Raw genomic sequence first — 111452 nt, 5'->3', positions numbered from 1 at the left:
CGCCGACCCGGACCGAGCCGCTGGTCGGCTCCTCCAGCCCGACGATCGTCTTGAACAGCGTGGTCTTGCCGACGCCGTTCGGGCCGATGATGCCGACGATGCCGTTGCGGGGCAGCGAGAACGACAGGTTGTCGATCAGCACCCGGTCGCCGAACGCCTTGGTCAGGTTCTGCGCCTCGATGACGGTGTTGCCCAGGCGCGGGCCCGGCGGGATCTGGATCTCCTCGAAGTCCAGCTTCCGGGTCTTCTCCGCCTCGGCGGCCATCTCGTCGTAGCGGTCCAGACGGGCCTTGGACTTGGTCTGCCGCGCCTTGGCGTTGGAGCGGACCCACTCCAGCTCCTCGGAGAGGCGCTTCTTCATCTTGGCGTCGCGACGCCCCTCGACGGAGAGCCGGGCGGCCTTCTTCTCCAGGTAGGTGGAGTAGTTGCCCTCGTACGGGTAGGCCCGGCCGCGGTCCAGCTCCAGGATCCAGTTGGCCACGTTGTCCAGGAAGTACCGGTCGTGGGTGATCGCCAGGACGGTGCCCGCGTACTTGGCCAGGTGCTGCTCCAGCCACTGCACGCTCTCCGCGTCCAGGTGGTTGGTGGGCTCGTCGAGCAGCAGCAGGTCCGGCGCCTCCAGCAGCAGCTTGCACAGCGCCACCCGGCGGCGCTCACCACCGGAGAGCGTGGTGACGTCGGCGTCCGGCGGCGGGCAGCGCAGCGCGTCCATCGCGAGTTCGAGCTTGGAGTCGATGTCCCACGCGTCGGCGGCGTCCAGGTCCTCCTGGAGCTTGCCCATCTCCTCCATCAGCTCGTCGGAGTAGTCGGTGGCCATCTGCTCGGCGATCTTGTTGAACCGCTCCAGCTTGGCCTTGGTCTCGGCGACCGCCTCCTCGACGTTGCCGAGGACCGTCTTGGCGTCGTTGAGCGGCGGCTCCTGCGCGAGCATGCCGACGGAGTAGCCGGGCATGAGCCGGGCCTCGCCGTTGCTGGGCCGGTCCAGCCCTGCCATGATCTTGAGGAGGCTGGACTTACCGGCGCCGTTCGGACCGACCACCCCGATCTTGACACCCGGCAGGAAGTTCAGCGTCACGTTGTCGAGCACGACCTTGTCGCCGTGCGCCTTGCGCGCCTTGTCCAGGACGTAGATGAACTGGGCCACGGTGCGGGCTACCTCCGTCGGTTGCGATCGCGGGCTTGTCGGGTGCGGGGCGCGGGCGTCGATCTCCGCCCGCCGCCGCCGGCCGGGAGCCGGCCGCACGCACGCCGCCGTCAATCCTGACAGGTACGGACCGCCACGCCCACATCACCCCACCCCAACGGTACGGCGGCGCGCCTCGTTGCCAGCGCGGGTATGACTGAATAGCCTTGTCGTATGACCAAGAAGATCGCCGTGAGCCTGCCGGACGACGTCGCGGAGCGGCTGGCCAAGGAGCCGAACGTGTCTGCCTTCGTGGCGCGCGCCGTACGTCGGCAGATGGCCGGCGAGCAGACGCGGGTGCTGCTCGCTCGCGCCGGTGTCACGATCACCGACGAGGACGTGGCCCGGGCCCACGCGGAGATGCAGCAGCTCACCGCGAGCATCACGCCCGAGCTTCGTGAGCAGGCCACCCGGCTCCAGTCGGAGGTCCTTGCGGCCAGGGCGAAGGCGCGCCGGTGACGCAGTTCGGCCTGGCGCTCGACACGGCCGCGCTGCTGGCCTATGCCTCGGGCGCCAAGGACGTCGGTGCGAGGATCGCCGAGGCCGCCGACTACGCGCGTGACGTGCTGGTGCCCGCCCTCTGCCTGGCGCATGCCCATCAGCAGGCCACGGCCCCGCAGTGGGAGTTTCTGGAACTGCTGGCCGCCCTGCCGCAGGTGCAGATCACCCCCGTGGAACCTGACATGTGCGCCTACCTCGGAGGCTGGTCGCGGCGGATGACCGGGCGGATGGATCTCGCGCAGCTGGCCATGGAGGCTGCTGCCAACCCCCTCGTGCCGATCGTGACCGACCGGCGGGAACTGCTCGGTGAAGTGCTGCCCAAGGAGTGGCCGATCATCGACCTCTGAGCCACCGGTGTCGACAAGATCACGCGGTGGGTTCGGCGGTTCTGGGACGGGTAGGTAACTCCGGCACGGGGCAACAGAGGCCGCAGCTACGCTCAGTACGCTCATCGCGGTGGACCCGTCAGTACCCGGAGGTGGCCGATCGTGACCGTCCGTAGCTCCTTTGTCGTAGTGGCCAACCGCCTGCCGGTCGACGAGGTGAGCACACCCGAGGGGCGGCAGTGGCGGCGCAGCCCCGGCGGGCTGGTCACCGCGCTGCACCCGGTGCTGGCCGAGCACCAGGGCACCTGGGTGGGGTGGGCCGGCGGCACCGGCGCCGCGCCCGAGCCGTTCGACCTGGAGGGCATCCGGCTGCACCCGGTGCCGCTGAGCGCCGAGGAACTGGAGCGCTACTACGAGGGCCAGTCGAACGCGACGATCTGGCCGCTCTACCACGACGCGGTGGAGACGCCCGCCTACAAGCGGCGCTGGCGTGAGGCGTACCGATTGGTCAACGCCCGGTTCGCGGAGGCCGCCGCCGACGTGGCGGCCGAGGGCGCCACGGTCTGGGTCCAGGACTACCAGCTCCAGCTGGTGCCGGCGATGCTCCGCGAGCTGCGGCCGGACCTGCGGATCGGCTTCTTCCTGCACATCCCGTTCCCGCCGATCGAGCTGTTCATGCAGATGCCGTTCCGCACCGAGATCCTGCGCGGCCTGCTCGGCGCGGACCTCGTCGGATTCCAGCAGCGGCTGGCGGCGCAGAACTTCGTCCGCCTGGCCCGGCACCTGCTCGGCCTGCGCTACGAGGGCCAGATGATCCAGGTCGACGGCCGGCAGGTGAAGGCCGGCGCGTTCCCCATCTCGATCGACACCAAGGAGATGGAGCGGCTGGCCGAGGACCCGGCGATCCAGGCCCGTGCCAAGCAGATCCGTGAGGAGCTGGGCAACCCGAAGACCATCATCCTGGGCGTCGACCGGCTCGACTACACCAAGGGCATCGAACTCCGCCTGAAGGCCTTCCGCGAACTCCTTGCTGACGGAAAGTTGACAGTTCCCGACGCGGTTATGGTGCAGGTCGCCACGCCCAGCCGCGAGCGTGTGGAGCACTACCAGGCACTTCGGGTGAAGGTGGAACGCGAGGTTGGCCGGATCAATGGTGAATTCGGCCGGGTCGGCGTGCCTGCAGTGCATTATCTGCATCAGTCGTACAGTCGCTCCGAACTGGCCGCGATGTACGTCGCGGCCGACGTCATGATGGTGACCCCGCTGCGAGACGGAATGAATCTGGTGGCCAAGGAGTACGTCGCATCGCGCGCCGACCAGGGCGGCGCGCTCGTGCTCAGTGAGTTCGCCGGCGCTGCCACCGAGCTGCGCCAGGCGTTCCTGTGTAATCCGCACGACCCGGACGCGGTGAAGGACGCGTTGCTGCGGGCCGTGCATGTCGAAAAGCCCGAAGCCCGCCGCCGGATGCGCGTCATGCAACGCCATCTGCGCAGCCACGACGTGGGCCACTGGGCCAAGTCGTTCCTCAGCGAGCTCGGCGTCGGAGATACGGAGGCTGCGTGACCTCGCCCGCCCTCGCCGCCGCCCACGGCGGCGTGCTGGATCCCGAACTGCGTGCCGCGATCGGCCGCATCGCCCGGGTTCCGCAGCTTCTGGTCGCCTGCGACTACGACGGCACGCTCGCGCCGATCGTCGAGGACCCGAGCAAGGCCGTGCCGCTGCCGGAGTCGGTGGCCGCGGTACGCGCCCTGGCCTCGCTGCCGCAGACCAGCGTCGCGGTCGTCTCCGGCCGCGCGCTGCGCGACCTGGCCACACTCTCCCGGCTCCCAAGCGAGGTGCACCTCGTCGGCAGCCACGGCTCGGAGTTCGACATCGGATTCGTCGAACGCCTCACCCCCGAGCTGATCGCGGTCCGGCACCGGCTCCGCGAGGCGCTGCGGGAGATCGCCGCCGAGCACCCGGGCATCCGCCTGGAGCGCAAGCCCGCGAGCGTCGCCGTGCACACCCGCGGCGTCGACCCGCACGTCGCCGCCCGGGCCGTCGAGGCGGTCCGCAGCGGACCGGCGACCTGGGACGGCGTGACAGTCACCCAGGGCAAGGAAGTCATCGAGCTGTCGGTGGTGGTCACCAACAAGGGCACCGCCGTCGACCAGCTCCGTACCCAGCTCGCCGCCAGCGCGGTGCTGTTCATCGGCGACGACGTCACCGACGAGAACGCCTTCGGCAACCTGACCGGGCCGGACGTCGGCATCAAGATCGGCCCCGGGGAGACCCGGGCCGACTACCGGGTGGCCGAGCCGATCGAGGCGGCCCGCGCGCTGGGTCTGCTGCTGGAGACGCGGCGGCACTGGCTGTTCGGCGAGCGGGCGGTGCCGATCGAGCGGCACTCGATGCTCGCCAACGGCCGTACCGTCGCGCTCGTCACGCCGGAAGCCAAGATCACCTGGCTGTGCCACCCGAAGCCCGACTCGGCGGCGATCTTCGCCGACCTGGTCGGCGGCAGCCCGGCCGGGCACTTCACGGTCGGCCCCGAGCGCGGCGGCATCCCGCTGGGCCAGCGCTACCGCAGCAACACGATGACCGTGGAGACCCGCTGGTCCGGCCTGACCGTGACCGACTGGCTCGACCTGCCGGTACGGCAGACCACGCCGGACGACCCGGCCGTGGTCAGCGGCGACTCGACACTGGTCCGGGTGCTCAGCGGCACCGGGCGGGCCCGCGTCGAGTTCGCGCCGCGCCCCGAGTTCGGTCAGGTGGCGGTGCAGCTCCAGCCGCTCGACGACGGGCTGCTGGTGCTCGGCTCCAACGAGCCGGTCGCGCTGCACTCCCCCGGCGTCGAGTGGGAGGTCACGAACGACGCCGGGTACGAGACCGCGAAGGCGGTGGTCGACCTGTCGGCGGCCGGTGGCCAGGTGGTGCTGGAGCTGCGCTTCGGCACGCAGAGCCTGGAACCGCACCGGCTGCCGCTGCACGAGCGGCAGGCCGCCGCCGAGCAGCCCTGGAAGGACTGGGTGGCCTCGCTGCGGCTGCCCGCCACCGCCCGGGACCTGGTCGCCCGCAGCGCGCTGACGCTGCGCGGGCTCTGCCACGAGCCGACCGGCTCGATCCTCGCCGCGGCCACCACCTCGCTGCCGGAGGAACTGGGCGGTGTCCGCAACTGGGACTACCGCTACTGCTGGCTGCGCGACGCCGCGATGACCGCCCGCGCGCTTGTCGACCTCGGCTCCACCGAGGAGGCCGAAGGGCTGCTGCGCTGGATCGACGGCGTCGTCGAGCGCACCGGCGGGCACCCGGAGCGGCTGCACCCGCTCTACACGGTGGACGGCTTCGAGCTGGGCGCCGAGGCGGTCATCGACACGCTGCCCGGGTACGCCGGCTCCCGGCCGGTACGCGTCGGCAACCTCGCCAACCACCAGCTCCAGCTCGACGTGTTCGGCCCAGTCGCGGACCTGATCGCGGCAGTGGCCGACGCCCGGGGCTCGATCCGCGACGACGAGTGGCGGGTCCTGGAGAACATGGTCGAGGCGGTACGCCGCCGCTGGCACGAGCCCGACCACGGCATCTGGGAGGCGCGCCTCCCACCGCGGCACCACGTCTTCTCCAAGGTCATGCTCTGGATGACAGTGGACCGGGCGCTGCACGTGGTGCGGCAGCACGGCGGCGAGGACCGGCCCGAGTGGGTCGAGCTGCGCGACCGGATCGCCTCGAACGTGCTGGAGCACGGCTGGCACCCGGAGGCCGAGGCGTACAGCGTGGCCTACGGCTACGAGGAGATGGACGCCTCGTCGCTGTGGATCGGCATCTCCGGGCTGCTCGCCGGCGACGACCCGCGCTTCCTCTCCACCGTGCTCAAGATCGAGGCGGAGCTGCGCAGCGGTCCGGTCGTCTACCGGTACCACTGGGACGACGGCCTGCCCGGCCGCGAGGGCGGCTTCCACATCTGCACGTCGTGGCTGATCGAGGCGTACCTGCGCACCGGCCGCCGCAGCGATGCCGAGGAGCTGTTCACCCAGATGCTCGACACGGCCGGGCCCACCGGGCTGCTCCCGGAGCAGTACGACCCGCTGGCCGAGCGCGGGCTGGGCAACCACCCGCAGGCGTACAGCCACCTGGGCCTGATCCGCTGCGCCCTGCTGCTGGACAACATGCTCAAGCAGTGACCTGACCGAAGCGCCTGGACGGCGGCGGGAGACCCACGGTCCCCCGCCGCCCTCCCCGTTCCACCCCACCCGGCCCGTCCCGGCCCGTCCCGTCCCGGCCCGGCGATCTTGCACTTGCTGCCCCGGCAAATGGGCTGTAACGGGCACCTGGCGGGCACCAAGTGCAAGATCGGCGGGGCCGGGCGGCGTCGGGGGGCGGGCGGGGGCGGGCGGGCGGGCGGGTCAGGCTGGGGTGTGGGGGGTCAGGGCGTGCACGACGTCGCCGACCACGACGATCGCGGGCGGGCGCAGCGCGGCGGCCTCGACGTCGGCGGCGACAGTGGCGAGCGTGGAGCGCAGCGTCCGCTGGCCCGCTGTGGTGCCCTCCTGGATCACCGCGGCCGGGGTGTCCGCCGGCTTGCCGTGCGCGATCAGGGTCGCGGCGATCGCGGCGAGGTTCTTCAGCCCCATCAGGATCACGAGCGTGCCGCGCAGCCCGGCCAGCGCCTCCCAGCGCACCAGCGACGCGGGCGAGTCCGGCGCGAGGTGCCCGGAGACCACTGTGAACTCGTGCGCCACGCCCCGGTGGGTCACCGGGACGCCCGCCACCTCGGGCACCGCGACCGCGCTCGTCACCCCGGGCACCACTGTCACCGGCACGCCCGCCTCGGCGCAGGCGAGCAGCTCCTCGCCGCCGCGGCCGAAGACGTACGGGTCGCCGCCCTTGAGCCGCACCACCACCTTGCCGGCCCGCGCCCGGTCCACCAGGATCCGGTTGATCTCCTCCTGGGCGCGCGACGGCCCGTACGGGATCTTGGACGCGTCGACCAGCTCGACGTCGGGGCGCAGCTCGTCCAGGAGCAGCCCGGGCACGAGCCGGTCGGCGACGACCACCTCGGCCTCGGTGAGCAGCCGCCATCCCTTCACGGTGATCAGCTCCGGGTCACCCGGCCCGGCGCCGACCAGCGCGACGCGCCCGCCGGTGTTAACAGGGGGCCCTTCCTCTACCTGAGGCGTTAACGGGGGGCCCTTCCTTACGAGCAACTCGCGGACGGCGTCGCGGACGGCCATCGCGCGCCGGGGGTCGCCGCCGCCGAGGACCGCCACCGTCACCGGGCCGTGCCGGGTCACGGCCGGGGTCCACGCGCTCGCCGCCGACCTGTCGTCGGCGCGGACGCAGAAGATCCGCCGCTCGGCCGCGGCGGCGCTGACCGCCGCGGCGGCGGCCCGGTCGTCCACAGCCACCTGGACCAGCCACGCGCCGTCCAGGTCGCCGGGGGCGAACCGGCGCGGCTCCCAGTGCAGCCGCCCGGCGTCGACGTGGGCGCGCAGCGCCGGGGTCAGCTCGGGCGACACCAGCAGGACGTCCGCGCCGGCGTCGAGCAGCGCCGGCACCCGCCGGGTGGCGACCGCTCCCCCGCCCACGACGACCACGCGCCGCCCGTCCAGCCGCAACCCCAGGGGGTACGGGCTGGGCGACGTCGGTCCGGTCACTTCTCCGCCACCCCGGCGGAGTCGAACGTGGCGACCTCGTGCAGGACCCGGACCGCGCCGGTGACGACCGGCAGGGCCAGCAGCGCCCCGGTGCCCTCGCCGAGCCGCAGCCCCAGGTCGATCAGCGGCTCCAGGCCGAGGTGCCGCAGCGCCTCCGTGGCGCCCGGCTCGGCGCTGCGGTGCCCGGCGACCATGGCGCCCACCGCGTCCGGCGCGAACGCGGCGGCGGCGAGCGCGGCGCTCACCGCGATCACGCCGTCGAGCAGCACCGGCACCCGGCGCGCGGCGGCGCCGAGGATCAGGCCGGTCAGCGCGGCGTGCTCCAGCCCGCCGACGGCAGCCAGCACGCCCAGCGGGTCGGCCGGGTCGGGCTGGTGCCGGGCCAGCGCGCCGCGCACCACCGCCACCTTGCGGGCGTACGTCTCGTCGTCGACTCCGGTGCCCCGGCCGGTGGCCGCCTCGGCGTCCACGCCGGAGAACGCGGCGATCAGCGTGGCGGACGGGGTGGTGTTGCCGATGCCCATGTCGCCGGTGAGCAGGATGCCCGCGCCGGCGTCGATCAGCTCGCCCGCGACCCGGATCCCGGTCTCGAGCGCCGCGCGGGCCTCGTCCCGGGTGAGCGCGGCGGTGACCGTCATGTCGCGGGTGCCGGGGCGGACGTTCGCGGACACCAGACGCGGTCCGGCCGGGTCGGCGGATTCGGCGCCCGGGATCGGGGTGGCCACGCCGACGTCCACCACCGTGACCGTCGCGCCGGCCTGGCGGGCGAACGCGTTGACGACCGCGCCGCCGGCCAGGAAGTTGGCGATCATCTGGGCGGTGACCTCCTGCGGCCACGGGGTCACGCCCTGGGCGTGCACGCCGTGGTCACCGGCGAAGATCGCCACCGCGGCCGGCTCGGGCAGCGGCGGCGGGCAGGCGCCGGCCAACCCGGCGAGGCGTACCGAGAGCGGCTCCAGGGCGCCGAGCGAGCCGGCGGGCTTGGTCAGCCGGCCCTGCAACTCGCGCGCCGCCGCCATGGCGGCCTCGTCCAGCGACCGGATCGCCGCGACTGTGGACTCCAGCATCATGCCTCCAGGATCCCTGCCAGCGTCCTGATGAACGCGTCCGTGGTGCCCGGGTCGCGTACCGCGATCCGGAGCCAGTCCGGGCCGAGCCCGGGGAACGTGTCGCCCCGGCGTACCGCCCAGCCGAGCGCGCGCAGCCGCTCCCGCACCTCAGCCGCGCCGGCGAGGTGGATCAGCACGAAGGCGCTGGCCGGGCGCCCCGCCACGCGTACCCCCGGCAGGCCGGACAGGCGGGCCACCAGGTGGTCGCGGTCGGCGGCGAGTTCGGCGGCGATGGCGCGTTCGGCGGCGACGGCGGCCGGCGTGGCGCAGGCGGTGGCGGCGGCGAGCGCCGGGGTGGAGACCGCCCAGAGCGGCTGCGCGGCGGCGAACCGGGCCATCAGCGCGGCGTCGCCGAGCAGGTAGCCGATCCGCAGCCCGGCCAGGCCCCAGGTCTTGGTGAGGCTGCGCACCACGACGAGGCCGGGCAGGTCGCGGCGGGCGGCGAAGGACTCGGGTTCGCCGTCGACACCGGGCGCGGCGGTGGTGTCGGCGAACGCCTCGTCGACCACGAGCACCCGGCCGGGACGGGCCAGCGCGGCGATCGTGCCCGCCGGGTGCAGGACCGAGGTCGGGTTCGTGGGGTTGCCGATCATGACCAGGTCGGCGTCGTCCGGGACGCGGGCCGGGTCCAGGCGGAAGCCGTCGGCCGGGTCGAGCAGGACGCGGTCCACCCGGTGCCCGGCGGCCCGCAGCGCTGCCTCCGGCTCGGTGAACTGCGGGTGCACCACCACCGGGCGGCGGGCGCCGGACAGGGCGCGGGCGATCAGCACGAAGCCTTCGGCGGCCCCGGCGGTGAGAAGTACCTCCTCCGGGGGTCGCCCGTGCCGGTGAGCGACGGCGGCGCGGGCCGGCGCCGGGTCCGGATAAGCGGCCAGGTCGCCCAGCGCGGCGGTGACCGGGTCGGCCAGCCAGTCCGGCATCGGGGCCCGGCGCACGTTCACCGCCAGGTCGACCAGGCCGGGTGTGGCCTCGGCGTCTCCGTGGTGGCCCAGGTCGGGCTCGTCGAGCGCGGCGGCGCTTCCGGTCGGTGCTGCGGGCATGTCCGCGATCCTGCCGGGAAGCCGCCGCCCGGGACAGCGCATCCCGGCGTGGGTCGCGTCACGGTCCGCCAGTTTATGAGTTCTTCTCATTTCCGAATCGGAAATGTCATAGCTTGACCCCGTGAGCAATCGTCCCCTTGCTTCCGCTGGCCGTCTCGTTCCTCTCCTCCGCGCCGGGCTGATCGCCGGCATCGTCGTCGCCGCCGCGCTGTACCCGCTGGTCGCCGTCACCGGCCTCGGGGCCAAGGCCACCGCGCACGCGATGGAACAGAAGACGAACATCCTCAAGACCGCGCTGCCGGCCGAGACCTCGTACGTCTACGCGCCGGACGGCAAGACGGTGCTGACCATGTTCTACGAGGAGTACCGGCAGTACACCAAGATCGAGAGCATGTCGCCCAACATCCAGCAGGCGATCGTCGCCGCCGAGGACAACCGCTTCTACCAGCACCACGGCGTCGACCCGAAGGGCGTGGCGCGGGCCTTCGTCTCCAACGCCCGATCCGGCGGCGTCTCCCAGGGCGCCTCGACGATCACGATGCAGTACGTGCGGATGGCGCTGCGGGACAGCGCGACCACGCCCAAGGAGGTCCAGGAGGCGACTCAGCAGACCAGCCTGCGCAAGGTCAAGGAGATGCGCATGGCGATGGACATCGAGAAGCACCTGAGCAAGGAACAGATCCTGGAGCGCTACCTCAACTCGGCGTACTTCGGCCACCGCGCCTACGGGATCTACGCCGCCTCGCAGATCTTCTTCTCCAAGACCCCGGCCACGCTCACCCCGGTCGAGGCGGCCACGCTGGCCGGGCTGGTGAAGTCGCCGTCGGAGTACGACCCGATCACCTCCGACCAGAAGGACGCCACCGCCCGGCGCAACTACGTGCTGGACAACATGGCCCGGCTCGGATACCTGTCACCCGACGCCGCCGCGGCGGCCAAGGGCCAGCCGATCAAGCTGAAGCTGACCGACCCGCCGAACGACTGCGCCGCGATCGACGGCGGGCACCGCAGCTGGGGCTTCTACTGCGACTACCTGAAGAACTGGTGGAGCTCCCAGCCCGCGTTCGGCGAGAACCGGCTGGAACGGATGGACAAGCTGCGCCGCGGCGGCTACCGGATCGTGCTCGCCGTCGACCCGAAGACCCAGGCGGCGGCCGAGAAGAACGTGGGCGCCAAGGACAACACCGGCAGCCCGTTCGCCAACGGCATCGTGGTCGCCGAGCCCGGCACCGGGCGGATCAAGGCGATGGCGGTGAACCGGAACTACTCGCTCGACCTGGCCGAGAACCCGAACAGCTCGAACCCGGAGGCCGGCCCGAAGGTCAAGGCCAACTACCCGAACACCGTGGCGCCGCTGCTCGGCGGCGGGACGCTCCCGGGCTACCAGGCCGGTTCGACGTTCAAGATGTTCCCGATGCTCGCCGCGCTCAACGCCGGGATGCCGCTGTCCACCGCGTACGACTCGCCGTACACGTACAAGTCGGCCGTCTACGACGGATGGGCGCCGTCGAACGCCAGCGGCGCGATGACCGGGCGGCAGACCATGTGGTCCGGCTTCGGCAAGTCGGTGAACACGTACTTCGTCCAGCTGGAGGAGAAGATCGGCGCGGACGCCGGGGTGCACCTGGCCGAGCAGCTGGGGCTGCGCTGGCGTACCGACGTGGACCGCGACCAGGCGTCACCCGCAAAGGTGAAGAAGTGGGGCGCGTTCACGCTCGGCGTCTCCGACGCCACCCCGCTGGAGATGGCGAACGCCTACGCCGCCATCGCCGCCGACGGGCGCTACTGCGAGGCGATCCCGGTCAACTCGATCATGAACCGGGACGGCACGCCCGCCACGTACACCACAGCGGGCGGGGTGCAGCGAGAGGTGGCCAAGCCCCGGTGCCGGCAGGTGGTGAACGCGGACGCGGCCCGGGCCGCCACTGACGCGGCGCGGTGCCCGACCGGCGACACCCCGGCCAAGGGAAGCTGCGGTGGCTGGTCGACAGCCGACAGCGTCCGCGGCACCGTGGGGCGGCCGGTCGCCGGCAAGACGGGTACGACGGACAGCACCCGGTCGGCCTGGTTCGTGGGCTACACGCCGGAGCTGGCGGCGGCGAGCTTCATCGCCGACCCGGACAATCCGTTCAACGCGGTGGGCGACGGGCAGTCGCAGATCCCGGTGAACGCGGTGGCCCAGACCCTGCGGGACTCGCTGAAGGGCCAGCCGACCCGCCAGTTCACCCCACCCTCGGACCAGATAGTCGGCTGACCCGCCCTGATCCGCCCGGGGGTGCGCCCGGGTAGTCGATCAAGGAGTTTGCGTCCGGATCGCCTGATCCGCCGACGCGAGCTCCTTGATCGACGTTGCGGCGGGGCGGGCCGTCACCTGACAGGTCAGGCCGGCGCGGGCACGGGGGCCAGCGCGGCGGCCACCAACCGGGCCGCGACGCCCGGATGCGCGGCCCAGTGCGGCACGAGCTGCGAGGCGTGCACGGCCTGCCGGACGAAACCCTCCGGGTTGCCGCCCTCCCAGCGCCAGGCCGGCCGCTCACCCGCACGCGGCGTCAGCACTGCGGCGTGCTGCTTGTGCCCGGTCACCGTCGTACCGGCCGGCGCCACCACGCTGTCCGTGACCGCCGTGGCGGTGCGGTAGCCGACCACCAGGCCGTCCCGGACCGTGCCGACCGCGTCCAGCACGCCGCACATCGGCAGGCCGTCCAGCTCCCGGGCCAGCCAGAGCAGGCCGGCCCCCTCGGCGATCACCGGGCGGCCCGAGCGGGCCAGCTCGGCCACCGCGATGCAGAGGCGGCGGTTGGCGGAGAGCTGCTCCGCGTACGTCTCGGGCAACCCGCCGCCGACGACGAGCGCCCGAGCCCCGGCGGGCAGCGCCTCGTCGCGCAGCGGGTCGAGCGTGACCACCTCGGCGCCGGCGGCGCGCAGCAGCTCGGCGACCTCCGGGTGGCTGTAGGCGCCGGCCGGGCCACCGGCCAGCGCGACCACCGGGCGCTCCGCCGACGCCGGCGGGACGTCGGCCGGCTCCGGAGACCACGCCTGGACGGTGAGCGCCGGGGCGGACCGGGCCAGCACCAGCAGCCGGTCGAGGTCGACGGTGGCGGCCACCGCCTCCCCGAGCCGGCGCACGCCACGTTCGGCGTCGGCGTCGCCGAGCACCACGGGACCGGTGCCGTGCCGCCGGGCGGGCAGGACGGGGGGCAGCTCGTGCCGGCGCAGCGCGCCGTAGACCGGCACGCCGACGTCGTCGAGCGCCTCGCGCAGCAGCGCCTCGTGCCGGGGCGAGGCCACCCGGTTGAGGATCACGCCGCCCAGCCAGAGTTCGTCGTCGTACGCCCGGAAGCCGTGCAACAGCGCGGCCACCGACTGGCCCATCGCGGCCACGTCCACCACGAGCACCACCGGGCTGCGCAGCGCGGTGGCCACCGCCGCCGTGGATTCGCTCTCCGGCCGCCCGGCGACCGAGTCGTAGAGGCCCATCGTCCCCTGCACCAGGGCGAACCCGGCTCCGGCCGCGCCGTGCGCGAAGAGCGGGACGATCCGCTCCGGGCCGACCAGTCTCGGGTCGAGCGTGCGCCCGGGGCGGCCGGCGGCGAGCCCGAGGTACGCGGCGTCCACCTGGTCCGGCCCGACCTTGAAACCGGCCACCGGGATATCCCGGTCGGCGAGGGCCGCCAGCAGGCCGAGAGAGACGGCGCCCGTGCCGTGCCCCGAGGAGGGCGCACTCAGCACGACGCGCGGCACGTCGGTCATCATCGACTCCTGATGTGGGTGGTTTCCGCCCGCGTGACCATACCCGCCCGGCCCGGCCCGCGGAGGTCCGCGCGTACCGCCGTTTCTGGCCGGCGACGGCGAGTGGCATCGCTCATACGGGTAGCCTTGGCCAACGTGTACCGGTTCCTGCTGACCCCGCGCTGGCTCGGCTACCTCGCGCTGACGCTCGCCGCCGCGACGGTGATGGTGTTCCTGGGTAACTGGCAGCTGGACCGCTACCGGGGCCGGACGGCGATCAACGACCGGATCGACGCCGGAGCCACCATGACGCCCGCGCCGCTGCGCGACGCGCTGCCCGCGCCCACCGGCGGCGCGGGTGCCGTCGGTCCCGCTCCGGCCGAGGAGCTGACCTGGAGCCGGGTCACGGCCACCGGTCGGTACGACAGCACGAACACCGTCCTGATCCGCGGCCGGACCGTCGACCGGACGGTCGGCTTCGAGGTGCTCACCCCGCTGGTGCTCGCCGACGGCAGCGCGGTGCTCGTCGACCGGGGCTGGATTCCGCCCGCGCCGGGGGCCGGCGCGATGGTGCAGCCGCAGGTGCCGGCGGCGCCGGACGGCGAGGTGACAGTGACCGGCCGGGTGGTCGCCAGCGAGAGCGGCGGGGGCGGGGTCGGCCGGCGCGACGGGAAGCTGGAGGCCCGGCGCATCGACATCCCCCGCCTGGCCGAGCAGCTCCCCTATCCGGTGACCGGCGGATACGTGCTGCTCGACGGGCAGACGCCGGCCGCCGACCCGGCCTTCCAGGCGGTGCAGATCGGGCACACGAACAACTGGCAGAACTTCGGCTACGTGTGGCAGTGGTGGATCTTCGCGGTGATGAGCCTGTTCGGCTACGGCTGGGTGGCGCGCCGCGAGGCCCGGCGACTCGCCGGGCTGGACAAGCCGGGCGAGCCGGTGGACCGGGCCGCCGAGCCGGCCGCCCCCACGTCCGCCTGAGCCGGACCGGTCAGCCGGTGATCCGGCCGGCGTGGATGGCGCGGACCGCGTCGATGGTGTCCGCCTCGGCGGCCGTCTTGTCGTGCCGGTAACGCAGCACGCGGGCGAAGCGCAGGGCCATGCCGCCCGGGTAGCGGCTGCTGGTCTGCACCCCGTCGAACGCGATCTCGACCACCTGCACCGGCCGGACCCGCACCTCCCAGTCGCCCTTCTCCACTGCGAGGGACAGGAACCGTTCGGTCTGCCAGCGCAGCAGCTCGTCGGTGAGCCCCTTGAACGTCTTGCCGAGCATGACGAACTCGCCGGTTCGCGGGTCGAGGGCGCCGAGGTGCAGGTTCGACAGCCACCCCTCGCGCCGGCCGCTGCCCCACTCGACAGCGAGCACCACCAGGTCGAGCGTGTGCCGCGGCTTGACCTTGACCCAGGCCGAGCCGCGCCGGCCGGCGTCGTAGGGTGCGGCCGGATCCTTCACGACCACGCCTTCCTGACCCGCGTCGACAGCCGCGGCGAACGCCGTGGCTGCCTGCTCCGCGTCGTCCACCTCGACCCTGTCGACGAGCAGCGACGCGTCGACCGCGCCGGCCAGGGCCGCCCACCGCTCCCGCCCGGGCGCGTCGATCAGGTCGGCGCCGTCGAGGTGCAGCAGGTCGAAGAAGTACGGCGTGAGCACCGGCTCGCCGGTGCGCTCGGCGGCGGCCAGCACTGCGGGCGCGACCTGCGTCGGCCCGGTGGTGCTGGGCGTGGCGCGCCGGGCCGCCCGGCTGGACGTCTCCTGGAACGGCAGCGGCCGGCCGGCCGCGTCCAGCCCGATCGCCTCACCGTCGAGCACCAGCTCGCGGGCGGGCAGCGCGCGCACGGCGGCCACCACCTGGGGCAGCCGGCCGGTGATCTCGTCCAGGCTGCGGGTGAACACGGCGATGTCCGGGCCGGAGCGGTGCACCTGGATGCGGATGCCGTCGAGCTTCACGTCGACCGTCGCCGGCACGCCGGTGGCGGTGAGCGCCTCGTCGACAGAGGGCGCGCTCTGCGCCAGCATCGGCGCGAGCGGCCGGCCCACCTGGAGCCCGAACCCGGCCAGCGCCGGAGCGCCGCCGGTGAGCGCCGCGACCGCCACGGCGCGCAGGTCACCGGCGAGGAGCAGGGCACGCCGGACGGCCGTGACCGGTACGTCGGCGGCGCGGGCGACCGCGTCGGTCAGCAGCCCGGCCTGCGCGCCCTGACGCAGCTCGCCCCGGAACAGGCCGGTCAGCAGACGCTGCTCGTCGGCGGTCGCGGCGGCAAACAGACGGCCGACGAGGTCCCGCCGCCGGGCCTGCGAACCGGAGCCGGCGACGCGGGAGATCTCCTCGATCGCCGCGTCGACGGCGGTGACGGTGAGCGTCGGCTCGGCGGCCGGCGGGGGCAGGTCACGCAGGCCGGCCCAGCCGACACCGGTCTGACGCTGGCGCAGCTCGCCGGCGAGATAGCCGGCGCCGGCCGGGATCTCGCCCGGCTCCAGCCCGCGCAGCGCAGCGGCCAGCAGCTCCACCTTGGCCCGTCTGCCACTGGTGGCGCCGACCGCGGCCGAGGTGGCCGCCAGCTCCGCGAAACGCACGCCCATATCCTGCCAGCCACCAGCGACACCGGGGCCGATCCGGCGACCCGGCACACCACACGGGTGGCCGGGCCACCGGCGGCCGGTCAGGCCGAGACCGGTTCCTCGATCCGCAGGCCGCGGCCGCGCACGCCCTCGGCGACCCGGGTGAGCAGCGCGTCGAGCGTGACCAGCGCGGCGGAGAGCTCGCCGATCTGTTCCTTGAGCGTGTCCTCGGACCACGCGGAGACGTCGACGTCCCCCAGAGCACGGACGGCGGCCTGAAGCCGCTCAATCTCGTCGTTCGTACGCATGTTCGAAAGGCTATAACACCCCGCCCGTCGACACACCACAAACTCCGACATCGGCCCCGAAGTTACGGTTTCGACACCTCAGGCGCGGTTTCCGGCCTCCGCCACCCGGGCCAGCAGCAGCGCCTCGGCCAGGCAGACGCGGGCGAACTCGCCCAGGTGCAGGCTCTCGTTCGGCCCGTGCGCCCGCGCGTGCGGGTCCTCCACGCCGGTGACCAGGATCGCGGCCTGCGGGAACATCTCCTGGAACGTGGCGATGAACGGGATCGACCCGCCCACCCCGATATCGACCGGGTCGGTGCCGTCCCAGGCCGCCTTGAACGCCGACCGGGCCGCGTCGAACATCGGGCCGGAGGCGTCGATGACGCAGGGCGCGCCGTCGTGCTCGAGCGTCACCGACACCTGCGCGCCCCACGGCGCGTGCCGCTCCAGGTGCGCGGTCAGCGCCGCGTACGCCTTCTTCGGGTCCTCGCCCGGCGCCAGCCGTACGCTCAGCTTCGCCTTCGCCGACGGCACCAGCGCGTTCGGCGCCTCGCCGGTGGCCGGCGCGTCCAGGCCGAGGATCGCCAGCGCCGGCTTGGTCCAGAGCCGGTCGGTGATCCGGCCGGTGCCGAACAGCTCCGCGCCGTCGACCAGGCCGGCCTCGGCGCGGAACCGGTCCTCCGGGTAGTCGACACTGGCGCCCTCGCGGCCGACCAGCCCGTCCACCGCGACGTCGCCGGCCTCGTCGTGCAGCGTGGCGAGCAGCTTCACCAACGCGGTGAGCGCGTCCGGCACGGCGCCGCCGAACATGCCGCTGTGCACCGCGTGGTCGAGCGTGCGCACCTCCACGAAGCAGTTGACGACGCCGCGCAGCGAGGTGGTCAGCGCCGGCACCCCGACGTCCCAGTTGGTGGAGTCGGCGATGACGATGACGTCCGAGGCCAGGTCGTCGCGGTGCTCGGCGAGCAGCCGCTCCAGCGAGTCCGAGCCGTACTCCTCCTCGCCCTCGATGAACAGCACCACGCCGACCGGGAGCCGGTCGCCGAACGCGCGCAGCGCGGCGACGTGCGCCATGATGCCGGCCTTGTCGTCGGCGGCGCCCCGGCCGTAGAGGCGGCCGTCGCGCTCCACCGGCTCGAACGGCTCCGACTCCCACAGCGACAGGTCGCCGACCGGCTGCACGTCGTGGTGCGCGTACATGAGCACGGTGGGCGCGCCGGGCGGGGCCGCCTTCGTGCCGATCACGGCCGGCTGGCCGCCGGACCGGACGATCCGCGTGTCGAGGCCGCAGCCGCGCAGCAGCTCCGCCACCGCCTCGGCGGAACGCTCCACGTGCGAGTGGTCGAAGCCCTCGAAGGCGATGCCCGGGATGCGGACGAGTCGCTCGAGGTCGGCGCGGACGCCGGGAAGTTCCCGCTCGACGGCGGCGCGCACCTCGGACTCGGAGAGGATCGGAGTGGTCATGAGCGGAATCGTATGCTGGCCTTACCCCGGCACGTCGCCCGAGCCCGATCGCCGCCCCACCCGCACGTAGTAGCGGTCCGCGTCGTGCGGCAGGGCGGGCGCCCCGTCGACCACCAGGTCCACCGCCGCCGCGGTGCCGTCGGCGGCGAAGTGCGCCCGCTCCCCCTCGTGCCAGCGGCGCAGCTCCGGCAGGATCTGCGCGCCGTCGCGGGCAAGCGCCCGGCGCAACCGCAGCTCGGCCGGCGCGGTGACGAGCACCGACAGGGTCAGCTCGGGGCGCACCGGGGCGCGGGCGGCGCTCACCCCCTCCACGATCAGCACCGGACCGGCCGGCACCGGCACCACCCGGTCCAGGAGGCTCCGGCGCACCCAGCTGTACCGGCGGTAGCCACCCGCCCGGCCCGCCCGCACCGGGCCGAGCACCTGCTCCTCCAGCCGGGCCCAGAACGTGAGCTGGTCGTCCCAGCCGTCGAGCAGGTCGTCGGTGTGCACAAGCGGCGGGCGCACGCCGCCCGCCCGCTCCGCGAGCGCGTCCGCGAGGCGCGTCGCGAACACGCTCTTGCCCGCGCCGCTGGGCCCGTCGACTGAGACCAGCCGGGTACGCCCCAACCGCGCCGGCCCGGTCAGCACCCGGCGGGCCAACCCGGCGTACGCCTCGATCACTGCGACGTTCACCCGACCGACGCTAACGTTCCCCCGTCCGCTGGAACCTGCGACCCGGGCGGACCGTTTCGGCGAGCGGCGGCGCGGGCCGCTGGGCATCATCGGGGGGTGCTCCATGACGTGATGTGTCCGGGCGTCGACGCCCTCCTGGAACAGGCCCGCGCCGGTCTCCGCCGGCTCACTCCGCACGAGACCGTCGAGGCGGTCCGAGGCGGCGCGCTGCTTATCGACACGCGCACCGAGGCGCAGCGCCGCGAGGAGGGTGAGCTGCCCGGCGCGATCGTCATCGACCGCACGGTGCTGGAGTGGCGGCTCGACCCGGCGAGCGCCTGGCGCATCCCCGAGGCCACCGGGTACGACCGCGAGATCGTCGTGGTGTGCCGGGAGGGGTACAGCTCAAGTCTGGCCGCCGCCAGCCTTCAGACGCTGGGGCTGCGGCAGGCCACCGACATGATCGGCGGGGTGCAGGGCTGGCGGGAGGCCGGGCTGCCGATGTCCGACCGCCCGGCCGACGTGCGCTACTGAGCCCCGCGCTCCACGGCCACCACGCGCTCCTCGGACGCCACGCGCTCCTCGGACGCCGGGCGGTCCTCGGACGCCGGGTGCCCCGGCTGGCTCGGGCGGCGCCTCAACGCGGTGGTGCGCCGGGTGGCACGAACGGCAGTCCGGGCGGCGGGCCGGACTCGATCAGCCGCCACAGCGCGTCCGTGTCGAGGTGTTCCTCCACCAGGTCGCCCAGCAGATCGAGCGTCCGCTCCCGGGCCGCCGCGAAGGACGTGTCGGGCGCGACCTTGAAGCCGGTGCGTCCGGCCGCCTCCGCGACCTCGGTCAGGAACCGGCGGCGGAACGCGTCCGAGGAGAAGGCGCCGTGCCAGTGCGTGCCGTACACGGCGCCGAGGCGCGCGCCCTCGCCGGTGCCGTCGGCGTAGCGCAGCAGCGGCGCGAGACCCGGGTCGGCGGCCGAGACCCGGCCGTGGTGGATCTCGTAGCCGTGCACCGGCACGTCTCCGGCGGCGGTGCCCTCGGCCCTGCGGACCGTCTTGCGCGGCTCGAAGGTGACCTCGACGGGCAGCAGTCCGAGGCCGGGCACGTCACCGACGCGGCTCTCCACCCGGTCGTGGATCGCCCGGCCGAGCATCTGGAACCCGCCGCAGATGCCGAGCAGCGGCCGTCCGGCGGCGGCGTGCGCCAGTACCGCGTCGGCCAGGCCGGTCTCCCGCAGCCAGGCCAGGTCGGCCACAGTCGACTTGGTGCCGGGGAGCACCACGAGGTCGGCGGCGGCCAGTTCGGCCGGCTCGACGGTGAGGCGTACCCGCACCCCCGGCTCGGTGGCGAGGGCCTCGACGTCGGTGGCGTTGCTGATCCGGGGTAGCCGCACCACTGCGACGTCGAGCCAGTCGGTGCCCCGGGGCGCGGGCGGCCGGCCGAGCACCCGCCCGTACGCGAGCGAGTCCTCCGCGTCCAGCCACAGGTCCAGCGCCCAGGGCACCACCCCGTACGAGGGACGGCCGGTGACCCGGCGCAGCATGTCCAGCCCTGGCTGGAGAAGCCCGCGGTCGCCCCGGAACTTGTTCACGACAAATCCGGCCACCAGTGCCTGGTCGGCCGCGTCGAGCAGGGCGACGGTGCCGAACATCGAGGCGAACACGCCGCCCCGGTCGATGTCGCCGACCACGATCGTCGGCAGCCCGGCATGACGCGCAAGCCCCATGTTGACGTAGTCCCCGTCGCGCAGGTTGATCTCGGCCGGGCTGCCCGCGCCCTCGCAGATCACCACGTCGTACTCCTCGCGCAGCTCGGTCAGCGCCGCGTACGCGGTGGTGGCGAGCCGGGACCGCACCTCCTGGTAGTTGCCGGCGGTGACCGTGTCCACCGCCTCGCCGAGCAGCACCACCTGGCTGGCGTGGTCGCTGCCCGGCTTGAGCAGCACCGGGTTGAACCGCAGGTCGGCGTCGAGCCCGCAGGCGGCGGCCTGCATCGCCTGGGCCCGGCCCAGCTCTCCGCCGCGACCGTCCGGCCCGACCACGACGGCCGAGTTGTTGGACATGTTCTGCGCCTTGAACGGCGCGACCCGGACGCCGCGGCGGCGCAGCCAGCGGCAGATGCCGGCGGTGAGCACGCTCTTGCCGGCGTCGGAGGTGGTGCCGGCGACCAGCAGCCCGCCGCTCACCGCACGCTCTCCCCGTGCCCGTGCGCCTGGCCCCCGCTCCACGCCTCGGCCGCCCGACCCGGGACGCGAGCCGCCCGACCCGGGACGCGAGCCGCCCGACCCGGGACGCGAGCCGCCCGACCCTGGATGCGAGCCGCCGGAGCGGAGTCCCGAGCCGCTCGACCGAGGACGCCCAGCGAGGCCCGTCCGGCCGCTCCGGCCAGGCGCCCGACGGTCACCGGGTAGAGCGCGGCCAGGCCGAGCGCGGCCACGCCGACCGCGCCGGAGATCCGCGCGGCCCGCTTCAGGTGCCGCGCCTCGGGGCGGGGACCGTCACCGAGGAACGGCCGGGTCTCGGCCCGGCCGAAGTAGACGTTGCGCCCGCCGAGCCGGACGCCGAGCGCGCCCGCCATGGCCGCCTCGCACTGACCGGCGTTCGGGCTCGGGTGGTCGGCCCGGTCCCGCCGCCACACCTGCCAGGCGGCGGCGCGGTCCCCGTGCGCGGCCGGCGCGACCGCCACCGTGAGCAACCCGGTCAGCCGGGACGGCACCAGGTTCAGCACGTCGTCCAGCCGGGCCGCCGGGGTGCCGAAGCGGACGTACCGGGGCGAGCGGTGGCCGACCATCGCGTCGAGCGTGTTGGCCGCCCGGTAGCCGAGCAGACCGGGCAGGCCCGCGACCGCGCCCCAGACCAGCGGGGCGACCACGGCGTCCGAGGTGTTCTCGGCGACCGACTCGACCGTGGCACGGGCGAGTTCGGACTCGTCCAGGGCGGACGGGTCCCGCCCGCAGAGGTTGCCGAGGCGGGCCCGGGCAGCGGGCAGGTCGGCCCGGCCCAGCGCCCGTGCCATCACCCGGGACTCGTGCCGCAGCGTGCGCCCACCCAGCACCGTCCAGGTGCCGGCGGCGACCAGCGCGGCCCGGGCCACCGGATGACGGCGGGTCGCCAGCGCGGCGGCGGCGCCGAGCAGGACCGGCGCGCCGACCGCCACCGCCGTGAACGCCGCGCCCGCCGACCGGTCGGGGCGGTAGAGCCGCTGTTCCAGCGCACCAGCCGCCCGGCCGAAGCCGGCCACCGGATGCCACCGGCGAGGGTCACCGAGCAACGCGTCGAGCGCGTAGCCCGCCACCAGTCCGGTCGCGTTCGCCATGGCGGTCGCCTGCCGCACCCGTCACCACCTCCGGCCGGCCAGCCTAGTCGTACCGCGGGGTGGTGACGCCGATGTCACCACCCCGCGCCCCCGTCGGACGAAGGGACTGTCAGGCGGGCACCGGGGTCCGTCGCCGGCTCCGGCGCCCCGACGCGGTCCCGCCCGGGCTCGCGCCGCCCGGCTCGCCCTCACCCGGCCCGGAACCACCCGGTCCGCCGACCTCCGGCGCTGCGACCTCGCCCAGTTCGTCGTCCTCGGCCGGGGCCGGCCCGTCGTCCGCCACGTCGCCCAACTCGTCCTCCTCCGCTGCCGGGCCACCCGAACCGGGGTCGAAGCCGGTGGCCTGCCGCGCACCGGGCCGGTCGTCGAACGGGTCGGGCTCGCCCACCCGCTCGACGGTGCCGACGAGCCCGACCCGGCCGCCGCCGTGCTCCGGGGGCGGGAAGTCGTCGTCGAAGGGCCGGTCGTCGAAGGTGGCCGGGGCCTGCCCGTCGGGCACCGGCTCGGTCGTCTCGCCGTGCACCCGCTGCTCGGCCTCCGCGTCCTCGACCGTGCTGGTGGCCGCACGAGGCTGGTTGCGCAGGAACCGGGCCCGGCCGCGGGACAGGTCGTGCCCGACGGCGACCGCCTCCAGCTCGTAGAGCGTGCGGTGGGTGCCGGACTCGTCGGTCCAGTCCCGGGTGTAGAGACGGCCGGCGACGATCACCGGGTCGCCCACCGCCACCGAGGACGCGACTCCCTCGGCCAGGCGGCGCCAGCAGTTCACCCGTACCCGCAGGCTGTTGCCGTCGACCCAGCGGCCGCTGTCGCGGTCGAGCCGGCGGGCGGTCGAGGCGACCTTGAAGTTGGCCACCAGCGTTCCGCTCTGGGTCGTCCGGCGCCACTCCGGCGCGGTCAGCACATTGCCGACGATCGTGACGTACGTATCGAACATCGCCCCTCCCAGGGATCGACTTGTCCCGGTGAGCGTCGTCCGGCCGCCTCGCCCGGACCACCCGCCCACCCCGTGCCTGTGGATGACGGACCGCCCTGTGGACAACGCCCTGATCAAGGTCCCGATCTGCTAGGTCAACCGGCCCTACGCGCCTGACCTGCGGCGACGCATGATCGAGTGGAGCCGGCAAGCAGGCGTTCCGGAATCGCGCCGGTTGGGTAAGTACTTGATCAACCGAGAGAAAGGGAGCTCCGATGCTTCTCCGAGACGTCCGCGAGGCAGCGCGATGAGCGCCGTGGCGAACCCCGCGACCGTGGCCGAGTGCCTGCGGGTCGGCGCCGGGTTCTCCCAGGGCGACCGCAACTGGATCGCCGAGCAGTTCGCGACCCTGGACACCCGGCTCGCCGGCTTCCACGCCGACGCCACCGAGCTGGAGGTGTCCGTCAAGGATCGCGAGGCCCGGGGCCAGAAGGTCACCCTGGAGTGCTGGATCGCCGGTCGGCAGAAGATCGTCACCACCTCGACCGAGGAGGATCTGCACGCCGCGCTCAACGACGTCCGGGACGACCTGCGCCGCAAGCTCAACGACGCGAAGACCCGGCAGGAGCCGCGCAACAACAAGCACCTGCGCGCCGTCGACCAGCCCGAGGTCGCCCCGTTGCAGGACGCCGAGCGCGAGGACGCCGAAACCGTCTGAATCCTGGCACGGCCCGCCCGCACGGTGCCGGCGGGCGGGCCGTCCCCGCGCTGAGGCGTTGTTAACAAGGGGCCCTTCCTCTACCGGATGCGTTAACAAGGGGCCCCTCCTTACAACCCAGCACCCCTACCGCCGGGTAGCGCGGCGGCGTACCGTCGCGGTCGTGGAACCGGACGTGCTGGGCGCCCCCTACGAGCGGCGGACGATCGACCTGGGCACCGACGACGAGGGGCCTGTGGTCGCGACCCTGGTGCGACGGCGGGCCGACCGCCCGACCGGTCGCGCCGTGCTCTACGTGCACGGCTTCGTCGACTACTTCTTCCAGACCCACGTGGCCGACTTCTTCGCCGAGCGCGGCTGGGACTTCTACGCGCTCGACCTGCGCAAGTACGGCCGCAGCCTGCTGGCGCACCAGACCCCGAACTTCTGCCGCGACCTGAGCGACTACTTTCCTGAGCTGGACGCCGCCGCCGAGATCATCCGTGCCGAGGAGGGCCACGACACCCTGCTCGCCATGGGCCACTCGACCGGCGGCCTGATCATCTCGCTGTGGGCGCACGACCGCCGCGACGCCGGCCTGGTCGACGGCATCGTGCTCAACAGCCCCTTCTTCGACATCAACGCGCCCTGGATGGTCCGCCGGCCCCTCGCGGCCGCCGTCTCCCGCCTGGGCCGCAGGGCGCCGCAGCGTGTCCTGCCGTTCGGCCTGGGCACGGTGTACGGCGAGAGCCTGCACGCCGACCACCGGGGTGAATGGCGGTACGACCTGGCCTGGAAGCCGCTGGCCGGGTTCCCGGTCCGGGCCGGCTGGATCAGCGCGATCCGCGCCGGTCAGCGCCGGCTGCGGGCCGGGCTGGACATCCCGGTGCCGGTGCTGCTGGCCTGCTCGACGCGCAGCTTCCGAGGCACCAAGTGGCACGACAGCGCCACCGGCGCCGACGCGGTGCTCGACGTCGAGCACATGGTGCGCTGGGCGCCCCGCCTCGGCCACCACGTCACGCTGGCCCGGTTCGACGGCGGGCTGCACGACCTCACGCTGTCCAGTCCCGGCGTACGCGAGAAGGTCTTCGCGGAGGTCGGACGGTGGGCGGAGGGGTTCCTCCGCGCCGGGCCGACCGAACCGGAGCCCACGACGCCGCCGTCCCCGCGACGGCCGGCCGACGCGACCGCCGAGGGCTGAGGCCGGACCGCCTCGCCGCTTCAGTCGGTGACGACCGCCGCGAGCGCGGCGCGGATCCGGTCGAACGTGGCGACCGGGTGCCCGCCCGCGCGCGACGGCAGCACCACGCCCAGGCAGCGCAGCGCCGGTCCGCCGTCCGGCCCGGCCTCGACCGCGAACACCGGCGCGCCCACGTACCCGGCGGGCAGCTCCGTGGTGACCCGCACCTCGTCGCCGTCCCGGGCGACCCGCTCGACCACCGCTTCCAGCGGACGCGACCCGTCCTCGCCCGCACCCAAAGCCAGCACGAACGCCGAGGCGGGCGCCACGCCGATCCGGGCAACCGAGTCGGCCGGCGCGGCCACCGCCTCGGTGACCTGCTGGGTACGCCAGCGCCAGCCCCGATCGTCGGCCCAGCCGTGCAGGCCGCCGGTCGGCATCGCGGCGAGCCCCAGCTCCGGCAGGTGCAGCCAGTGGTCGGCGAAACCGGGCAGCTCGATCGGCTCGTCCGCCCCCTCGGCCGGCTCGGTGACGCTCGGCCGCAACCCGATCTCCCCGTACGCCCGCTCGGTCAACGCGTCGGCGGTGAGCAGCCACTCGTGCGCGATCTCCCCGTCGTCGGTGGCGCCGACCAGCTCGCTGTAGAAGAAGGCGGTGCCGAGGACGCCGGCCGGCGCGCCCGGCCCGTCCGAGCCGGTGACGGGAAGGATCGCCCGTCCGAGGAGCTGACACAGCTCGAAGACGATCTCGTTCTCGGTTTCCTGGTCGAGCAGCATCCGACGAGGGTACGGATCGCGTCCCGCCCGGCCCGCGCCGGACCCGCCGGAACTGTGGTGCCGTTCCGGACCCCGGCGTGGGACGCTGAGGGGCGGAACGGACGCGCCGACCCGTACCCCCGGGCGGGCGGGGAGCGGCGGTACCCTCTTGGCGCGACGACCGTCGGCGCGCGCCCGTAGCTCAGCGGATAGAGCAGGGGACTTCTAATCCCAAGGCCGCAGGTTCGAATCCTGCCGGGCGCACCACCGTTACCACAGGTCGGCGGCTCCCCGCTCCCGGTCGAATCTCGTCAGCCCGATCTGGCTGTGACCGAGCACCTTCATCACCGTCCGGGGCGGGGCACCGGAGACGAGCAGGAACGTCGCGCAGGCGTGCCGCAGTTCGTGCAGCCTGAGCCAGTCAAGGCCAGCCGCAGCCCGAATCGTGTGCCACGTCCGACTGCCCGACGAGGAGATCCGCCTCCCTTGGCGGCGGGGTTATGCGCACCGCGCGTCAGTGAAGCCCGGCGCGGCGCTCAGGTCCGCTCGGAGGACTCGCCCAACATTGCCCCGCCAGCCGGACCCACACCCGCAGACGCACGAGGGCGAGGGATCGCGGTGGCGCTCAATGCCAGGACCGACAAGAGTGTAAGAGCCGGGTGGATCAGCAAGAGTTCGACCCGGATGTTGTAGCCCTTCCCTTGCATGGCCGCCTCGTACAGCGCGTAAAGGGCCCACAGGCAGGACATAACGAGGCAGGGCCACTCGCGCAGCTGACGTTCTCCAAGCAGCCGGGCAAGGAGAGCCAGCAGCCCGGGAACTGCTAACGCGGCTGCGATAAGCAGGATGCGCCCCGGTCGCTCAACCAGCGACGGGTGGAAGATCAGCCGGCCGATCACTCATACACCCCTCGCTCGGTGTGCGGTCTATCATGGACAGACGCATGCCGACTATAGGCGTTCCCGCACGGGACTTCCGTCGGCTGCACAAACAGCGGCCCACTGCTGTGCGATACCTGCCAATTCCGGCGAACAGGCCGACTCGTCCGCCGCCCCGGAGGTGACGACCATGAGGGCGACGCTGACCTCCAATCCTGCCGGGCGCACCCTCGCCACCGCAGGTCGGCGGCTTTCCGCTCCCGTCGGGACGATCACCCCCCGTACAGGCATTCGTACAGCCGAGTCCTGTTGACCTCAACCAGAGTTCAGATGCTTCACTTCCGCCATGAATCTTGACGGCCTGCGCGTCGCCATCACCGGTGCCGCACGTGACACCGGACGACTACTGGCCGAAGCCTTCGCCGAGCGCGGTGCACAGATATTCCTCTCGGCCCGCGACCTGGCTACGGCCGAGCATGTTGCGGATGGGATCAGCCAGCGGGGGCCAGGGCGGGCTGATGCATTTCACTGCGACCTCGCCGTACCGGAGTCGGTGCGCGCGTTCGCTGCTGCCATGGCCGAACAGACGAAGCACCTCGATGTGCTGATCAACAATGGTGCCCCGTACATCGAAGGCGACGACTTGGGAGACGTCTCGGACGACAGAATCGAAAGCGTGATGGCTGCGGGCGGGACCGGCACCATGTTGTTGACCAAGAATCTACTGCCGCTGTTACGGGCATCGTCGCGGCCCGACATCGTCAACATGATCTCCGCATGCGGCGAGGTGGGACACCGCCGCTCGGGTGCACATCCCGCCTTCTACGCGGCTAAGCATGCCCACGCCGGACTCGCTGAGATCCTGTCGCACCGGCTCCGGCCAGAAGGGATCCGGGTAATCTCACTGTTTCCGCCGGACTTCGTTCAGGACGGGCCCCGACAGGTAAACAGCGACCTCACCGCGCGATCGGTCATCGACTGCGTGCTTTTCGCGGTCGGCCAACCACGAGACTGTTTCATTCGCGAGTTCCACTTCGAGCAGGTTCGGCAGGCGTCCATACCCTGACCGCTCACTGCGCGAAGCAGCCCGAGCCCGGCCGAGGGCCCTCGGCAGAGATCCGCTCTTGAGACTGTCACCGTCTGAACCAAGGTCAGGTGCGCGGAGCTGCCGCAGAGCGTCCGCAGCCAGTTGAAGAAATATGACGCAAGGTGTCAGGTTTTGGGTGAAGCATGGGTTCATCGGCGGCGCCGGCGAGAGGCGCGGACCACGGCGCAGATAGATGCGGAGAGACCTGATGGATGGCTCGCCCGAGTCTTCATCACCGTCGAGGCGGGGAAACAAATGACGTCGCTCGACTGGCAGCTATCCGTACGGCCAAGCCCGCCCGCTGACACCGAGGCTGACCGACAACGAGGACGCGAGCAAGGTGGTCGGCGATCACGCGCGTCTCCCACCGCGTTCCGATGCGATGCCGGGTCGCCGGCTTAGCCCCCACCAGCGCCGAGGTCCAGCACGAACGGGGAGCCGGGGCGCTCCGGCTGCCATCCCCGCTCAAGCGCCTGCACGATGGCGCTTGCGACCAGCGAAGGGAGCACCGGAGAGGCCGCGGCGCTCATCCAGTTGTCCGGTCGTGGTGATGCGAGTCGGACGACGAGGGTGGCGCAGTCAGCCAGATCCGCCCGCTCGACGGCGAAGCTCAGCGGCGACCAGGTCAGACCCTGGCTGTACGTCGGCTTCCGGCGGACGAGCCAGCGGTAGCGGTCACCGCCGACGACGATGGACCGACTGCCCCGCTTGTTCAGCGCCACTGATCCTCCAGCCGGGCAACCAGCGCGGCGATCAGGTCGGGGTGCTCGTCGGTGACGAGATGGCCGGCGGCGGGAAGGATGTCGGCGTCGACATTGATCCGTTGTCGTGCTCCTGCGCGCAGTCGTTCCGGGGGCAGGAACACGTCATGGTGTCCGCTCGCGACCACGACCGGCATCGTGTGAGCGGCCGCCGGTACGAGGTCATCGGAACTCACCGGACGGGCGTTCCGGGCGACCAGCGTCATCCACTCCACCAGTTCGGCGCGGGGCTCTCGGCCGGGAGCAGACAGGATGCGTAGCAGTCGACGGCTCGAAGCATCTCGTGGCCGCACCAGCCATGCCAGGAACGCCAGCAGGACACGGGGTGTGATCCGGAGCCGGCACAATCCGCCTGGAGACACGGCGACCTTGCCCCGAATCCGGGAATGATCTGCGGCGAGCGCGACGGCGCCGCCGAACGAATGCCCGAACACCACGACCGGCCCGGCGGTGGTCTTCTCGATGACCTCTCCCAGCCATGAGCCGTACCAGGTGAGCCGGCCACCGGCGGTGCCCGCTTCATCAGAGCTCAGCCCTGGCTGGCCCGGAATGTCGGCGGCGACCACCCGGTAGCGCTGAGCCAGGGCAGTGAGCAGCGGCAGGTAGGCGGCCGCGCTGAAGCGGTCGCCAGCGATGAAGACGACTGTGACCGGGCCTGCGCCGACGGAGACGACGTGAGTGTCTTCGGCCTGGGCGCGAATCACGCGTCGGTCGTGCGGGACCGGCCACGCGCTCAGCTGTTCCTCGCACCACTGGCGGATGCCGTCCCGGCCCGCGGCGGTTCGATAGATCGAGGTCACCGCTGCATCCTGCATCAGGGTGATCGGAAGCGCCACGAGCTGCAAGGTGACGAAGGCGAGCGGTACGCCTCTGCCGGCGTCCATCCGCCCGGCCGTGACGCACTGCGCTCCGGGACCTACCGGCTCGGACGGATCCGGCCAAGTGCTCGCCGTACGGCCAGGACCACCCGCCCACGCCGGCCGCCGACCGGGCCGGCCGTTCCGGGCTCGTCCGGTCGGCGGGCGGCGTCCGCCCACTCCGCGTCGTTCCAGGTCGCGGGTACGGCCCCGACCGGCTGGAACCGGATCTGCGGGTCGTTGCTCTGCACGAGACACATCAGGCGCCGGCCGAACAGGCCGGCCCGGCGGGAGTGCCGTGCCATGGTGTCCAGCACGATCTGGGCGGACCTCGGGCAGTGCGTGGCGAACGTGTCGTAGCCGGTGAACACGAGGGCGAGGCCGGTTGCCTCGGGCGGCCAGCCGTACTCCTGGCGTACCACGTCACGCATGCAGTCGTTGAGGGCGTCGAGGTTATGCCCGTAGTAGCCGGGGAACGCGAGCACGGCCGCCACGTCCCGGTGCATGGCCTCCTCGGTCGTCCAGCCCGAGGCGTCCAGGTGGGTGACCTGGTAGCCGTGATCGCGCAACCACCCGGTGGTCCGGTCGAGGACCGGCATGTGCCAGAAGAGGGTCACCGGTGTGTTGCTCAGGAGGCGGAAGCCCACGTCTGCGCTGAGATCGGCCTCCGCGTCGAATGCGGCCACGACCGGGACGGTACAGCCAGGCCCGATCAGGCCGCCAGCGCCGCCAGGGCGCGGTCCATCGCGGCGTTGAACTCCTCGGGCTTCAGCGTCAGCCGGGACTTGACGTCGCGGCTCCACTGGTCGGCCAGCACCTCGGCGGCGCCCGCCTCGACACCGTCGAGCGCCGCGTCCGCCAGATCCGACGGCGCGATCTTGTCCACGGGCCAGCCCGCTGACATGTCGGTGTCGGCCAGGCCGAGGTGTACCGCCGTCACGAGCGTGCCCTGCTCGGCGAGTTCCAGGCGTACGCCGTTCGTCATGGCCCAGGCGGCGGCCTTGGTCAGGTGGTACGCGCCGGCGCCCCTGGTCCCGAACCACGACATGGCGGAGAGGACGTTCACGATCGCGCCCCCGCCGTTGCGGCCCAGCGCCGGTGCGAACTCCCGGATCATTGCCAGGTGGCCGAGCACGTTGGTCTCCACCTCGTGTCGGACCGCCTCCAGCGAACCGGTCACCAGGTCGGTTCCGGTCTGGATGCCCGCGTTGTTGACGAGCAGCGTGACGTCCGGGGCGGCCTCGGCGACGGCCCGTACGGATGTGGCAGTGGTGATGTCGAGCGGCAGCACCTCGACCCCGGGCAGGTCGACGGTTTCCGGCCGGCGGGCGGTCGCGTAGACCTTGCGGGCGCCGCGTTCGAGCAGGCGCTGGGCGAAGGCGCGGCCCAGGCCGCGGTTGGCTCCGGTGACCAGGGCTACCGAGTTGTTGATGTCCATGCCCGGTACGCTAAAACCTGACGTTGACGTCAGAGGCAAGTGCTGTTCCCCCGGACCGGAGTGAGAGGAGCCACATGCCCGAGCTGATCCGCATCGGCGAGGTGGCGCGCGGCGCCGGTGTCTCGGTGCGCGCCGTGCGCTACTACGAGGAGCAGGGGCTTCTCGTCCCCAGGCGCAGTCCGTCCGGCCAGCGCCTCTACCGGCCGGACACGGTCACGCTGGTCCGCTTCATCCAGCAGATGTACGCCGCCGGCCTGACCAGCAGCCGGATCGCGGAACTCCTGCCGTGCTGGGACTCCGGACACACCGACCCCGGGCAGCGGGCCATGCTGCGCGCCGAGCGCGAGCGCATCCAGGCCAAGGTCGACGAGCTCCGGGCCGCCCTGGACCGCCTCGACGAGGTCATCGCGATCACCGACAACCACCCGTAGGCGGCGGCCCCGGGCCTAACACGGCTGTCGGCCCTCGGTCTCGCGGTGGGCGCGCAGTGCGCCGACGACCGCCAGCCCCACGCCGCCGAGAGCGACAGCCGTCTCCACCGCCGGGGACACCCGCAGGGCGCCTCCCGCCGAAGCGCCCACGCTCACCATGATTCCCGGTTGCAGGAAGGCGTCCTCGGCGGGCTTGACCAGGGTCCACCAGCTCGCCCACGTGGCGGCGAGGTCCGAGCAGATCCGCACGGCCACAAGCGATAGCAGGACCATCCCCGCCGGGAGAAGCACGCGTCGGTCGCCCCGCCGTCCGGACCACGCGAGCACCCCGGCGGTCACGAGCGCGGCGAGCAACGCCGGCCACACGGCCGCGAACAGGTCGGGCAGCGGCGGCCCGCCGGGCGTCAGCGCCACGCGCGCCACGCACCAGACGAGCACGGCGACCGCCAGGGCCGTCGTCACCACACCCCGCCGCCCGCCGCGTGCCGGCAACGCCGACACGGCAGCCCACAGCAGGAGTACGCCGAGCGCCAGGCCCCCGGCTGTCAGCCGCTGCCGGTCCATGCCGTCCTGCCAGCTCTCCAGCAGATACGCCCGCCCCGCAGCCTGCCCTCGTGCCGGCTCGCCCGCGTCCGCCGCCTGCTCCCCGTACCAGCGCAGGTTCGCCACCGTCACCAGGGCGAACAGCCCGGCACCGGCGGCGACGCGCCACCTCACCCGGGGAGAGCCGGAGGCGGTGAGCGCGTGCCCGCACAGCGCCGCCAGCGTGACCACTGCCCACAGAAGCGACGCCTCCCGCATGGCGAGCAGTGCCGCCCCGACCGACAGCAGGCCCGCGACGACCGCGCCGACTCGCAGACCCGCCGACAGACGCATGGCGGAGAGAGTGGCACAGGAATCCTGGGCGCGTTGACCCGCCGGTTTCGTCGGTGGTGTCGGGCATGATCGCGTGCGCCGCCGCACGATGGCGGTCGACGAGCGGGATCACCGGGAGGCAGCGTGGGCGCATCGGGATGGACCTACTTCGTGGCGTACCAGCCGGATGCCCAGGCCGCGTTGGACGAGCTACGCCGACAGGTCTTCGAGGCCGGCGACTACTGGTGGGCGGTGCCGGGCGAGTTCGGCGCGTCCGCCGCCGACTTCCCGGACCGTCCCCGCAGCGAGGAGGATCTGTGGGCGGACGAGCGGGTGCAGGAGTCCGGCACGCACTCCATCCTGGACATGTCGCGGGTGCTGGCCGACGGCGAGGAGCCCGACTTCGGGACGTTCCAGCGGGTGACCGAGGCCGAGGCGCTCGCGCGCGCGGGCGCCGCAAGGCCGACCCGCGCTCACGTCGAGGCGCTCAAGCCGCTGGCCGAGCAGCGCTGGTTCGGCCGGTACGCCGTGCTGCACGACGAGGCGGGTACCCCGAACGAGATCTCCTTCTGGGGGTTCTCCGGGGACTAGCGTGCCCGGCCGGCGAGCAGCCACCGCCGGACGGGCACCTCCAGCAGCACCCGATCCCCGTCCGGTGTGACCGGCTGCCGGATGTCCCATCCCCCGTACTTCTCCGCGAACGCCGCGACGACGCCGGGCGGGAAGCCGGCGCGGTGTACGCGGGCCTCGCCCTCCGCGACGACCGGGTGGACGCCGTCCTCCAAGGCGAGCGAGACGCGGGAGTCGGCCGACACGTTGCGGGCCTTGACACTGCGCCCCTCGCAGCCGATCCACCAGACGCCGTCGGCGTAGACGAACCACACGGGCGTGACGTGCGGTGAGCCGTCACGGCGCAGCGTGCAGAGCCAGACGTTGCGCTCGCGGGCGAGCCGGTCCTCGACGGCCGGCGGGAGCGGTGTGGTGGGAGGTGAGGTCATGCGACAAGTGGATCAGGCGTGGCGCGGAGGCTCGCGAGCGGCTCACTCGCAGATCCGCCACTCCCCGTCCTCCTTGACCATCGGGAACGACTGGGTCACGTTGGTGCCGGTCGCCGGCGTGAAGCGGATGGTCGTCGAACCGCTCACCCGCCCGTTGTTGTTCGACACGTTCAGCCCGGTGATGTCGTAGCCGGTGAACTCCGGCTGGGAGGACTGCTGCTGGGCGAATTCGGCCTCGCTGACCCGGTCGCGCACAGAGGAGCAGAGCTGCCGGTACGCGGCGGGGTAGTCGCGGTCGACGATTGCCTCGGCATAGGTCTCCGCAGTGGACCGGGCCGGGCCGGTGGCTTCCTGTACGACCCGGAAGAGGAAGAAGCCGCCGAGCACACCGCCGGAGCAACAGACCGCCAGCACCACGCCGAGCACGATGAACAGGGTTCGCTTGGACTTCTTCGGCGGCACCATGGCCGGCTGGTATGCCATACCCGGCAGGGTAGGAAACGCGAGCAACGGTAAACCGGATGCCGCTACTCCGCTTCTCGGCGGCGCGCGACACTGGACCCCGGCTGCTTTACGGCGGAGCGAAACTCGTCAAGCACCAAGGGTGACCAGTGCCGACAAACCGTGTTATTCTCCGGCGTCAATCTATGCCGTGCGGACCCGGCCGGGTCGCTGCCGGAAGGACATCTCCCCGATGCCGGTCGCTGCCGCCATGCCCCTGCCCGGGTCTCCCCCGGCCCGTCCAGCGGGCGAGGCGTTCGCCCTCATCTTCACGACGTTCCCTGCGCTTCTGCGGCTCACCTGCGGCCTGGTCGGCGCGGTGGTCGCGCTGTCGGTGCGGACGCCGCCGGTGCGGGTGGCGCTGCTGATCCCCGCTGTCGTCGTGCTCACCGCCTGGTCGGTCTGGTACGCGTGGCGGGCGTTCCGGCACGGCATCGACGGCCCGCTGGTGGCCGGCGACGTCGCGCTGACCACCGCCGCCGCGTTCGCCGTCCCGTGGCTGGTCGCGCCGGAGGTGCTGCCGGGCGAGGCGAGCTGGATCGCGGTACTCGCCAGCTCCACGGTGATCAACGCGCAGGCCACCGCCCCGGCGCGCTGGTCGGTGCCGGCCGGGCTGCTGGTCACCGCCGCGTACGTCACCGGGGCCACCCTGGCCGGCAATCCGGTCGAGGCGCGGGCGCACGCCGGCACGCTGCTGGTGCAGACCGGAAGCGCGGCGGTGATGACAGCGGTGATGCGCCGCCGGATCGCCCGCGCCGACGCCGCGTTCGCCGACTACCAGCGGCTGTCCCACGAGGCGGTGGTGGCGCGCGCCGCCCGCGAGGACGAACGGCGGCAGAACCGCGACCTGCACGACACCGTGCTGGGCACGCTCACCATGGTCGGCCTCGGCGCCGTGCCCGACTCGGCGACGTTGCGCGAGCGGTGCGCGCACGATCTGCGTACCCTCACCGCCCTGGCGGGAGCGCGGTCCGCGGCCGCGGCCGGCGAGGCCGACCTGGACGGACGATTGCGCGAGATCCTCGCCGGGATGTCCGAGCCGGTGGTGGCCGCGACCCTGGAACCGTGCCGGCTGCCGGCGGAGGTCGCCACGGCGCTCGCGGACAGCGCCGCCGCCGCGCTCGCGAACGTGGCGCGGCACGCGCCCGGCGCGGCTGCCTCGCTGCGCCTGTCCCGCGAGGGCTCCGCCGTCGTGGTCGAGGTGGCCGACGACGGTCCGGGCTTCGATCCCGCCACGGTCCCGGCCCACCGGTACGGGCTGCGCGAGTCGATCCACGGGCGGATGGCCACTGTGGGCGGACGTGCGGTGGTGACCTCTGCCCCTGGCGCGGGCACCCGGATTCGGCTGGAGTGGTCCGATGGCGACTGAGTCGGGTACGGCGGTGACCGCCGACTCCGTGCTGCGCCCGCTGCCCCGGCAGCGGGTGGCGACGCGCCCAGCGCCGGCCACGGCCCCGCCGGAGGCGCACGCGGTGGCCGACGCGTCCGACGGGGGCGCCCGGCTCGCCGTGATCGTCATCGCGGCGGCCTGGCACCTGGCGGTCGCGCTGCCGGCGGTGTTGCGGGCCGGACAGGGCATGGCGGCGCCGACCGTGGTGGCGGTGGGCTGGCTGGTGACCGCGCTGGTCGGGGTCGGGGCCGGCGTACGGCTGCTGCGCGGCGGGCTGCCCCCGGCCCGGAGCCTGGCCGTGGCGCTGCTGGTGGTCGACGCGGCGGTCGTCGCGGGCGCCGGCGAGCGCTTCCTGTTCAGCACCGCCAACTGGGTGTGGGGCGGCCTGGCCTGGTTCTTCCTGCTGGCGCTCTGGCAGCGGCCGGTGCGCTGGCTGCTGGTCATGCTCGCCGCGCACGGCGCGATCGCGATGACGGCGGTGGTGCTGTACGGCGCGACCGCGCCGGCCGATCTGAGCCGGGCCACGATGTACGTTTACGGCACCTCCACCCTGCCGGTGGCGGTCTTCGTCGGCGCGGCGGCGATCACCGCGCAGGCCCGCGACCGGGCGGCCACCGCGGCGGCGGCGCTGGCCGTGGCGGCGGAGCGGGAGGCGGCCGAGCGGGCCCGCACCGAGCGCCAGGAGCGGCTGGCTCTGGTCAGTGGTACCGCCGAGGAGGTGCTCGCCGAACTGGCGGCGGGCGACGCCGACCCGGCCGATCCGGCGGTGCGGCGGCGGGCGGTGCTGGCCGCCGCCCGGCTGCGCCGGCTCATCGCCGAGTCGGACGACGTGCCCGACGCGCTGCTGCACGAGTTGCGCGCGGCGGCCGACCTGGCCGAGCGCAACGGGCTGCCGATCGACCTGGTCGCGGTCGGCACGCCGCCGGAGCTGCCGGTGGAGATCCGGCGAGGGCTGGCCGACCCGCTGACGGCGGCGCTCGCCGCGGCCGAGGGCTGGGCCCGGCTGACGGTGGTCGCGGGACCGGACGAGGTGGTGGTCAGCCTGGTGACACCGGACCACGACGGCCCGGACGAGACAACGACCGGTGGGGGTGGGCCGGTGGAACACCTGCACGAGCGGGACGGGGAGATCAGATGGACGCAGACCCGCTGGCGGCGGACGTGAACGCCGGGTGGCCGATCGGGGTGGCGATCGTGGACGACCATCCGGTGGTGATCGACGGGGTGCGTGCCTGGCTGGCCGGCGAGCCGCGGTTGCGGGTGCTGGCCACCGGCGACGACCCGGACGAGGTACTGCGGGCCGCGCCCGACGCCGAGGTGGTGCTCCTCGACCTGCGCCTGCACGGCCGGATGGTGCTGGACAAACTGGCCGAGCTGAGCGCGGCCGGGCGCCGGGTGGTGGTCTACTCCGAGCACAGCGACCCGCCGACCATGCTGGCCGCGCTGGACGCGGGCGCGGTGGCGTTCCTGGCCAAGCACGAGGGACGCGAGCACTGCGTGGCCACCGTGCTGGCGGCGGCGCACGACCGGCCGTACGTGCCGCCCGCGCTGGCCGGCGCGATGGTCGGCGACGCCCGTCCGGATCGTCCGGCCCTGTCCGACAAGGAGCGTGAGGCGCTGCTGTTGTGGTTCCAGTCGATGTCGAAGGCGTCGGTGGCGCGCCGGATGCAGATCAGCGAGCACACAGTGAAGCAGTACGTCGACCGAGCGCGGATCAAGTACACCCGAGCGGGGCGTCCGGCCGCCACGAAGGCGGCTCTGCTCGCCCGGGCGATCGAGGACGGACTCGTCCGACCGGAAGATATCGGCATCTACCGGTCGCAGGCGTCGGCCGACCGGCCGACCCCCTAACAGGTGTCATGACAATCACCCTACGAATCCGGCAGGCTCCCTGATACCGCCAACCGTCACCGGGAGGTCGTACCGTGCCGGAGGACGCCGCACCATTCTTCGTCGGGCCGCATCGGTTCGACGCCGACGCCGACCCCACCCGTCCCGTGCTCGACCGGCGTTACGCGCTGGTGCCCGAGCCGGGTGAGCGCATGCTCGGGCACCATCTGCTGCGGGTCGCCGGTCACCTGCTGGGCCCCACCGAGGACGTCCGCTGCTGGGCGCTGCCCACGCCGGCGACGATCACCGTGACCGACCGCCGCCTGGTGTACGTCTGCAGTGGCTCCGAGTTGTCAGTGGTCCCCGGGCGGGACAGCCGGACGGGTGCCCGGCACCGGCGTCCGGTCCGGCTGTCCCGCCTGGTCAGCGGTCAGATCCGCTGGCAGTGGCCGTCCCGGCTGGAACTGGCCGACCTCGGCGACGGCACGGCCGAGTTGCGCGTGGTCTGCGACGCGCTGCGCACCATCCGGCAGCCGGCGCTGGCACTGAGCGGCCCGGTCGGGCCGGTCACCGGGCTGGCCCGGCAGGTACGCCGCTCGGTGGCCGGATACCGCCTGGCCAACCCCGATCTGGTCGACCTCTCCCCGCCGGAGCGGGACGTGCTCACCACCCGGGTCGCCGCCTCCCCCGGCCCGATGCTCGGCACTGTGACGCTGCCGGGCTCGCTGCCGGTGGAGTTCCTGTCCCGCGACGACTACTACCGTCCGCCGGTGGCCGAGGCGTCGCCGTGGGCACGGTCGGACGCCCCGGCCCGCGATCAGCCCGGTTCCGCCTGCTGACCCTCCCTCGAGCGCGCATCCTCTGCGGCATGGAGGTGCATCCTTGCGCGGTGCGGCTGCCCTCAGTCAGCGGAACAGGTGAGCGTTCTCGGCGGCCCATTCCTCGTATGTGCGTGGTGGGCGGCCGAAGATCTCGGCAACGGAGGCACACCACTAGATGAGACGAACGTTCTACGTCATGAGATCTGTGTAGATCTTGGTACGAAAGGGCCGTCATGGGGGCCTTTTCGTACCAAGATCTACCGAGCCGAGCCGAGCCGAGCCGAGCTGCGGACCGCGGGGTCAGGAGGCGCTGCGGGTGCGGCGCTCGGAGCGGTCCAGCTCGACGGCCTCCTCCGGGGTGGGCGCGCTGCCGCCCAGGTGGGCCGGCTGCCACCAGGTGTCGTCCGGGCCGGACGGCTGGTCCGGGTACTCCCGCTGGGCCCGGTCGACGAGCGCCGACAGGCGGGTACGCAGGTCGGCGGTCATGACCGTGGCGTCCGGGTAGGCGGCCGGGTCCATCGGCTCGCCGACGATGATGGTGATCGGCGTGTGGCGGCGGGTGAGCGTGCGCGGGCGTCCCTTGGTCCACAGTCGCTGCGTGCCCCAGAGCGCCACCGGCAGCAGCGGCACGCCGGCCTCCTGCGACATCCGGGCCGCGCCGTTCTTGAGGTCCTTGACGGTGAAGGAGCGGCTGATCGTCGCCTCCGGGAAGACGCCGACCACCTCGCCGCGGCGCAGCGCGCCGACAGCGCTGGCGTACGAGCCGGCGCCGGCGGAGCGGTTGACCGGGATGTGCTTCATGCCGCGCATCAGCGGACCGGACACGCTGTGCCGGAAGACACTGTCCTTGGCCATGAACCGGACCAGCCGCTTGGCCGGGTGCGCGCCGTAGCCGCAGAAGATGAAGTCGAGGTAGCTCACGTGGTTGGACGCGAGCACCGCCCCTCCGCTGCGCGGCACGTGGTCGCTGCCGGACACGTCCAGGCGCAGGTCGAGCAGGCGGAACATCGTCTTCGCAGCGGTGATCACGGGTGGGTACACGAGTTCCGACATGGCGAAACTTTACCCCGAGTAGGTTACGCGACCGTAGGGCCGATCTGCCCTCGGCAGACCGGGCTCGCGCAACGGGCCGGGTGCGGCGACGATGGCGCCATGACCGAACGCGCCGTCCTGCTCTGGATCCACGGCGGAGGCTGGCGGGCCCGCGCCGAGGAGGACGGCGCGGCGCTCGCATCCCTCGGGCTGCGCGTGGTCGAGGCCACCTACCGGTTCTCCCACCAGGCACGCTGGCCGGCCCAGCTCGACGACGTACGCGAAGCCGCGCGCGCCGCGCGGACCGGAGCGGACGGCCCGCCGCTGCTGGTGGGCGGCGACTCGGCGGGCGGGATGCTGGCCCTCCAGCTCGCCCTGCGCGGGGTGGACCGGCCCGGCGATGTGGCGGGCGTGCTCGCGTACTGGGCGCCGGTCGACCCGCTCGACCCGGAGCAGCGGCGCCGGCGTGCCCCCGGCGACGACCCGTGGACCGACCTGCTGGGCCACCCGCCGGCCGCGGGCGACCCGGCCACCGCCGACGCGACAGTGGCCACCCACCTGGGCTCCGGCGTGCCGGTGCTGCTGGTCCAGGGCCGCGACGACGAGGCGGTGCCGGCCGCCCAGTCGGTCGAGCTGACCGCTCGGCTGCTCGCCGCCGGCCACCCGGTACACGTGTGGCTCACAGACGGCGGTCACGCGCTCGACCTGGACCGGCCCGACCTGCGCGCGGTGGCCGCCGCGTTCCTGGACAGCGTCCTGCCCGCCGTCGCGGACGACTAGGTTCGAGGCATGCCCGACCTCGCCGCGATCGTCATCCACTGCCGCGACCCCTACCTGCTCGCGCCGTTCTGGAGCGCGGTCACCGGGTTGCCGGTGGTCGAGGAGGACCGGGTCAAGCTCGCCGAGGGCACGCTCGCCCCGGCCGAGGCGGTGCTGCTGCGCGACCCGCACGGCCGCCGGCCGGACCTGTGGATCAGCCCCGCCGCCGAGCTGCCGGAGCCCGGCCGGATCCACCTCGACCTGGTCGGCGACGCCGAGGAGCGGGCCGCTGTGCTGGAGGCGGGCGCGACAGTGGTGCGCGAGCTGCCGCGCTGGACCGTGCTGGCCGACCCGGAGGGCAACGAGTTCTGCCTGCTGCCGCCGAACGAGGCGCACAGCGCGCCGCCGCCCGGGCACTGACTCAGTCGGCCGGTTCGTCGATGTTGAGCCGGCCCCGCGCGAACGCGTCCAGCCGGCCCCAGCGGCCCGGGATGTCCAGCAACTCGATGCGTCCCATGCCCACCGGCAGGCCCGGATCCACAGCCAGGTGCCCCTCGTGCGGCTCCAGGCCCAGCATGGTGCGGATCAGCAGCAGCGGGGCGCCGGTGGACCACGCCTGCGGACTGCACGCGGTCGGGTACTCCACCGGGAACTTCGTCAGCTCCCGCTGGTAGCCGCCGAACGCCTCCGGCAGGCGGCCGTCGAAGTAGGTGGCCGCGTCGAGGATGCCGTTGGCCACGGTGGCCGCCTCCTCGGTGAAGCCGTACCGGCGCAGGCCCCACGCGACGAACGAGTTGTCGAACGGCCAGATCGTGCCGTTGTGGTAGCCGATCGGGTTGTAGCGGACCTCGCCCTCGGCCAGCGTCCGCACCCCCCAGCCGGACCAGAGCCGGGGCCCCACCAGGTGCTCGGCGACGCTCGACGCCCGTTCCTCGTCCACGATCCCGCTCCACAGCAGGTGACCGATGTTGGAGCTGAGCACGTCGCACTGGCGCCCGTCCGGGTCCAGCGCCAGCGCGTAGAAGCCGCGGTCGGCGACCCACCAGTCCTGGTTGAAGCGCCGCTTCAGCTCCGCGGCCTCACGTTCGAGCTGATCGGCGTACGTGTGGTCGCCCCAGAACTCCCGGGCCAGGCGGGCCGCGCGCATCTTCGCGTCGTACGCGTACCCCTGCACCTCACAGGTGGCCCGGGGAAACGGCGGCAGCGTGCCGTCGGCGTACGAGATGGAGTCCCACGAGTCCTTCCAGCACTGGTTCTCCAGGCCGGTGTCGGTGTTGCGCCGCTCGTACCAGATGTAGCCGTTGCCGATCAGGTCGGCGTACTTGTCGATCCACTTCAGCGCGGCCCGGCACTCCACTTCCAGCTCCTTGACCAGCGCGCCGTCGCCGCTCCACCGCTCGTACTCGTCGAGCAGCACCACGAACAGCGGGGTCGCGTCCACCGAGCCGTAGTACGGCGAGTGCGGCTGCTCCTCGAACGCGGCGGTCTCGCCGTAGCGCATCTCGTGCAGGATGCGCCCGGGGTCCTCGTCCCGGAAGTCGTCGAACCGGGTGCCCTGGAGCGCGGCGAGGATCCGCAGCGTGGTCCTCGACAGATCCGGCGCGAACGGCAGCACCTGAAGACAGGTGAGGATGCTGTCCCGGCCGAACATGGTCATGAACCACGGCAGGCCGGCGGCCGGCAGCGTCTGCCCGCCGAGCGACAGCGGCGAGAAGCGCAGCGCCGCGAGGTCGACCAGGCTTCGCCGGTAGGTCGAGGCGAGCTCCTCGTGCTCGCTGTTCAGCTTCGGCGCCCGGCTGATCCACTCCTCCAGGTCCTGCTGGAGCGCGAGCCGCTCGACGCCGTGCGCGCGCAGCCCGATCCGCAGGTCCCGGCCGCCGGGACCGATGGCGAACGTCTGCACGTCGATGACGGCGTCCCACTGCTCGTTGGGTTCCAGCCGCAGGCTCCAGGCGAAGCCGCGTTTGTCGTAGCGGGCCGGCTGGTTGGCGGAGACGACGGTCTCGCGCCGGAAGTTGCCCCGCCGGTAGCCCAGGCGCAGCCGGTCCGACTCGGCCTCGGCGTACAGCTCGCCCTTCTTGTTCAGGATCTCGTCCTTGATCTGGAAGAGGTCGGCGAAGTCGGACCCGGCGTCCATCCGGATCTCCAGGTCCACTGCCTTCTCGTCGTGGTTGAGGATGGTCAGCGTCTCCCGGAAGCTGCCGCCGACCGCCCGCTCCCGGATCACCGACAGCTTCGCGTCGATGTAGTGCGTGGCCACGCCGGGCACCAGGAAGAACCGGGCCTCGTAGTACTGCAGGTCGTCGTAGGACAGCGTGTTGAGCCGCTCGCCGTTGACGGTGAGCACCCACTTCGACAGGTAACGCGTGTCGAGCGAGAAGAGACCCGTCGGCTCGTTCGGCGTGGCCTCGATGTCGCCGGTGTCCTCGCTGACCACGAAGGTGTTGCCGTCCAGGATGCGGACGGTGTTTGCCCCGGGCATCAGGCGTCCCTCCCACTGAACGTGTGACGTGGTCCCCGGGAATCCGGCGGACCGGGGAAGACCCGCTCGACCTGCAACACCAGCCGCAGGTCACCGACGACTGTCATGTCGCCGCGCAGCAGCGCCGCGATGGCGTTCTCCTCGCCGCCGACCATCTCGGCGAAGAGGCGGGGCTCGGTGCCGACCACGGTGTCCGCCTCGCCGTCCTCCTGCCGGACCCGCAGGTTGCCCCGGTCGATCTCCAGCAGCCAGTGCGTGGTGTGCGGGCCCTCGTGCAGGTCGAAGCGAAGCGTTCCGGATGTCTTGACCAACAGAGGCTCGAACCCCCGCCGGTCCAGGTCCTCGAAGAATCTTGTGGCCATGTCCACCATCCGGGCGACTCCTCCCGCGATCTGCGGTCTTCCGTCCGAGATGCGGTGTGCCCACCCGTTCCCCGGTCAACCTCGCCCGATCCGGGTGAGCGCGGCGCCGCGGGCGTGACGCGAGACGCCGGCCCCCGAACCGGGAGCCGGCGTCACCGCGTCTGACAGGTCAGTTGTTGGGGTCGTCGGCGCTGATGTCCGCGAGCACCGACTGGGGTTCCCGCTCGACCGCCAGGTCACCCATGGAGATCAGGCCGACCAGCCGGCCGTCGTCGACCACCGGGAGCCGGCGGACCGCGTACGTGCGCATCAGGTCGGCGGCGGCCACCGCGTCGTCGTACTGACTCACCGTCACCACGTCCTTGCTGGTGATCTGGTTGAGCCGGGTGGCGGTGGGGTCCATGTCCTCGGCCACGCCCCGCACCGTGATGTCCCGGTCCGTGACGATTCCGACCACGTTGCCGTCGTCGGTCACCACCACGTCACCGATGGCGCTGTCGCGCATCTCCTGCGCCGCGGCGGTGAGCGTGTCGTTGCCGTCCATCGTCACCAACCGGGTCGTCATGAACTCTCCGACCGTTGTCATGGTGCTCCCCTCTCGGTGTCGGCACGGCGGTCTACCCGCCGCCCGAGGCGGGGTAACGCGGGGGCGGCCACGACGACGACCGGCCTCAGCGCTCGGCGGCGACCAGCTCGGCGAGCTGCACGGCGTTCAGCGCCGCGCCCTTGCGCAGGTTGTCGTTCGCGCAGAACAGCGCGAGCCCGTGCTCGACGGTCTCGTCGGCGCGGATCCGCCCGACGTACGTCGGGTCCTGGCCGGCCGCCTCCAGCGGGGTGGGCACGTCGCGCAGCGCCACGCCGGGCGCGCCGTCGAGCAGCTCGCGGGCCCGGGCCGGGGTGATCGGGCGGGCGAACCGGGCGTTGATCTGCAACGAGTGGCCGGTGAAGACCGGGACCCGCACGCAGGTGCCGGAGACCTTCAGCCCGGGGATCTCCAGGATCTTGCGGCTCTCGTTGCGCAGCTTCTGTTCCTCGTCGGTCTCGTCGGAGCCGTCGTCGACGATCGAGCCGGCCAGCGGGAGCACGTTGAAGGCGATCGGGCGGGCGAACGAGCGCGGCGCCGGGAACTCGACGGACGAGCCGTCGAACGCGAGCCCGGTGGCGTCCTCGGCCACCTTGCGGACCTGCTCGTCCAGCTCCGCCACGCCGGCCAGGCCCGCGCCGGACACCGCCTGGTAGGTGGCGACCACCAGGCTGATCAGCTCGGCCTCGGCGTGCAGCGGGCGCAGCACCGGCATCGCGGCCATCGTGGTGCAGTTGGGGTTCGCCACGATGCCCTTCGGGCGGTCGGCGATCGCGTGCGGGTTGACCTCGGCGACCACCAGCGGCACCTGCGGGTCCATCCGGAACGCCGACGAGTTGTCGATCACCACGGCGCCGGTCTCGGCGACCCGGGGAGCCAGCTCCTTCGCGGTGCCCTTGCCCGCCGAGAAGAGCACGATGTCCAGGCCGCGGTAGTCCGCGGTGGCCGCGTCCTCGACTGTGACCTCGCCGTCGCGCCAGGGCAGCGTGCGCCCGGCCGACCGGGCCGAGGCGAACAGGCGCACCTGCTCCGCCGGGAACTCGCGCTCCGCCAGCACCTGCCGCATGACGCCACCGACCTGGCCGGTGGCTCCCACAATGCCGATCCTCATGCCCGCGAGGCTACCCAGCCGGGCGGCACGGGTGGGAAACGTTTCCCACCGCGCGGATGCGGGGCGACGGGAATCACAGGCCCGCCGCCCCGTCCGGTCAGGTGTGGTCGGCCACCTCGCCGAGACCGCTGGCGACCAGCTCGTCCCGGATGACCGCCGCGTCCCCCTCGATCACCATGGTCAGCGACTCCGGGTGCAGGTAGGTGGCGGCCGCGGCGGAGACGTCCTCGACGGTCGCCGCGAGCAGTTGCTCCCGCAGCCGCGCGTGGTAGTCGTCCGGCAGGTCGTGCACGACGAGCGTGGTCAGGGCCGCGGCGATCGCCCGCGGGCTCTGCAACTCGACCGAGAGCTGCCCGGCCCGCCAGGAACGCGCCACCTCCAGCTCCTCCTCGGTCACCCCGGTCAGCTGGGTACGCGAGATCTCGCCCACCGACTCGACGAGCGCCGGGGCTGTCACCGCGGTCTGCACGCCGGAGCTGACCGCGAACCGCCCGAAGCGCCGGGACGAGGCGAAGTCGCCCCGGATCCCGTACGTGTAGCCGCGCACCTCGCGGATCAGGTGGTTGAGCCGGGACGTGAACGCGCCGCCGAGCACGGTGCCGGCCAGCGTCATCGGCACGTGGTCCGGGTGGGCGCGGTGCGGGGACGGGTGACCGAGCCGCAGCGTGGACTGCACCGAGCCGGGCCGGTCGACCAGGATGATCCGGCGCTGCCCGGCCAGCGGCACGTCGATCGGTCCGCCGCGTTCCACCGGGCCCCCGCCGGCGCCGGCGAACGCGATGGCGGCGAGCGCGTCCAGGTCGATCCGATCCAGGTCACCGGCGACGACGAGTGTGCCGGGGCGGATGAACCACTCGGAGTGGAAGACCGTGACGTCGTCCACCTCCAGGGCGGCCACGCTGCCCGGGTCGCCGTAGAGCGGGCGGCCCCACCGGTGCTGCGCGCCGAACAGCTCGGCCCGCAGCACCGCGTCGGCACGCGGGCCCGGGTTGGCCCAGTCCATCCGCAGCGCCGTGGCCTCGTCGTCGCGTACGCGCAGCACGTCGGCCGGGTCGAGCCGGGGCGTCCGGACCGCCTCGGCGAGCAGTTCCACGGCGGCGGTCAGCCGGTCCACCGGCACCTGCACGCTCACCTGGAACGAGTCCCAGTCGAGCCCGGTCGCCAGCTCGGTGCCGAGCGCCTCGATGGCCAGCGCGTACGCGGTGGCGTCCCGCTGCGCGGTGCCCTCCTCCAGCGCCTTGGCCAGCACTGCGCCGAGCCCCTCCTTGCCGACCGGCTCCCGGCCCGCGCCGCCGTCGAGCAGCAGCAACGCGACGGCGAGGTTCTGCCCCGGCAGGTGCGCGGCGACCACCTGGCCGCCGGCCGCCGTCCGCCGGACCACCTGCGGGAACCGGTACGCGCGCGCGGCGCCGGGGCCGGGACGGGTGGCGATCAGCGACATCACTTCTCCTCGGGCAGGTAGGTCAGGATCACCCGGTCGGCGGCGCCGAGCAGCTCGGCGGCCTGCTCGGCGATCTGCTCCGCGGTCACCGCGAGCCAGGCCGGCAGCCGGTCGGCCGCGCGGGCCGGGTCGCCGAACTGGGTGGCGTAGCGGCCGAGCGTGTCCGCCCGCCCGTCCACCGTGGACATCTGCCGCCACCACATGGTGCTCAGCAGCGCCTTGGCCCGGTCCAGTTCGGCCGCGGTCACCGGCACTGTGGCCAGCTCGTCGACCACCTCGGCCAGCCCGTCGCGCAGCCGCTCAGCGCTCACCCCGGGGCGGGCCGTGGCGGTGGCGATCAGCGGGGCGGGCGCGTGCGCCAGGTCCACCCCGTACGCGCCGACCAGGTCCGGCTGGGCGATCCGCTCACCGTCGGCCAGGCGCTGGTAGAGGCGGCTGCCCCGGCCGCTGCCGAGGACGGTGCCCAGCACCGTCGTCACGTCGTACCCCTGGGTGCCGAACGGGTGGGTGCGGTGCGCGACGTAGACGCGGGGGGCGGGCACGTCGGCGGTGACCGTCTCCACCGCCGGGCGGCCGGTGGCCGGCACGGCACGGCCGTCCGGCGCGGCCGGGATGTCGGCGCGCGCGTCGAGGCCGCCGAAGTACTTGTCGGCGAGCGCGAACACCTCGGCGGCGGTGGTGTCGCCGACCACCGTGAGGACGGCGTTGTTCGGCGCGTAGTACGTGCTGTGGAACTCCTGGAAGGTGGCCAGGTCGGCGGCGTTCAGGTCGGCCATCGACCCGATCGTCGCGTGGTGGTACGGATGCCCCGGCGGGTAGAGCAGCGGCAGCAGCCGCAGCCAGGCGTCGCCGTACGGCACGTTCTCGTAGCGCTGCCGCCGCTCGTTCTTCACCACGTCGCGCTGGTTGTCGAGCGTCTCCTGGGTCAGCGCCGGCACCAGCCCGCCCATCCGGTCGGCCTCCAGCCAGAGCGCCAACTCCAGGTGCTCGGCCGGGACCGTCTCGAAGTAGTTGGTCCGGTCCGGGTTGGTGGTCGCGTTGAGCGAGCCGCCCGCGCCCTGGATCAGCTTCATGTGCTCGGTCTTCGCCACGTTCACCGAACCCTCGAACATGAGGTGCTCGAAGAGGTGGGCGAAGCCGGTCTGTCCCGCCGGCTCGTGGCGGGAGCCCACGTCGTACCAGAGGTTGACCGCCACGGCCGGGGCGGTGCGGTCCTCGCTCACCACCACGCGCAGGCCGTTGTCCAGTCGGGTCGTCTCGATCGGCCAGGGGAAACCGCTGTCGGGCATGGCACCGACGCTATCCGATCTCGGAGGCGGAAAGGTGACACGCGCGCCGGAGCATCGTCGGTGCGCGCCGGGGTACCCGTGCGGGCATGGCCGCCACCACACCGTCCGCCGTCGAGCGCGCCGCCGCCGCGCTGGCCCGGCTCCGGCACGCCCGGCTGCTGCACCCGGCCGGGCGCACGTTCGGCGGCGAGGCCCGGATCTGGGGTACGCCGGGACCGCCGGCCGGGGTTCCGCTGCTCGACTCACCGGGCCGGTGGCCGGCCACGATCCGTCTCTCCAAGGGTGTGCCGACGCCGGGCCGCTGGCCGGACGTGCTGGGCGTGGCGGTGCGGCTGCACCGAGACCCGGAGCCGCCGGTGGACCTGCTGTTCAGTTCCAGCGGCGCCGCGCCGGTGCTGCGGAACCTGCCGCTGCCCCGGCGGCGCTTCACCGGGACGTACACGTCGATCATGCCGTTCCGGGCCGGCGGGCGGCGGCTGTTCCTGGCCGTGCTGACCGACCCGGAGTCACCCGACCTGGGTCGCGGCCTGGCCGAGGCCGGCGCGGCGGTCGCGGCCGACGAGCCCCGGCTGGTGCTGGCGGCGGCCTCGGCGGTGGGCCGGTGGCGGCCGTTCGGCGAGGTACGCCTCGACGACGAGCGCGGCGCCGCCGAGGACGCCGCGCTCGCCTTCGATCCGATCGGCAACGTGCCGCCGGGGTTGCGCCTGGCCGGCCCGCTGGCCCGGTTGCGGGACGACAGTTACCGGGGTTCCCGCCGGGCCCGGGGCGCGACGCTCAGTCGGGCGGCTCGACGGGGGTGACGGTCTGCTCGGAGGTGCGGTGCTCCAGCACCGTGTCGGGGGCGGCGTTCTGGTCCGCCTCGCGGATGTCGGACTCGGTGAGGATCGCGTCGGCCTGCGCCTCGGCGTCGTCGCTGCCCGCCGCCGCCTCCTCCGGCAGCAGATGCGCTCGGGACTCGATCCGTTCCTGGTCACTGGGGTCATGGCTGGTGGTCATGCCGATCACATACCCCGCGTTCCGCACTTCGGAACGACAGCGGGCTTTCCGGCGCGCGTCGGGTACGCTGGCCGACGTGACGCGGTCGTATCGATGGTTTAGGCAGCCGGCTGGAGGAGCCGGTGACTCGACCATGAGCTGACGTCACTTACCTCTTCGAGCCGGCCGGGCAGGGATTCTTTTCCCTGCCCTTTCGTATGCGAGCAGCCGGCTCGATCCCCCGGACCCGGCACGGGGGCACGGTCGGCGGAAGGAATCCCCACCGTGACCACGTCCCAGGACGCCCATCGGGTCATCGACCAGCGCATCGACCGTGTGGTGCCGCTGACCACCCCGGCCCTGCTGCACCACCACCTGCCACTGGACACCCCGCTGGCCGAGGCCGTCGTGGCGGGCCGGCGTGCCGTCGGCCGGGTGCTGGACCGCGCCGACGACCGGTTGCTCGTCGTCGTCGGCCCGTGCTCCGTGCACGACCCGGCCGCCGCCCTGGAGTACGCGGGCCGGCTGCGCGAGGCCGCCGCGCGGGTCGCCGACGACCTGCTCGTGGTGATGCGCGTCTACTTCGAGAAGCCGCGCTCGACGGTGGGCTGGAAGGGCCTGATCAACGACCCGGCGCTGGACGGCTCCGGCGACGTGAACACCGGTCTGCGTACCGCGCGGGCGCTCCTGCTCGACGTGCTGCGCCTGGGTCTGCCGGTGGGCTGCGAGTTCCTCGACCCGATCACTCCGCAGTACATCGCCGACACGGTGGCCTGGGGCGCGATCGGCGCGCGGACGGTGGAGAGCCAGGTGCACCGGCAGCTCGCCTCCGGGCTGTCCATGCCGATCGGCATGAAGAACCGCCCCGACGGCAGCATCGCCACCGCCGTGGACGCGATCCGGGCGGCCGGTGTGCCGCACGTCTTCCCCGGCATCGACGTCTCCGGCACGCCGGCGATCATGCACACCCGGGGCAACGCGGACGGGCACCTGGTGCTGCGCGGCGGGGGCGGCCGGCCGAACTACGACGCGGAGTCGGTGGCCGGGGCGCTGGAGCTGTTGCGGGCCGCGGGCCTGCCGGAGCGGGTGGTGGTCGACGCCAGCCACGCCAACAGCGGCAAGGACCACCGCAACCAGCCGCTGGTCGCGGCGGACGTGGCGGCCCAGCTCGCCGCCGGTCAGCGCGGGATCGTCGGCATCATGCTGGAGAGCTTCCTGTCGCCCGGCCGGCAGGACCTGGACCCGACCCGGGAACTGGCGTACGGCCAGTCGGTCACCGACGCCTGCATCGGATGGGACACCACGGCCGAGGTGCTGGAGCACCTGGCGCAGGCCGTCCAGGCCCGCCGGGCCACGCTTGCGGCACGGGCCTGAGCGGGGTTGGGGCGAGTTTGACCGGTTCGGCGCCGGGTAGGTGGTCGGCGTGACCGATGACGCGCCCGTGACCGAGCAGCCGGACACCCGGCCGCTCGACGACCTGCTCGACGACATCTACCACGGCCAGGAGCGGATCACTCAGGCGGACATCTACCGCCGGGCGGTGGCCGCCGAACTCCCCGCGGAGCTGCTCACCCGGATCGCCGCGCTCCCCCAGGGCGAGTACGCGGCGGACGAGGCGGCCGATCTGCTGGGCGGCACGGTCGCCTGAGCCCCCGCCGACGAGAGGACGCGACATGACCGACCGCAACCCCGACCACGAGCACCTGGCGGCGCTCGGCCAGCCTCCGGAGGGCGTCGACACGCTCCCGGAGCCGGACTTCGCCAACGAGCACGACCGGACCGCTGTGGACCGGGAGGTCATCACCGGGGAGGACGAGGACGAGCGGGAACCGGAGGCGTCGCGCGGCTGGGCCGGCGAGGACCACGGCACCACCCCCACCTGACGGTGGGAGACACGGGAAAGGGGGCCGGCGAGCCGGCCCCCTTTCGTGTCCGTGGTTCACGCCTCGTGGCGATCCCCTTCGGCCGCCTGCTGGGCGACCGCGTACCCCATCTGGAGGAAGTCGGAGGCGGCCACCGCGGTCAGCGCGGTGGCGACCAGCCGGGTCAGCCGGGGCGCCAGCACCAGGCCGCCGGTGAGCCCGGTGGCCACCCAGACCGCCAGGCAGAACGGGCAGCTGACCAGCTCGCCGAGCGCGTGCCGGGTGGGGCTGCCCTCGTCGCGGACCTGCTCCATCACCTCGCCGCTGCCGATCGGGTGGTCGTAGCGGGTGAACGGCGCCCGCAGCGGGCTGGTGATCGCGTCCTTGGACAGCAGCCGGCTGAGCTTGTGCGTGGCGATCGAGAGCAGCACCACGTCCGCCGGCGTGGGCCGTTCGGGCACCGGCCGGCCGGTCGCCCGGACCAGGCCGACGAGCGCGGCTGTCACGCCCGCGTACGTGCCCATCGCTTTCAGGTAGCCCTCCAGCGGCCGGTGCTCGTGCGGCGCGTACGCCTGGCGCAGGCGCGCCACCTTCTGCTTCAGGCCACTCCCGGTCAACCCGGCCTCCTCGTGCTCGTCGTGCGGGCCGGGCTCATCCGGCGGTCAGGTTGTCGGCCACCTCGCGGTCGAGGTTGGCCAGGATCTCGTCGGCCAGGTCGTGGTCCGGGCCGGCCAGGTCGAGCCGCACCCGGGCGCCGCCCGCGCCGGCCGGCTCCACGTCGATCTCGGCGGACCAGTCCGCGGCGCTCCACCGGGCGCGCATGTCGTCGGCGTCGACGACCTCGACCCGGCACGTGCCGGAGTTGCGCAGCCGCTCGGGCAGCCAGGCCGAGGAGCGGTCCGGGTCGGTCGCGGTGTTGAACACCACCTCCGGGGGCGCGGACATGCCGCGCTCGGCGTGGCTGGCCATCAGGCGTCCCGCAACCGGCTCGGGTCGACCTCCCGGCCGGGGTGCCGGGCCAGGTACTCGGTCTCGAGTTCGGCGGTGCGCCGCAGGTGGTTGGCGAGCGCCGAGTCGGTGGCGTGGCGCAGCGTGTCCAGCCGGGTGCGGTGCAGGCTCTGCATCTCCCGGACCAGGTCCTCGTCGCCCAGCTCCACCGGGTCCACCCCGAGCTGCTCGCCGTCGACGGTGCGGGCGTGGTCGCCGTCCCACTCCGCGACCCGCTGTTCCGGGCTCGCGTCCCGGCGTACCGATTCGGTCATCGTCGCCCCCTCGTCTCGTTCGGGTTGGCACCTGTTCGGATGCCCAGCGGGCGTGTCACCAAACCACCGCCCGGGCTACGACGCCGTGTCGGAGACGCCCGGGGAGTCCCGGTACTCTCGTGGGCATGAATCGGCTCTGGACACCGGCGTGGATCGTCCGCCACGTGGCCATGGTCGTGCTGGTGGCGGGTTGCCTCGGGCTGGGCTGGTGGCAGGTCACCCGCGCCGTCGGGGGGAACGCGATCAGCTTCGGTTACGCGATCGAGTGGCCGGTCTTCGCGGGTTTCGTGATCTTCGTCTGGTGGCGTGAGGTCCGGCAGGCGCTGCGGGCCGAGCCGGCGGACGCGCAGCAGGCGGGCGACCCGGCGCCGTCGGCCGCCGCCGGCCCCGAGCCGGCCGACGCCGTCCCGGCGGTACGCCGTCCGGTGCGCGTCGTGCGGGTGCCGGCCGCCCCGGCGGACGGGGCGGACGACGCCGAGCTGGCCGCGTACAACCGCTATCTATCCTGGTTGAACGCCAATCCGGGCGCCCGGCCCGGCGACTATCCCGGCTGAGGCCGGTGCGGAAGGACGGACGACGGTGGGCGGAGCCCTTACCCGGTACCGCGTGATCGCCTGGATCGTGGGCGTGGCGCTCGTGGTGCTGGTCCTGATCGGCATGCCGCTGAAGTACGGCTTCGACAACCCGAGCGTGGTGGGCGTGGTCGGGGTGGCGCACGGCTGGCTGTACATGCTCTATCTGGCGCTCACGTTCGACCTGTCCCGCCGGGCCGAGTGGCCGCTGAAGCGGATGCTGCTGGTGATGCTCGCCGGCACCGTGCCGTTCGTCTCGTTCTACGCCGAGCGGCGGGTGAGCCAGTGGGTGGCGGCCGAGCAGCGGCCGCGTGCCCCGGAGCCGGTCGCGGGCTGAGCGCCGCTCACCGCGGCGGCCGCCACGGCTCGGCCGGCGGCGGGTCGGCCCAGCCGCCCATGCGCGCCGCCTCACGGGCGCGGCGCAGCGCCCGGCTGACCTGACCGAACTGCCGCTCGTCGTCGCTGCTGAACAGCAGCACCTCGGTGCCGCGGACGCGTCCCCACAGCTCGTGCGCCGGGGGCCGCCAGCGGTCGCCGATCAGCACGAGCAGCAGCGGCACCAGCCCGACCCCGCCGAGCAGGAGGTACGCCCCGGCGGTGAGCCGGTGCAGGCCGCCGGTGAAGCCGAGCAGCACCCCGACCGCGGCGATCATCGCGGCGGACACGACGACCGCGCGGATCGCGAGCCGGTCGTGCGGGCCGCGGTCGGTCCGCACCTGGGTGATCTCGGCCACCGGCCAGGTGTTGCGGCCGACGGTGAAGCGCTCGGCGGTGACGACGATCCCGGGCCGGGCGTAGAGCAGCTTGGGCGTGGCCGGTCGGGGCGGCTGGGTGGCGGAGCGGTCGGTCTGCACGGCGGCCTCCCGGGGACGCGGATCCCGTGCGGGAATCCCGGTTCCGGGCTTCATTGTGTTGCGGGTCCGCCACCTGACCTCGGGTTTTCGACGGTTGCCCGCCGGGCCTGCCCCGGGTGGCCCGCCGGAAAGAGAGAGCGATTTCCGCCTTTGTCCTGACTTTGCGTGGCGGTGGCTGACGACATCCGCCCAGAACGACCAATGGGGCGAGACACACCATGCGGCACCATCGCCACTTTCCGCCACTTTGCCAACTTTCGCCCCTGCTTGAACTCCCGGCCACTCCGATCACGGGTTAGGTTGTGCAGGTCGGCCCGGTCGACAGCCATCCACCCGGATGGCCCCGGGCCGGTGTCGCCGGGTCGCGAACGCGCCCGGCGACCGGTGGGAGAGGAGCTTTCCGCTCTTGTCGTCCTTACGGATGCTGCTCCGCTCGCTCGCGGTGGCCGGCCTCTCGGCCGCGCTGCTCGCCCCGGCGCAGGTGGCTCGGGCCGAGCCCACCCCCGCCGAGCTGACGAAGCAGATCGAGAAGTCCTCGACTGAGCTGGAGCGAATCGTCGAGTCCTACAACAAGCTCAACGAGGACATCAAGGCCAACAAGGCCACCGCGGCCACGTTGGAGGCCCGCATCGGGCCGTTGCAGGAACAGGCCGAGCGCAGCCGCGCCGAGGTGGGCGTGCTGGCGGCGACGGCGTACAAGACCGGCGGCATGCGTACCGCCGCTGCCCTGCTGGACCCGGGCGGCCAGGCCACGCTGCCGGAGCGGCTGGGCACCCTGGACCAGCTCACCCGCCAGCGCCAGCGCACTCTCTCCAGCTTCACCGCCGACCAGCAGCGGCTGATCGACCAGAAGACCCAGCTGGACGTCACGCTCGCCCGCGAGGCGGCGCAGGCCAAGCAGCTCAAGGCCGCGAAGACGCGGATCGAGGGAGACCTGGCCGGCCTCTACGAGATGCGGCGCAGGGCGTACGGGCGGGCCACCGAGGCGCCCGGCAACGCCGGCTCGGCGGGCAAGCCTCCGGCCGTCTCCGGGGACGCCGGCAAGGCCGTGCGGTACGCCTACGGCGCGGTCGGCAAGCCCTACGGCTACGGCCAGGACGGCCCCGGCAGTTACGACTGCTCGGGTCTCACGCTCGCGGCGTGGCGGGTGGCCGGGAAGTCGCTGCCGCACAGCGCGGCACGGCAGTGGAACGCCACCACGCGGATCAGCCGCAGCGAGTTGAAACCGGGTGACCTGGTGTTCTACTCCGGGCTCGGGCACGTGGCGCTCTACGTCGGCAACGGCCAGATCATCGACGCGCCGAGCGCCGGACGCAACGTCAGCAAACGCGGTATGAACATCATGTCGATCGCCGGCTACGGCCGGGTCTGATCGACGCGGACGGCGAACGGCCGGCGTCCCCCTGTCGGACGCCGGCCGTTCGTTGTCTCAATTACTACCAGGTCAGGCCGCCTGCAGCCCTTCCGCGCGAGCCAGCTCACGCAGCCGGCCGAGGGCCTGGATCTCCAGCTGGCGGATCCGCTCCCGGGAGAGCGAGAACCGCGACGCGACCTCGGTCAGCGAGTGCTCGCGCCCGTCCTCCAGGCCGTACCGGGCCCGCATGATGCCGGCGGACCGGTCGTCGAGGTGGTTGAGCAGACCCTCGATCCGCTGCCGCTCCAGGCCGGTGAGCACGATCTCCTCGGGCGAGGGCGCGTCACTGTCGGCGACCAGGTCACCGAGATTGGTGTCGCCGTCGTCACCGACCGGCGTGTCCAGCGAGACCGTGTCCTGCGACCAGCGGACCAGCTCGTTGACCCGCTCGACGGTCACGCCGAGGGCGGTCGCGATCTGCTCCGGCTCCGGGTCGGCGCCCAGCTCACGGGTGAGCTGCCGGGCCACGTTGCGCATCCGGTTGACGTCCTCGACCAGGTGCACGGGCAGCCGTACGGTCCGCTCCTGCTGGGCGATCGCCCGGCTGATGGCCTGGCGGATCCACCACGTCGCGTAGGTGGAGAACTTGAAGCCACGCTCGTAGTCGAACTTCTCGACCGCCCGGACCAGGCCGGTGTTGCCCTCCTGGATCAGGTCCAGCATGGGCATCCCGGAGCGCACGTAACGCCGGGCGATCGACACGACCAGCCGCAGGTTCGCGCGGATGAACAGGTCCTTCGCGCGCTCACCCTCGACGACCAGCCGCTCCAGGTCCTCCCGGTCGACGCCGTCGGGGATGCGCTCTGAGTCGAGCAGGTGCTCGGCGTAGAGGCCCGCCTCGATCGCCTTGGAGAGGTCTACCTCCCGGGCGGCGTCGAGCAGCGGCGTCCGGGAGATCTCGTGCAGGTAGACGCCGACCAGGTCCCGCTCCTCGGCGACCTCGTCGGTACGCATGCCGATGTTCTTGTCCACGATTGCCACGGTCCCCTCGCTCGCGCCGGTTGCCCGGTTCCTTGCCATCCCCACGTTCATCAGCCCTCCCCGTAACCTCCGCTGTGCCCGTAGGTGCTGACACCTACACAACAGGTGTGACGCGTCGGGGATTCCATGTCGTGAGTCGAAACTGTCACGAATGCCTGAGTACTAGCTGAGAGCCCGGTCCATGTTTCCTGTTACCGGCCCGGTTCGGACGGCTTCCGGACACGGCTTTTGACGCCTGCCGGAGCTGCTGAATCGCTATTCGCCCATGGAATGGCACCATTGCCTGTTCCATGAACACAGCGAGCCGCGTCACCGGGTCGTTGCGATCCTGGTCACTGCGAGATACGCGCTCGCGGACCGGTCGGTTCAGCCATGCTCAGGATTACCCTCCGCCTCGTTGAACAATCCGTACGGGCGGGAACGTCCCCCTCCCGCACGTGATACGCGTCGCACCCGCCTGGCGGATGCGCCGGGCGGGTGGATCGGGCGGGAAGAGCGGGCCGGAGCGCTCAGGAGGCGAGCAGAGCCAGCGCGCCGCGTACCTGGTGGGCGGAGCGGGCCAGCGCGGCCCGGGCGGCCGGCACCTCGGCACCGGAGACGAGCGCGACGAGTGCGGTCTTGAGGTCGCCGTCGGCCTCCCGCAGGGCGACCCGGCAGACCTCCTCGGCGCAGCCGGTGGCCTCCACGAGAATCGAGATCATGCGGCCGCGCAGTTTGGCGTTCGTGGCCACCATGTCGATCATCAGGTTCGAGTAGACACGGCCCAGACGCACCATGACGGCCGTGGAGAACGTGTTGAGCACCAGCTTCTGCGCGGTGCCGGCCTTCATCCGGGTCGACCCGGTGACCACCTCCGGCCCGGTGTCCACCCCGATGAAGACGTCCACCGACGCAGCGGCCTCGGCCTCCGGATTCGCGCAGAGCAGCACCGTACCGGCCCCCAGCTCCCGGGACGCGGCGAGCGCCCCGAGGACGTACGGGGTGCGTCCGCTGGCCGCCAGGCCCACCACCAGGTCGCCCGGGCGTACGCACTCGGCGGCCTCGGCGGCGCCGCCGCGCTCGTCGTCCTCGGCGTCCTCGACGGCCCGCCACATGGCGTCCGGGCCACCGGCGAGGTGCGAGCAGAACCAGTGCCGGGGCGAGTTGAACGTGGGGGCCAGCTCGGCCGCGTCCAGCACGCCGAGGCGGCCGGAGGTGCCGGCGCCGAAGTAGTGCACGCGGTGTCCGTCACGCAGCGCGGCCACCGCCAGGTCGACGGTCTCGGCGATCTCGTCCAGCACGGCGGCGACGGCGGCCGGCACCCGCCGGTCGGCCTCGTTGATCACGGTGAGCACGTCCCGGGTGGACATCAGGTCGAGGTCGAAGCTGTGCGGGTTGCGGCGCTCGGTCGGCGCGCCGACACGCACCACCGGCCGGATCGCCGCCACGCCGTCGCGTTCCACCCGGCCCGCCGTCATCCCCGCCTCCGACCGGGACCGACCCGGCGCGACTTGACCGCCTCGGCGGTGGCTTCGAGCGCCTTCTTGGTCCGGGCCCGGCTGCGCGCGGCCACCCCGACGAAGAGGCAGTCGACGACGGTGAGCTGGGCCAGCCGGCTGGCCGTCGCGCCGGAGCGGTAGGTCGTCTCCCGGGCGGCGGTGGTGAGCACGTGGTCGGCGACCTCGGTGATCGGCGAGCGCGGGAAGTTGGTGAGCGCCACGGTGGTGGCCCCCCGGGCCCGCGCCTGCTCCAGCACCTCGATGACGTCGGACGTGGTGCCGGTGTGCGAGATGCCGACCGCGACGTCGCCGCGCCCGAGCAGGGCGGCGGAGGTGAGCGCGGTGTGCACGTCCGGGAAGTAGAACGCGATGCGGCCGATGCGGTGCAGCTTCTGCTGGAAGTCGGAGGCGACGAAGCCACTGGCGCCCGCGCCGTAGACGTCGATCCGGCCGGCCGCGCCGATCGCCTCGACCACCAGCTCGCAGACCGCCGGGTCGAGCTGCTCGGCGGTCTCCTCGACGGCCCGGGCGTCGTTGAACGCGATGGTGGCGATGATCTGGGCCAGGTCGGCGCCGGGCGGGATGTCGCCGCCGACCACCCGCGCGTCCGGCGGCTCGATCCGGCGGGCGGCCTCGGCAGCGAGGCGGATCCGCAGCTGGGGATAGCCGTCCATGCCGACCGAGCGGCAGAAGCGGATCACTGTCGCCTCGGACGTCTCGGCGGCGGTGGCGAGGTCGGTGATCGTGCGCCGGGCGGCGTCCGCCGGATCGGAGACGACCAGCCGGGCCACCCGCTGTTCGGCCGGGGACAGCGAGGGCAGCAGGCCGCTGATGTGGACGATCAGTCCACCGGGCTCGTGACTCGCAGAAATCTTCGAACTCTTCGCCACGGATGAAACTTACTTTCAGAGGGCGTGAGCGTCAACCATGACACCGCGTATCGGGAAATTTACCGTCTTCCGTGCCCGCCACCCGAGCCAAGGATCCCATTCTCGCAGCCCGGCCGCTTCATCCGGTCCGCTCGAGTCCGTCCCGCCGGGCGACGTGCCGGTCCGCCGTCGCGCGACCCGATCTGGCTGGACGGCCTCGACCAGGCAGGCCGGACGGCCGCCGCCGGGTCGCCGGACGGCCGGTGGGGCCGTTGGTTAGCGTGTGTCCATGACGGAACGCACGGTGCTGGTGACCGGAGGTACGGGCGGGCTGGGCGGCGCGGTCACCGACGCCTTCCTGGACGCCGGCTGGCGGGTGGTCGTACCCCAGCGGGAGCCCGGGACGGACGGCGGCGGCCCGGTCCGCGTCGAGGCGGACCTGCTGACCCCCGAGGGGGCCGCGCGGGCGGTCGAGGTCGCCACCGCCGAACCCGCCGCGCCGCTGCGCGCGCTGGTCAACCTGGTCGGCGGGTACGCCGCCGGCGGCCTGGTGCACGAGACCCCGGTCGAGGAGTTCGAGCGGATGCTGCGGCTCAACCTGCGCCCGACCTACCTGGTGACCCACGCGGCGCTGCCGCACCTGGCCGCGACCGGCGACGGCGCCGTGGTGTGCGTCTCCGCGCGGGCGGCGGTGTCGCCGTTCCCGGGCGCCTCGGGCTACGTCACCGCCAAGGCCGCGGTGCGGGCGTTCGCCGACGCGGTCGCGGTCGAGTACCGGCAGCGCGGCGTGCGGTGCAACACGGTGCTGCCGAGCGTCATCGACACCCCCGCCAACCGGGCCGCCCAGCCCGACGCCGACCACCGGCGCTGGGTGCCCCCGGCGGAGATCGCCGGCGTGATCCGGTTCCTGGCCTCCACCGAGTCGGCGCCCACGAGCGGCGCCGGCATCCCGGTCTACGGCCGGGCCTGAACCGGCACCGGGCCGTCGCGGCCCGCCCCGCCGGCCGGACGCGGCGGGCCGCCCGGAGCCGGGCCGGGACCGGCGGACGGATCGTCGGGCAGCCACTCGCTCAGGTGCGCCCGGATCCGGCGGGCCACCTCCTCCGGCGGGCCGCTGCCGTCCACCACCACGAAGCCGCCGTACTCCGGCAGCCTCCGATACGCGGTGTCCGCGTCGGTCAGCCATTCCATGCTCTCGTGGTCGGTGCCGCGCCGCTCGATCCGGCGGTACGCCTCGGCCGGGTCCACGGTGAGCAGGAACGTCACAGCGGGCGCCGGGAAGACCCGGTACCCGGCCCGGGCCAGCCGCTCCCACCGCTGCCCGCCGTGCGCCCGGATGCTCGCGTACTGGCAGAACGACCAGCGGTCCATCACCGCGGTACGGCCCGTGACCAGGCAGCTGAGCAACGCGAGCGCGATGGCCAGCCACCGCAGCGCCGACTCGACCGCGAGCAGGCCGTCGCGCCCGACGAGCCGCTGCGCGTCCGCACGGCCGACCCGTTGGGCGATGCGGCCCAGCCAGCGGCGGCCACCGGCGTTGCGGTGATAGGTCGCGGGGTGGCCGGCGGCGGTCAGGGCCTGGGCGAGCCGGTGCGCCTGGGTGGTCTTGCCCGAGCCGTCGATGCCGATCAGGGCTACAGCGCGCAGTCGGGCCCTGCCGCGCCGCGCTCGCCGTGAGCTGGCCACCTTTTCGAGGTTATCCGACCGACGCTCACATCGCCTATTTGTCGCTTTCCTGCCCGAGCGGACGGAACCGCGCCGCTACAGGTGTGACCAAAGCGCCAGCCGGGTACGCATCGTGATCCCAACGCCCATGACGACGAGGGAGCCGCAGATGGCCGAGCGCGGGGACGAGACCCTGGTGCACACGCTGAAGAAGGTCGCCGCCGTGCTCAAACAGTCCGAGATCCCGTTCGCACTGGGTGGCAGCTTCGCGGTGTACGCGCACGGCGGCCACTCCAGCGACCACGACGTGGACTTCCTGCTCCGGGAGGTGGACGTCGACCGGGCGCTGGAGGCGCTGGTCGAGGCCGGCTTCACCGCCGAGCGCCCGCCGGAGGACTGGCTGGTCAAGGTCTACGACGAGGACCGGATGGTGGACCTGATCCACCGGCCGGTCGAGACGCCGGTGACCGAGGAGACGTTCGCCGACACGATCGTGCGCCCGGTCGACGCCATCCACATGCCGGTGCTCTCGGCCAGCCAGCTCATGGTGCACAAGCTGCTGAGCTTCTCGCAGCACTACTGCGACTTCGCCCGCGCCCTGCCGCTGGCCCGCTCGCTGCGGGAACAGATCGACTGGGAACGGGTACGGAAGGAGACGCAGCACTCGCCGTACGCGGAGGCGTTCCTGGTGCTGCTCGACCGGCTGGACGTGCTGCCCGGCGGCGTGCCCGGCGGAAGGGAGACCCTGTGACCGGACAGTCGCACGACGTGCCACCCGACGAGTACGTCGAGGCGGAGATCCAGAGCATGCTCGCCGAGGACCCCTCGGTGGCCGAGCAGGGCATCACAGTGGTGCGCCGGGAGAGCGGGCTGGTGCTCTACGGCGAGGTGGAGAGCCCGCACCGGCGGGAGGAGATCCTGCGGCGGGTCGCCGAGCGCTTCCCGGACACGCCGGTCACCAGTGACATCGGGGTGATCCGTACCGAGGCGCCCACCCAGGTCGAGGAACTGCCGTGAGGGAGGTTCGATGGTGATCCGGATCGCCGCCGTGGGCGACGTGCATCTGGACGAGGACGTGGTGGGCCGGTTCCGGCCGGCGCTGGAGGAGCTGCCCGGCAGCGCCGACGCGCTGCTGCTCGCCGGTGACCTGACCCGGCACGGCACCGAGGCCGAGGCGCGCTGCGTGGCCCAGGAGTTCGGCGATGTCGGCGTACCGGTGATCACCGTGCTCGGCAACCACGACCACCAGTGCGACCAGGTGCCGCAGGTGGTGAAGGTGCTGGAGGACGCCGGGATCACCGTGCTGGAGGGCACCGGCACCGTGGTGGACACCCCCGGCGGGCGGCTCGGGGTGGCCGGCGTGAAGGGGTTCGGCGGCGGGTTCGCCGGGCGGTGCGCCAGCGACTTCGGCGAGCCGGAGATGAAGGCGTTCGTGCGGACCACCCGGGAGAGCGCGGACGCGCTGGCCGGGGCTCTGCTCTCGCTCGACTGCGACGCGCTCGTCGCGCTCACCCACTACGCCCCCGTGCCCGACACGCTCGCCGGCGAGCCGCTGGAGATCTATCCGTTCCTCGGGTGCTACCAGCTCGGGCAGGCGATCGACGCCGCGCCCACCGCGCTGGCGCTGCACGGGCACGCCCACCACGGCACCGAGCGCGGCACCACGCCGGGCGGAGTGCGGGTCCGCAACGTGGCGCACCCGGTGATCAAGCAGGCGTACAGCATCTTCCACCTGGGAGATCATCTGGACTGAGCGGGAGGTTTCCGGGATCGGACGTACGGGTATCCAGCCGCCATGGAGCTGATTCTCTGGATTCTCGCAGTCGTGTTGGTGGTCGCCGGAATTCTCGCCCTGTTCCGCCGGCAGATCCTCTGGGGCATCGTCCTCATCGTCGTCGGCCTGCTGGTCGGCCCGGGCGGCGTCAGCATCTTCAACACCTAACCCGTACCGAAGCGCGACGCGCCGGAGTCCTCGGGCCAAGACGTTCCCTCCCCCTCGGATCGGAACGTCGGCGCCCGAGGACTCCGGCGTCTGCGTGTCCGGGGCCGGGTGCGCCTGTCCGCCGGCGTTTGCCCGCCCCGCTGAGCGGAAACATCTCGACCATGGAGATGTCGCAGAGTGTCACCCGGCGGACGGCCGGCGCCCGGAAGTGGTGGGCGCTGCTCGGCTTCGGCGCCGCCACCTTCGCCGCGGCCGCCATCGGCGGGCTGGGTGTCCAGGGCACCTCCGCCGAGTACCAGAGCCTGGAGCAGCCCGCCTGGGCGCCGCCGTCGTGGCTGTTCGGCCCGGTCTGGACCGTGCTCTACGCGCTGATCGCGATCGCCGGCTGGCTGGTCTGGCGCCGGGCCGGTTTCGGCCCCGCGCTCTGGGCCTGGGTGGTGCAGCTCGTGCTCAACGCGATCTGGACCCCGCTGTTCTTCGGCGCCGGGGCGTACGGGCTGGCGTTCGCCGAGATCGTGCTGATGTGGCTGGCGATCGGCGTGACGGTGGCCCTGTTCCGGCGGATCTCCCGGCCGGCCACGCTGCTGATGCTGCCGTACTGGGCGTGGGTGACGTTCGCCTCCGCGCTGAACTTCGCGGTGTGGCGGCTGAACTCCTGACCGGTCCGGGCGCGAGGGCCGGTCGCCCCCGCGCCCGCCGGGCTCAGCAGCGGGGTACGCCGGGGATGTAGCCGTCGTAGCCGGTGTAGACGTAGGCGTCGGAGATGAACCGGCCGGAGCCGATCCGGTCCCAGATCGAGCTGGTGCCGTAGGTGCCGCTGACGCTGGTGCCGCTGGTCTGGCACTGGATGGTCACCTTCGCCCCGTCGGCGACCGTGCCGACCGAGCTGTAGCCGGTGCCGGGGCCGGAGCGGACGGTCAGCGGGGAGCCGGCCGTGTTGACGGTGCCCTCGCCGGTGTTCGTCCCGCCGCAGCCGTTGTCGCTGGTGTAGGTCTTGGTGCCCCAGTAGAGCGCCTGGACGCCGTTGAACTTGATCTTCACGGAGCTGCCGTCGATGCGCTGCTCGTAGTGCAGGTGCGGGCCGGTGGAGCCGCCGGTCGTGCCGACGTACCCGATCACGCGGCCGTAGCCGACGGTCTGCCCGACGGAGACGTTGAAGCTGCTCAGGTGGGCGTAGTAGGTGGTGTGGCCGCCGCCGTGGTTGATCCGGACGTACTTGCCGTAGCTGGTGTCGCCGAGGTTGGTGACCACGTCGACGGTCCCGGGCGCGCTGGCGACCACCGGGTCACCGGCGTCGTCGGTGCGGTTGAAGTCGATCGCGTTCGCCGGGCTGTGGTTGGTCCGGGTCTGGCCGGACCAGGACTGGTTGCACGGGAACGGGACCTTGAACGTCGGCGCGGCCATCGCCGGCGCGGCCGGTACGAGAGTCGCCGCCAGGACCACCGTGCTCGCCCCGAGGGCGAGCCATCGCTTCCGCATCCACTGCCTCCCATGTTGAAAGTCTTCAATATGATGCAGACATCCTGACAGAAAGTTCCGTTCTCGGGAAGATTCGTGGGAGCGCACCCAGCCCCGTGACCAGGGTTTCGGGATTGTTACCGGGCCGTGTCCGGCCAGGGGTGGACCCGACATGATGCAAGCGCTTACATGTGAGGACGACCATCGGACCGGCGCGGGTTCGATCCCCCCACGCGCCGGCAAGGAAGGAGATCGGCATGGCGTTTGCCAGATCGCGCCAGACGCTCGCGGTCGCCGGCGTCCTGGGGCTGGCGCTCGGTGTCGCCGCCTGCGGCACCGGCGATGACAAGAAGAGCGACAAGGCCGGATCGGCCGAATGCGCCGCATACGAGAAGTACGAGGGTCACGACGGCAAGAAGGTGACCATCTACTCCTCGATCCGGGAGATCGAGGCCGACCGCCTCAACGAGTCCTGGAAGGAGTTCGAGGACTGCACCGGCATCGAGATCGACCACGAGGGCAACGCCGAGTTCGAGGCGCAGCTCCCGGTCCGGGTCGACGGCGGTAACGCCCCCGACCTCGCCTTCATCCCGCAGCCGGGCCTGCTGAAGCGCTTCGTCGACTCGGGCAAGCTCAAGCCGGTCGGCGCCGACACCAAGGCGATGGCCGAGCAGAACTACTCCCCCGACTGGCTGAAGTACAGCACCGTCAACGGCCAGCTCTACGGCGCCCCGCTCGGCTCGAACGTGAAGTCCTTCGTGTGGTACTCGCCGAAGACCTTCAAGGAGAAGGGCTGGACCGTCCCCACCACGTGGGACGACCTGATCAAGCTCTCCGACCAGATCGCGGGCAGCGGCACCAAGCCGTGGTGCGCCGGCATCGAGTCCGGTGACGCCACCGGCTGGCCGGCCACCGACTGGATCGAGGACGTGCTGCTGCGCACCGGCGGCCCGGAGGTCTACGACAAGTGGACCACCCACCAGATCCCGTTCAACGACCCGCAGGTGGCTGACGCGCTCAACCGGGCCGGCACCATCCTGAAGAACGAGAAGTACATGAACGGCGGCTTCGGCGGCGTCAAGAGCATCTCCACCACCGCCTTCCAGGAGGGCGGCACGCCGATCACCACCGGCAAGTGCGCGATGCACCGCCAGGCGTCCTTCTACGCCAACCAGTGGCCCGAGGGCACCAAGGTGGCCGAGGACGGCGACGTCTTCGCGTTCTACTTCCCGGCCATCGACCCTGCCAAGGGCAAGCCGGTGCTGGGTGGCGGCGAGTTCGTCGGCGCGTTCGCCGACCGTCCCGAGGTCCAGGCGGTGCAGACCTACCTGGCCTCCGGCGAGTACGCCAACAGCCGCGCCAAGATCGGTGACTGGGTGTCCGCGAACAAGAAGCTGGACATCAACAACGTGCCGAACCCGGTGGACAAGCTCTCCGTGGGCATCCTCCAGGACGAGAAGACGGTCTTCCGCTTCGACGGCTCGGACCTGATGCCGGCCGCGGTCGGTGCCGGCACCTTCTGGAAGGGCATGGTGGCCTGGATCAACGGCAAGGACACCAACTCCGTCCTGAACGACATCGAGGGAAGCTGGAAGTGATCTAGCAGGTGGCCCGGTCCGCGCACGCGGACCGGGCCACCTCTGGTAACCGAGCCCTTGAAGGAGGGTCGATGGAGTTCGACTTCGCGGCGGAGCAGCCGAAGTTCCTCATGCTCATGTACGGGCTGATCGCCTTCGTCGCGGTGGTGGGCGGGCTGCTCCTGCTCCTCGACGTGGTGCCGTCGTACTTCGCCCGGCGCCGGGAGGCGCAACTGGTCGCCGCCTCGGTGAGCGGCACGCCGCTGCCCCGCCGGCCCAAGCAGCGCGAGGGCGCGTTCGCGTTCTTCTTCCTGTTGCCGACGCTGCTGCTGCTCGCCGTCGGACTGGTGGTGCCGGCCATCCGCACCACGCTGCTCTCCTTCATGGACTCCAGCAGCAGCAACTGGGTGGGACTGGACAACTACCGCTGGATGTTCGCCGAGGACTCGATCGTCCGGGTCCTGATCAACACGCTGATCTGGGTGCTGCTGGTGCCGCTGGTGGCCACCGCGTTCGGCCTGATCTACGCGGTCCTGGTGGACAAGGCCCGGTTCGAGGCCGTGGCCAAGTCCCTGATCTTCCTGCCGATGGCGATCTCGTTCGTCGGTGCCTCCATCATCTGGCGCTTCGTGTACGCCTACCGGGGCGAGGGCGACCAGATCGGCCTGCTCAACCAGATCGTGGTGAGCCTCGGCGGAGAACCGAAGCAGTGGCTGCTGGACTCGCCGCTGAACACGTTCCTGCTCATCGTGATCATGGTGTGGATCCAGGCCGGTTTCGCGATGGTGGTGCTCTCCGCCGCGATCAAGGCCATCCCGGCCGACATCGTCGAGGCGGCCCGGCTGGACGGCACCACCGCGTGGCAGATGTTCTGGCGGATCACCATTCCGAGCATCCGCCCGGCGCTGATCGTCGTGGTGGTGACGATCTCCATCGCCACGCTCAAGGTCTTCGACATCGTCCGGACCGCCACCAACGGCAACTACGACACGAACGTGATCGCGACCGAGATGTACAACCAGGCGTTCCGCTACCAGGAGAACGGGCAGGGCTCGGCGCTGGCGGTGTTCCTGTTCGTCCTGGTGATCCCGATCGTGATCTACCAGATCCGCAACCTGCGCAAGCAGCGGGAGGGCTGAGATGACCACCACCACGCCCACCGTCGGAGTCGGCGCCCAGGCCACCGAGCCGACCACCCGGGGCGCCCGGGTGCGCAAGCGCCTGAACAGCCGTACCGCCACGCTCGTGTCGATCGTGATCGCGATGCTCTGGACGATCCCGACCTTCGGCCTGTTCATCTCCTCGCTCCGGCCGGAGAACGAGATCAAGACCACCGGGTGGTGGACGTTCTTCACCAACCCGCAGATCACGCTGGAGAACTACCAGGAGGTGCTGTTCAGCTCCGGCTCTTCCGGGCAGCTGGCCAGCTACTTCATCAACTCGCTGGCGATCACCATCCCCTCGGTGCTCTTCCCCCTGGCCTTCGCGTCGCTCGCCGCGTACGCGCTGGCGTGGATGAACTTCAAGGGGCGGGACTGGGTCTACATCGGCATCTTCGCGCTCCAGATCGTGCCGCTGCAGATGGCCCTGGTGCCGCTGCTGCGGTTCTTCTCCACCGGCGTCACGGTCGCCGGCGTGCAGATCATGCCCGCATGGGACCTGGTCGACGAGCAGAAGTTCGCCCAGGTGTGGTTCGCGCACACCTGTTTCGCGCTTCCGTTCGCCGTGTTCCTGCTGCACAACTTCATCTCGCAGCTCCCCGGCGACCTGATGGAGGCGGCCCGGGTCGACGGGGCCACCCACCCGAAGATCTTCCGCACCATCGTGCTGCCGCTGATCATGCCCGCGCTGGCCGCGTTCGGCATCTTCCAGTTCCTCTGGGTCTGGAACGACCTGCTGGTCGCGCTGATCTTCGCCGGTGGCGGCGACGAGACCGCTCCGCTCACGGTCCGGCTCGCGGAGCTGGCCGGCACCCGGGGCAACGAGTGGCAGCGGCTGACGGCCGGCGCGTTCGTGTCGATCGTCGTACCGCTGATCGTGTTCCTGTCCCTCCAGCGCTTCTTCGTGCGAGGTCTGCTCGCCGGCAGCGTCAAGGGTTGATCCGGCGTCCCGCCGCCGGCACGGCCGGCGGCGGGCCCGGGTCACAGCGGGGAGCCCACGATGACCAGAATTGACGACGTCGCCCGGCTGGCCGGAGTCTCCACGGCCACCGTCTCCCGGGCGCTGCGGGGCCTGCCGACGGTCTCGGCCGCGACCCGCCGCCGGGTGCTCGCCGCCGCCGAACAACTCCAGTACGCGGTGTCGCCCAGCGCCAGCCGGCTGGCCGGCGGCCGGACCGGCACGGTCGCGGTGGTCGTTCCCCGGATCACCAGATGGTTCTTCGGCACAGTTGTCGAGTCGGTCGAGGAGTTCCTCCAGGACAGCGGGTACGACCTGCTGCTCTACAACCTCGGCGGCCGGGAGCGGACCCGCCAGCGGGTGTTGCACACGGCGAGCCTGCACAAGCGCGTGGACGCGATCATCCTGGTCGCCACCCCGCTGCGGGCGGCCGACGTGCACGCGCTGACGAAACTGGAGCTGCCGGGCGTGACGATCAGCTCCGGCACCAAGGTCCCCGGCTGGCCCTGCGTCCGGATCGACGACGTGGCCGCCGCCCGGACCGCCACCCGCCACCTGCTCGACCTCGGCCACACCCGGATCGCGCACATCTCCGGGGACCCGGACGACGAACTGGCCTTCACCACGCACCTGGACCGGCGGCGCGGCTACCAGGAGGCGTTACGGGCCGCCGGCATCGCCCTCGATCCGAGCCTCGACGTCGAGTCCCGGTTCACCATCGACGGCGGCACCCGGGCCACGGCCGAGCTGCTGGCCCGGGGCGAGCCGCCGACCGCCATCTTCGCCGCGTGCGACGAGATGGCGATGGGCGCGATCACCGCGCTGCGCGACGCCGGGCTGCGCGTGCCGCAGGACGTGAGCGTGATCGGCATCGACGACCACGACCTCGCGGGTGTGCTCGGCCTGAGCACCATCGCCCAGCCCGCCGCCGAACAGGGGCTGCTGGCCGCCCGCATCCTGCTCGACCCGCTGGGCGTACGGGCCGCCGCGCCGTACCCCGGCCCGGTGCCCGCGCCGCGCGACGCCGACACCGACGACCGGACGCCGACCCCGGTGATCCTCCCCACTCGCCTGGTGGTGCGCGAATCGACAGCGCCGCCCCGGGCACACTGAACCAACTTGCTCGTCCCGCACCACCAAGACAGGAGTAAGGCGCTGAACACCCACGCGACGCAGCAGGCCCCGGGCACCGGATGGTGGACCGAGGCGGTCATCTACCAGGTCTACCCGCGCTCGTTCGCCGACTCCGACGGCGACGGGATCGGCGACCTGCCGGGCATCACCTCCCGGCTCGACCACCTCGCCGAGCTGGGCGTCGACGCGCTCTGGCTGTCTCCGTTCTACCCGTCCCCGCAGGCCGACGCCGGGTACGACGTGGCCGACTACCGCGACGTCGACCCGCTGTTCGGCACGCTCGCCGACGCCGACAAGCTGATCGCCGAGGCGAAGGCCCGCGGACTGCGGGTGATCGTCGACCTGGTGCCCAACCACACCTCGTCCGCGCACCGCTGGTTCGAAGCAGCGGCGGCGGCCGCGCCGGGCAGCCCGGAGCGGCAGCGCTACGTCTTCCGCGACGGCAAGGGCCCGGACGGCGCCGAGCCGCCGAACGACTGGGTGAGCGTCTTCGGGGGCCCGGCCTGGACCCGGCTGCCCGACGGGCAGTGGTACCTGCACCTGTTCGACTCCGGCCAGCCCGACCTCAACTGGGACAACCCGGAGGTGCGCGCGGAGTTCCTCGACGTGCTGCGCTTCTGGCTGGACCGCGGCGTGGACGGCTTCCGGGTGGACGTGGCGCACGGCCTGATCAAGCAGGCCGACCTGGCCGACTGGCAGGAGCCGCAGGAGATCCTCTCCGGCAGCGAGGTGGACAAGCCCCGTCCGCCGATGTGGGACCAGGACGGCGTGCACGAGATCTACCGGGAGTGGCGGCGGCTGCTCGACTCGTACCCCGGGGAGCGGATCCTCGTCGCCGAGGCGTGGGTGGAGCCGGCCGAGCGGCTGGCCCGGTACGTGCGTCCGGACGAGATGCACCAGGCGTTCAACTTCGAGTACCTGCTCGCCGCGTGGACCGCGCCGGCCCAGTACGCGGTGATCACCCGATCGCTGGAGGCCACCGACTCGGTCGGCGCGCCCACCACCTGGGTGCTGTCCAACCACGACGTGGTCCGGCACGCCTCCCGGCTCGGGCTCGGCACCGCCGGTGGGCGGGCCAACGGCGTCGGCGTGGACGACCCGCAGCCGGACGCCGCGCTGGGCCTGCGCCGGGCCCGGGCGGCCAGCCTGCTGATGCTCGCGCTGCCCGGCTCCGCCTACCTCTACCAGGGTGAGGAACTGGGGCTGCCGGAGCACACCACGCTGCCCGACGAGGCCCGGCAGGACCCGACGTGGGCGCGCAGCGGGCACACCGAGCGCGGCCGGGACGGCTGCCGGGTGCCGATCCCGTGGGAGGCCGACGCCCCGTCGTACGGCTTCGGGCCGACCGACGCGAGCTGGCTGCCCCAGCCGTCGACATGGGCCGAGTACGCGCTGGACCGGCAGCGCGGCGTGGCCGGCTCGACGTACGAGTTGTACCGGACCGCGCTGCGGCTGCGCCGCGAGCACGCGCTGGCCCGGGGACCGCTGCGGTTCCTGTCCTCCGGCGACGAGGTGCTCACGTTCACCAACGGCGACCTCACCGTGCTGACGAACTTCGGCGCCGACCCGGCGCCGTTGCCGGCCGGCGCGCAGGTGCTGGTGTCGAGCGCGCCGCTCGACGGCCCCGCGGTCCCGACGGATGTCACCGTCTGGTTCCGGGTGTAAGGAAGGGCCCCTTATTAACGCCTCCGGTAGAGGAAGGGCCCCTTCTTAACACTCACCTGTTAAGAAGGGGCCCTTCCTTCCAGGCGGTCGGCTCGGGCGTGCAGCAGGTCGTGCACCTGCGCGATGTCGCGGGGTGAGGTGCGGGCCGCGAGCCAGTACATGATCCCGGTCGGGATGAAGAAGAGCTGGAACGCGGCCAGCCCGACCGCGTAGTTCATCGGCGGCGGGAAGGCCGTACGCAGCGCCGCGAACGCCACCCCGACCAGCCCGTTGCCGGCCGCCCGCCCGACGCCGTTCACCAGGTTGCCCAGACTGTAGACGGTGCCCCGGTGCTCGGGCGGGTTCACGTCGGCGATCAGCGCGAACCAGTTCGGCGAGTTCGCCGACGTCAGCGCCAGCGCCACCACGGCGGTGAGCAGGCTCAGCCCCACCGTCGGCTCGGTCAGCACGCTGGACAGCACCGCCGTCACCACCGCGCCCGCCCCGGCCCCGTCGGGCACGTCGATGCGGATCGGCACGAAGAACAGGACCAGGTAGAACGGCAGCGCCGCGAGGATGCCGACGGCCGCGACCGTGGCCCGGCCACTCGGCGTACGCCGTTGCAGCGCGTCGCCGACCAGGCCGCCCACGATCGAGAACACACCGCCGAGCTGGAACAGCGTGGCGAAGACGCTGCCCACCACCACTGCCGTGGCCGGTGAGTAGCCCTGCGCCTCGGCCCGCTGGCTGAACAGCACCGGCAACCAGACCAGCGAGCCGAACGCGGCCTGGGCGGTCAGCCCCTGCAGGATCAGCCAGCGGTTGGTCCGGCGGGCCAGGATCCGGGGCAGGTCGGCGCGGCTGATCCGGTAGTCGTACTCGTTCCCGGCGTCGATCGCCCCGGCCAGCTCCGGTTCGCTCTGCCCGCGCCGGATGTCGTAGGTGAACAGGTACGCCAGCGTCGCGGCCAGACCCACGCCGGTCAGCAGCAGGAACGGCCGCCGCCAGTCGGTCGACCCGAGCACGCCGCCGAGCAGCGTCCCGGCCAGCGTGCCGACGCCCTGGGACAGCCCCCAGAAGCTCATCACCAGGCCGCGTCGGCGCGGTGAGATCAGGTCGGTGACCACCGAGAAGCCGACCGAGCCCACCGCGCCCAGCCCGACCGCGCCGACGAACTGCGCGGCCAGGAACGTCGCGTATCCCTCGGCGAGCGCGCTGCCCCCGGTGCCGGCGGCCCAGAGCAGCGTGCCGACCATGAGCAGCGGCTTGCGGTTGGTGCGGTCCCCGACGTACGCCCAGCCCACCGCCGCCACCGCGCTGACCAGGAAGCTGACGGCGGTGACCAGGCCGAGCATCCGGGTGGGTACGTCGAGCGCGGTGGAGATCGGTCCGTACAGCGGGGGCACCAGGCCGATCGCCACGTTGTCCAGCGAGGCGAGCACCACGAAGACCACGACGCTGTAGAGCCGGTGTGCCGCGTTCCCGCGCCGGGGGATCCTCGTGCCCGTCATGCAGGGCAGCCAATCAGGTGCGGGCCGGATCCGGGACACCGCCCCCGAACGCCGGGCGTGTTAAGAAGGGGCCCCTTCTCTACCGGAGGCGTTAAGAAGGGGCCCTTCCTTACCCCCGGGCGTGGGAGTAGCGCTCGCGGATGGCCGGCACGGCCTCTGCCGCGTACTCCTCGGTGTCGCCGACCGACCATGTGGGCGGGGTGTCGCCGCCCAGCGCGACCCAGGCGGCCTGCCGGGCCGCGCCGTCGGCCACGTACTCGCCGGGCGGCGGCACCGTGACCGGGCGGCCGAAGACCTGCGGCGCGATCCGCCGCACCGCGGCGGACCGGGCGCCGCCCCCGACCAGGATGATGCGGTCGGCGCGGGCGCCCTGGGCGAGCAGCGCGTCGAGGCCGTCGGCCAGCCCGCAGAGCATCCCCTCGACCGCGGCCCGGGCCAGGTGCGCCGGGGTCGAGGTGCGCAGTGTCAGGCCCTTCAGCTCGCCGGTGGCGTGCGGTCGGTCCGGCGTCCGCTCCCCCTCCAGGTACGGCACCAGGACCAGCCCGTCGGCGCCGGGCGGGGCGGACAGGGCCAGTTCGCCGAGCGTGTCGAGGTCGACGCCGAGCAGGGTCGCGGTGGCGTCGAGCACCCGGGCCGCGTTCAGCGTGCACACCAGCGGCAGGAACCGGCCGGTGGCGTCGGCGAACCCGGCCACCGCCCCGCTCGGGTCGGCGGCAGGGGTGTCCGCGACCGCGAAGACGGTGCCGGAGGTGCCGATCGAGACGACGACGTCGCCCGGACCGGCGCCGACACCGAGCGCCGCCGCCGCGTTGTCCCCGGTGCCCGGCCCGAGCAGGATCCGCCCCGCCGCGCCCGGATCACCGTCGAGCACCGCCGGGTCGAGATGTCCGGCCGCCTCGGCCGGGCCGAGCACGACCGGCACCTTCGGGCGCCGCCCGAGCGCCTGTTCCAGCAGGTCCAGCCGGTACTCGCCGGTGCGCGGCGACCAGTAGCCGGTGCCGCTGGCGTCGCCCCGGTCGGTGCGCAGCGCGTCCAGGCCGGGAGCGCCGGCCAGCCGCCAGGTCAGCCAGTCGTGCGGCAGGCACACGGCGGCCACGCGGTCGGCGTTGTCCGGCTCGTGCCGGGCCAGCCAGCGCAGCTTGGTGGCGGTGAAGCTGGCCACCGGCACCGCGCCGGTCGCGTCGGCCCAGAACCGGCGGCCGGTCTCCCCACCGCCGGCCTCCTCGACCAGTTCCCCGGCCGCGTCGGCGGACCGGGTGTCGTTCCAGAGCAGCGCCGGGCGGACCACCTTCCCTGACTCGTCCAGGCAGACCATGCCGTGCTGCTGGCCGCCGACCGAGACGGCTGCCACGTCGGACAGGCCGCCGGCCTCGGCGACCGCCGCCCGCAGGGCCTCCCACCAGGCGTGCGGGTCGACCTCGGTGCCGGGCGGGTGCGGCGCGCGGCCCTGCCGGACCAGCGCGCCGGTTTCCGCGTCCCGGACCACCACCTTGCAGGACTGGGTCGACGAGTCGACCCCCGCGACGAGCGGCATGGCGGCCCGCCTCAGCGCGCGCCGAGCACGTGCTCGACGGCGAGCTGGTTGAGCCGGACAAAGCCGAAGCCCTTGGCGCCGACCGACTCCGGGTCGAACTCCTCGAACGCGGTCCGGTCGGCCAGCAGCTCGCGGTAGCCCTCACCGGGGTTGAGCGTCGGGGTGGCCAGCTCGGCCACCCGGGCGGCGGCGAGCGCCTCGACCACCTCCGGGTCGGCCCGGAACGCCGCGGCCCGCTCCTTGAGCAGAAGGTACGTCCGCATGTTCGCCTCGGCGGAGGCCCACACGCCGGCGATGTCCTCGGTGCGGGACGGCTTGTAGTCGAAGTGACGCGGGCCGTCGTACGCCGGGCCGCCGTTCGGGCCGCCGTGCTCCAGCAGGTCGACCAGGGCGAACGCGTTGAGCAGGTCGCCGTGGCCGAAGACCAGGTCCTGGTCGTACTTGATCCCGCGCTGGCCGTTGAGGTCGATGTGGAACAGCTTGCCCTGCCAGAGCGCCTGGGCGATGCCGTGGGCGAAGTTCAGCCCGGCCATCTGCTCGTGCCCGACCTCCGGGTTGAGCCCGACCATCTCCGGGCGGGCCAGGGTGGAGATGAAGCCGAGCGCGTGGCCGACGGTGGGCAGCAGGATGTCGCCGCGCGGCTCGTTCGGCTTGGGCTCCAGGGCGAAGCGCAGGTCGTAGCCGTTGTCGACGACGTACTCGCAGAGCAGGTCCACCGCTTCGCGGTAGCGGTCCAGCGCGGCCTGGACGTCCTTGGCGACGTCGTACTCGGCGCCCTCCCGGCCGCCCCACATGACGAACGTCTTCGCGCCCATCTCGGCGGCCAGGTCGATGTTGCGCAGCACCTTGCGCAGCGCGTACCGGCGTACGTCGCGGTCGTTGCTGGTGAAGCCGCCGTCCTTGAACACCGGGTGGTTGAACAGGTTGGTGGTGACCATCGGCACGACCAGGCCGGTCTCGTCGAGCGCCTTGCAGAACCGGCTGAGCCGGGCGTCGCGGGTGGCCGCGTCCGCGCCGAACGGGACCAGGTCGTCGTCGTGGAAGGTGATGCCGTACGCGCCCAGCTCGGCGAGCCGGTGCACGGCCTCGACGGCGTCCAGCTCGGGACGGGTCGCGTCGCCGAACGGGTCACGGGCCGGCCAGCCCACCGTCCAGAGGCCGAAGGAGAACTTGTCCGCGGGGGTGGGACGGGGTGCCATGGCAGACCTCCAGGTGGTGGTGTCGTCCGCGATTTGTTCAGCGGTTGAATTAAATGGCGGCGATGTGGCAGTGTCAAGAGGTGACAAGCGCCAGCACCGCCGGGGCGGTCCGGCAGGGCAGCCTGCGCGAGTTGAACCTCGCTGTCGTGCTCCGGCGGATCGCCGCCGCCGACCGGCCGCCCTCCCGGGCCGGGATCGCCGCCGGCACCGGCCTGACCCGGGCCACCGTCTCCGCGGTCGTGGACGACCTGATCGCCGGCCGGCTGGTCGCCGAGGCGGAGCCGGAGCCGCGTACCGGGGCGGGCCGGCCGGCCCGGGGCCTGGTGCTCGCCTCCGACGGCCCGGCCGGGCTCGGCCTGGAGGTGAACGTCGACTACCTGGCCGCCTGCGTCGTCGACCTGACCGGCACGGTCCGGCACCACCTGGTCCGCCGTGCCGACCTGCGCCCGGTCTCCCCCGCCGACGCGCTCGCCCGGCTCGCCGCGCTGGCCGCCGAGGCGCGCGCCGCCGCCGTACGCGACGGTCTGACGCTGGCCGGGGCGTCGCTCGCCGTGCCCGGCCTGGTCGGCGACGGCGGCCTGGTCCGGCTCGCGCCGAACCTCGGCTGGCGGGACGTGGACGTGCCGGCGCTGCTGGCCGGGCATTCGCTGGCCGAGCCGGTCGACGGGGTGCCACCGCTCGTGGTCGACAACGAGGCGAACCTGGCGGCGCTCGGCGAGCTGTACGCGCGACCGGCCGGCCCCCGCAGCTTCCTGCACATCACCGGCGAGATCGGCATCGGCGCCGGGATCGTGCTGGACGGCTCGCTCTACCGGGGCGCGCGCGGCTGGAGCGGAGAGATCGGTCACTTCCCGGTCCAACCGCAGGGGCGGCCGTGCCGCTGCGGCGGCCAGGGCTGTCTGGAGCGGTACGCGGGCCAGGAGGCGATCCTGGCCGCGGCCGGGCTGCCCGGCGCGGAGCTGCCCGCCGACACCGCCGCCACCCGCCTCGCCGACCTGGCCGGCGCCGGCGACCCGGCCACGCTCGCCGCCCTGGCCGACGCCGGCGCCGCCCTCGGGATCGCCGTGGCGGGCGTGGTGAACCTGCTGGACCTGGACACGGTGGTGCTCGGCGGCGGATACGCCCCGCTCTCGCCCTGGCTGCGGCCCCCGGTGGTGGCGGAGGTCTCCCGGCGGGTGCTGACCGCCGCCTGGGCGCCGGTCGAGGTACGCCCGGCGGTGCTCGGGGCACAGTCCGCCGCGGTCGGCGGAGCCGGCTCGGTGGTCCGCCGGATCGTCGACGGGCCGGTGGGCTGGCTGGCCCGGAGCGCCTGATCCGGCCCGTCCTGGACGGGCATTCCGTGCCTGCGCTCGGTACTCTTGCCGCCAGGCAACCTGTTCGCCGAGCGAGGAGTGCACCGACAGCATGCGCAGGGGTCGACTGACCGAAGCGCCCGGCCACCTGAGGTGACCGCCGCGCGCCGGGGCGGTGTCGCGGGGCCGGTGAGCGGCGGTGGGCACGCCTGGAGGAAGCGACCCCGGCGGGTGGCCGGGGCCGCGCTCCCGGCTGACGACCGGCTCGCCCAGGAACTGCTGGACGGGCTCGCCGAAGCGGTCGTGACAGTCGATCCCGCCGGCGTGGTGGCCCTGGTCAACGCGATGGCCACCGACCTGCTCCCGGAGCTTGCCCCCGGGGTCGACCTGGCCGGGTGCCGGGTGCCGGCGCTGGCCGAGGCGGCGCGCGCCGGGTCGGACACGTTCGAGACGGAGCACCACGGCCGGCGGTTGCGCGGGCTGCGGCGCCCGCTGGCCGCCGAGCGCGGCGCCTGGTACGTCCGCGACGTCACGGAGGAGCACGCGCGCACCGACGCGCTGCTCGCCGAACGGTCCCGGACCGCGTTCCTCGCCCAGGCCGGCAGCCGGCTCGGGCTGTCCCTGCACCGGGACCAGACGCTGCGCGCCACGGTGACACTGCCGGTGCCCTACCTGGCCGACGTCGCAGTGGTGGTGCACCGCCCGGCCCCGCCCGCCGAGGACCAGCCGCACTGGATCCGGTACGCCACGGGCGAGTCCGGCCCGGTCACCGGCGTGACCGGCTGGCGCACAGTCGAGTCCGTCCCCGGGCTGGTCGAGGCGCTCGACGGCGACCGCACCGAGCCCAGTCCCTGGCTCGACGCCGAGCTGGCCGACCTGGCCGAGGTGCTGCCCGCCGGCTTCGGCCGACCGGGCACCGTGCTGATCAGCCCGATGCCCAGCGCCGGCGGCCCGGCCGGCGCGCTGGTGCTGGCCCGCCGCCCCGAACGGCCCGGCTTCGACCAGCGGGAGATCGCGCTGGCCCGGGAGTTCGCCGGGCGCGCCGGCGCCGCGCTGGCCGCCGCCGAGTTGTACGGCGAGCAGGCCCACCTGGCACGGGTGCTCCAGAACAGCCTGCTCCCGCCGGAACTGCCGCGCCTGCCCGGGATGACGCTGGCCGGCGGTTACCGCGCCGCCGGGGACAGCCTGCGCATCGGCGGGGACTTCTACGACGTGTTCCCCACCGGCGAGGGCGGTCTCCTCGCGCTCGGCGACGTCTGCGGCAAGGGCGTCGGCGCGGCCGTGCTGACCGGCCGGGTACGCCAGTCGCTGCAGACGCTGCGCCTCGTCGAACAGCGTCCCCGGGAACTGCTGGAGCTGCTCAACCGGGCGCTGCTGGACGCGCCGGACGCGGCCCGCCGGGCCCAGTTCACGACGCTCCTGCTCGGCGCGGTACGCCGCGAGCCGGACGGCGGGCTGCTGGTCCGGGTGGCCGGTGGCGGGCACCCCGCCCCGCTCGTCGTCCGCGCCGACGGCGGGATCGAGACGGTCCGGGTGGGCGGAATGCCGGTGGGCGCGCTCACCGCCGCGCGGTTCGCCGACGCCGAGGTACGGCTGGCACCGGGCGACCTGCTGCTGGCGTACACCGACGGGGTGACCGAGGCCCGGGGCGGCCCGACCGAGCTGGCCATGTTCGGCGAGGACCGGTTGCGCCAGGCGGTCGCCTCCGGCGCCGGGCTCCCGCCGGCCGCGCTCGTCGAGCGGGTGCTCCAACTCGTCGACGAATGGCTGGACGGGCAGCCGCACGACGACATCGCCATGCTGGCCCTGGCCGCCGGGTGAGCCCGGAGCGCCGGATCGGGCCGGAGACGCTCGCCGCCTATCTCGATCACCTGGACCGGGCCGACCGGGCCGGCGCGATCGCGCTGGCGCAGGAGCTGCTCGCCGACGGCGTACCGGTCGCGGACGTCCTGGTGGACCTCGTCGCGGTGGCGCAGCAGGAGATCGGCCGCCGCTGGCTCACCGGTTCCTGGAGCGTCGCCCAGGAGCACGCCGCCACCCATGTCAGCGAGCTCGTGGTCGGCGCGGTGGGCGCGACCGTCGGCCCACCGCGACGCGGGCACGTGGTGATGGCCTGCGTCGAGGGCGAGTGGCACGCGCTGGCCGCCCGGATCGTCACCGAGGTGGTCCGGGCGGCCGGCTGGCGGGTGACGTTCCTGGGCGCCAGCGTGCCGGCCCGGCACCTGGTCTCCTACCTGCACCAGACCGGCCCGGACGCGGTACTGCTGAGCTGTGTGCAGCCGAACCGGCTGGTCCGGGCGGCGCGGATGGTGGAGGCGAGCCGCGCGGCCGGGGTGCCGGTGCTGGCGGGCGGCCCCGGCTTCGGGCCGCAGGGCCGGTGGGCCACCACCATCGGCGCGGCGGCCTGGGGCGCCAGCGCCCGGGACGCCGTCGCGCTGCTGGACCGGCCGCTGCCCGCCGGCGCGCACACCGGCGCGCCGCCCCCGCCACCAGACGACTCGTACGTCGCGGTGCTGCACCGGCGGCGTGAGCTGGTCCGGCTCGCGCTGGCCGCGGTGGACCCGCCCGAGGAGACCGCCGAGGACGTCGCCACCGGCATCGCGCACCTGGTGGACGCGCTGGTCGCGGCCGTGCGGGTGGACGACGACCGGCTGCTGCGGGACTTCGTCGAGTGGCAGGCGGAGGCGCTGACGTCCCGGGGCGGCCGGGCGCTGCTGGACGACGTGCTCGGCACGCTGGAGCGGGCGCTGATCGAGCATCCCCGGGTGGTGGCGCGGCTGCGGGCCGTCCGCCGGGCCGGATGAGTCAGCGAACGGGTGAGTCAGGCGGTACGGGCCACCGGCGGCTCCCCGGACGGGCGGGCCGGGTCACCGATCCACTCCCCGGACGGTTGCAGCACCGGCCAGCCCTCGGCCGCTGTCGCCTCCCCGCGCCGGCCGACCTGGTCGAACTCGCGCATGCCGCCCAGCAGCGCCAGCCGCCCCTCCGGGCTCATGCCGGCCAGGATCCGCTCCAGCCGGCGCCGCCGGTCGGCGCGCAGTTCGGCGAGGAGCCGCAGAGCCGCCGGGGTGAGGTGCAGGGATATCTCCCGCCGGTCGTAGCGGCCCGGCTCACGCTCCAGCATTCCGGCGGCCACCAGGCGGTCACAGAGCCGGCTGGCGGAGGAGAGCAGCATGTCGGTGAGGGTGGCGAGCCGACGGAGGTTGATGCCGTCATACTGCTCGACGACCATGATCGCGCGTAGCTGGGCACTGGACAGCCGGCTGGTGGTGCGCTCCCGGGCCGCCTCCCAGACGGCGAGCAAGGTGCCTGCCGCCTCGTCCAGGGCGGCGGACATACTCGGTTCAGGTCCCTGGGAATCACGCTCTTCGGTCATGGTGGGCCCGAGACTACTCCCCGGACCTGCGCGGCGACCTGTGCAAAGGAGCAAAGATGAGCGGAGCTGAGGGCCGCGCGCGCCGGGTTCTGACGGACGCGCCGACGGATCTCATCGTGGACCGGCTCGCCGCCGAGCTGGCGCGCACGTACGGGATCAGTCGCACCGAGCTCTACCAGGTCGACTACCGGCTCGCCGAACTGCTGCCGCTGGGTGACGGCGCGACGGTCGCCCACCCCGGCCATCCGGCCTGGCGCGCCTTCGACCACCAGGAGCCGGTGATCGCCGACGAGGTGGGCTGGTTCCCGGTGGGCATGCGCGGCGAACGCCGGGGCGTGCTCCAGGTGTCGCCGGTGCCGGCCGACCCGGACGCGCGCCGCGAGCTGGCCACCATCGCCACGGTGCTCGGGCACGAGCTGAGCGCGGTCATGGCGACCACCGACATCTACGGCACCGCCCGGCGCAGCCGGCGCCTCACGCTCGCCGCCGAGATGCAGTGGGAGCTGCTGCCCGGCCGCAGCCGGATCCGCCCCTCGTTCAGCCTGGCCGGGCAGCTGGAACCGGCGTACGCGGTGCGCGGGGACAGCTTCGACTGGTCCGACGACGGCCACCGGCTCTGGCTGGCGGTCTCCAACGGTTTCGGCGAGGGGGTGGCCGCCGCGCTGCTCGCCTCGCTCGCCACGTACGCGCTGCGCAACGCGCGCCGGGCCGGGCTCTCCCTGGCCGACCAGGCCGCGCTGGCCGATCAGGCGATCTACGCGCAGCACCGGGGCCAGCAGCACGTCTCCGTGCTGCTGATCGAGCTGGAACTGGCCACCGGCGCGTTGACTGTGGTCGACGCCGGTTCGCCCCGCCTGCTGCGGCTGCGGGCCGGCGAGGTCAGCGAGCAGGCGCTGGACAAGCAGTTCCCGCTCGGCATGTTCGAGGGCACCGACTACCAGGAGCAGACGTTCCAGCTGGAGCGCGGTGACCGGCTCTTCGTGGTGAGCGACGGCGTCATCGACGCCACCACCGAGCAGACGCGCTACGGCGAGGCGGCGCTGGACCGGTTCCTGCGCCGGACCGGGCCGATGGAGCCGCTGGACGCGGTGCGGTCGCTGATCGGCGACCTGCGGGCCTTCGTCGCCGGTGACCTGGTGGACGACGCGGTGGTGGTCTGCCTGGACTGGTTGGGCCCGCAGCCCTGACCGGGCCCTCTCAGTACGCGCCGCGGCTGTTGATGACCGCGCCGAACGTTTTCCAGAGGATGGTCAGGTCGGCGGCCAGCGACCAGTTCTCCACGTAGTACAGGTCCAGCCGGATGCCGTCCTCCCAGCTCAGGTCGGACCGCCCGCTGACCTGCCAGAGGCCGGTCATGCCGGGCTTGACCAGGAGGCGTCGCGCCACGTCGCCGTCGTAACGGGCCACCTCGGACGGCAGCGGCGGGCGCGGGCCGACCAGGCTCATCTGGCCGAGCAGCACGTTCACGAGCTGGGGCAGCTCGTCCAGCGACCACTTGCGCAGCAGCCGGCCCACCCGGGTCACCCGCGGGTCGTCGCGCATCTTGAACATCAGGCCGTCGGTCTCGTTGCGCGCGGCCAGCTCGGCGAGCAGCGCGTCGGCGTTGACCACCATGGTGCGGAACTTGAAGACGCCGAACTCCTCGCCGCCCTGACCGACCCGGGTCTGCCGGAACAGCACCGGGCCACGGCTGTCGATCTTGATGGCGAGCGCGATCACGATCAGCAGCGGCGCCAGCACGAGCAGCGCGATCGACGAGATCGACCGGTCCACGAAGCCCTTGACCAGCTTGCGGGCGCCCCGGAACTCGGGCGCCTCGACGTGGATCAGCGGCAGGCCGGCGACCGGACGGGTGTGGATACGGGGGCCGGCCACGTCGGTCAGCGCGGGCGCCACCACCAGGTCGACCCCGGTGCCCTCCAGCTGCCAGCCCAGGCGGCGCAGCCGGGTCGCGGTCAGCTCACCGGAGGCGGTGACCGCCACCGTGTCGGCGCCGATCGCGGTGGCCGCCTCCGGGATGCCCCGGAAGGAGCCGACCACCGGCACGTCGCCCAGCCGTTGCGGCACCGGGGCGAGCAGCGCGTCCGGGATGCACGCGCCGACCACCTGGTAGCCCGCGTACGGCTCCCGGCGCAGCGTGTGCACCAGCTCCAGCACGTGTGCCGTGTCGCCCACCACGAGCACCTTGCGCGACCAGCCGGCGCCCCGGTCGCGGGCCCGGTGCAGCCGCTTGCGGGCCGCGAACCGCGCCACCTCCAGGCCGACGGTGCCGACGGCGAAGGAGATGGCCAGGAAACCCCGGGAGACGCCGACGTCGGCGATGTACCCGGCGATGGCGATACCGCCGGCCAACCGCATGCTCGCCGCGCTGACCCGGCGGTACTCGTCCGCGCCGTAGCCGAGCACCTGGTCGTCGTAGCACCGCATCGCCTTGAGCGAGACGAGCCAGACCAGCAGCAGCGCCGGGGCGACCACGACGTACGGGATCTCGGATCCGGTCGGCTCCTCGTCGCCGAACCGCGCCAGGTAACCGACCAGAATGGCCACCGCGAGCACCGCGGTGTCCAGCACCACCAGGACCCGGATGTAGGCCCGTTCCGCCGCTCGCGTCGTCTTGCCCGGGCGATCACCACCGGGTCGCGACGTCGTGGCAGGGGTCAACAGCGTCGCCGAGGTCACCGGCCCTCCCCACTTCGCTCAGGACCGCCCCGTCCCCGCCCGGCTCCGGTATGGAGCCCGCGGTCGAGGCACCCGGTCATCATGCCTGGACAATTATGGTTACCGATTGATTCGGACGCATTACCGTCAGTTCTCATCCCACGCTTTGAGCCGGGAAGCCTTCCGCCGTACCGGATTTCCCGGTACGGCGGAAGGGTAGCGCTGAGCGCCAGGTCAGCGGGGGGCGGGCGGCCGGAGCGCGATCGCCCGGAGGAAGATCTCGCCGATCTTGCTGGGGTCGGTGGTGACGAACGCGCCGCCGCCGGTGACCTTGGTGATCGACTCCAACTCGGCCCGGTTCACCTCGGTGCCGATGCCGATGATGACGACCTGGACCGGCTGCTCGTCGTCCTTCAGCTTCTTCAGCTGGTCGAGCAGCTCCTTCTGCGAGATGCCGTTGTCGTCCTCGTTCTTGCCGTCGGTGAACAGCACGATCGAGTTGACCTTGCCCGGCTCCCAGTCCTGCTGCACCTTCTTGTACGCCGCGAGCATGGTGTCGTACAGGCCGGTGTCGCCGCTGGAGGGCTTGATCGAGGCGAGGCCGCGCTGCAGCGCCCCCCGGTTGCTCGACAACGGCTTTATTCCGACCAGCTCGCTCCAGTCCTGCGAGCCCTGGAGGTTCGTGGAGAAGGTCCACAGGCCGATCGACCAGGAGTCGTCGAAGAGCCCGAGGCCCTGGCTCGCGGCCGCCACGGTGACCTGCTCCCGGCTGGCGCCGTTCGCCGTCGCGACCGGCTTCTTCATCGAGCCGGAGACGTCGATGACGCAGAGCATCCGGCCCGACTGCGTGGCCACCGACCAGGTGGTGGTCGCCGTCGAGATGGCGCCCGGGTCGAGGTCGGCCGCGCCGCCCTGACCGGACGGCGGCACCTGGCTCGCGCCGCCGTTCGCCGGGCTCGGTGCGCCCGTCGGGGCCTGGAAGCCGCGCCCCCAGTTGCCGTCCGGCGCGCGCAGCGCCTGCGAGGCCAGCCGGTCCTTGAAGTCCGGCGTACGCAGCACCTCGAAGAGCACCCGGGCGGCGGACGCCTTGGCCGGCTCGATGCCGGGCAGCACCGCGAACGGGTAGTCCAGCGGGATCGGCACCGGCTCCAGGTAGAGCGCGGCCAGCCGGATCGGCGGCTTCGTGCTGTTGTAGGCGATCACGTCCTCTTCGGACAGCGCCGCCGCGCCCAGTCCGTTGGCGATCGCCGTCGGGTCCGACGAGCGCGGGAACCGCGCGAGGAGGTCCTGCCGCAGCGAGGAGCGGTTCGTCGCCAGCGCCCGCAGCGCCCCGACCATCGCCTCCTGCGCCTTCGGCGAGCCGGACTCACCGGTGGAGCTGGCCGCGGCGGTGAGCGACAGCAGCCCGGACAGGCCGGCCGCGTCCTGGGTCGGCTCGACGATCCCGGCCCGCAGCGGCTTGCTCGCGGTGACCTGGGTCAGCAGGTCGGACCACCGCAGCTTCTTGTCCGGCCAGCCGATGCGCGAGGCCACCGGCTCGGGCAGCGCCACGACCACCGGGCTGCGCGCGATCGAGGCGCCGTTCGTCGGCGCGAACGCGCTGGCGCCGCCGCTCTTGAGCCGGACCAGCCAGGTGGAGGAGTCGGGCACCCAGACGTCGGGGGTGACGGCGGTGCCGCTGGCCTGCCCGACACCGGCGAGCGTGGCGCCGTGCTTGCTGGCCACCGCGGCGGCCACCTCGACCGACTCGGAGGAGGAGACGTTGACGGCGATGCAGGTGCCGCCCACCGCGGCGCCGTCGGAGACCCACTGGTCGGCGGCGCCACGCACCGCGGGGGCGATCTCCGGGGCGGTCGCCACCGACAGCTCGATCCGGCCCGAACAGTTCGGGCCGGCCAGCTGCTGGTAGCCGAACCAGGAGCCGCCCACGACGGCGACCAGGGCTACCGCCACAGCGGCGGCGCCTGCTCCACGGAGGTTGGAACGCATGCGATGGCGGCCAGACACGGTGACCATCTTGCGTACCTCGTGGGGTTACCACCACAACCGTTCGGACGAAAGTTACGCAGCAGAAACAGTTGATCACCTAACCCATACGCTAAGTTACTGGTCAGTTATCTTTGGGTGATACCAGTCCACTCCGGACTGTTGTTTCGGTGACCGGTCGATCACGGCAGAAAGCAGGTCGGGCTCGGCACCGGAACCGGTTCCCCCACCGCCTCGGGCACTCCACTGACCGGATCGACCCGAAAGATCCTGATCATGTCGGCCCGCTCGTCGGCGACGTACAGGTGGTCCCCGGCGAACGCGAAGTGCCGCGGCCACTCGCCGCCGGTGTCGACCTCGGCCACCAGCTCCGGCGCGGCGCCGTCGAGCGCGAAGACCGCCACCGTTCCGACGCCCCGGTTGCCCACGTAGAGGAAGCGCCCACCGGGTCCCACGCTCACCTCGGACGGCTGGACGTGCCCGGCCCGCCCACTGGCGTCGACGCGCGGCCGCTCCCGCGGCCCGTCCGGCGTCAGGTCGTACGCGGTGACGGTGGCGTCCAGCTCGCCGACCAGCCAGCCGCGCCGCCCGTCCGGGTGCCGGGCCAGATGGCGGGGACCGGTGCCGGGCGGGGTGCTCAACCGGGGTTCCCGGGGCGTCAGCCGGCCGGACCCGGCGTCGACGTCGTACCGGTAGACCGAGTCGGTGCCCAGGTCGACGGCGAGCAACGGGCCGCCGGCCGGATCCGGCGAGACCATGTGACAGTGCGCGTGCTCCTGCCGGTCGGGGTCGGGACCGTGGCCCTCGTGCCGGACCAGGTCGGTGCGCTCCCCCGGCACGCCCTCGGCGTCCAGGCCGAACACCGCCACGCTGCCGCCGCCGTAGTTCGCCACGAACAGGTGCCGCCCGTCCGGGGCCACCGCCAGGTGACAGGGCTCGGCCCCGCCGGCGGGACGCTCGCCCAGCGGCGTGAGGCCCCCGTCCGGCGCCACCCGGAACGCGCTGACCCGGCCGTCCGGCAACTCGTTGCACGCGTACAGCACCGGCAGCGCCGGATGCCGGGCCAGGAACGACGGCGACGGGGTGACCGCCACGACACCCAGCGGCGTCAGCCCGCCGCTCGCCCGGTCCCGCCGGGCCGCGACGACGCCCTCGCCCCGCCCGCCCGTCTCCGCCGTGTAGCCGCCGATGTGGACGATCTCGTCCTGCCCGGTCACCGCTCCCACCTTCCGTCGGTCCTGTCTCCGCAGATCCAACCAGAGGCTTCCCGGTACGGTGCCCGATCAGTCCCGCGACGGCCGACGGGATTCCCGGCGGGCGGGCTCAGCCCACCGGCACCGGCTCGCCGCGCTGCCGCGCCACGTGCTCCACCAACGAGATCAGCACCAGCTTGCCGGACTGCCGGTCCCGCGCGTCGCAGAGCACGAGCGGGACGTCCGGGTCCAGGTCGAGGGCGTCGCGTACCGCCTCCAGGCCGAACCGGCGGGAGCCCTCGAAGCAGTTGACGCCCACCACGAACGGGATGCCCCGCTGCTCGAAGTAGTCGATGGAGGGAAAGCAGTCGGCCAGCCGCCGGGTGTCGGCGAGCACCACCGCGCCGAGCGCGCCGAACGCCAGCTCGTCCCAGAGGAACCAGAACCGGTCCTGACCCGGCGTGCCGAACAGGTAGACCTGGAGGTCGTCGTTGATGGTGATCCGGCCGAAGTCCATCGCCACGGTGGTGGTCGACTTCTGCTCCACCCCGGAGACATCGTCGGTGTCGAGCCCGGCGCCGGTCAGCACCTCCTCGGTCTGCAGCGGCCGCACCTCGCTCAACGCGCTGACCAGCGTCGTCTTGCCGGCGCCGAACCCACCGGCGATGAGGATCTTCAGTGCCAGCGGCATCTGGGGCGCCCCCGGCTCCCGGTCATAACGCACGGAGTCCACTGACCACCGCCTTGAGGATGTTGTCGTCGGGCAGGTACGCGGTGGCCGGTGGCCGGTGCACCGCGACGAAGCCATGGGCGAGGAGGTCGCCGAGCAGCACCCGGACCACGCCCACGGCGAGGTCCAGGTCGGCGGCGAGATCGGCCACGGCCTTGGGCCGGCGGGCCAGTTCGATCAGCCGGCGGTGCTCCGGCTGGAGGCCGGGCGTGCCGGCCGGATCGGCGTCAGGGGTGGCGAGCACGAAGGCCAGCAGGTCGAAGCCGTCCACCGGCGGGCGCACCCGGCCCCCGGTGAGCGTGTACGGGCGCACCACCGGACCGGCGTCGGCGTCCAGCCACTCGTGCTGCGGCCCCGGGGAGTCAGCGCGCATCGGCCGGCCCCCCGCCGCTGCGGGCCGGCGCGGCCAGGTTCTCCCCGACCCGGATCACCAGCATCGCCATCTCGTACGCCACCAGGCCGATGTCGGCGTCGGCGTCGCTCGCCACCGCCAGGCAGGCGCCCTGCCCGGCGGCGGTCACGAACAGGTAGGCGGACTCCATCTCCACCACGGTCTGGCGGACCGCGCCGCCGCCGAGGTGCCGGGTGGCGCCCTTGGCCAGCCCGGAGAAGCCGGACGCCAGCGCGCACAGGTGCTCCGCTTCGCTGCGGTCCTGGTCGCCGGAGGCGCCGAGCAGGAGCCCGTCCGCCGAGAGCACCACCGCCCGCCGCGCGGCGGGCACCCGGTCCACCAGGTCGTCGAGCAGCCAGTCGAGATCGGCGTTCTGCCGCGTCGTGTACACCACTAGGCGTCCCTCTCAGTCGCGGTTCGGTCCTCCGCCACCGGCAGGGCGGGCTCCACGGCCGGCCCCGGCGTGGCGGACGGCGTACCGGTGTCAGGCTTTTCGGTGGTGGCCGGATCGGCGTCACCCGCCGGGTCGGTGGCGCGGGAGCCGTCCCGGCGTCCCCGCGCGGTGCCCGCCTGCAACGCCGACATGGCCCGGCGCGCCTCCTCCGGCGTGCGGTACGCCGGGGCGTCCACGACCGCCGCGCGCGGACGCGCCGACGCGCCGCGCCGCCGGATCCGGCGCGGCAGGCCGTCGCCGTCGGTGGGTGGCTCCACGGTCGAGGCGCGCGCGGACTGCAACGGGACCACTGTGCTCTCCGACCGGTCCCGTCCCGGCCGGTTCGGACGCCCGGGACGCGGCACCGTGCTCAACCGGGTCACCTTGGCCAGGCGCCGCCGCTCCGGCCCGGCGGGGCCGTCCGCGCCCACCGGCGGCTCGTCGGTGATCAGGTCCGACGGTACGAACACCGCGGCGACGATCCCGGCCGGACGGGCCGGGCGCAGCTCCACCCGTACGCCGTGCCGTGCGGCCAGGCGCGCCACCACGAACAGCCCCAGCCGGGCGCTGTCGGCCGGGTCGAACTCGGGCGGCTCGGCCAGCTTGCGGTTGGCCGCGGCCAGGGCCGGCGCGGACATGCCCAGCCCCCGGTCGGTGATCTCGATGGTGTAGCCGCCGGGGACGGTCCGGCCGGTGACGTCCACCCGGGTGCCCGGCGGTGAGTACGCGGTGGCGTTCTCGATCAGCTCGGCGAGCAGGTGGATCACGTCGCCGACGGCCCGGCCCAGCACCCCGGCCGGCGCCACCTCACCCACGTCGACCCGGTCGTACGCCTCGACCTCGGAGATCGCGCCGCGCATCACGTCGACAGCGGCGACCGGCCGGCGCCAGCCCCGCCCGGGCGCGGCCCCGGCGAGGATGACCAGGTCCTCGGCGTGCCGCCGGAGCCGGGTCGCCAGGTGGTCGACCTGGAACAGCCCGGCCAGCTCGTCCGGGTCCTCGGTACGCCGTTCCAGCCGGTCCAGCAGCGCCAGCTGCCGGTGCACCAGGCCCTGGCTGCGCCGGGCGAGGTTGAGGATCACCTCGTTGAACCCCCGGCGCAGGCTGACCTCGTCGATCGCGGCGCGCACCGCGGTGCGGCGCACCTCGTTGAACGCGCGCGCCACCTGGCCGATCTCGTCGCCGCCGTGGTCCAGTTCGGGCGCCTCCCGGGCGACGTCGACCTCCTCGCCCCGGCGCAGCCGGGCGACCACGTCGGGCAGCCGGTGCTCGGCGACCTCGGTCGCGGCAGCGCGTACGCCGGTCAGCCGCCGGGCCAGCGACCGGCCGACCCGCAGCGCCACGAGCACGCAGACCACTATCGCGACGAGCCCGAGCACACCGGCGGCGGCGAGCTGGACGAGGATCCGCGTCGCCATCGGCACCGACCGCTCGGCGAGGGCGTCCGCGCCGCGCAGCTCGAAGTCGCGCAGGCTCTGCCACACCTCGGCGTGACTGGCCTCCCAGCCGGTCATGTCGAACCGGGCCGGCAGCCCGGGCGAGCGGATCAGGGTGTCCTGGAAGGCGCGCATCTTCACGAACCCGGCGGCCTCGGTCAACCGCTGGTACGAGCTCCGCTCCCCGGCCGGCAGGTCGGCCACCGCCGTCTCCGCCAGGAAACGGTGGTTCTCCAGGGTCCGGACCAGCTGCTCGTGCTCGCCCTCGGCGTACCGGCCGGCGGTGACGGCGCCGGCCAGCAGCGCGTCGGCCTGGCCGAGCAGCTCGCGGGAGCGGCCCAGCGCGGTGAGCGCTGTCGCCTCCCGGTTGAGCTGGGCGTCGGGCAGCGCGGCCATCGCGCCGAACGCCTGGAACGCCGAACCGATCATTCCGCTGTAGAGGCCGACGGCGCCGGACCGGTCCACCTTCCGGTCGTCGATGAAGGCGCGCCCGGCGGGCAGCGCGTCCAGCGCCGAGACCAGCTGGTCGAGCCGGGCGTCGAGCTGCTCGTCGGCGACGTCGCGCAGGTCCTTGCCGTCGACCTTGCGGCGCAGCTCGACTATCGCGTCGTCGGTGCGTACCCGCTGCTCGGCCAGCGCCGGCAGGGTGCCGCCGCCGGCGAGCTGGACCACCGACAGCCGCCGCTCCCGCTGCAGCTCCGCCACCACGCTCTCGCCGGGACGGCCGAGGTCGTAGAGGAGGGTACGGGCGGAGAGCAGGTCGAGGGCGGGCCCGAAGGTGAGCGTGGTGGCGAAGATCCACAACGCCAGCAGCCCGGTCACCGGGCCGATGACCAGCGCGGTCAGCTTGGCGCGGATCGGCCAGTCACGGGTGTTCAATCAGACCTCGCCCGGGAAGGTGTCGCTCGGTGGCGCCGGCAGCGGCCGCCGTTTCGCCGGCCACGACGCCGGGCCCCGGCCCGGACGCCTTGGGCAGGATACGTAATCCGGGGCGGATGCACTACCGGCCGTCTCGGCTCTCGCTACGGTCCGAGACGGGCACGACGGGCTCAGTCGGACACCGGACCGGCACCGGACGGCGACCGCGACAACGCGCCTTTTTCGCGACCGGGGCGGAAAGTGCCGCGCAACGGGATTGGCGATCACCCGCACGAGGGAATACCAGCGTGCGAAGGAGGAGCCATGTCGTCCACCCAGGTAGTCGTCATAGTCATCGTCGTCCTCGTCATCGCCGCGCTCGCCGCGGTCGCCGTGGTCGCCAGCCGGCGGCGCGCGCTGCGGGAGCGCTTCGGCCCGGAGTACGACCGGGTCGTCGCCGAGCAGGACAGCCGCAGCGCAGCCGAACGTGAGCTGCGTGAGCGCGAGCGCCGGCACGCCGAACTGGAGCTGACCCCGCTGAGCCCGGAGTCGCGGGCCCGCTACGCCGCCGCCTGGGAGGAACTCCAGGTGCGCTTCGTCGACTCGCCCGCCGAGACCGTCGGCGAGGCGGACGAGCTGGTCAGCCGCCTGATCGCCGAGCGCGGATACCCCACCGGGGACTTCTCGGACCAGATCGCCCACCTCTCCGTCGAGCACGCCCGCACCCTCACCCACTACCGCGACGCCCACGAGATCCGGCAGCGCAACGAGCGCGGTGAGGCCGGCACCGAGGACCTCCGGCAGGCGCTCGTGCACTACCGGGCCCTCTTCGCCGACCTGCTCGGTGAGGACCCGGTGCCCGCGTCCACGCAGCAGCCGGAGCAGCCGGAGCAGCGCCACCCCGACCACGACCACGACGTCACGAGCCGCTGAGGAGGCCGCCGCCATGCGCCAGGAAGAGCAGCAGGTCACGCAGGACCACCCCGAGGCCGTCCGGTCCGCGCCGGTACCGGTGCCGCAGCCGGGCGACCACGCCGACGGTCGGCACGACGCCGACCGGGCCGACGTGCCCGAGGACGTGCTCGACGACCGGGGCACCTTCGACGACCCGGCCGTCGCCGACGATCGCCGCGAGCCGGGAGCCGAGGATCGGCGCGACGACGACGGGCGTCCCCCGTTCCACGAGCCGGCGCCGCTGCCGACGGCGTTCGGCGCGGCCACGGTGGGCGACGCGGTCGCCGCGTCGGCGCTGGCCAGCGCCCGTCCGCAGGACGAGCGCGACGCCCGCGACGAGGACACGGCCGTGCCAGGTGACGGCGCGCCGGGCCGGACCGACGCGCTGGACGACGAGCGGGCCGACCCGACGGCCGGGGACCGCCTGCACGACCGGGACCGTTGGGACGCCGAGCACTCCGACGCCGACGACGCGGTGACCGACGACGTCGTCCGGGACGACGCGAAGGCCGACGGTGTCGTCCGGGACGACGCGGCGGCCGACGGCGCGGTCGGGTACGGCAGCGCCGAGCCGGGTCTGGTCGACCCCGACGCCGAGCCGGTCGCCGCGACCGACGAGGACGCCGGCCGGCACCACGACCGCGTCGACCCGGACACCGCCACCGCGGCGGCGGCCGGCGCGGCAGCGGCCGGCACGACCCTGGGCGGGGCGGACCGGCCCACGCCGGGCACGGTACCGGCCGACGCCGCGACGCTGTTCGCGCCGGAGGCGGCGCAGGGCTTCCGGGACCGCTGGCGCGACGTGCAGCTGCGCTTCGTGGACGACCCGCGCGCCGCTGTCGGCGAGGCCGAGTCGCTGGTCGAGGAGGCGATCGAGGCGCTCTCCACCGCCCTGCGCGAGCAGCGCACCCGGCTCGGCGCCTGGCAGGAGTCCGGCTCCACCGACACCGAGCAGCTCCGCGTCGCCGTGCGCGGCTACCGCGACTTCCTGGACCGCGTCCTGGGGCGCTGAGGCCCGCCGCTGAACCCCACTGAGCCCCGGCCGGCGACCCGGCCGGGGCTCAGTCGCGCCCGGACCGAACAGCAGGCATGAAACTTCGCAATCGGGGTACGTCCGGGCAGCAGTGCACACGAGGGGAGCACGGGCATGGGTGGCGGCGGTCTGCGTCTGGACATGAACGCGGTGGACTACCTGATCCTCGGGCTCTACTTCGTCACGGTGCTCGGCGTGGGTTTCGCCGCCCGGCGCGCGATCCGTACCAGCGTGGACTTCTTCCTCTCCGGCCGCTCGCTTCCCGCCTGGGTCACCGGCCTGGCATTCGTCTCGGCGAACCTGGGCGCGCTGGAGATCATCGGCATGGCCGCCAACGGCGCCCAGTACGGCATCATGACGGTGCACTACTACTGGATCGGCGCCGTGCCGGCGATGGTCTTCCTCGGCATCGTGATGATGCCGTTCTACTACGGCTCCAAGGTCCGCAGCGTCCCCGAATACCTGCGGCTGCGCTTCAACCGCCCCACCCACCTGCTCAACGCGATCAGCTTCGCGGTCGCGCAGGTGCTCATCGCGGGCGTGAACCTCTACGCGCTGGCCCTGATCATGCAGGCGCTGCTCGGCTGGCCGCTCTGGTTCGCGATCGTCGTCGGCGCGGTGATCGTGCTGGCGTACATCACCGTCGGCGGCCTCTCCGGCGCGATCTACAACGAGGTGCTCCAGTTCTTCGTGATCATCGCCGGTCTGGTGCCGATCACGGTGATCGGCCTGGTCAAGGTCGGCGGCGTGAGCGGCCTGATGGACGCCGTCCGGGACTCCAAGCTCGGCGAGGCCGGCCTGCACGCCTGGGAAGGCACCGGCAGCACCGACAACCCGCTCGGCGCGCACTGGCTGGGCATCGTGTTCGGCCTCGGCTTCGTGCTCTCCTTCGGCTACTGGACCACCAACTTCGCCGAGGTGCAGCGCGCCCTGTCCGCCCGCAACATGAGCGCCGCGCGGCGTACGCCGATCATCGCCGCGTACCCGAAGCTGCTCATCCCCGCGGTCACCGTGATCCCCGGCCTGATCGCCCTGGTCACCGTCAAGGGGCTGGGCGCCGACGAGGGCGACCTGGTCTACAACAACGCGATCCCGCTGCTCATGCGCGACCTGCTGCCCAACGGCGTGCTCGGCATCGCGGTCACCGGCCTGGTGGCCTCGTTCATGGCGGGCATGGCGGCGAACGTCAGCGGGTTCAACACCGTCTTCACGTACGACATCTGGCAGGCGTACTTCCGGCGGAACGAGTCGGACGAGCACTACGTGAAGGTGGGCCGGATCGCCACCGTGGGCGCGGTGGTGATCGGTATCGGCACCGCGTTCATCGCCGCCGGGTTCAGCAACATCATGAACTACATCCAGGCGCTCTTCTCGGTCTTCAACGCCCCGCTCTTCGGCACCTTCATCATCGGCATGTTCTGGCGGCGGATGACCCCGCTGGCCGGCTTCTGGTCGCTGCTGTCCGGCACGGTCGTGGCGACCGCCACCTACCTGCTCTACAAGGGCGGCGTGATCAGCTTCAACTCGGACCTGGAGGAGAGCTTCTGGGGCGCGGGCCTGGCCTTCGCCACCGTCGCCGTGGTGGCCGCGATCGTCACGCCGCTGACCCGGCCGAAGACCGACGACCAGCTGACCGGGCTGGTGTACGGCCTCAGCGACACCACGCTCGCCGACGACTCGCTGGCCGGCGACGCCGCCTGGTACCGCTCCCCGGTGCTGCTCGGCGTCGTCGCCGTGATCCTCGCCGCCCTGTTCTACATCCCGGTCTTCTAGAGGAGGGGACGCACGCCATGACAGACGACGCGGACCGCAATTACCAGGGCGGCGAGGCGCACGACCCGCTGGTCGACGAGACCGAGGACGCACGCGAGGAGCGCTCGGCGGCGGCCCGGCTGTTCGACATCCGCCGGGTGATCGGCGGCCTGTTCGTCACGTACGGGCTGATCGTCGGCCTGATGGGGCTCTTCGACACGTCCGCCGAGATCGAGAAGGCGCAGGGCCTACGGATCAACCTGTGGGCCGGTGCGGCGATGCTGGTGTTCGGTCTGCTGATGCTGCTCTGGCAGCGGCTGCGCCCGACCGAGACGCCGGAGCCGCGACGCGACGATGCCTGACCGTCCGCATGGCGCGGCCCGCACCGGGTACGCCCAGGGGATCAGGCGAAAGGGACAGGAGGGCAGCAGCATGACCGATCGTGACCGCGGTGGCGAGCGGCCGCTCGAGGAGACCCCCGAGGTGGCCGCTGCGGTGGACGACGACAGCACGGTGCCCCAGTTGCGCGCCGGCGGCACCGACCCGGACAACCCCACCTTCACCGAGCCCGACGGCGCGGTGCCCGACACCGGTTCGCCGAACATCATCGGTGACCCGTACGCGGCCGGGACCGGCGCGACCGGCACCGGAACGGGCGCGGCCCCGGACGGCATCCGTACCGGTGCCGAGCAGCCCTGGGAGCCGGAGGACCTGGTGATGGCCCGGGGCCAGGACATGACGCCGGAGAACCTGGAACGGGCCCGCCGCGACCTGCACGAGCTGGGCCGGGCCGCGATCGAGCGCACGGTTCCCTGACCCGGACGCCCGGGGGCCCCTGGCCGACGTGGGCGTCGACCAGGGGCCCGGGGAACCCGCGCGGGCGGTGCCTCACTCCCGCCGCCGCGGGTGGTACGGCAGCGCCTCAGGAGAGCGGCGGGTACGCGTTCTGCATCAGCTGCTGGAACTGAGCCGCGAACCACGCGCCGGAGATCGGCGCGTCCGGCAGGGCGCCGGACATGTTGTTGCCGTTGCGGGCGTTACCGGTGTACGTCGGGTCGCACATCCGGTCGAAGCCCTTGCCCTCGTTGTTCGGGATCTCCTTGCTGGAGCCGTCCGACTCACCCGGGGGCTTCACCCAGACGTAGGCGTCGATCCCGGTCTCCGGGTTGGCCCGCGGCCGCTCGCCGAGACCCGCGCCGGCCTGGTTGCACCAGTTGCCGGTGTGGAAGCGCCGGTCGACCCGGCCGCCGTCGACGTACGCGTCCACGCTGGTCGACGGGCCGGGGCCGGTCGGCCGGGCGGAGCCGCCCCAACCGTTGCGGGAGGTGTCGATCAGCATGCCGATGTTGCTGTCGAAGCCGACCGAGACCAGCTTCTGGCGGAACGCCTGGGCGAACGACAGCTCGTCGACGTACTGGTTCCAGTCGATCCACTTGGACTGCCGGACCGTCTGGCCGTTCACCGAGTCGGTGACCTTGACGTACGGCTCCTTCAACGCGGAGTAGTTCGCCGTGTTGACGATGAAGCCCTGCACGTTGGCGACGGTGCTGCCGGACGCCACGGCGGCGGCCTTGAGCTGGTCGGCGACCGGGCCGAAGTTGCTGTCCCAGCCGATCCAGCCGTGGTGGGCGGCGTCGATGTAGTTGTAGACGTTGCCGATCGCGCCCAGCTTCGCCAGGGCGTAGCCGACACCGTTCACGTACGCGCCGTTGGCCTTCACCGTGTCACACATGACGGTGCCGCCCGCGTTGCCCGAGGTGTTGGTCACCAGGTTGGGCAGCGAGTCGATCTCGATGATGTTGACGATGCGCAGGTTCCGGTACTTCGTGTCGCCCTGGATCGCGGCGATCGGGTCGATGTACTCGGACTTGTAGCGGGGCAGCTCGTCCGGGCCCAGCTCACCGTTGGAGGCGAGCGCCGAGCAGTCGCGGCCGGGCAGGTTGTAGATGACGAACTGGATGTAGCCGGCGCCCTGGGCGAGCGCGGCGTCCAGGTGTTCACGGACGCCCATCGCGCCGTTGGAGCTGCTGTCCGGCGTGCCGTTGATGGCGGCGATCCGGTCGAGCCAGACCGCGGTCGGGTTGTTCGACACCCGGTTGCCGCCGGACACCGACTCGGCCTTGGCCTTCCACTCGGGGTTCACGTACCCCTTCACCCCGGCGTACGGGTTGTCGACCCGCTGCCCGGGCGGCGGCTGCGACGTCGGCGGGGTCGACGTCGGCGGCGTGCTCGTGGGCGGCGTGCTGGTCGGCGGCGTGCTGGTGGGCGGCGTGCTCGTCGGCGGGGTGCTGGTGGTCGGCGTGCCGCCGTTGCAGACCGTGCCGTTGAGCGTGAACTGGGTCGGCTTGGGGTTGCTGCCGCTCCAGGAGCCGTTGAAGCCGATGGTGGTGCTGGCGCCGCTGGCGAGCGCCCCGTTGTACGACTCGTTCTGCGCGGTGACGTTCTGGCCGCTCTGGGACCACCGCGCGGACCAGCCGTTCACCACCCGCTGCGAGCTGTTCGGAAAGGTGAAGCCGAGGTTCCACGAGGTGAGCGCGTCACCGATGTTCCTGATGGTCACGGTGCCGGTGAATCCACCGGGCCAGTCGCTGGTCGTATAGGTCACGCTGCACTGGGTGGCGGCCTGCGCCGCGGTGACCGGGAGGGTCACCAGTCCACCGGCTACCAGGACGCCGGCGCTGGTCAGCGCGAGCGCCCGGTTCCGGCCGGACAGCCTTCTCCACAGATTCATGCCACTGATCTCCTTGGGCGAGACCGGATCCGCGTACGGCCCGGCGCAAATGGCGGCTGCGGTCGCCCTGCGGGAACGACCGTGCGCGCCACGGGTTACTTCGGGGGACGCCCGACCCGGACGGGCGTTGGGGGTGGTGGTGCCGACCGGTCCGCAGGACCGGCCGATGGAGCCGGACGTCGGCCGGTGAACCGGCTGCCCTCGACGCCTGAGCTCGCGGTGTGGCTCCCCGAACCGCGTGCAGCGATTCTTGCATGGGAGCGCTTCCATGGCAATGCCTCGATGCGCCTCGGGGCCCACCCTACCGCTCGCCCCGAACCCGCCCCATCAACCGCCGCCGCCCACCACCCGCCCGGACCCCGCCCACCAGCCGGCGCGCCCCACCAGCACGCCCGCCGCACAGCCGGCCCGCCGCGCTCGCCCCACCACCGTGCACCTCACCATCTGGCCCGCCGCACTCACCCCACGCACCGCGCGCCTCACCAGCCGGCCCGCCGCACAGCCGGCCCGCCGCACTCAACCCACCCACCCGTGCACCATCGACCCGCCGCGTTCGCCCCATCCACCGGTGCGCCGCCGGCCCGCCGCGCTCGCCCTCATCCACCTACAACCCCCCGTCCGCGGGGCGACGCCGGACCGCGGCCGGCGCCAGCGCGGCGGCGCCCGGCCCAGCCGGGCTCGCCGGCGACCGCCCCCGCGGGCACACCCCACCTCGCCGCGCCCACCCTCACGCCGGGCGGCGGCCCGCCCGGCGTGGGTGGAACGCCATGGGTGCCAAAACGGCCCGATGACACCCATGACGTTCCACCCACCGACGTAGGCGCGCCCTGCCTCCGACAGTCCGGGACGGGACGGGACGGGACGGGCGGAGCGGCGCCAGCGCCAGCGACGGCGACGGCGACGGCGACGGCGACGGCGAAAGGGGATGACGGGAACCGCACGAGCGGGATCCGCGTCACGGGGTCGCCGAAGTCGGGCCGATCGGCACGCGGCGTCGGGGACAGCGCGGACAGCGCCTGACCTCGACAAACTCCTAAAAGCGAATCTTTCCCCGGATAAGTCGCGAAAAGGTCTAACGTCGGCCTTAGCTCGACTGACGTCGGGCTCAGGACGAAACAGGGATGGAGACGCTGGTCATGGCTAAGAAGATGCTCGGGAAGGTGGTCGCGGGCGCTGCCCTCGGCGGCGCCGGCCTTCTCGTGTTCACCCCGGGATTGGCCTTCGCGGGCGGGCACGACGAGGGCAAGGTCATCGCCAAGCCGCACGTGGTGAAGGCCGGGGACACCGTCGAACTGCTCGCGATCTGCTCAGAGCCGCAGAAGCACGCCACGGTCTGGTCGAAGGTGACCGGCAAGGTCGACCTGCACCCGGCCCGTGACGGCGGGCACGGCGAGTGGGCCGACCGCGGCGGCGACTGGGGCGGCGACGAGGACTGGGGCTGGGACGACAAGGGCCCGGACGGCAAGGACGAGCACGGCAAGGGCCCGGACGGCAAGGACGAGCACGGCAAGGGCCCGGACGGCAAGGACGAGCACGGCAAGGGCCCGGACGGCAAGGACGAGCACGGCAAGGGCCCGGACGGCAAGGACGAGCAGGGCAAGGGTCCGGACGGCAAGGACGAGCAGGGCAAGGGTCCGGACGGCCGCGGTGAGCCGGGCGGGGACGGACACGGCCCGGGCGGGAACGCCCCCGGTGGCAACGGGCCCGGCGGGAACGGGCCCGGCGGGGACGGGCCCGGCGGGGACGGCATGCCGCAGCCTCCGGCGGACCAGCCTCAGCCGCCGGCCGGCCAGCCGGGCGGGCAGCCGCAGCCGGGTGGCGCGGGCGCCGGCACGGCCGTCGACCCGGGCGACTGGCAGGGGCACGACGAGTACGGCCAGGACGCCGAGCCGGGCTGGGAGAAGGAGAAGCCGGGCTGGGAGAAGGAGAAGCCGGGCGCGCCGGACTGGACCAGGGACGCGCACGGCCCCGACGGCAAGGACCGGTACGGCAAGGACGCCAAGGACGAGCACGGCAAGGACGACCGTGGCGGCCGGCCGGACGACAAGGGCAAGGACGGCAAGGACGAGCACAGCTCCTGGCAGGACGGCAAGGACGGCTGGCAGGACGGCAAGGACGACTGGCAGGCGAGCGGAGGCGCCTGGCAGGACGACAAGAGCGACTACGGCAAGGGCGACTACGGCAAGGACGCCGAGCGCGACTACGGCAAGGACGACAAGGGCGACTACGGCAAGGACGGCTGGGAGCACGGGAAGGACTTCGTCTACTACGGCGAGGCCACCGTCTCGCACGACGCCCGGCCGGGCCGGTACGAGCTGAAGGGCTCCTGCGGCGAGGGTGAGCTGGTGGTCCTGCCGCGCGGCGGGGTCGACGGCGGTGACGGTGGCATGGCGAGCACCGGTGTGGACCGCAACCTCGCCACCGGTGGGGCGGGCATGATCGGCGCCGCGGCGCTGGGCGGCCTGGTGCTGCTGCGTCGGCGGCGGGCCGGTGAGCTGGTCTGACCGGACGACGACCCGGGCCGGCGGCCGTCACGGGAGACCGTGGCGTGCCGTCGGCGCGGCCGTCGTCGTCCTGCTCGCCATGGTGGGAGCGGGTTTGGTCGGCGCGTCCGTCCGGACCGTCCCGTCGTCGCCCACCCCGCCGCAGCCGCTCGGGCAGGCGGGTCCGGTAGCCACCGGCCCGCTGACCGATCCGGACGGCGCCTACGCCGACCCGGACGCCGGAGGGGAGCCCACGTCCGACGTGACAGGGCAGGCCGTCCCGGGCGCCGAAGGGCAACAGACATCGGCCGCCGGAGGCGGATCAGCGCCGGCCACCGCCGCACAACCCGCACCGGGCTCCGCCGGGCAACCGGTGCCGGGCGGCAACGGGCCGACGCCCTCCGGCCCGGGCACCCCGGCCGCGGCCGGCCCCGCCCCGCTGCCCCGGTCCGCGCCGACGACCATCTCGATCCCCCGCATCGGGGTACAGGCCGAGATCATGTCGCTCGGCACGAATCCGGACGGCACGGTCCAGGTGCCCCCGCTGGACCAGGCCATGAAGGCCGGCTGGTACTCCCCCGGCGCCAGCCCGGGCGAGGCCGGCAACGCGGTGATCGTGGGCCACGTCGACTCTGCCCAGCTCGGCCCGGCGGTGTTCTTCAACCTCGGCGCGCTGGTGCCCGGCGACACGATAGTGGTCACCCGGCAGGACGGCAGGGCCGCCACGTTCACGGTGCGCGAGGTCGGGTCGTACCCGAAGACCGCCTTTCCCGCCGCGCAGGTCTACGGTCCGTCGGCCGTGCCCGCCCTGCGCGTGGTGACCTGCGGCGGGGTGTTCGACCGGACGGCCGGAAGCTACCTGAACAACATCGTCGTCTACGCCCCGAGGACCGGGTGAGGGCGGAGACGGCCGTGGCCCGGTGGTCGGTTCCCCGACCACCGGGCCACGCTCGGTTGAACGGTCAGGCCGCCGCCGAGGTCCGGACCAGGGTACGGATCTGGCGCAGCAGCACCGACAGCGCGGACAGGTCGGCGCGGGACTCGTCGAACTCACCCATCGCCCGGTGCGCCCGGTGGATCGAGGTGGCGTTCGCCTGCTCCCATTCCTGCACCCGCTCCACCGGTGGCACGTCGTCCGGGGTGGAGCCGAGCACCTCGGCGGTGAGCGCGGCCAGCGCGGCGTACAGGTCGTAGCGCAGCGCCATCCGGGCCAGCGTCTGCCACCGGTCCTCGCGCGGCAGCAGGGAGATCTTCGACAGCAGCGCGTCCACCCGGAACCGGTCGGAGAGCACGAAGTAGACCGAGGCCACCTCGCCCACGTCCCGCCCGGTCGCCTGCGCCGTCTCGACGATGTCGAGCAGGCCGAAGCTGTACATCAGGCGGGTCGCCTGCTCGGCCAGGTCACGCGGCAGCCCTCGGTCGACGAGCGACTCGATGTGCGCCGCGATGGCCTCCCGCTCGGTGCCCCAGAACCGGTGTTCCAGGTCCGGCAGGAGCCGGGCCACACCGTCGCGCAGCCGGGCGATCTCCGCCGGCACGTCGATCGGCGACCGGCGGTTGGTGACCAGCCAGCGCACCGCGCGGTCGAGCAGCCGCCGGGTGTCCAGGTAGACGGCGGTCTGCAACTCGGGCGAGACCTTGTTGTCCAGCGCCTCGACCGCGTCCCAGAGGTCACGCAGGCCGAACACCTCGCGGACCACCACGTACGCCCGGAGCACGTCCGCCGCCGAGGCGGCCGTCTCCTCGACCACCCGGAACACGAACGAGATGCCGCCCCGGTTGATGGCCTCGTTGACCAGGACCGTGGTGACGATGTCCCGGCGCAGCCGGTGCCGGCCCATCCGGTCGGCGAAACGCTGCCGCAGCGGCGTCGGGAAGTAGTTGACCAGGATGTCGGTCGTCCACTCCTCGTCCGCCAGGCCCTCGCCGACGATCTCGCGCTCCAGCACGATCTTGACGTACGCCAGCACCACCGCGAACTCCGGCGGGGTCAGCCCGGTCTCGGTGCGGACCGCCAGTTCCTCGTCCGACGGCAGCGCCTCCAGCGCCCGGTTCAGCGCGCCGGACCGCTCCAGGTCGTTGATCATCCGCCGGTGCACGGGGAGCAGCGAGGCTGCCTGGGCCTGGGCGTTGTTGAGCGCCCGCGCCTGGTCGTAGTTGTCCCGCAGCACCAGTTCGGCGACCTCGTCGGTCATCCGGGCCAGCAGATCGTCGCGCTCCGGCCGGTCCAGCTCCCCGTCGGCCACCGCCGTGTTGAGCAGGATCTTGATGTTGACCTCGTGGTCGGAGCAGTCCACCCCGGCCGCGTTGTCGATGAAGTCGGTGTAGATGCGGCCGCCGGTCGCTGCGTACTCGATCCGGCCCTGCTGGGTGAAGCCCAGGTTGCCGCCCTCGCCGACCACCCGGCAGCGCAGGCTCTTGCCGTCCACCCGGATGGCGTCGTTGGACTTGTCGCCGACCTCGGCGTTGGTCTGGCTGGACGCCTTGACGTAGGTGCCGATGCCGCCGTTCCAGAACAGGTCGACCGGCGCGGTGAGGATCGCCTTCATCAGCTCCTGCGGGCTGAGCTGCGTGACGTCCTCGTCGAGGCCGAGCACCGCGCGGACCTGCGGTGTGATCGGCACCGACTTGGCGGTACGCGGGTGGACGCCGCCGCCTTCGGAGATCAGCTCGCTGTCGTAGTCCTCCCACGACGAGCGCGGCATGTCGAACAGCCGCTTGCGCTCCTCCCACGACCGGGCCGAGTCCGGCTCCGGGTCGAGGAAGATGTGCCGGTGGTCGAACGCGGCCACCAGCCGGATGTGCTTCGACAGCAGCATCCCGTTGCCGAACACGTCGCCGGACATGTCGCCGACGCCGACCACAGTGAAGTCCTGCGTCTGGGTGTCGTGCCCCAGCTCCCGGAAGTGCCGCTTGACCGACTCCCAGGCGCCCCGGGCGGTGATGCCCATCTTCTTGTGGTCGTAGCCGGCCGAGCCGCCGGAGGCGAACGCGTCGCCCAGCCAGAAGCTGTGCGCCTCGGAGATCTCGTTGGCGATGTCGGAGAACGTCGCGGTGCCCTTGTCGGCGGCCACCACCATGTACGGGTCGTCGCCGTCGTGCCGGACCACGTCCTCGGGCGGCACGATCTCGCCGCTGACGATGTTGTCGGTGACGTCCAGCAGCGCGGAGATGAACTCCTTGTAGCAGGCCACCGCCTCGTCCCGGTCGCCCGGCTTCTGCTTGAGCACGAAGCCGCCCTTGGCGCCGACCGGCACGATCACCGCGTTCTTCACCATCTGCGCCTTGACCAGGCCGAGCACCTCGGTCCGGAAGTCCTCGCGCCGGTCGGACCAGCGCAGGCCGCCGCGGGCCACCGGCCCGTAGCGCAGGTGCACGCCCTCGAACCGGGGCGAGTAGACGAAGATCTCGAACTTGGGCCGCGGCGCGGGCAGGTCCGGGATGGCCTGCGGGTCCAGCTTGAACGCCACGTACGGCTTGGGCCGCCCGCCCACCGGCTTCTGGTAGAAGCTGGTGCGCAGCGTGGCCTGGATCAGCGTCAGGTACGCCCGCAGGATGCGGTCCTGGTCGAGGCTGGCCACCTCGTCCAGCGCCTCGCCGATCGCGTCGACCAGCTCGGCGCTGCGCTGCCGGCGCTCGTCCAGCGTGGTGGCGCCCGGGGCGAACCGGGTCTCGAACAGCTTCACCAGCAGTTCCGCGATCTGCGGGTACGCGATGAACGTCTGCTCCATGTACTCCTGGGAGAACACGGTGCCGGCCTGCCGCAGGTACTTCGCGTACGCGCGCAGCACGACGACCTGCCGCCACGTGAGCCCGGCGCGCAGCACCAGCTCGTTGAAGCCGTCCACCTCGGCCTCACCCCGCCAGGCGGCGGCGAAGGCGTTCTCCACGTGCGGGCGCACCTCGGCCAGGTCCTGGTGCCGCTCGGGCAGCTCCAGGCCGAAGTCGTAGAGCCAGATCCGGCCGTCGACGCGCTCCACCTCGTACGGGTGCTCGTCGACCACCTTCACGCCGAGCGAGTGCAGCACCGGCAGCACGGCGGAGAGCATCATCGGCTCGCCGTACCGGTAGACCTTGAACCGCACGTCCATCGCCTCGTCGGCGTCGGCGGCGCGGCCCGCGTACGGACGCGGCGGCGCCTGCTTGCGGAACAGGTGCATCTCCAGCTGGCCGGGCTCCTCCAGCAGCTCCAGCTTCGCCAGGTCCTTCATCGCCTCGTACGGCGTGTGCCCGTCCTTGTAGCCCTCCGGGAACGCGTCGGCGTACCGGCTGAACAGGTGCTTGGCCTGCTCGTCGCCGAGCTTGCGCTCCAGCACCAGCCGGTAGTCGTCGTCCCAGAGGCGGGTCGCGTCGGCCAGCTCCTCGGCGAGCAGGTCGGCGTCGATGTCACCGGGCGGGTTGTTCGGGTCGGTACGCACGATGAAGTGCACCCGGGCCAGCATCGACTCGGTCACCCGCGTGGTGTAGTCGACGCCGACGCCGTTCAGCTCGCGCAGCAGGATGTCCTGCATACGCAGCCGGTTCTGCGTGGTGAACCGGTCCCGCGGCAGGTAGATCAGGCACGAGATGAACCGCCCGTACGCGTCGCGGCGCAGGAACACCCGCAGTTGCCGGCGGCCCGCCATCCGCAGCACGCCGATCACCGCGTGGTACAGGTCGTCGGTCTTGATCTGGAACAGCTCGTCGCGCGGATACGTCTCCAGGATCTGCAACAGGTCCTTGCCGGAGTGGCTGCGCAGGCTCAGGCCCGAGCGGTCCAGCACCTCGGCGACCTTGCGCCGGACCACCGGCAGCTCCTGCACGCTGGTCCGGTACGCGGCGGTGGAGAACAGGCCGAGGAAACGCCGCTCCCCGACCACCTCACCGGCCTCGTTGAAGATCTTGAAGCCGATGTAGTCAAGGTAGGCCGACCGGTGCACAGTGGCACGCGAGTTGGCCTTGGTGATGATGAGCAGGCGCTTCTCCAGCACCTTCTCGTGCGCCTCGGGCGTCATCGAGTTCAGCGACCGGGCCTCCGGCGAGTCGGAGCGCAGAATGCCCAGCCCGGTGCCGAGCACCGCCTCCAGGGCCTGCCCGCCGCCGCGCGCGCCGTCGGTGTCGACCAGCCGGTACTCCCGGTAGCCGAGGAACGTGAAGTGGTCGTGCGCGAGCCAGCGCAGCAGCTCCACCGAGTCGGTGATGTCCTTCTCCGGCACCGGCGGGCGATTGTCCGACGTCCGGGCGGCGGCCAGCTCGTCGGCGAGGGCGAGCGCCCGCTGCCGCATCTTGGGCCAGTCCTCGACCGCCTCGCGCACGTCGGTGAGCACCCGCTGCAACTCGCGGCGCAGCGCCTCCCGCTCGGCCGGGTCACGGATCGGGTCGATCTCGATCCGCATCCAGCTCTCGACCAGGTCACCGGCGATGGCGTCGTCCGGCTCCACGTCCGCGGAGACCTCGGTGAGCCGGCCGAGCGGCTCGCGCCGCACCACGACCAGCGGGTGCACCAGCAGGTGCACGTCGAGGTGACGGGAGTTCAGCAGGGCGGTCACCGAGTCGACCAGGAACGGCATGTCGTCCGTGACGATCTCGACGACCGTGTGGTGCTGCTCGGCGTCCGGCTCGTGGATGCGCAGCTTCAGCTCGCCCGGTACCCGCTGCTGGGCTAGGTCCCGGTGCGCCCGCGCCGCCTCCAGCATCTCCTCGGCGGTGAAGCCGATCAGCTCCTCGTCCGGCGCGAACCGCCAGAAGCGGTCGACGAGTGTCGCCGCGTCGTGGTCGTCGCCGGCGAGCGCGACCGCCTGGGCGACCAGCCGCTCCGCGTTGGGAACGGGCTCGTCCAGCTCGGCGTCCTCCGACTCGTCACCCAGCGCCTGCGTCGGCAGGCCCAGGTCGTAGAGGGTGTCGATGCTGGAACCGGTCATCCCGGTCACTCCTGTGTCGAGACGGCTGAAACCGTCCCCGTCGGTCGCCGAATCGAAGCTGTCGTCGTCGTCCCGGCCGGTGTCAGCCTGCCGGAGGTCGGGTCCCGGTTTGATCGCCGGACGCCGGTCCATCGGTGCCACTCCCCTCGACCCACCGCACTGTGGGTCACTCTGCCGCCCAGCCTAGGCCCTACCGCGCGGTACCTCCCGCGGCGGACCACTGGCCGGACGTCCGGATCGGGACTCTGTCCTTTCACCCGTTGCGGGTCCGTGGTCGGCCGCCCGCGGAGTACCCCGACTGGCGATGTTCATCACACTGCCACAGAGGGCTTTCCGCGCTGCCGGAGGCCGTGGCGGGGCGGTGGCGAGCGCCGGGCCGTACTAGCGTGCAGGGCAGTTGAGCACCGGAGGGACTGCTTCATGCCCGTGTCGTACCCCGTCCGCCCCCGTCGCCACACCCGCCGTCGCCTCCTCGCAGGGCTGGCCGCCGTCCTGGTCACAGCGGGCGCGCTGACCGGATGCTCCGGGGACGACGGCCCGGAAACGGCCGTCGAGGCGTTCCTCGGCGGCTGGCGCTCCGGCGACCTGCAGGCCGTCGGCTTCATCCAGCCGACCGGCGGGCGGGTGCCGGCCGGCGAGGTGGCCAAGCAGCTCCAGGCGCTCGCCGGTGAGCTGGCCGCCAACCCGCCGGAGCTGACCCGCACCGGCGAGATCACCACCAAGGGCGACGTCGCCACCGCCCGGGTCAAGGTGAGCTGGGCGCTGCCCGGCGGCGCCCGCTGGGCCTACGAGAATCCGGTACGCCTCAAGCGCGGCGGCGACGACCAGTGGCAGGTGATCTGGGAACCGGCTGTGGTGCACGAGAAGCTGGAGGACGGCGACCGGATCGCGCTGCGGCGGGAGCCCGCGCAGCGCGCCGGTGTGCTGGACGCCGCCGGCCAGCCGATCGTCGCGCCGCGCCCGGTGGTCCGGGTCCAGGTCGTCCCCGGCGAGATCGACGACGTCCCGGGCCTGATCCGGAAGCTGGACACCGCGTTCAAGGCGATCCGCCCCACGCTCAGCCCGCCGGTCGACCTCGGCGACCTGCCCAAGCGGCTCAAGGAGGCCAAACCGGACGCGCGCGTCGATGTGGTGACGCTGCGCGACGAGGCGTACCGCCAGATCAAGCCGCGCATCTACGAGCTGCCCGGCACCCGGTTCACCTCGGAGCAGCTCCTGCTGGCGCCGACCCGCGAGTTCGCCCGGGCGCTGCTCGGCTCGGTCGACCAGGCCACCGCCGACGACCTCCAGGCCCACCCCGAGCGGTACGCGCGCGGCGACCTGGTCGGCCACGGCGGCCTCCAGGGGCGGTACGACGAGCGGCTGCGCGGCGTCACCGGCGTCACCGTGATCACCGAGCGGACCACGCCGGAGGGCAAGGTGGAGCCGACCGGCACGGAGCTGTTCCGCAACGACCCGAAGCCCGGTCAGCCGGTGAAGACCACCATCGACGTGGCCACCCAGAACGCGGCCGACGCCGCGCTGCGTGGGCAGACCCGCCGCTCCGCGCTGGTGGCGCTGCGGATCAGCGACGGCGCCGTGCTGGCCGCCGCGAACGGTCCCGGGGCGGCCGGCGAGAACCTCGCCTTCACCGCCCAGGTTCCGCCCGGCTCGACATTCAAGATGGTCAGCGCGCTCGGCCTGCTCGACCGGGGCGCGGTCACCCCGCAGACCACTGTGAACTGCCCGAAGACGGCGACGGTCGAGGGCCGCAGCTTCAAGAACTCGGACAATTTCGAGCTGGGCGCGGTGCCGTTCGCCACCGACTTCGCCAAGTCCTGCAACACCGCGTTCGTGGCGCTGGCGCCGAAGCTCGGCCCGGACGGGCTGGCGCAGGCCGGCCGCACGCTCGGCCTGGAGGCCGCGTGGGATCTCGGCGCGGACGCGTTCACCGGCAAGGTCTCCGCCAACGGCTCGGCCACCGAGCAGGCCGCCGCCGCGATCGGCCAGGGCACCACGCTGGTGAGCCCGCTGGCCATGGCGAGCGCCACCGCAGCCGTGGCCCGGGGCAAGTTCGAGCAGCCCAAGCTGCTGCTCGACCCGGCGCCGGCCAAGGCCGCGCCGGCCGGCGAGGCGCTCAAGCCGGAGTCGGTGGCGGCGCTGAAGTCGATGATGCGCGGGGTGGTCACCTCGGGCAGCGGCAGCGCGCTGGCGGACGTGCCGGGCGAGCCGGTGCACGGCAAGACCGGCACCGCGGAGTACGACAACAACCCGGCGAACACGCACGCCTGGTTCGTCGGGTGGCAGGGTGACGTGGCCTTCGCCGTCTTCGTCGAGCAGGGCGGGGCGGGCTCCAAGGTGGCGGCGCCGATCGCCGAGAAGTTCCTGCGCGGCCTGGCCGCGAGCTGAGGCGTACCGGTCAGGCGATGTCGATGCCGGAGCGGGCCGGGTCCGGCTCGTCTCCGGCGGGCGCCCGGCGCAGCAGGCCGGGCCCCAGCGGGTCGGTGCCGAGGTCGTCGACGGCGCCGTCGGAGGTCGGGTCGGGGCCGATCGGCTCCACCGCCACCGCCGGGGCCGGCACCGCTGCCGGGGCGGGCAGCGGCTCGGGCGCCGGCCGGCTTTCGGCGGCCCTGGGCGCGGGCGCGACCGGCCCGGCCGGCAGCAGCCGGGGCGGCACCGCTCCCGGCGCGACGACCGGGGCGAGCCCGGCCACCACCGTGTTGACGATCTCGGCCGCGTACGCCCCGTCCTGGTCGTAGTCGGGGTCGAAGACGGTCAGCTCGACGCCGAGGCAGTGCGGGGTGTCGACCAGCCCGGCCAGCAGGATCTCCAGCTCGGCGAAGGCGATGCCACCGGGGTCGGGCGCGTCCACGGCGGGCATCACCGCCGGGTCGAGCACGTCGACATCGATGTGCACCCAGTAGCCGGCGCAGTCGACGAGCTGCTCGTGCGCCCACTGAGCGGTACGGGCGGCGCCCTCGGCGCGCAGCGCCGGCACCGGCCGGGTGGTGATGCCGGCGGCCTGCAGGTCGAGGCGGTACTCGTCCTGCGCGCGGATGCCGAGCACCACCACGTCGATGTCCCGGAAGTAGGGCCGCCGCCCCTCGATGGCGGCCAGATCGGGCTGCCCCCGCCCGGTGACCAGCGCCAGATCCTCCCCGGCGGCCGCGCCGACGTAGGAGGCGTTGCCGGGGTGCCGGAAGTCGGAGTGGCCGTCGACGAAGACCAGGCCGATCCGCCCGCCGACCGCCTCGCCGAGACGGTGCATGGCCAGCCCGGAGCCGAGCAGCACCGAGCAGTCCCCGCCGAGCACCAGCGGGAACTCGCCCCGGTCGATGATCGCGCCGATCCGGTCGGCGAGCGCCAGCGAGTACGCGGAGATCTCCGGCGCGTGGCAGACGCCGTCGCCGGGCCGCCAGTCCCCCGGGTCGTACCGGGGCGGGGTCAGGCAGCCGGCGTCGCGGGCGCGCAGCCGGGCGAGCAGGCCGTGGTCGCGCAGCGCGCCCGGCGCCTTGCCGCATCCGGGCACGGAGCTGGCGGTGGGCGGGCGCAATCCGAGGTTCGTCGGCGCGTCGAGGACGGCGATCCGGCGCATCATGGGCTCCCGTCCTCGGAGGTCGGGCGGGCCGGCGGTGCGCCGGCCCGCGCGGGTTGACTCAGAACAGCGCGCTGGCCAGGGCGCGACGGGCGGACGCCACGGCGGGGTCGTCCGGGCCGGCGATGGTGAACAGGCCGAGCAGGTGCTGGCGTACCCGGTCCCGGTCGTCCCCGGCGGTGCGCCGCACCAGGCCGACGAGCCGCTTGTACGCCTGGTCGGCGAGGCCGCTGAGCACCTCGATGTCGGCGGCCAGCAGCTGGGCGTCCACGTCGTCCGGGGCGGCCGCCGCGGCGTCCAGCGCCGCCTGCGGGTCCGCGCCGGAGACCCGGCGGGCCAGCCCGACCTGCGCCAGGCCCGCCTCCGCCGCCGCGTCGGCCGGGGACTCGGCCAGGATCTTCCGGTACGCCGCCTCGGCGGCGTCGAGGTCGCCGCTCATCAGCGCGTCGTCGGCGGCGTCGAGACGCGGGTCCTCCGGCTCGGCCACCGTGACGCCACCGGCCTTGAGCACGGCCTGGAGCCACTGTCGCAACTGCGACTCCGGCACCGGGCCGGGGAAGGCGTCGATCGGGCGGCCGCCGACGATGGCGTACGTGGTGGGCAGCGCCTGGAGCTGGAACATCTGTGCGAGCCGCGGCTGCTGCTGCACGTCGACCCGGGCCAGCAGCCACGCTCCGCCGCCCTCGGCGGCCAGCTTCTCCAGCACCGGGGCGAACTGGTCGCTCTCCGGGTAGCCGGCGGCGCCGAAGAAGACCACAACCGGTGTGGTGAGCGAGCGTTCGAGCACCTCGGACTGGATGTTCGCCTCGGTCACGTCGATCACGGCGGCGGAGCCGGCGGGGCTGCCCGGCAGCCCGGCGGGTGTGCCGCCCGGAGACGGTGTGGCGGTGGAGGTGTCGGCAGGTGCGGGGGTGCGCAGCGCGCTGAGGTCGACCGCGCCGCGGGTGAAGATCGACGAGGTGATCCGTGGGTCGCTCATGGTTGTCTAGTCTCGCACGTACCCCACGGATCTCCGACCAGCCGCGACGGCGACAGTCACCACTCTCCCCCAGCTCAGCCCGCCCGTAAGGAAGGGCCCCTTGTTAACGCCTGCGGTAGAGGAAGGGCCCCTTGTTAACAGCTGCTGTTAACAAGGGGCCCTTCCTTACAAAGCGGGGGTCAGAAGCGGGCGGGCTCTCGGTAGACGCCCCACTCGGTGCGGAGGGCGTCGCAGATCTCGCCCAGGGTGGCCTCGGCGCGGGCCGCGTCGAGCATGGCGGGGATCATGTTCTCGCCGCTGCGGGCGGCCTCGACCATCCGCGCCACGGCGGCGGTGACGGCGGCGTCGTCGCGGGCGGACTTGCGCTCGGCGAGCACCCGGCGCTGCTCCAGTTCAACCTCGTGCGAGATGCGCAGGATCTCCAGGTCCTTGGACACGGTGCCGGTGTGGCAGTTGACGCCGACGATCTTCTTGTCGCCCTTCTCCAGCGCCTGCTGGTAGACGAACGCGGACTCGGCGATGTGCCCGGTGAACCAGCCGTCCTCGATGCCGCGCAGGATGCCGGAGGTCATCGGGCCGATGGTGTGCGGGCCCTCGCCGCCGAGCTGCTTGATCCGGGCGAAGATCTCCTCCGCCTCGGCCTCGATCCGGTCGGTGAGCGCCTCGACGTACCAGGCGCCGCCGAGCGGGTCGGCCACGTTCGTCACGCCGGTCTCCTCCATCAGCACCTGCTGGGTACGCAGGGCGATCTCGGCCGACTCGTCGGTGGGCAGGGCGAGCGTCTCGTCGAGGGCGTTCGTGTGCAGCGAGTTGGTGCCGCCGAGCACCGCGGCCAGGGCCTCCACGGCGGTACGCACCACGTTGTTGACCGGCTGCTGCGCGGTGAGCGACACCCCGGCGGTCTGCGTGTGGAACCGCAGCCACTGGGCCTTCTCGCTGGTGGCGCCGTAGACGTCGCGCAGCCAGCGGGCCCAGATGCGGCGGGCGGCGCGGAACTTGGCGATCTCCTCGAAGAAGTCCACATGGGAGTCGAAGAAGAAGCTCAGGCCCGGGGCGAACGTGTTCACGTCCAGCCCGCGCGACAGGCCCAGCTCGACGTACCCGAATCCGTCGGCCAGCGTGTACGCCAGCTCCTGCGCGGCGGTCGAGCCGGCCTCGCGGATGTGGTAGCCGGAGACCGACAGCGGCTTGTACCGCGGGATCTCCCGGGCGCAGTACTCCATCAGGTCGCCGATGAGGCGCAGGTGCGGCTCGGGGTCGAACAGCCACTCCTTCTGCGCGATGTACTCCTTGAAGATGTCCGTCTGGAGCGTTCCGTCCAGCGTGGACAGATCGGCGCCCTGCCGTTCGGCGGCGACCAGGTACATGCAGAAGACCGGTACGGCCGGCCCGGAGATGGTCATCGAGGTGGTCACGCCGGCCAGGTCGATGCCGTCGAACAGCACCTCCATGTCGGCGGCCGAGTCGACGGCGACGCCGCAGTGCCCGACCTCGCCGAGCGACTGCGGGTCGTCCGAGTCGCGGCCCATCAGCGTCGGCATGTCGAAGGCGACGGAGAGCCCGCCGCCACCGGCGCCGAGGATCATCTTGTACCGCTCGTTGGTCTGCCGGGCGTTGCCGAAGCCGGCGAACTGCCGGATGGTCCAGGTCCGCCCGCGGTAGCCGGTCGGGTGCAGGCCCCGGGTGTACGGGAACTCGCCCGGCCAGCCGATCCGGTCGAAGCCCGGGTACGCCGTGCCCTCCGGCGGGCCGTAGACCGGGTCGACGCTCATGCCGGACAGCGTGGTGAAGTCCGCGTCGCGCTTGCGGGCGGCGTCGTAGCGGGCCTGCCAGCGGGCCCGACCGGCGGCGATCTCGTCAGCGTCCATGCGCGGAGCTCCTTCTCAAGTCGTCGTCCCAAGCCCGAGTGTAGAGCGAGATCCTGAACGATCCTTAAGTGCATGCGTACCGGCCGGTAACCCGGCGCCGCCCGGCGCGAGCCCCACCACGATCGTCGATCCGCAGGTCAGGGCCCTGTCTCACGTGCCGGACGGCTTGCCGCCGGAGCCTCCCGGGCGGCGCAGGGACATGCCACACTCCCGCCGTGGGCATGCACATCGCGATCGGGCCGATTACCTAGGCGGCGTACGCCTTCCGCGTGCGTCGCCGGCCAAGCCACCCCTGTCGGCTCGACACTGTGAGGCCCCCATGACCACGTTCCCCATCACCCCCGACACCGTCGATCGCCAGCCGCCCGGCCCGGCCGCCCGGCCGCACGACGAGTCCCCCGCCGCCACGTGCACGATGGTGGTGCACCTCGGCCCCGGGCACTCCACCAGCGGCCTGCTCAAGGTGCTGTCCGTGCTGCACTCACGCCGGGTCGCGGTCTCACACGTCCAGTACGTGCAGTGCCCGAACCTGTCGGCGGTGATGATCGTGGAGTGCTCGCCCTCCGTGGCGTCGCTGGAGACGGTGCGCAAGAGCGTCGCGAACGCGGTGCCGGTGGTCAGCGTCAGCATGCACACCGCACCCACCCGCGACGCCGTCCGGCGCCCACGGGCGCGTCGCGGCAGGTGACCGTCAGCCCGCGGAACCGGAGACGCCGCCGCCGCGCATGACGTCCCGGGCGGTAAGCGCCACGTGCAGCGACAGGCGCCGCTCGCTCGAATCCAGGTCGACGCCGAGCACCCGTTCGATCAACTGCAACCGCTGGTACAGCGCGGACCGGGACAGCGACATCTCCTCCGCCGCGCGCCGCTTGTTGCGCCCCTCGACCAGGTACGCCTCCAGCAGGGCCACGTGGTTCGTGCCGTGCCGCTCGTCGTAGGAGAGCAGCGGGCCCAGCTCGCGCTCGACGAACGTCTGCAGGCGCACGTCGTCGCGCAGCAGGTACAGCAGGCCCCGGAGGCGGACGTCGAGGAGCCGGTAGAAGGGCCGGGGCTCGGCGGTGTGCGCCGTGGCGTCGGCCACCTGCGCCGCCTCGACCAGCGAACGCCGTGCCAGGTCCAGCGAGCTGACCACCGAACCGGCGGCGACCACGACGTCCGACCCGGCCCGCAGGCCCGCCCGGGTGAGCGCGGTGGACAGGCCGAGCAACGCGGCCTCGTCGGACTCGACGTCGGTGAGGGCGACGAGCACTGTGACCTCCGCGCCACCGAGCCCGTCGACGTCACCGGCCAGCGCCGCCAGCCCGCAGTCGCGCACCGCCGCCTCCACCGCGTCCAGCAGTTCCCGGCGGCGCGCGTTCATCTCGACGCCGGGGCCCAGGCCCGGCCGGCGCCTGCGTACCACCACCCCGAGCAGCCGCCGCTGCTCCAGCGCCACACCGAGCCCGCGCGCCCGCAGCGCCACGTCCCGGGTGGGCGCCGAGTGGTTGACGATGCTCCACAGCAGGCTGCTGCGCGCCTGCCGTTCGACAGAAGAGTCGTCCCGCGCGACGAGCTGGTTCAGCGCGATGGTGGACGCGGCGCGCTCCAGCAGGACGCTCGTCCGGGCCGGCGGCTCCTGGTCGCACAGCAGCACCAGCCGCCCCCACCTGTTGCCCCGGGCCTCCACGCCGGTCACCAGCCAGCCCGAACGCGGCTCGTAGCCGGTGCCGGACGGGACCTCGACCGCGCGCGAACGGGTCTCCCAGCGGTCGAGCAGCTCCTCGGCCGACAGCGGGCCGGTCTCGTACGCCAGCACCTGGTGGGAGAGGTTCTCCAGCACCGCGGGACGCCGGGACAGGCGGGTGACCTCACGGAGCACCTGCCGGGGCTCCGCGCCCTCCACCGACAGCTCGGTGAAGATGCGGTGGATCTCGTCCTTCGCGAGCAGGTCGGCCGTCTGCTCCTCGACGATCACCGAGTGGACCACCTCGGTCACCGCCACGAACCGCATCTCCCGCTGGAGCGCGACGAGCGGCAGGTTCCGGCTGCGGGCCTGCTCGACGAGCGCGGCCGGCAGCGTCCCGCCGAACCGGCGGCCCAGCTCGACCACGACCCCGGCCGCGCCGACCGCTGCCAGGCCGTCGATCCACCGGCGCAGCCCGTCGTCGTCCGGCGGCAGGCCGATACCCGTGGTCAGCACCAGCTCCCCACCCCGGAGCAGGTCGGCGATCTCCGGGATCTCGGCGACGTGCACCCAACGCACCGGAGCGTCCAGACGGTCCCGCCCGGCCATGACACGCGGCCCGGCCTGCTGCAACGCCGGCAGTTCGAGCACGTCACGAACCGTCATCGGCATCAGACCGTCTCCCTCCTCGCTCCGGCGCACAGTATGTGTGCTTCTCCAGGGCGGGAACGACACAGTGCCCATTGCCCGGGCCTGGGGAAGCGCAGATGATCCCGGCATGACCCAGACAGCACCCGGCACCGCGCCCACTCCCGTTCCGCTGGAGCGGGTGACCCACTGGATCGACGGCAAGCCGTTCGCCGGCGTCACCGAGCGTACGGCCCCAGTCTACGATCCGGCACTGGGTACGGTCCGGACGGAGGTGCCGCTGGCCTCCGTCGACGAGGTGGACCAGGCCGTCGCCTCCGCCGCCGCCGCGTTCGCCTCCTGGCGTAACTCGTCGCTGACCAAGCGCACCCAGGTGCTGTTCGCGTTCCGGGAGCTGGTGAACCAGCACAAGCAGGAACTGGCCGAGCTGATCACGGCCGAGCACGGCAAGGTCGTCTCGGACGCCCTGGGCGAGGTCACCCGCGGTCTGGAGGTCGTGGAGTTCGCCTGCGGCATCCCGCACCTGCTCAAGGGCGGCCACTCCGAGGGCGTGTCCACGAACGTCGACGTCTACTCCATCCGGCAGCCGGTCGGCGTGTGCGCCGTCATCTCCCCGTTCAACTTCCCGGTGATGGTCCCGATGTGGTTCGTGCCCATCGCCATCGCGGCCGGCAACACCGTCGTGCTCAAGCCCAGCGAGAAGGACCCGTCCGCGTCGCTGCTCGTCGCCCGGCTCTGGGAGCAGGCCGGCCTGCCCGCCGGCGTGTTCAACGTGGTGCACGGCGACAAGGTGGCTGTCGACCGGCTGCTGGAGCACCCCGAGGTCAAGGCGGTGTCGTTCGTCGGCTCCACCCCGATCGCCCGGTACGTGTACGAGACCGGCACCCGCAACGGCAAGCGCGTACAGGCCCTCGGCGGCGCGAAGAACCACATGGTGGTGCTGCCGGACGCCGACCTCGACCTGGCCGCCGACGCGGCGGTCAACGCCGGGTTCGGCTCGGCCGGCGAGCGGTGCATGGCGATCTCCGCCCTGGTGGTCGTCGAGCCCGTCGCCGACGACCTGGTGTCGCGCATCCGCGAGCGCATTGCCGGCCTGAAGATCGGTGACGGCCGCCGCTCCTGCGACATGGGGCCGCTCGTCACCAGGGAGCACCGCGACCGGGTCGCGTCGTACCTCGACGCGGGCGTCGAGGCGGGCGCCGAGCTGGTGGTGGACGGC

General features: G+C 73.0%; 101 protein-coding genes, 1 tRNA gene and 5 pseudogenes (2 of these 107 cut by a window edge). 51 read left to right on the top strand and 56 right to left on the bottom strand.

From position 1 onward, the window contains the following. A protein-coding gene (ettA, locus tag AMK25_RS24010) for an energy-dependent translational throttle protein EttA (protein WP_073830652.1) crosses the window boundary here: on the bottom strand, nt 1-1144 show its 5' portion. The gene continues 533 nt to the left of window position 1, outside the view; the window shows 1144 of its 1677 coding nt (coding positions 1-1144); the start codon lies at nt 1142-1144; the stop codon falls past the left edge of the window. Nucleotides 1145-1357: 213 nt separating this feature from the next. Between ettA and AMK25_RS24005 the strand changes: the two genes are divergently transcribed. The 4 genes from AMK25_RS24005 (at nt 1358) to otsB (ending at nt 6170) form a co-directional block, all read left to right on the top strand. After that, entirely contained in the window at nt 1358-1642 is a 285-nt protein-coding gene (locus tag AMK25_RS24005) for a hypothetical protein (protein ID WP_073830651.1), read from the top strand. Continuing rightward, entirely contained in the window at nt 1639-2031 is a 393-nt protein-coding gene (locus AMK25_RS24000; RefSeq protein ID WP_073830650.1) for a hypothetical protein, read from the top strand. The genes AMK25_RS24005 and AMK25_RS24000 overlap by 4 nt, the downstream gene beginning before the upstream one ends. Before the next feature lie 141 nt (nt 2032-2172). Continuing rightward, complete coding sequence (locus tag AMK25_RS23995; RefSeq protein WP_043328887.1) at nt 2173-3573, top strand: alpha,alpha-trehalose-phosphate synthase (UDP-forming); 1401 nt, start codon at nt 2173-2175, stop codon at nt 3571-3573. Further along, nucleotides 3570-6170 (top strand): trehalose-phosphatase, encoded by a 2601-nt coding sequence (gene otsB / locus AMK25_RS23990; protein ID WP_073830649.1) that lies wholly within the window; start codon nt 3570-3572, stop codon nt 6168-6170. Before AMK25_RS23995 ends, otsB begins: the two co-directional genes overlap by 4 nt. A 222-nt stretch (nt 6171-6392) precedes the next feature. On the opposite strand, the gene cobA is transcribed toward otsB, so the two are convergent. From cobA to cobC, 3 genes are read right to left on the bottom strand one after another with little or no spacing between them, the layout of a single operon-like run. Then, nucleotides 6393-7643, bottom strand: a complete 1251-nt coding sequence (cobA, locus tag AMK25_RS23985; protein ID WP_073830648.1) for a uroporphyrinogen-III C-methyltransferase — start codon at nt 7641-7643, stop codon at nt 6393-6395. Then, on the bottom strand, nt 7640-8710 hold the full coding sequence (gene cobT / locus AMK25_RS23980; protein ID WP_073830708.1) for a nicotinate-nucleotide--dimethylbenzimidazole phosphoribosyltransferase: 1071 nt from the start codon (nt 8708-8710) through the stop codon (nt 7640-7642). The genes cobA and cobT overlap by 4 nt, the downstream gene beginning before the upstream one ends. Then, nucleotides 8710-9792, bottom strand: a complete 1083-nt coding sequence (cobC, locus tag AMK25_RS23975) for an Rv2231c family pyridoxal phosphate-dependent protein CobC (protein ID WP_073830647.1) — start codon at nt 9790-9792, stop codon at nt 8710-8712. Before cobC ends, cobT begins: the two co-directional genes overlap by 1 nt. Nucleotides 9793-9913: 121 nt before the next feature. On the opposite strand from cobC, the gene AMK25_RS23970 reads away from it, so the two are divergent. After that, the gene (locus AMK25_RS23970; RefSeq protein WP_073830646.1) at nt 9914-12046 is read left to right on the top strand and encodes a transglycosylase domain-containing protein; all 2133 of its coding nucleotides are present in this window, start codon (nt 9914-9916) and stop codon (nt 12044-12046) included. A 125-nt stretch (nt 12047-12171) separates the two neighbouring features. Here AMK25_RS23970 and AMK25_RS23965 read toward each other — a convergent pair whose 3' ends face one another. Then, nucleotides 12172-13542, bottom strand: coding sequence for a cobyrinate a,c-diamide synthase (locus tag AMK25_RS23965; protein ID WP_073830645.1), 1371 nt, complete (start codon nt 13540-13542; stop codon nt 12172-12174). A 135-nt stretch (nt 13543-13677) separates the two neighbouring features. Here AMK25_RS23965 and AMK25_RS23960 point away from each other — a divergent pair, with 135 nt between their 5' ends. Beyond that, nucleotides 13678-14502 (top strand): SURF1 family cytochrome oxidase biogenesis protein, encoded by an 825-nt coding sequence (locus AMK25_RS23960; protein WP_073830644.1) that lies wholly within the window; start codon nt 13678-13680, stop codon nt 14500-14502. Nucleotides 14503-14512: 10 nt separating this feature from the next. Here AMK25_RS23960 and AMK25_RS23955 read toward each other — a convergent pair whose 3' ends face one another. The 4 genes and pseudogenes from AMK25_RS23955 to AMK25_RS23940 all read right to left on the bottom strand — a co-directional run. After that, nucleotides 14513-16096, bottom strand: a complete 1584-nt coding sequence (locus AMK25_RS23955; RefSeq protein WP_073830707.1) for an ATP-dependent DNA ligase — start codon at nt 16094-16096, stop codon at nt 14513-14515. Nucleotides 16097-16182: 86 nt separating this feature from the next. Continuing rightward, on the bottom strand, nt 16183-16389 hold the full coding sequence (locus AMK25_RS23950; RefSeq protein ID WP_073830643.1) for a hypothetical protein: 207 nt from the start codon (nt 16387-16389) through the stop codon (nt 16183-16185). 78 nt (nt 16390-16467) lie between these two features. Then, a complete protein-coding gene (locus AMK25_RS23945) occupies nt 16468-17832 on the bottom strand; it encodes a dipeptidase (protein ID WP_073830642.1) in 1365 nt (454 codons plus the stop codon). After that, nucleotides 17810-18684 (bottom strand): annotated as a pseudogene (locus AMK25_RS23940) (uridine kinase family protein); the annotation flags it as partial. The gene AMK25_RS23945 and the pseudogene AMK25_RS23940, both read right to left, overlap by 23 nt. Here AMK25_RS23940 and AMK25_RS23935 point away from each other — a divergent pair. After that, nucleotides 18619-19020, top strand: coding sequence for a rhodanese-like domain-containing protein (locus AMK25_RS23935; protein WP_013288093.1), 402 nt, complete (start codon nt 18619-18621; stop codon nt 19018-19020). The pseudogene AMK25_RS23940 and the gene AMK25_RS23935 overlap by 66 nt on opposite strands. 103 nt (nt 19021-19123) lie before the next feature. Here the strand turns inward: AMK25_RS23935 and AMK25_RS23930 are convergent, their stop codons facing one another. The 3 genes and pseudogenes from AMK25_RS23930 to ssb form a co-directional block, all read right to left on the bottom strand. Beyond that, the gene (locus AMK25_RS23930; protein WP_073830641.1) at nt 19124-20665 is read right to left on the bottom strand and encodes a cobyric acid synthase; all 1542 of its coding nucleotides are present in this window, start codon (nt 20663-20665) and stop codon (nt 19124-19126) included. A 164-nt stretch (nt 20666-20829) separates the two neighbouring features. Further along, a pseudogene (locus AMK25_RS23925) lies at nt 20830-21813 on the bottom strand (cobalamin biosynthesis protein); the annotation flags it as partial. 91 nt (nt 21814-21904) lie between these two features. Beyond that, entirely contained in the window at nt 21905-22729 is an 825-nt protein-coding gene (gene ssb, locus AMK25_RS23920) for a single-stranded DNA-binding protein (RefSeq protein WP_073830640.1), read from the bottom strand. A 286-nt stretch (nt 22730-23015) separates the two neighbouring features. Here ssb and AMK25_RS23915 point away from each other — a divergent pair, with 286 nt between their 5' ends. Then, complete coding sequence (locus AMK25_RS23915) at nt 23016-23426, top strand: HPF/RaiA family ribosome-associated protein (protein ID WP_073830639.1); 411 nt, start codon at nt 23016-23018, stop codon at nt 23424-23426. Nucleotides 23427-23589: 163 nt separating this feature from the next. Further along, on the top strand, nt 23590-24606 hold the full coding sequence (locus AMK25_RS23910; RefSeq protein WP_073830638.1) for an alpha/beta hydrolase: 1017 nt from the start codon (nt 23590-23592) through the stop codon (nt 24604-24606). 20 nt (nt 24607-24626) lie between these two features. Here the strand turns inward: AMK25_RS23910 and AMK25_RS23905 are convergent, their stop codons facing one another. Then, nucleotides 24627-25361, bottom strand: a complete 735-nt coding sequence (locus tag AMK25_RS23905) for a hypothetical protein (protein WP_073830637.1) — start codon at nt 25359-25361, stop codon at nt 24627-24629. 170 nt (nt 25362-25531) lie between these two features. On the opposite strand from AMK25_RS23905, the gene AMK25_RS23900 reads away from it, so the two are divergent. Then, nucleotides 25532-25607: transfer RNA gene (locus tag AMK25_RS23900), tRNA-Arg, on the top strand. 3 nt (nt 25608-25610) lie between these two features. Here AMK25_RS23900 and AMK25_RS23895 read toward each other — a convergent pair. Together AMK25_RS23895 and AMK25_RS23890 are read right to left on the bottom strand one after the other, a co-directional pair. Further along, nucleotides 25611-25820, bottom strand: a pseudogene (locus AMK25_RS23895) (tyrosine-type recombinase/integrase); the annotation flags it as partial. 56 nt (nt 25821-25876) lie between these two features. Next, complete coding sequence (locus tag AMK25_RS23890) at nt 25877-26239, bottom strand: hypothetical protein (RefSeq protein ID WP_073830636.1); 363 nt, start codon at nt 26237-26239, stop codon at nt 25877-25879. A 325-nt stretch (nt 26240-26564) separates the two neighbouring features. Between AMK25_RS23890 and AMK25_RS23885 the strand changes: the two genes are divergently transcribed. After that, complete coding sequence (locus AMK25_RS23885) at nt 26565-27284, top strand: SDR family NAD(P)-dependent oxidoreductase (protein ID WP_073830635.1); 720 nt, start codon at nt 26565-26567, stop codon at nt 27282-27284. 419 nt (nt 27285-27703) lie between these two features. Here the strand turns inward: AMK25_RS23885 and AMK25_RS23880 are convergent, their stop codons facing one another. The 4 genes and pseudogenes from AMK25_RS23880 to AMK25_RS23865 all read right to left on the bottom strand — a co-directional run bounded on the left by AMK25_RS23880 (nt 27704) and on the right by AMK25_RS23865 (nt 30361). Continuing rightward, a complete protein-coding gene (locus AMK25_RS23880) occupies nt 27704-28027 on the bottom strand; it encodes a hypothetical protein (RefSeq protein WP_073830634.1) in 324 nt (107 codons plus the stop codon). Then, nucleotides 28018-28950 (bottom strand): alpha/beta fold hydrolase, encoded by a 933-nt coding sequence (locus AMK25_RS23875; RefSeq protein ID WP_198937662.1) that lies wholly within the window; start codon nt 28948-28950, stop codon nt 28018-28020. Before AMK25_RS23875 ends, AMK25_RS23880 begins: the two co-directional genes overlap by 10 nt. Nucleotides 28951-29069: 119 nt before the next feature. Next, nucleotides 29070-29609: pseudogene (locus tag AMK25_RS23870) on the bottom strand (barstar family protein); the annotation flags it as partial. Between the two features lie 26 nt (nt 29610-29635). Beyond that, entirely contained in the window at nt 29636-30361 is a 726-nt protein-coding gene (locus AMK25_RS23865; RefSeq protein WP_073830633.1) for an SDR family oxidoreductase, read from the bottom strand. Between the two features lie 74 nt (nt 30362-30435). Here AMK25_RS23865 and AMK25_RS23860 point away from each other — a divergent pair, with 74 nt between their 5' ends. Further along, a complete protein-coding gene (locus tag AMK25_RS23860) occupies nt 30436-30792 on the top strand; it encodes a MerR family transcriptional regulator (protein ID WP_073830632.1) in 357 nt (118 codons plus the stop codon). A gap of 15 nt (nt 30793-30807) precedes the next feature. On the opposite strand, the gene AMK25_RS23855 is transcribed toward AMK25_RS23860, so the two are convergent. Continuing rightward, nucleotides 30808-31668 (bottom strand): aminopeptidase, encoded by an 861-nt coding sequence (locus AMK25_RS23855; protein WP_073830631.1) that lies wholly within the window; start codon nt 31666-31668, stop codon nt 30808-30810. Nucleotides 31669-31791: 123 nt separating this feature from the next. Here AMK25_RS23855 and AMK25_RS23850 point away from each other — a divergent pair, with 123 nt between their 5' ends. Beyond that, nucleotides 31792-32238, top strand: a complete 447-nt coding sequence (locus tag AMK25_RS23850; protein WP_073830630.1) for a hypothetical protein — start codon at nt 31792-31794, stop codon at nt 32236-32238. Here the strand turns inward: AMK25_RS23850 and AMK25_RS23845 are convergent. Both AMK25_RS23845 and AMK25_RS23840 read right to left on the bottom strand, forming a co-directional pair. Then, a complete protein-coding gene (locus tag AMK25_RS23845) occupies nt 32235-32645 on the bottom strand; it encodes a pyridoxamine 5'-phosphate oxidase family protein (protein ID WP_073830629.1) in 411 nt (136 codons plus the stop codon). The genes AMK25_RS23850 and AMK25_RS23845 overlap by 4 nt on opposite strands. A gap of 42 nt (nt 32646-32687) precedes the next feature. After that, nucleotides 32688-33128 (bottom strand): Rv0361 family membrane protein, encoded by a 441-nt coding sequence (locus AMK25_RS23840; RefSeq protein ID WP_073830628.1) that lies wholly within the window; start codon nt 33126-33128, stop codon nt 32688-32690. A gap of 211 nt (nt 33129-33339) precedes the next feature. On the opposite strand from AMK25_RS23840, the gene AMK25_RS23835 reads away from it, so the two are divergent. From AMK25_RS23835 to AMK25_RS23820, 4 genes are all read left to right on the top strand, one after another. Further along, on the top strand, nt 33340-34515 hold the full coding sequence (locus AMK25_RS23835; protein WP_073830627.1) for a sensor histidine kinase: 1176 nt from the start codon (nt 33340-33342) through the stop codon (nt 34513-34515). Continuing rightward, nucleotides 34505-35701 carry a hypothetical protein gene (locus AMK25_RS23830; protein WP_073830626.1) on the top strand — a complete coding sequence of 399 codons (1197 nt, stop codon included), beginning with the start codon at nt 34505-34507 and terminating at the stop codon, nt 35699-35701. Before AMK25_RS23835 ends, AMK25_RS23830 begins: the two co-directional genes overlap by 11 nt. After that, nucleotides 35671-36387, top strand: coding sequence for a response regulator transcription factor (locus AMK25_RS23825; protein WP_073830625.1), 717 nt, complete (start codon nt 35671-35673; stop codon nt 36385-36387). The genes AMK25_RS23830 and AMK25_RS23825 overlap by 31 nt, the downstream gene beginning before the upstream one ends. A gap of 74 nt (nt 36388-36461) precedes the next feature. After that, nucleotides 36462-37205 carry a hypothetical protein gene (locus tag AMK25_RS23820; RefSeq protein WP_073830624.1) on the top strand — a complete coding sequence of 248 codons (744 nt, stop codon included), beginning with the start codon at nt 36462-36464 and terminating at the stop codon, nt 37203-37205. Between the two features lie 282 nt (nt 37206-37487). Here the strand turns inward: AMK25_RS23820 and AMK25_RS23815 are convergent, their stop codons facing one another. Next, complete coding sequence (locus AMK25_RS23815; protein WP_073830623.1) at nt 37488-38240, bottom strand: lysophospholipid acyltransferase family protein; 753 nt, start codon at nt 38238-38240, stop codon at nt 37488-37490. A 99-nt stretch (nt 38241-38339) separates the two neighbouring features. Here AMK25_RS23815 and AMK25_RS23810 point away from each other — a divergent pair, with 99 nt between their 5' ends. Then, a complete protein-coding gene (locus tag AMK25_RS23810; protein WP_073830622.1) occupies nt 38340-38999 on the top strand; it encodes an alpha/beta hydrolase in 660 nt (219 codons plus the stop codon). 9 nt (nt 39000-39008) lie between these two features. Next, the gene (locus AMK25_RS23805) at nt 39009-39398 is read left to right on the top strand and encodes a VOC family protein (RefSeq protein WP_073830621.1); all 390 of its coding nucleotides are present in this window, start codon (nt 39009-39011) and stop codon (nt 39396-39398) included. Between the two features lies 1 nt (nt 39399). Here the strand turns inward: AMK25_RS23805 and AMK25_RS23800 are convergent, their stop codons facing one another. From AMK25_RS23800 to AMK25_RS23775, 6 genes are all read right to left on the bottom strand, one after another. Next, nucleotides 39400-41460 (bottom strand): amylo-alpha-1,6-glucosidase, encoded by a 2061-nt coding sequence (locus AMK25_RS23800; protein WP_073830620.1) that lies wholly within the window; start codon nt 41458-41460, stop codon nt 39400-39402. Further along, nucleotides 41460-41831, bottom strand: coding sequence for an SCP2 sterol-binding domain-containing protein (locus AMK25_RS23795; protein ID WP_073830619.1), 372 nt, complete (start codon nt 41829-41831; stop codon nt 41460-41462). Before AMK25_RS23795 ends, AMK25_RS23800 begins: the two co-directional genes overlap by 1 nt. Nucleotides 41832-41991: 160 nt before the next feature. Beyond that, entirely contained in the window at nt 41992-42408 is a 417-nt protein-coding gene (locus AMK25_RS23790; protein WP_073830618.1) for a CBS domain-containing protein, read from the bottom strand. 85 nt (nt 42409-42493) lie between these two features. Beyond that, a complete protein-coding gene (locus AMK25_RS23785) occupies nt 42494-43516 on the bottom strand; it encodes an aspartate-semialdehyde dehydrogenase (RefSeq protein ID WP_073830617.1) in 1023 nt (340 codons plus the stop codon). 97 nt (nt 43517-43613) lie between these two features. Then, nucleotides 43614-44957: a M16 family metallopeptidase gene (locus tag AMK25_RS23780; protein WP_073830616.1), complete on the bottom strand. Its 1344-nt coding sequence runs from the start codon at nt 44955-44957 to the stop codon at nt 43614-43616. Next, complete coding sequence (locus tag AMK25_RS23775; RefSeq protein WP_073830615.1) at nt 44957-46246, bottom strand: M16 family metallopeptidase; 1290 nt, start codon at nt 46244-46246, stop codon at nt 44957-44959. Before AMK25_RS23775 ends, AMK25_RS23780 begins: the two co-directional genes overlap by 1 nt. Before the next feature lie 86 nt (nt 46247-46332). Between AMK25_RS23775 and AMK25_RS23770 the strand changes: the two genes are divergently transcribed. After that, nucleotides 46333-47046, top strand: coding sequence for a phosphodiesterase (locus AMK25_RS23770; RefSeq protein WP_073830614.1), 714 nt, complete (start codon nt 46333-46335; stop codon nt 47044-47046). On the opposite strand, the gene AMK25_RS23765 is transcribed toward AMK25_RS23770, so the two are convergent. Next, on the bottom strand, nt 47021-47242 hold the full coding sequence (locus AMK25_RS23765; protein ID WP_013288141.1) for a hypothetical protein: 222 nt from the start codon (nt 47240-47242) through the stop codon (nt 47021-47023). The two genes, AMK25_RS23770 and AMK25_RS23765, sit on opposite strands and share 26 nt — an antisense overlap. Before the next feature lie 255 nt (nt 47243-47497). Here AMK25_RS23765 and AMK25_RS23760 point away from each other — a divergent pair, with 255 nt between their 5' ends. Genes AMK25_RS23760 through AMK25_RS23750 form a run of 3 tightly spaced genes read left to right on the top strand, consistent with a single transcriptional unit; the run spans nt 47498 to nt 49104 of the window. Then, nucleotides 47498-48595 (top strand): 3-deoxy-7-phosphoheptulonate synthase, encoded by a 1098-nt coding sequence (locus tag AMK25_RS23760; protein WP_073830613.1) that lies wholly within the window; start codon nt 47498-47500, stop codon nt 48593-48595. 40 nt (nt 48596-48635) lie between these two features. After that, complete coding sequence (locus AMK25_RS23755) at nt 48636-48869, top strand: hypothetical protein (RefSeq protein ID WP_018786980.1); 234 nt, start codon at nt 48636-48638, stop codon at nt 48867-48869. Between the two features lie 25 nt (nt 48870-48894). Continuing rightward, nucleotides 48895-49104 (top strand): hypothetical protein, encoded by a 210-nt coding sequence (locus AMK25_RS23750; protein WP_073830612.1) that lies wholly within the window; start codon nt 48895-48897, stop codon nt 49102-49104. A 56-nt stretch (nt 49105-49160) separates the two neighbouring features. On the opposite strand, the gene AMK25_RS23745 is transcribed toward AMK25_RS23750, so the two are convergent. From AMK25_RS23745 to AMK25_RS23735, 3 genes are read right to left on the bottom strand one after another with little or no spacing between them, the layout of a single operon-like run. After that, complete coding sequence (locus AMK25_RS23745) at nt 49161-49700, bottom strand: DUF1360 domain-containing protein (protein ID WP_073830611.1); 540 nt, start codon at nt 49698-49700, stop codon at nt 49161-49163. A 34-nt stretch (nt 49701-49734) separates the two neighbouring features. Continuing rightward, nucleotides 49735-50052 (bottom strand): SRPBCC family protein, encoded by a 318-nt coding sequence (locus AMK25_RS23740; RefSeq protein WP_030502250.1) that lies wholly within the window; start codon nt 50050-50052, stop codon nt 49735-49737. Continuing rightward, the gene (locus AMK25_RS23735; protein WP_030502251.1) at nt 50052-50345 is read right to left on the bottom strand and encodes a DUF6158 family protein; all 294 of its coding nucleotides are present in this window, start codon (nt 50343-50345) and stop codon (nt 50052-50054) included. Before AMK25_RS23735 ends, AMK25_RS23740 begins: the two co-directional genes overlap by 1 nt. 125 nt (nt 50346-50470) lie before the next feature. Here AMK25_RS23735 and AMK25_RS23730 point away from each other — a divergent pair, with 125 nt between their 5' ends. After that, on the top strand, nt 50471-50899 hold the full coding sequence (locus AMK25_RS23730; RefSeq protein WP_073830610.1) for a hypothetical protein: 429 nt from the start codon (nt 50471-50473) through the stop codon (nt 50897-50899). Nucleotides 50900-50924: 25 nt separating this feature from the next. Beyond that, nucleotides 50925-51254, top strand: coding sequence for a DUF3817 domain-containing protein (locus AMK25_RS23725; RefSeq protein ID WP_073830609.1), 330 nt, complete (start codon nt 50925-50927; stop codon nt 51252-51254). Between the two features lie 7 nt (nt 51255-51261). Here the strand turns inward: AMK25_RS23725 and AMK25_RS23720 are convergent, their stop codons facing one another. After that, nucleotides 51262-51771, bottom strand: coding sequence for a DUF6232 family protein (locus AMK25_RS23720; RefSeq protein WP_073830608.1), 510 nt, complete (start codon nt 51769-51771; stop codon nt 51262-51264). Between the two features lie 406 nt (nt 51772-52177). On the opposite strand from AMK25_RS23720, the gene AMK25_RS23715 reads away from it, so the two are divergent. After that, on the top strand, nt 52178-53143 hold the full coding sequence (locus tag AMK25_RS23715) for a C40 family peptidase (RefSeq protein ID WP_073830607.1): 966 nt from the start codon (nt 52178-52180) through the stop codon (nt 53141-53143). Nucleotides 53144-53215: 72 nt separating this feature from the next. On the opposite strand, the gene AMK25_RS23710 is transcribed toward AMK25_RS23715, so the two are convergent. The 3 genes from AMK25_RS23710 to AMK25_RS23700 all read right to left on the bottom strand — a co-directional run bounded on the left by AMK25_RS23710 (nt 53216) and on the right by AMK25_RS23700 (nt 56534). Further along, on the bottom strand, nt 53216-54205 hold the full coding sequence (locus AMK25_RS23710; RefSeq protein WP_073830704.1) for a sigma-70 family RNA polymerase sigma factor: 990 nt from the start codon (nt 54203-54205) through the stop codon (nt 53216-53218). Nucleotides 54206-54675: 470 nt separating this feature from the next. Further along, complete coding sequence (locus AMK25_RS23705) at nt 54676-55623, bottom strand: N-acetylmuramic acid 6-phosphate etherase (RefSeq protein ID WP_073830606.1); 948 nt, start codon at nt 55621-55623, stop codon at nt 54676-54678. Beyond that, nucleotides 55620-56534 (bottom strand): MurR/RpiR family transcriptional regulator, encoded by a 915-nt coding sequence (locus AMK25_RS23700; protein ID WP_073830605.1) that lies wholly within the window; start codon nt 56532-56534, stop codon nt 55620-55622. The genes AMK25_RS23705 and AMK25_RS23700 overlap by 4 nt, the downstream gene beginning before the upstream one ends. A gap of 268 nt (nt 56535-56802) precedes the next feature. Between AMK25_RS23700 and AMK25_RS23695 the strand changes: the two genes are divergently transcribed. After that, a complete protein-coding gene (locus AMK25_RS23695) occupies nt 56803-57483 on the top strand; it encodes an SDR family NAD(P)-dependent oxidoreductase (RefSeq protein WP_073830603.1) in 681 nt (226 codons plus the stop codon). Here AMK25_RS23695 and AMK25_RS23690 read toward each other — a convergent pair. Beyond that, complete coding sequence (locus AMK25_RS23690; RefSeq protein ID WP_073830602.1) at nt 57468-58199, bottom strand: dTMP kinase; 732 nt, start codon at nt 58197-58199, stop codon at nt 57468-57470. The genes AMK25_RS23695 and AMK25_RS23690 overlap by 16 nt on opposite strands. 148 nt (nt 58200-58347) lie before the next feature. Here AMK25_RS23690 and AMK25_RS23685 point away from each other — a divergent pair, with 148 nt between their 5' ends. From AMK25_RS23685 to AMK25_RS23670, 5 genes and pseudogenes are all read left to right on the top strand, one after another. Then, nucleotides 58348-58929 (top strand): nucleotidyltransferase, encoded by a 582-nt coding sequence (locus tag AMK25_RS23685; protein WP_073830601.1) that lies wholly within the window; start codon nt 58348-58350, stop codon nt 58927-58929. 56 nt (nt 58930-58985) lie between these two features. Next, on the top strand, nt 58986-59195 hold the full coding sequence (locus AMK25_RS23680) for a hypothetical protein (protein WP_221454666.1): 210 nt from the start codon (nt 58986-58988) through the stop codon (nt 59193-59195). Between the two features lie 10 nt (nt 59196-59205). Beyond that, nucleotides 59206-59983: pseudogene (locus tag AMK25_RS23675) on the top strand (metallophosphoesterase family protein). Next, the gene (locus AMK25_RS32475; protein WP_013288160.1) at nt 59974-60120 is read left to right on the top strand and encodes a GPGG-motif small membrane protein; all 147 of its coding nucleotides are present in this window, start codon (nt 59974-59976) and stop codon (nt 60118-60120) included. The pseudogene AMK25_RS23675 and the gene AMK25_RS32475 overlap by 10 nt, the downstream one beginning before the upstream one ends. Nucleotides 60121-60281: 161 nt before the next feature. Continuing rightward, nucleotides 60282-60779: a TspO/MBR family protein gene (locus AMK25_RS23670; RefSeq protein WP_073830597.1), complete on the top strand. Its 498-nt coding sequence runs from the start codon at nt 60282-60284 to the stop codon at nt 60777-60779. 43 nt (nt 60780-60822) lie between these two features. Here AMK25_RS23670 and AMK25_RS23665 read toward each other — a convergent pair whose 3' ends face one another. Beyond that, nucleotides 60823-61599: a M23 family metallopeptidase gene (locus tag AMK25_RS23665; RefSeq protein ID WP_073830595.1), complete on the bottom strand. Its 777-nt coding sequence runs from the start codon at nt 61597-61599 to the stop codon at nt 60823-60825. 236 nt (nt 61600-61835) lie between these two features. Between AMK25_RS23665 and AMK25_RS23660 the strand changes: the two genes are divergently transcribed. From AMK25_RS23660 to AMK25_RS23640, 5 genes are all read left to right on the top strand, one after another. Next, entirely contained in the window at nt 61836-63176 is a 1341-nt protein-coding gene (locus AMK25_RS23660) for an ABC transporter substrate-binding protein (protein WP_073830594.1), read from the top strand. A 71-nt stretch (nt 63177-63247) separates the two neighbouring features. Continuing rightward, nucleotides 63248-64294, top strand: coding sequence for a carbohydrate ABC transporter permease (locus AMK25_RS23655; protein WP_073830593.1), 1047 nt, complete (start codon nt 63248-63250; stop codon nt 64292-64294). 1 nt (nt 64295) lies between these two features. Continuing rightward, nucleotides 64296-65255, top strand: a complete 960-nt coding sequence (locus tag AMK25_RS23650) for a carbohydrate ABC transporter permease (RefSeq protein WP_073830592.1) — start codon at nt 64296-64298, stop codon at nt 65253-65255. Between the two features lie 60 nt (nt 65256-65315). After that, nucleotides 65316-66386, top strand: a complete 1071-nt coding sequence (locus AMK25_RS23645; protein ID WP_073830591.1) for a LacI family DNA-binding transcriptional regulator — start codon at nt 65316-65318, stop codon at nt 66384-66386. 42 nt (nt 66387-66428) lie between these two features. Further along, complete coding sequence (locus tag AMK25_RS23640) at nt 66429-68072, top strand: glycoside hydrolase family 13 protein (protein WP_073830703.1); 1644 nt, start codon at nt 66429-66431, stop codon at nt 68070-68072. Nucleotides 68073-68131: 59 nt separating this feature from the next. On the opposite strand, the gene AMK25_RS23635 is transcribed toward AMK25_RS23640, so the two are convergent. The 3 genes from AMK25_RS23635 to xylA all read right to left on the bottom strand — a co-directional run bounded on the left by AMK25_RS23635 (nt 68132) and on the right by xylA (nt 72295). Then, on the bottom strand, nt 68132-69562 hold the full coding sequence (locus tag AMK25_RS23635; protein ID WP_073830590.1) for an MFS transporter: 1431 nt from the start codon (nt 69560-69562) through the stop codon (nt 68132-68134). 109 nt (nt 69563-69671) lie between these two features. Continuing rightward, entirely contained in the window at nt 69672-71096 is a 1425-nt protein-coding gene (xylB, locus tag AMK25_RS23630) for a xylulokinase (protein WP_073830589.1), read from the bottom strand. A gap of 11 nt (nt 71097-71107) precedes the next feature. Continuing rightward, nucleotides 71108-72295 (bottom strand): xylose isomerase, encoded by a 1188-nt coding sequence (gene xylA, locus AMK25_RS23625; protein ID WP_073830587.1) that lies wholly within the window; start codon nt 72293-72295, stop codon nt 71108-71110. A gap of 53 nt (nt 72296-72348) precedes the next feature. Between xylA and AMK25_RS23620 the strand changes: the two genes are divergently transcribed. The 3 genes from AMK25_RS23620 to AMK25_RS23610 all read left to right on the top strand — a co-directional run bounded on the left by AMK25_RS23620 (nt 72349) and on the right by AMK25_RS23610 (nt 76391). Next, on the top strand, nt 72349-73608 hold the full coding sequence (locus AMK25_RS23620) for an ROK family protein (protein ID WP_073830586.1): 1260 nt from the start codon (nt 72349-72351) through the stop codon (nt 73606-73608). 210 nt (nt 73609-73818) lie between these two features. After that, on the top strand, nt 73819-75408 hold the full coding sequence (locus AMK25_RS23615; protein ID WP_241826462.1) for a PP2C family protein-serine/threonine phosphatase: 1590 nt from the start codon (nt 73819-73821) through the stop codon (nt 75406-75408). After that, a complete protein-coding gene (locus AMK25_RS23610) occupies nt 75405-76391 on the top strand; it encodes a cobalamin B12-binding domain-containing protein (RefSeq protein ID WP_143194783.1) in 987 nt (328 codons plus the stop codon). Before AMK25_RS23615 ends, AMK25_RS23610 begins: the two co-directional genes overlap by 4 nt. A 17-nt stretch (nt 76392-76408) precedes the next feature. Here the strand turns inward: AMK25_RS23610 and AMK25_RS23605 are convergent, their stop codons facing one another. Continuing rightward, nucleotides 76409-76924: a MarR family winged helix-turn-helix transcriptional regulator gene (locus AMK25_RS23605; RefSeq protein ID WP_073830584.1), complete on the bottom strand. Its 516-nt coding sequence runs from the start codon at nt 76922-76924 to the stop codon at nt 76409-76411. 95 nt (nt 76925-77019) lie between these two features. Between AMK25_RS23605 and AMK25_RS23600 the strand changes: the two genes are divergently transcribed. Then, nucleotides 77020-78150 (top strand): PP2C family protein-serine/threonine phosphatase, encoded by a 1131-nt coding sequence (locus AMK25_RS23600; RefSeq protein ID WP_073830582.1) that lies wholly within the window; start codon nt 77020-77022, stop codon nt 78148-78150. Nucleotides 78151-78160: 10 nt separating this feature from the next. Here AMK25_RS23600 and AMK25_RS23595 read toward each other — a convergent pair whose 3' ends face one another. The 7 genes from AMK25_RS23595 to AMK25_RS23565 all read right to left on the bottom strand — a co-directional run bounded on the left by AMK25_RS23595 (nt 78161) and on the right by AMK25_RS23565 (nt 86669). Then, nucleotides 78161-79642 (bottom strand): sugar transferase, encoded by a 1482-nt coding sequence (locus AMK25_RS23595; RefSeq protein ID WP_073830581.1) that lies wholly within the window; start codon nt 79640-79642, stop codon nt 78161-78163. A gap of 213 nt (nt 79643-79855) precedes the next feature. Then, on the bottom strand, nt 79856-81610 hold the full coding sequence (locus AMK25_RS23590; RefSeq protein WP_073830580.1) for a substrate-binding domain-containing protein: 1755 nt from the start codon (nt 81608-81610) through the stop codon (nt 79856-79858). A 179-nt stretch (nt 81611-81789) separates the two neighbouring features. Next, on the bottom strand, nt 81790-82824 hold the full coding sequence (locus tag AMK25_RS23585; protein WP_198937660.1) for a lactonase family protein: 1035 nt from the start codon (nt 82822-82824) through the stop codon (nt 81790-81792). Nucleotides 82825-82930: 106 nt separating this feature from the next. Next, a complete protein-coding gene (locus AMK25_RS23580; protein ID WP_073830578.1) occupies nt 82931-83533 on the bottom strand; it encodes a GTP-binding protein in 603 nt (200 codons plus the stop codon). Next, nucleotides 83514-83903, bottom strand: coding sequence for a DUF742 domain-containing protein (locus AMK25_RS23575; RefSeq protein ID WP_073830577.1), 390 nt, complete (start codon nt 83901-83903; stop codon nt 83514-83516). Before AMK25_RS23575 ends, AMK25_RS23580 begins: the two co-directional genes overlap by 20 nt. Then, nucleotides 83893-84315, bottom strand: coding sequence for a roadblock/LC7 domain-containing protein (locus tag AMK25_RS23570; protein WP_073830575.1), 423 nt, complete (start codon nt 84313-84315; stop codon nt 83893-83895). The genes AMK25_RS23575 and AMK25_RS23570 overlap by 11 nt, the downstream gene beginning before the upstream one ends. After that, complete coding sequence (locus tag AMK25_RS23565) at nt 84315-86669, bottom strand: sensor histidine kinase (RefSeq protein WP_073830574.1); 2355 nt, start codon at nt 86667-86669, stop codon at nt 84315-84317. Before AMK25_RS23565 ends, AMK25_RS23570 begins: the two co-directional genes overlap by 1 nt. A 303-nt stretch (nt 86670-86972) precedes the next feature. Between AMK25_RS23565 and AMK25_RS23560 the strand changes: the two genes are divergently transcribed. The 5 genes from AMK25_RS23560 (at nt 86973) to AMK25_RS23540 (ending at nt 91203) form a co-directional block, all read left to right on the top strand. Then, nucleotides 86973-87581: a hypothetical protein gene (locus AMK25_RS23560; protein WP_073830573.1), complete on the top strand. Its 609-nt coding sequence runs from the start codon at nt 86973-86975 to the stop codon at nt 87579-87581. Between the two features lie 13 nt (nt 87582-87594). After that, the gene (locus AMK25_RS23555) at nt 87595-88614 is read left to right on the top strand and encodes a hypothetical protein (RefSeq protein ID WP_073830571.1); all 1020 of its coding nucleotides are present in this window, start codon (nt 87595-87597) and stop codon (nt 88612-88614) included. A gap of 135 nt (nt 88615-88749) precedes the next feature. After that, the gene (locus AMK25_RS23550; protein WP_073830570.1) at nt 88750-90408 is read left to right on the top strand and encodes a sodium:solute symporter family protein; all 1659 of its coding nucleotides are present in this window, start codon (nt 88750-88752) and stop codon (nt 90406-90408) included. A 17-nt stretch (nt 90409-90425) separates the two neighbouring features. Continuing rightward, complete coding sequence (locus AMK25_RS23545) at nt 90426-90749, top strand: hypothetical protein (protein ID WP_073830569.1); 324 nt, start codon at nt 90426-90428, stop codon at nt 90747-90749. A 70-nt stretch (nt 90750-90819) separates the two neighbouring features. Continuing rightward, a complete protein-coding gene (locus tag AMK25_RS23540) occupies nt 90820-91203 on the top strand; it encodes a hypothetical protein (RefSeq protein ID WP_073830568.1) in 384 nt (127 codons plus the stop codon). A 106-nt stretch (nt 91204-91309) separates the two neighbouring features. On the opposite strand, the gene AMK25_RS23535 is transcribed toward AMK25_RS23540, so the two are convergent. Continuing rightward, complete coding sequence (locus AMK25_RS23535; RefSeq protein WP_073830567.1) at nt 91310-93118, bottom strand: glycoside hydrolase family 6 protein; 1809 nt, start codon at nt 93116-93118, stop codon at nt 91310-91312. 1121 nt (nt 93119-94239) lie between these two features. Between AMK25_RS23535 and AMK25_RS23530 the strand changes: the two genes are divergently transcribed. Further along, a complete protein-coding gene (locus AMK25_RS23530; RefSeq protein WP_073830566.1) occupies nt 94240-95622 on the top strand; it encodes a hypothetical protein in 1383 nt (460 codons plus the stop codon). Further along, a complete protein-coding gene (locus AMK25_RS23525) occupies nt 95609-96499 on the top strand; it encodes a class F sortase (protein ID WP_198937658.1) in 891 nt (296 codons plus the stop codon). The genes AMK25_RS23530 and AMK25_RS23525 overlap by 14 nt, the downstream gene beginning before the upstream one ends. 64 nt (nt 96500-96563) lie before the next feature. Here AMK25_RS23525 and AMK25_RS23520 read toward each other — a convergent pair whose 3' ends face one another. Continuing rightward, a complete protein-coding gene (locus tag AMK25_RS23520) occupies nt 96564-101633 on the bottom strand; it encodes an NAD-glutamate dehydrogenase (RefSeq protein ID WP_073830565.1) in 5070 nt (1689 codons plus the stop codon). Between the two features lie 288 nt (nt 101634-101921). Here AMK25_RS23520 and AMK25_RS23515 point away from each other — a divergent pair, with 288 nt between their 5' ends. Beyond that, on the top strand, nt 101922-103889 hold the full coding sequence (locus AMK25_RS23515) for a penicillin-binding transpeptidase domain-containing protein (protein WP_073830564.1): 1968 nt from the start codon (nt 101922-101924) through the stop codon (nt 103887-103889). 10 nt (nt 103890-103899) lie between these two features. Here AMK25_RS23515 and AMK25_RS23510 read toward each other — a convergent pair whose 3' ends face one another. From AMK25_RS23510 to AMK25_RS23500, 3 genes are all read right to left on the bottom strand, one after another. Then, entirely contained in the window at nt 103900-105078 is a 1179-nt protein-coding gene (locus AMK25_RS23510) for an arginase family protein (RefSeq protein WP_073830563.1), read from the bottom strand. 58 nt (nt 105079-105136) lie between these two features. Beyond that, nucleotides 105137-106054 (bottom strand): tetratricopeptide repeat protein, encoded by a 918-nt coding sequence (locus AMK25_RS23505; protein WP_073830562.1) that lies wholly within the window; start codon nt 106052-106054, stop codon nt 105137-105139. 179 nt (nt 106055-106233) lie between these two features. Then, nucleotides 106234-107922 carry an acyl-CoA mutase large subunit family protein gene (locus AMK25_RS23500; protein WP_073830560.1) on the bottom strand — a complete coding sequence of 563 codons (1689 nt, stop codon included), beginning with the start codon at nt 107920-107922 and terminating at the stop codon, nt 106234-106236. A gap of 319 nt (nt 107923-108241) precedes the next feature. Here AMK25_RS23500 and AMK25_RS23495 point away from each other — a divergent pair, with 319 nt between their 5' ends. Further along, complete coding sequence (locus AMK25_RS23495) at nt 108242-108610, top strand: hypothetical protein (protein WP_073830559.1); 369 nt, start codon at nt 108242-108244, stop codon at nt 108608-108610. Between the two features lie 3 nt (nt 108611-108613). Here AMK25_RS23495 and AMK25_RS23490 read toward each other — a convergent pair whose 3' ends face one another. Then, entirely contained in the window at nt 108614-110257 is a 1644-nt protein-coding gene (locus tag AMK25_RS23490; protein WP_073830558.1) for a PucR family transcriptional regulator, read from the bottom strand. Between the two features lie 106 nt (nt 110258-110363). Between AMK25_RS23490 and AMK25_RS23485 the strand changes: the two genes are divergently transcribed. After that, a protein-coding gene (locus tag AMK25_RS23485) for a CoA-acylating methylmalonate-semialdehyde dehydrogenase (protein ID WP_073830557.1) crosses the window boundary here: on the top strand, nt 110364-111452 show its 5' portion. 444 nt of this gene lie beyond the right edge of the window; 1089 of the gene's 1533 nt are visible here — the first part of the coding sequence; the start codon lies at nt 110364-110366; its stop codon lies beyond the right edge, outside the window.

The sequence above is a fragment of the Micromonospora sp. TSRI0369 genome (assembly GCF_001905625.1).
Lineage (GTDB): Bacteria > Actinomycetota > Actinomycetes > Mycobacteriales > Micromonosporaceae > Micromonospora > Micromonospora echinospora_A.
This window is presented reverse-complemented; position numbering and strand designations above follow the sequence as displayed.

Excerpts from the sequence above, each read along its gene's own strand:
- AMK25_RS23800 (WP_073830620.1), bottom strand. The coding sequence starts at position 41,460 with ATGCCCGGGGCAAACACCGTCCGCATCCTGGACGGCAACACCTTCGTG.
- AMK25_RS23845 (WP_073830629.1), bottom strand. The coding sequence starts at position 32,645 with ATGACCTCACCTCCCACCACACCGCTCCCGCCGGCCGTCGAGGACCGG.
- AMK25_RS23735 (WP_030502251.1), bottom strand. The coding sequence starts at position 50,345 with ATGACCGAATCGGTACGCCGGGACGCGAGCCCGGAACAGCGGGTCGCG.
- cobC (WP_073830647.1), bottom strand. The coding sequence starts at position 9,792 with ATGCCCGCAGCACCGACCGGAAGCGCCGCCGCGCTCGACGAGCCCGAC.
- AMK25_RS23505 (WP_073830562.1), bottom strand. The coding sequence starts at position 106,054 with ATGAGCGACCCACGGATCACCTCGTCGATCTTCACCCGCGGCGCGGTC.
- AMK25_RS23950 (WP_073830643.1), bottom strand. The coding sequence starts at position 16,389 with ATGCGTACGAACGACGAGATTGAGCGGCTTCAGGCCGCCGTCCGTGCT.
- AMK25_RS23500 (WP_073830560.1), bottom strand. The coding sequence starts at position 107,922 with ATGGACGCTGACGAGATCGCCGCCGGTCGGGCCCGCTGGCAGGCCCGC.
- AMK25_RS23555 (WP_073830571.1), top strand. The coding sequence starts at position 87,595 with ATGCGCCAGGAAGAGCAGCAGGTCACGCAGGACCACCCCGAGGCCGTC.
- AMK25_RS23535 (WP_073830567.1), bottom strand. The coding sequence starts at position 93,118 with ATGAATCTGTGGAGAAGGCTGTCCGGCCGGAACCGGGCGCTCGCGCTG.
- AMK25_RS23710 (WP_073830704.1), bottom strand. The coding sequence starts at position 54,205 with ATGGCAAGGAACCGGGCAACCGGCGCGAGCGAGGGGACCGTGGCAATC.
- AMK25_RS23590 (WP_073830580.1), bottom strand. The coding sequence starts at position 81,610 with ATGCGTTCCAACCTCCGTGGAGCAGGCGCCGCCGCTGTGGCGGTAGCC.
- AMK25_RS23855 (WP_073830631.1), bottom strand. The coding sequence starts at position 31,668 with ATGCGTCTGTCGGCGGGTCTGCGAGTCGGCGCGGTCGTCGCGGGCCTG.
- AMK25_RS23635 (WP_073830590.1), bottom strand. The coding sequence starts at position 69,562 with ATGACGGGCACGAGGATCCCCCGGCGCGGGAACGCGGCACACCGGCTC.
- AMK25_RS23810 (WP_073830622.1), top strand. The coding sequence starts at position 38,340 with ATGACCGAACGCGCCGTCCTGCTCTGGATCCACGGCGGAGGCTGGCGG.
- AMK25_RS23660 (WP_073830594.1), top strand. The coding sequence starts at position 61,836 with ATGGCGTTTGCCAGATCGCGCCAGACGCTCGCGGTCGCCGGCGTCCTG.
- AMK25_RS23860 (WP_073830632.1), top strand. The coding sequence starts at position 30,436 with ATGCCCGAGCTGATCCGCATCGGCGAGGTGGCGCGCGGCGCCGGTGTC.
- AMK25_RS23560 (WP_073830573.1), top strand. The coding sequence starts at position 86,973 with ATGTCGTCCACCCAGGTAGTCGTCATAGTCATCGTCGTCCTCGTCATC.
- AMK25_RS23530 (WP_073830566.1), top strand. The coding sequence starts at position 94,240 with ATGGAGACGCTGGTCATGGCTAAGAAGATGCTCGGGAAGGTGGTCGCG.
- AMK25_RS23780 (WP_073830616.1), bottom strand. The coding sequence starts at position 44,957 with ATGTCGCTGATCGCCACCCGTCCCGGCCCCGGCGCCGCGCGCGCGTAC.
- AMK25_RS23665 (WP_073830595.1), bottom strand. The coding sequence starts at position 61,599 with ATGCGGAAGCGATGGCTCGCCCTCGGGGCGAGCACGGTGGTCCTGGCG.
- AMK25_RS23645 (WP_073830591.1), top strand. The coding sequence starts at position 65,316 with ATGACCAGAATTGACGACGTCGCCCGGCTGGCCGGAGTCTCCACGGCC.
- AMK25_RS23905 (WP_073830637.1), bottom strand. The coding sequence starts at position 25,361 with ATGCTGCTCGACCAGGAAACCGAGAACGAGATCGTCTTCGAGCTGTGT.
- AMK25_RS23510 (WP_073830563.1), bottom strand. The coding sequence starts at position 105,078 with ATGATGCGCCGGATCGCCGTCCTCGACGCGCCGACGAACCTCGGATTG.
- AMK25_RS23515 (WP_073830564.1), top strand. The coding sequence starts at position 101,922 with ATGCCCGTGTCGTACCCCGTCCGCCCCCGTCGCCACACCCGCCGTCGC.
- AMK25_RS23490 (WP_073830558.1), bottom strand. The coding sequence starts at position 110,257 with ATGCCGATGACGGTTCGTGACGTGCTCGAACTGCCGGCGTTGCAGCAG.
- AMK25_RS23825 (WP_073830625.1), top strand. The coding sequence starts at position 35,671 with ATGGACGCAGACCCGCTGGCGGCGGACGTGAACGCCGGGTGGCCGATC.
- AMK25_RS23620 (WP_073830586.1), top strand. The coding sequence starts at position 72,349 with ATGGCGGCGATGTGGCAGTGTCAAGAGGTGACAAGCGCCAGCACCGCC.
- AMK25_RS23805 (WP_073830621.1), top strand. The coding sequence starts at position 39,009 with ATGCCCGACCTCGCCGCGATCGTCATCCACTGCCGCGACCCCTACCTG.
- AMK25_RS23695 (WP_073830603.1), top strand. The coding sequence starts at position 56,803 with ATGACGGAACGCACGGTGCTGGTGACCGGAGGTACGGGCGGGCTGGGC.
- cobT (WP_073830708.1), bottom strand. The coding sequence starts at position 8,710 with ATGCTGGAGTCCACAGTCGCGGCGATCCGGTCGCTGGACGAGGCCGCC.
- AMK25_RS23915 (WP_073830639.1), top strand. The coding sequence starts at position 23,016 with ATGAGCGCCGTGGCGAACCCCGCGACCGTGGCCGAGTGCCTGCGGGTC.
- AMK25_RS23835 (WP_073830627.1), top strand. The coding sequence starts at position 33,340 with ATGCCGGTCGCTGCCGCCATGCCCCTGCCCGGGTCTCCCCCGGCCCGT.
- AMK25_RS23815 (WP_073830623.1), bottom strand. The coding sequence starts at position 38,240 with ATGTCGGAACTCGTGTACCCACCCGTGATCACCGCTGCGAAGACGATG.
- AMK25_RS23885 (WP_073830635.1), top strand. The coding sequence starts at position 26,565 with ATGAATCTTGACGGCCTGCGCGTCGCCATCACCGGTGCCGCACGTGAC.
- AMK25_RS23875 (WP_198937662.1), bottom strand. The coding sequence starts at position 28,950 with ATGGACGCCGGCAGAGGCGTACCGCTCGCCTTCGTCACCTTGCAGCTC.
- AMK25_RS23740 (WP_030502250.1), bottom strand. The coding sequence starts at position 50,052 with ATGGCCAGCCACGCCGAGCGCGGCATGTCCGCGCCCCCGGAGGTGGTG.
- AMK25_RS23650 (WP_073830592.1), top strand. The coding sequence starts at position 64,296 with ATGACCACCACCACGCCCACCGTCGGAGTCGGCGCCCAGGCCACCGAG.
- AMK25_RS23685 (WP_073830601.1), top strand. The coding sequence starts at position 58,348 with ATGGCCGAGCGCGGGGACGAGACCCTGGTGCACACGCTGAAGAAGGTC.
- AMK25_RS23795 (WP_073830619.1), bottom strand. The coding sequence starts at position 41,831 with ATGGTGGACATGGCCACAAGATTCTTCGAGGACCTGGACCGGCGGGGG.
- AMK25_RS23545 (WP_073830569.1), top strand. The coding sequence starts at position 90,426 with ATGACAGACGACGCGGACCGCAATTACCAGGGCGGCGAGGCGCACGAC.
- AMK25_RS23770 (WP_073830614.1), top strand. The coding sequence starts at position 46,333 with ATGGCCGCCACCACACCGTCCGCCGTCGAGCGCGCCGCCGCCGCGCTG.
- AMK25_RS24005 (WP_073830651.1), top strand. The coding sequence starts at position 1,358 with ATGACCAAGAAGATCGCCGTGAGCCTGCCGGACGACGTCGCGGAGCGG.
- xylB (WP_073830589.1), bottom strand. The coding sequence starts at position 71,096 with ATGCCGCTCGTCGCGGGGGTCGACTCGTCGACCCAGTCCTGCAAGGTG.
- AMK25_RS23840 (WP_073830628.1), bottom strand. The coding sequence starts at position 33,128 with ATGGCATACCAGCCGGCCATGGTGCCGCCGAAGAAGTCCAAGCGAACC.
- AMK25_RS23495 (WP_073830559.1), top strand. The coding sequence starts at position 108,242 with ATGACCACGTTCCCCATCACCCCCGACACCGTCGATCGCCAGCCGCCC.
- AMK25_RS32475 (WP_013288160.1), top strand. The coding sequence starts at position 59,974 with ATGGAGCTGATTCTCTGGATTCTCGCAGTCGTGTTGGTGGTCGCCGGA.
- AMK25_RS23520 (WP_073830565.1), bottom strand. The coding sequence starts at position 101,633 with ATGGACCGGCGTCCGGCGATCAAACCGGGACCCGACCTCCGGCAGGCT.
- AMK25_RS23540 (WP_073830568.1), top strand. The coding sequence starts at position 90,820 with ATGACCGATCGTGACCGCGGTGGCGAGCGGCCGCTCGAGGAGACCCCC.
- AMK25_RS23765 (WP_013288141.1), bottom strand. The coding sequence starts at position 47,242 with ATGACCACCAGCCATGACCCCAGTGACCAGGAACGGATCGAGTCCCGA.
- AMK25_RS23670 (WP_073830597.1), top strand. The coding sequence starts at position 60,282 with ATGGAGATGTCGCAGAGTGTCACCCGGCGGACGGCCGGCGCCCGGAAG.
- AMK25_RS23550 (WP_073830570.1), top strand. The coding sequence starts at position 88,750 with ATGGGTGGCGGCGGTCTGCGTCTGGACATGAACGCGGTGGACTACCTG.
- AMK25_RS23865 (WP_073830633.1), bottom strand. The coding sequence starts at position 30,361 with ATGGACATCAACAACTCGGTAGCCCTGGTCACCGGAGCCAACCGCGGC.
- AMK25_RS23830 (WP_073830626.1), top strand. The coding sequence starts at position 34,505 with ATGGCGACTGAGTCGGGTACGGCGGTGACCGCCGACTCCGTGCTGCGC.
- AMK25_RS23935 (WP_013288093.1), top strand. The coding sequence starts at position 18,619 with ATGTGTCCGGGCGTCGACGCCCTCCTGGAACAGGCCCGCGCCGGTCTC.
- AMK25_RS23965 (WP_073830645.1), bottom strand. The coding sequence starts at position 13,542 with ATGACCGACGTGCCGCGCGTCGTGCTGAGTGCGCCCTCCTCGGGGCAC.
- AMK25_RS23775 (WP_073830615.1), bottom strand. The coding sequence starts at position 46,246 with ATGCCCGACAGCGGTTTCCCCTGGCCGATCGAGACGACCCGACTGGAC.
- AMK25_RS23705 (WP_073830606.1), bottom strand. The coding sequence starts at position 55,623 with ATGACGGCGGGCCGGGTGGAACGCGACGGCGTGGCGGCGATCCGGCCG.
- AMK25_RS23575 (WP_073830577.1), bottom strand. The coding sequence starts at position 83,903 with ATGCGCGCTGACTCCCCGGGGCCGCAGCACGAGTGGCTGGACGCCGAC.
- AMK25_RS23730 (WP_073830610.1), top strand. The coding sequence starts at position 50,471 with ATGAATCGGCTCTGGACACCGGCGTGGATCGTCCGCCACGTGGCCATG.
- ssb (WP_073830640.1), bottom strand. The coding sequence starts at position 22,729 with ATGTTCGATACGTACGTCACGATCGTCGGCAATGTGCTGACCGCGCCG.
- AMK25_RS23750 (WP_073830612.1), top strand. The coding sequence starts at position 48,895 with ATGACCGACCGCAACCCCGACCACGAGCACCTGGCGGCGCTCGGCCAG.
- xylA (WP_073830587.1), bottom strand. The coding sequence starts at position 72,295 with ATGGCACCCCGTCCCACCCCCGCGGACAAGTTCTCCTTCGGCCTCTGG.
- AMK25_RS23945 (WP_073830642.1), bottom strand. The coding sequence starts at position 17,832 with ATGACCACTCCGATCCTCTCCGAGTCCGAGGTGCGCGCCGCCGTCGAG.
- AMK25_RS23655 (WP_073830593.1), top strand. The coding sequence starts at position 63,248 with ATGGAGTTCGACTTCGCGGCGGAGCAGCCGAAGTTCCTCATGCTCATG.
- AMK25_RS23680 (WP_221454666.1), top strand. The coding sequence starts at position 58,986 with ATGCTCGCCGAGGACCCCTCGGTGGCCGAGCAGGGCATCACAGTGGTG.
- AMK25_RS23785 (WP_073830617.1), bottom strand. The coding sequence starts at position 43,516 with ATGAGGATCGGCATTGTGGGAGCCACCGGCCAGGTCGGTGGCGTCATG.
- AMK25_RS23790 (WP_073830618.1), bottom strand. The coding sequence starts at position 42,408 with ATGACAACGGTCGGAGAGTTCATGACGACCCGGTTGGTGACGATGGAC.
- AMK25_RS23600 (WP_073830582.1), top strand. The coding sequence starts at position 77,020 with ATGAGCGGAGCTGAGGGCCGCGCGCGCCGGGTTCTGACGGACGCGCCG.
- AMK25_RS23605 (WP_073830584.1), bottom strand. The coding sequence starts at position 76,924 with ATGTCCGCCGCCCTGGACGAGGCGGCAGGCACCTTGCTCGCCGTCTGG.